This is a genomic window from Fundidesulfovibrio putealis DSM 16056 (genome assembly GCF_000429325.1).
Classification (GTDB): domain Bacteria; phylum Desulfobacterota; class Desulfovibrionia; order Desulfovibrionales; family Desulfovibrionaceae; genus Fundidesulfovibrio; species Fundidesulfovibrio putealis.
In genome coordinates this window covers 57672-171894 of sequence record NZ_AUBQ01000013.1, presented here as the reverse complement: position 1 = coordinate 171894, position 114223 = coordinate 57672, and the positions used below count along the sequence as shown (strand labels likewise).

Sequence of the window (114223 nt, the reverse complement as noted above, 5' to 3'; positions counted from 1 at the left end):
ACAGCGTAAGCCCGGCGCCAAGCCCCGCGCAGCCCCACACAGCGATGCGGTTGAGCCCCGTGGCTTTGCTCCGTCCGGCCATCACCAGCGAGCCAAAAAGGCTTCCCAGTCCCAGGGCCGCCGTGAGCGTGCCCAGCCCTTCGGGGCCGCGCCCGAAGATGTCCCCCGCGAACACCGGCAGCAGCACCACGCTGGAAGAGCCCATCACGCTGGCGATGGTGATGAGCGCCAGGATGGCCCGCACCAGCGGCGTGTTCCAGGCGTAGCGTACGCCCTGGGACATGTGCTCACGGATGCTGGCGGTGGACGGCTTGGGCGGCGCGCTCTGCAGGCGCATGGCCAGGAGCCCCGCGATCACGGCGGTGAAGCTGGCGGCGTTTATGGCGAAGCACCAGGCCTCGCCGAACGCCGCCACCAGCACGCCAGCCAGCAGCGGCCCCATGACGCGCGCCATGTGGAAGATTGAAGAGTTGAGCCCGATGGCGTTGTGCAGGTCCTCCTTGCCCACCATCTCCACCACGAAGGAGTGGCGCGTGGGCAGCTCCACCGCGTTCACCACGCCCAGGCAGGCCGCGAAAGCGATCACCTGCCAGACCTCCACACTGCCGGAGAAGGTCAGCCAGGCCAGACCCACGGCCTGGAGCATGGCTACGCTCTGAGCCGCTACCAGGAGCTTGCGCTTGGGCAGGCGGTCGGCCAGCACGCCGCCGAACAGTCCGAGGATAAGCACCGGCAAAAGCGTGGCGAAACCCACCAGGCCCAGCGCAAAGGCCGACCCGGTGAGCCTGTAGACCAGCCAGCCCTGGGCAGTGGACTGCATCCAAGTTCCGGTGAGGGACACGACCTGCCCGAAGAAGTACAGACGGTAGTTCCGGTGGCGAAACGACCGCAAGAGGGATGATGTTGACACGGCGGCGGATGCTAGGGCCGGGGCGGCGCGGCGTCAAGGGCGGGGCAATGCGCCTTGAGAATGAATGGGGAGGGCGGGCGCAGTGCGCGCCCGCCCTCCCTGGTCGATTGCTGGGTGAACGCTGGCCCGGTCAGGGCTTGCGCACCGAATAGATGGTGTTCTGGGTGTAGCGGGTGACCACCTCGTCCCCCACCTTGATGTTGCTGAGCTTCTTCACGGCGTCCGGGACCTTGACGCTCACGATTTCGCCGTTGGCGTTTTTCAGGCTCATGGTGCGCTTGTCGTAATCCACGGCCTTCACGAGCGCAGTGACCTCGATGCTTGCCACGGTGGTCTTGGTGGGCAGGCCGGATTCCAGGCCGTACTCGGTGTCGACGGTCTCCGCCGCGTAGGGGGCCTCGGAGGATTTGCGCACGTAGATGGCGTAGGCCTCCACCACTTCCGCGTCCACGATGTCGCCTACGCGCACCTTGTCCAGGTTCTGGACCTCGTCTCGCACCTTGAAGGTGTGCAGCTTGCCGTCCTGGTCCTTGAGGGTGGCCATGCGCGTGGAAAGGTCAAGGGATTCCACTGTGGCGCTCCAGCTGCTGGACTCGATGTTCCACTTGCCGGGCTTGTCTCCGGGCTTGTTCCCGGTCTTGGCGCAGCCGACGGCGATGAACGCCGCGACGACCAGCGCGAGGACATACAGGCTCTTTCTCATGGCGGCTTCCTTGGGTTTTGGTGCCTTGGCGTTCATGATGACGACTCGTACCGTGTCGCATCTTAATGGTTCAATCGGGAGTCCGGGTCAAGCTCACTTGGGCAGGGCGTCGCCCAGGCGCACGATGCGGCCCTCCAGGCGCGGGCTCAGGGGGGAGTGGGTGGCCACGTAGTCCGCGAAGGCGTCGGCGATGGGCATGCCGAAGGCGTAGACGCGCTTGGCGTGGTCCTTCAGCATGGCGAAGCCGTCGCCGCCCTTGAGCAGGTAGCCGCAGGAGGCCAGGGAGTAGCTTTTATCCCGGACGATGGGCGCGTACCCGCCGTCGGGGCCAAGGATGTCCGCCGTGACGATGCGTTGGCCCGCCGGGCGGCGCGGATCGAAGGAGTAGCGCAGGCCGGACACCTGCAGGAACCTGCCGGTTCCGGACGCGCCGGGCTGGTCCGCGAGGCTCACGCCGTGTTCCAGCACGGCCAGCAGGTCCTTGCCGGACAGCTCGAAGGTGGCCACGTTGTCCGTGAAGGGATAGGCCGTGAGCAGGTCCCCCTGGGTCACGTCGCCTGCCTTGAGCCCGGCCCGCAGCGCGCCGCTGTTGATGAACGCGGCGCGCGCCCCCTGGGCCTTGGCCGACAGGCGCACGGCCTCGGCCAGGGCGTTGCCCAGGGCGCACTCGCCGAAGCGGCACTCGGCGGTGAGGGCCTCGGCGGTCTTGCCCACGATCTGCCCCAGGTAGGGCTTCAGCTCCTCCTGCCAGCCTTTGACCTTGGCCAGCATGGCCGGGTCCTGGGGCCGGGAGGCGTCCAGCAGCAGCGGCGCGCCGCTCCAGGCCAGGGGGACGCCCTTGGCGTCGAAGTCCACGGAGAGCTCTCCCAGGTATTTGCCCCAGGCCTCGGCCTGAACGATGAGCACGGGCTTGCCCGAGGGGGATTTCTCCACCACGGGGTACGGCCCTGCCGCCTTGGGGTCGGTGCCGGAGAGCAGGCTGTGGCTGTGCCCGCCCACGATCACGTCGATGCCGTCCACTGCGGCGGCCAGCTCCTTGTCGCGCTCCAGGCCCACGTGGGTCAGGGCGATGATGATGTCCGCGCCTTGGGCATTCAGGTCGCGCACGGCCTGGCGCAGGGGCTCCGCCGCGTCGGAGAACACGAGGTCAGGTCCGGGGTTGGCCAGGTGCGCGGTGTCCTCGTTGGCGATGCCCGCCACGCCGATCTTGCGCCCGCCCACGCTGACGATCATCCAGGGTTTGATTTTGGCCTTGAGGGCCGGGTCGCGTGATGCATCCAGGTTTGCGGCCAGCACCGGCACGTTGAGGCCGCTCAGGAAGGTCTCCTGCAACACGGCAGGACCGTCGTCGAACTCGTGGTTGCCCAGCGTCATGGCGTTGTAGCGCAGGAGGTTCATGGCCTCGCGGCTGGGGCGGCCTTTGAGCGCGGTGTAGAAGAGCGTGCCCTGGAACTGATCCCCGGCGTCGAGCAGCAGCGTGTGGCCGCCCTTTTTGCGGGTGGCCTCCACGGCGGCAGCGATGCGCGGATAGCCGCCGAAGCATTCGCCCTTGGCGGATTCTTCGGGGGTGCAGGTCTGGCCGTAGGCGTTGAACTCGGCCATGCGGGCGTGGATGTCGTTGGTGTGCAGGATGGTCAGGCGGTAAGGCCTGGCCTCGGCCGCGAGGAGTTGCCCGGCCAGCAGCAGGGACGCGGCGAGGACCGCGAGAATACGGACGAGGGGCATGGTCGGCTCCCGGTTCGAAATGCGAAAAAATTACGCGGCGTGCGCGAACGTCAGGATGCGACTCTGTGAAGTTGGCGTCTCGGCTCGCGGGAAGCGGCCCAGGCGCGTCGTTGCAGGGGGCGGCCTATCTTTTGGTGAACGTCCCGCCCGCGGCCTCGACTTCCTTCAGGGCGAACCCGGCCATGTCGTCCAGGCGCGAGGCCAGCACCTCGGACACTTCCAGGGCCATGGTCTGGTAGTCGTGCGGCTGGATGCCGATGACCACCGCGTCCGGGCGGTTGCCCATCAGGTCGCAGTAGACCAGCGAATCCACCAGGTCGGACTGGTGCATGGAGTCCTTGAAGGCGATGGACTTGCGCAGGTCGTCGCCTGTGCAGCGGTAGATGGTCCCAGGCTCCTGCCCGCCCAGCACCGCGTCCAGGATGATGGCCGTGTCGCAGTGGAGCAGATAGTCCATAAGCCGCATGCCCAGCGTCCCGCCGTCCACCAGGGTCACGTTGTCGGAGAACTCGTATTCCTTCTCCAGCTTCTCCACGCAGCGCACGCCCACGCCCTCGTCGGTGTAGAGAATGTTGCCCACGCCAAGCACCAGAATCCTGCGTTTCTCGTCCATGTGCACTCCGTCGATTTGAATGGCGCATAATGCCCGGCAACGGCTCGGGGGGCAAGCCCGGACGCCCGCAAAACGGCTGTTGACTTGGGATATGAATCGTGACTTTATCGCAAAGCCTCACATGATCACGCTTCTTGTATTTATTTGTATAGGTTCAACCAAGCCAGCGAGGAGTGTCCATGTCGGATAAAAGCGAGCCTCGTGCATACGGGGAGGAAAACGGTCGGCGCGTCCTGTACATCACCTATAAGGCAGACTGCAGATTCGTCGCGGTGGGCGGCAAGGACGTGCTGTTCACGACCCGCACCATAAACGACGTGCTGCCCTGCGTTCGTCCGGGGGACATCCTCCAGTTTCTTCCTGGCAAATACTGGCCGCCCGTGCTCTACGACGAGGATTCCGGCAACCCGCCGGTCTGCCGCCCGGTGAAGCTCTACGAGCTGAGCGGCAAACCGGACGTGCCCATCACCATCCGGGGCCTGGGCGAGGCCACCCAACTCGACGGCGGCCTGGGCGGCGTTCCCCACGACTCCATGCTCCCGGAGATGAAGCACTTCGCTTTTTTCAAGCTCAAGGACTGCGCCTGGATCGAATTCGAGAACTTCGAGGTGGAGAGCTGCTGGCCGTCGTTCATCTATCTGGAGGACTCCTCCTACATAACGGTGCGGGGCATGACGGCCAAGGACAGCCGCTATCTGGTGTACGCGCGCGGGCAGGGCTGCCACCACATCCTGCTTGAGGACAACAAATGGCGCCAGGACACGACAGGGTCCATGTGGCGCGACATCCTGTGGCTTGATTCCAAGCGCAAACGGTACTTCTACTACAACGGCGGCCTGTTCGGCAGCCTGGGCATCCCCGGCAGCGTGGTGGTGCGTCGCAACTCCATCTGCGACGCCTTCAACGGCCTGCGCATGAAGGCGGACAAGAAACCCAAATACGCCCAGAACCACAACGTGGAAATCTACGACAACCACATGCTGCGCATCCGCGACAATCCCGTGGAGCCTGAGCGCGCCGCCACCAACTGGTGGATACACCACAACCGCATCCACAACGCCCACGCCTGGTTCTCACTGGATGAGGTGGTAGGCGGCTTCTGGTACTTCTTCGCGAACACCGGCTGGATAACCGACAAGCTGGGCAACCCGCTGGACCCAAGCCGGGGAGGCAAGGTCTACAAGTACGACACCGGCGGAGACATGCCCGACAAGCCGGTGTTCGCCTTCAACAACAGCTTCCGGCTGTGCAACTCGCTCATCAAGGGCGGAGCCACCACGCATCTCACCCATCGCAACAACGCGGTGCTCTTCCGTACCCTCCTGGACGACCCGGTGCCGCAGGACGACGCCTCAGGGTGCCCGCTGCCCGAGGCCGTGCGCCATCCCTTCCCGGACGGTTGCACCGGGGCGGACCGGTTCGTGGGGGACGACTTCCTGAAAAAAGCATGGAAGACCGGCGTCAGCTTCGACTGGGACCTGTGCAACCTGGACTGGCCGAAGCAGATCACCAGATACGAGCAGGAGCAGCACGGCGTGGTGGACCCCGGCGCAGCTTTCGTTGACCCCGACAAGGGCGACCTGCGCCTGAAACAGGGCTGGCAGGGATGCGAGATCACGCTCGAACCGGGAACGGACTGGCCGGGAGACTCGCGCTGGAGTTCGGGGCCGGGCACGCTCATCGGAGCCTACCAGGGGAGCGGAGACCTGGTGGATGGTCCTCCGTTCGCCTTCCTGGCCCCGGAGGGCCAGGAGGACTACGTGGAGATGCCCAGGCTGGTGCGGTTGGCGCATTCCGGCGTGGACCTGGAGCTCGTTTTTTCGACCCCCCTGGTGGGGCCGGGACCAGTGGCCCTGCGGGTGACGGTGCGGCGCGACGGCGTGACCAGGAAGCTGTGGCTGGACGCCAAGGTGTGCGGGCGGTCCATGAAGACGGTGATCCCCGCGCAATATGGCAATTGGCGGGTGACGCGGGTGCGGGTGCCGGACACGCTCAAGGGGGCCAACGGCCAGTACGTGACCCTGTGGTCCAGCGTGTTCAAGAGGTTCGGGTTCTACGCGGCGGGCCGCAAGCCAGCCCCGAGGCCGTACGAGCCGACCTGTTTCTGCAACTGCGGGGAGGAGGATTAGCTTCTTTCGGCGATTTCATGACGAATACAGGGGGCGCTTTTGCGGCCCCTTTTCGTTTTGTATCAATCGACCGCTTGCCCTGACAATGCCTCTGGCGAGAAGGTACGTATGGAAGGTGATAGTCGTTGATGTAGCGCTGGATTGCCAGGAGTGCATCCCCGCCAAATTTCTTCATGCGCAGTGAGTGTCTTGGCTTCCGGGTGTCGAACTTGATGCGAGGCTAATAGAATTCCCTGTTTCCCATTACGTAGTCGTTTATTTGCCAGTCGTGAATGAGCTGGTATTGAAAGTCACCTTTGTTGTTATAAAAATTGACATATACGAACGGAGTGTCTCGTTTGAGTTTGCCGTCATCTTTTGCAAAGAATATGTTGTAGATGTCGATGACTGTTTGGTCGGAATGTGGGGAGAGAGGGTCAAGTGCCATTACTTTCAGATAAAGATCGCAATCGAAACTCAATTTGTAGCGAGGGTAACGGTCGGAAAGTGTTTGCAGCCTGGAAACATCTTCGGCTGTTGGGTGGCAATCGTATATTCCAAGGAGTACGATGGCGCCAAAGAGCAGAAAGGCGATGGGGGCTGTCAGTTTGAGGGCTGAAAGTATTAAGCTGCGCATTGGAAATGCTATTTTGAAAGGTGTTTTCATTGTGTCCAAGGTCGATGTGTTCAGTGGTGATGGAAATTCCACTGCACCTTTTCAGTTAGAAGGTGTCCATCTTCTGGTGCGACTGACACACAATATTGACTGACGTTCGCACATATTGTATGTGGCATCACGTATGACTGGCAAGGAATTTATGTGAGCAGCGTACAAAGCGACGTCTGGACAATTCTGAAACTGGCGCTTGTCGGCATAGTGCCGCTGGCGTTGGTCCTGGGGTTCATGTTCGTGCGCTCCAAACCCTTCAAACCGAATGTCGGGGAACCGTCCGACGCCTACCAAGAGGCACTGTACGACGAAGAGAAGCACCCGGCTCCGCCTCTTCCCGAAATAAGCATTCCAGGGGACGGGCCGTTGTCGTGGCCGCAAAGGATAGCGTACGAGATTGCCGTCTTGGCGGGGGCAGCCCTTGTGTCTTTGATTCTTCTCCTCCTTTTAAGGTTGAGCCTTTTCATTTTCCGTTAGAATATCACATTAGGAAACAACCATACATCACGCGTGAGGGCAATTTAGTATGTTTTACAGACCCACAAAGGAGACATGGAGATTGACACTCCTGTGCGATATTTTTACTCGATGTGCCCTGACTACGGGTATATTGCTCTATTATTCAGGGAAATTCATTCTCTGCTCAAATTAGGAGTTTCACCATGAACCAGAGAGACGCACGGGATCGACTCAAAAGCAAAGTATATGAGTGTGCAGGGTCGTGCATAGTTTTTCATCTGATTATATTCCTTCTCAATCTCGACCATTTTATGGCGATTTGCCAATAGGGTCATTGCAGCCTTAAAGGCTGCAATGACCCTATCGTATTAGTCGTATCTTCCGCTCGATGTTCGGCCTAACGGCGTGTGCTAGAGAAATGCGGGGAGGCTTAGGGATGGAAATTTTCGGGAAATATTATACTCGTAGCGACTTCTTGTCGGATATCTTTTGGTACTGGCTTATTTTTACGGCTTTATTATTATACTCAGGGTGACCATATGAGGGTACTGATTTGCAAGGTATTGGCAATGGCTTTCGGTGCTGGGCTTGCATATTATACTGTACAGTTCATTGTTTTGTTTCGTTAGAGACAAGGCATGACCTTGTCTCTAACGGCAAGGTACTTACTCTCCTTTACTCTGTTATCCTTCTTTTCCGTTTCCATTCTTGAGTTGGGAGCCGGAATTAACGGTAGCTCCTACAGCAGCAATCCTTGATAGAGCTCTGTTGAACAGGGTGTTTAGAGGGATTGCTTTGTCGAGAAATCACTAAGTCAATTCTTTAGTCATGACTCCGTAGGTCCCTGCCAGCATGAGTCTCTCTGCTTCACTGAGTTCCTTTTTCTGTGGACTTGAAGCATTGTCCGGCTGATGGGGTTGAGAAATTTCATTTGGCGAATACATTTCCCCACCGAGCATCCTGAACCCTCTGTACTCCGGCACGCCAAACGCATTCTTGCGCAGGTCGTTGTTCGGATCAAAGCTCGTTCCGAAGGTCATGCTCCGCCGTGCTCGCCGGTATCCCCGGTGTCGCCGTTGTCATGATTTACTTCGGTACTCATGTGTTTCCTCGTGAATTGTCGATTTTACGTTGAGCGATTCTCCCAGTGCCTGCTTCATGGGCATGCCGGGCGATCTGTGCGTCAAGGGCCGGGCCACATGCCCGGCCCAACGTCCGCACCGGCTACAGGCCGGACAGTTCCAGGTACTTGAGCAGGTCGCCCTCCCTGGCTCCTCCTGCCTTCACGCGCTTGACCAGGGCGGCGCGCTCGGCTGCGCGGGTCGCGCCGGGCGAACGCTCGTCGATCATGCCCGCGCTCTCCAGTTGGGGAGCGCCCTGACGGCGGACCGAACGCCTTTGACCATGCCTCCCGGCCATCCTGCCGCCGATGCGCATGGTAGCCGTCACCATATCGCGCATCTCCTTGTAGAGGGCGATGTAGGCTCCCGGAGTCTCCTCCACGGCGCGCAGGACAGGGCGTTGCAACTTGAGGGGAAGGGCCTTCACGTAAGCCTCGACTTTTGCATGAACGAGCCCGAACAGCGGATCATGCGTCCGCAGGTACGCCAGCAGCATCTCGTTGTTGACGGCCTTGCGCTGGGCGCGGCGCGCATGTCGTGCCTGCTGATGGTTTTGCAGCATGGCCTGCCACTGCATGCGCCCCATGGGGGGGGCCATCATCTGGGGCGACGGCTGCGGGGGGATGTCCGGGATGCCGTCCCCGTCCAGGTCGATGCCTTCCAGGTGTTCGACCATACCGGGTTGGGCCTTCAGGTGGGCCAGGAGTGTTTCGAAGGGGATGTGGTTGACGCCTCGTTGGGCGAACTGCGCGAACGGCTGGTGCCGGGAGAGTCCGGCTGGCACGCCGGATTGCTGCCGCGCGGCGCGGCGGGCCATGATCTGTTCGTCGCTGAGCTGGGACTCGCCGGGTTCGAATCCGGCGAAGCGGTCCAGGGCGTCTTCGTACAGTTTGCGCTTGCGGGCCTGTTCATCAGCCAGATCGGAACCAATGTTTACGGGATAAGGCATACGGGGAACCTCCGTAAGGGTATTTACCCCGGCTTCCCGCGCCGAGGCCTCCGTATGACTAGTCAGATCCGAAAATATTTCACCCCACATAGCGCTATGTGGGAAAAGAGATAAAAAAAGGGGGCCGCTTTCGCGACCCCCTCTCATTTCGAATCAATCAAGCAACTCGGTAGCTTCTTACAGCACCTTGAAGCTCAGCACTTCGTTGGACTCCGGCTCGATCACGTGCACGCCGCAGGCGATGCAGGGGTCGAAGGAGTGGATGGTGCGCAGGATTTCGACCGGGCGCTTGGGATCGGCGATCGGGGTGCCGATCAGGGCCTCTTCGACCGGGGACAGCTTGCCAGCGGCGCAGCGGGGTCCGAGGCTCCAGGTGGAGGGCACGACCAGCTGGAAGTTGTTGATCTTGCCGCCCTTGATGTCGATCCAGTGGGACAGGGCGCCACGGGGGGCGTCCACGAAGCCGACGCCCTGGGCGCTGTCGGGCATCTTCCAGTCCTGATAGAGCTTGGTGTTGCCCTTCTTCACGTTGTCGGCCAGCTTCTTCACCCAGGCTTCCATCTCGCCCGCGATGACGGCGGTTTCGATGCCGCGTGCAGCGGTGCGGCCCAGGGTGGAGAACAGGGCGGCGGTGGTGACGCCCAGCTTCTTGCAGACCATGTCCACGGTCTTGACGGTGGCCTTGTGGCCCTTGGAGTAGGCCACCAGGACCTTGGCCAGCGGGCCGGTCTCCATGGGCTCGTTCATGTAACGGGGGGCCTTCATCCAGGAGTAGCGGTCCTTGTCATCCAGGTTGGTGTACTGGGGATCGGTGACGCCCTCGTAGGGATGCTTGGCTTCGTTGCCCTTGTACCAGGAGTGGGCCACGTGCTCCATGATCTGCTTGGGATCGACGGGCTTCACGCCCTTCAGGTCGCGCTTCATGATGTAGCCGGCGGGCAGGAAGCGGTCGTCGAAGCCGAACTCGCTCTTCTGGGGGAACTCGCCGAAGCACAGGAAGTTGGAGGTTCCGCCGATGGCGGCCCAGTCCTTGTAGTAGGAGGCGACGGTCAAGAGGTCGGGGATGTAGACTTCATCCACGAACTTTTTGACTTCCTTGAACAGGGTGACGAACTCGGCGATGCGCTCGGGGCGCAGGGCGTCGTAGTTGGTGCAGCCGCCCACCACGGTGAACTGGGTGTGGGGGTTCTTGGCGCCGAAGATGGCCATGGCGCGCGCGGCCTTCACCTGGAGGTGCAGAGCCTCGAGGTAGTGGGCGGTGGCGATCAGGTTCACTTCGGGGGGCAGATAGTAGGACTGGTGTCCGCCCAGGAAGTACGCGTTGGTGAAGATGCCCAGCTGGCCGGAGTCGACCAGGGCCTTGACCTTGTCCTGAACGGCCTTGAGGGCGGAGGCTTCGGTCTTGCGGGGCGAGATGGAGTTGGCGATCTGAGCGGCCTTGACGGGGTCGGCCTTCAGGGCGCTGGTGACGTCCACCCAGTCCAGGGCGTGCAGGTGATAGAAGTGGACGATGTGGTCATGCAGGTACTGCGAGGCCATGACCAGGTTGCGCATGATGGTGGCGTTCTCGGGAACCTTCACGCCCACGGCGTTGTCGACCGCGCGGGTGGAGGCCAGGGCGTGCACGTAGGTGCAGACGCCGCAGGAGCGCTGGGTGAAGTGCTGGGCGTCGCGGGGGTCGCGGCCCTTGAGGATGATTTCAAGGCCACGGAAGAGCTGCGAGGAGCTCCACGCGTTCTTGATTTTACCGGCTTCAACTTCAACGACCATGCGCAGGTGACCCTCGATACGGGTAACGGGGTCGACCACTACCGGGCCGGTGAAGGTGCTCTGGGGCGTTTTCATAACCTGAGGCTTGCTGTCAGCCATGTCTTCCTCCGTGAGGTGTGCTGCGGTTCAAGCGTAATGCAATTCAGACTAACGGGGCGCGTAGAAGGGGGTCATGGTGTCCCAGAAATCGGGCTCGGAGCAGCCGATGCAGGGGTGACCGGCCTTCACGGGCCAGTTAGTCGAGTTGAACAGCACCTTGGGGCAGTTGTTGAAGGTCTCGGGACCACGGCAGCCCAGCTCGTAGAGGCAGTAGCCTTTCTTGGCCTCTTCGGAGTCGAAGCTCTTGGCGAACTTTCCTTCGTCGAAGAACTTCACGCGCTCGCACTGGTCGTGGACGGACTTGCCGAAGAACGCCTTGGGGCGGTTCAGCGAATCCAGCTCGATCTTCTCGCCCTTCAGGAACAGCACCACCGCACCCACGAAGTTGATGGGGTTGGGCGGGCAGCCGGCGATGTTGATGATGTCCTTGCGGTCAAGGGCCTTGGCGACGGAGACGGCGCCCGTGGGGTTGGGCTTGGCGGCCTGGACGCCGCCGAAGGTGGCGCAGGTGCCCATGGCGATGATGGCCTTGGCCTTGGGGGCGCAATCCTTCACGATCTGAAGCATGGTGTGTCCGCCGACCATGCCGTAGATGCCGTTGTCCTTCATGGGGATGCCACCCTCGCACACCAGGACGAATCCGTCGGGCGAGTTGACGGCCTTGTGCAGGGCGTCTTCAGCGGCTTCGCCGGCGGCGGCCATGATGGTCTCATGGTAGTCGAGGCTGATGGTGTCCAGGATCAGGGCATCCAGGTACGGTTCATAGGTGCGCAGCACGGCTTCGGAGCAGCCGGTGCATTCCGCGCCGTGCAGATAGACGACGCTGGGGCGTTTCTTGGCGGTAAGGGCCGCCGCAACTTCGGCGGCTGCGCCGGGACCCATGCCGAGCGTGGTTGCCACTGCCGCGCAGAACTTCATGAAGTCGCGGCGGGAGACGCCTTTCTGTTCGAGACGTTTTTCGGCGTCGTCCTTGGCAAGACCAATGGATACGCGCATACGGACCTCCCAAAATCGTTACAGGTTGGCTGTTTGGTCGGTGTGATGCCTCACTGCGAACCCGCACCGGCTTCCCCCACAGATGCCGTTGCGGTGTAGATCCAAAGGCAATGGGCCTGAACGCGTCAGGCTGTTCGCTCCCATAGCAAAACGGGAGAATCTTTTCCAGTGGAAATTGTGACTTGGAGAACAAGGAGCCTGAATTAACGCTTCGCGGACGTGACGCAGGCCCTGGAAACGGACTTGCGGGGTGTGATTGGGCCTCACTGGACTGGAAAAAGCCCTGTTGCGAAGAAAAGTGTTATTACTGATGATTTAGTGTCACCCTGGCGCGATGGTAACACATATTTGTTGCGAGTGTTACTTTCTATGGGAAAAAAAGAACAAGCTGGGCAGGAAAGAAATGCCGTGAATCCGGCGGCCTGCGCACGAGGGCTTCGCGCACCAGGAACGCGCCTGCCTGAAGCGCGTCGGGCGGGCGCATGCGTCGAAAACTCCGGGAACCCAGTCGTTGCGCGCATTTCCGGAGAAAACCAGCCCAGGAGCGCAACGCGGGCTTGTGCGCCGCAAGACACGCGCCGGTGAGGCCTTCAGAGCTCCAGCCGCACAGTTATCCGGCTTGCGGCGCTTCCAGGAACGTCACCTTCAACATCGTCAGGTCGTCGTCGAATCCTGCGCGCCCAAGGAGCGCCCTGGCGTTGTCCAGGATGGCCTCCAGGGCTGGGCCTTGCGCGCAGCAGGGCCCTCCCGGCGCGCACTGGGCGGCTGCATAATCCTTGAATTCCTCGTAGCTCCACATGCGCCCGTCGGCCAGCCGGATTTCATACGCGCCGTCCGACACCACCAGCAGCCGGGCCGGTGTCCGGACCGTGACCACGTCCTCCTTGTAGGTGACGCCGGGCATGGCCCCGATGAACACGCTCTGGCAGCGCAGCTCTTCCACCTCTCCCGAGGCCTGGAACAGGAGCGGCGGCGGATGTCCGGCAGAGGCGAAACGCAGCTCCGAAGTGCGCGTGTCGTACACGCCGTAGAATATGGTGAAGTAGAGGTCGTTCTGCCCGGACATCTGGAACACGGCGTTCAGTCCCTCCATCACCTGCGCGGGCGAGCCGAAGTCCACGCCGGGCAGGGTCTGCGAGCGCAGCACGTTCAGCGCGGACACCGAAAGCAGGGCCGGACCCACGCCATGGTCGCACACGTCCAGCAGATAGAGGGCGAAGCGGTCCTTATCGATCCAATGATACCCGAGGGCGTCTCCGCCAAGCTGCGCGGAGGGGGTGAAGACCCACTCGGTGCGTATGCGCCCCTCGGATACCGGGGGAGGCAGGAGGTTGCGCACGTACTGGGCGGCCTGATCCAGCTGCCGGGCCAGTTCCCTATAGGCGCGGTTGCGCTCCAGAAGGCGCGTGTAGCCGGTGGAGTGGTGTCGCAGGCGCGCCACAAGCTCCACCCGGTCCGGAAGCTTCACCAGATAGTCGTGGGCTCCCAGGGCGAAGGCCTGGGCCTTGGTCTCGGGCTCCTCCTTGGTGGAGAGCACGATGAGGGGCAGGTCCTTAAGCTTCGGGTGCGCCCGGAAGTATTTCACCAGGGTCAGGCCGTCGATGTCTGGCATCACCAGGTCCAGGAGGACCACCGTGGGCTTCGATTCCAGGGCCAGGCGCAGGGCCTGGGCCGGGTCCTGGACGCTCTGGAAGGTGATGTCGGCTTCAGGGGCCAGCATGCGGCGCACCGCCTCGGCCACCATGGCCTGATCGTCCACCAGGAGCACGGACACGGCCTCGGAATCGGTTCTGTTCTGCTCAGTCATAGTGGGGGAGGTGTCTGGCGGCAAGGGCCGCGATGGTTTGCAGGGGGAGGATGAGGTCCGCCGCGTCCAGGTCGCGCGCGGCCTTGGGCATGCCGTAGATCACGCTGGTCTCCTGATCCTGGGCGATTGTGAACCACCCGGCGCGGCGCAGCTCCAGGAGTCCCCTGGCCCCGTCGCTTCCCATGCCGGTCAGGAGCACGGCCACGCCGGGCCTGATGCGCGAGCGCGCCAGGCTCTCGAACAGCACGTCGATGGAGGGCCGGTAGGCGGTCTTCACGGGGCTTCGGTCATAGACGAGCGTGTTCACAGGCGAGACCACCAGATGGGCGTCCGCCCTGGACACGTAGACCGTGCCCGGTTCCAGGCGGTCGCCTTCCTGGGCCAGGGTCACGGGCAGGCGGGTCTGGGTGGCCAGCCACACGGCCAGATTGGCGCTGAAGGAGTCGCCCAGGTGCTGGGCCACCAGCACGGCCCCGGGGAAGTCATCGGGCAGGTCGGAGAGCACCCGGGCCACGGCCGTGGGACCGCCCGTGGAGGCGCCGATGGCCAGCACCGGCGGAAGACTGTTGAAGGAAGGGGACATCAGGGCTCACCGATGAGGTCGCGCACCGCGTCCAGCAGGGCTTCGTCGCGAAAGCCCGCCTTGGGCAGGTAGTAGTCGGCCCCGGCGTCGAGCCCGGCCATGCGGTCCTCCTGGCGGTCCTTGTAGGAGACGATCAGCACCGGAGTGCGGGCAAGGGCCGGGTCGGCCTTTACGGCGCGGGTCAGCTCGATTCCGGTCATGCGCGGCATGTCCACGTCGGTCAGGATGAGGTCGAACTCGCCGGATCGGGCCAGGGCCAGCCCTTCCATGCCGTCCACGGCGGTCACGGCCCGGTAGCCGCGTCCGGCCAGCAGCTGGCGCTCCACCTCGCGCACGGTGAGCGAATCGTCCACCACCAGCACGGATTTCGGCCCGCGCGCCTGCGCGTCCCTGTCCGCTTCCCCGTCCTGGGCCTTTGTCCCCACCCTGGCCAGACGCCCCTCGGCCAGCAGGGCTTCCAGCGAGCGCGCCAGATCGGCGTCGTCCAGGATGAGCACCGGGGAGCCGTCGTCCAGAATGGAGGCTGAGGCCACGTTGGGAACCTTCCCAAGGCGCGGGTCCAGGGGCAGGACCACCAGGTCGCGCTCGCCCAGGAAGGCGTCCACGGCCAGGCCGAAGCGCGCGCCGTCGCTCTCCAGGATGACCACGGGCAGCTCCGGCGCGGACGTGGGGGAGGCGGGCCGGCCAAGTATCTGCGAGGCTGGCGCCAGCCCGATGTTCTCCCCGTCCAGGGCCAGGAACTGGCGTCCCTCGATGGAGGCGATGTCCTGGGGCTCGGCCAGCACCACGCGTCCGATGCGCGACAGCGGCAGGGCGTAGGCTTCGCCCGCCGCCTGCATCACCAGGGCGCGGATGACCGAGCGGCTCACCGGCAGGCGCAGCACGAAGGTCGTGCCTGCGCCGGGCTCGGTCTCCACCCGGACGCTGCCGCCGACCTCCTGGACCATGGTTTTCACCACGTCCAGGCCCACTCCCCGGCCAGACACCTGGGTCAGGGACGCGGCGGTGGTGAAACCCGGCAGGAAGAGAAATTCCAGCAGCTCGGCCCGGCACAGGCGCGCGGCCATGTCCGCCCCGGCAAGGCCCTTGCGGACAACGCTGGCGCGCAACGCGTCCAGGTCGATGCCCTGGCCGTCGTCGGACAGGCGGACCTCCAGGTGGCCCGACACGTGCCGGGCGGCCAGGGTTATGCGCCCCTGCTCGGGCTTGCCCAGGCCCAGGCGGACCTCGGACGGCTCCAGGCCGTGGTCCAGGGCGTTTCGCACCAGATGCATGAGCGGGGCTTCCAGCCTCTCCAGGATGTCGCGGTCCACCAGGGTGCGCGAGCCTTCGAGGCTGAACAGGGCCTTCTTGCCCAGTTCACCGGCCAGATCGCGGGTCAGGCGGGGCAAGGGTCTGGCCCCCTCGCCGAAGTGGCGCATGCGGCTGCCCAGCACCTGGGCGGAGAGCTTGTCCGAGAGTATTTCCAGCCGACGGGCCAGCCCGTCCATGCTCGTGATGACGTGGTCGAAGGTCTCGGTCATGTCCGCGATGAGGCCCATGGCCGACTCGATCTTGGCGCGAGGGTCGGACTCGGGGTCGTCAAGCCCGGCCCGCAGCTCGGCCATCAGGTCGACAAGGTCCATGAAGTCGCGGCCGCCTGCGCGCGCCTGGGAGAAGATGCGGCCCATGGTCCCGGCCTCCACGGCGCACTGACCGGCCAGCCCCATGAGCCGGTCCAGCAGGTCCGCCGAGAGGCGCACGGCGGCGTCCGGTCTGGGCGCAGCCTGGGCCTGTGACTGCGACCGCGGCGCGGCAGGTTCGGGAGAGGCAGGCGCGGGAGGATCGCCCGGCTGAAGCGAAGCGCCGCCCTCATCCGCCTGGGCGTCCCGTACGGCCTGTTCCAGCCGGGCCGCCTCTCCAGCCGCCTCTTCCAGCACGGCTGGAAGGCTGGACGGGGAAGAGGCGGCCACGCGCCCGAAAAAGTCGTTGGCCGCGAGCAGGGCGTCCACGCGCGCAGGGGTCAGGGTCAGCTGGCCCTTCTGTGCGGCCTGGAACATGTCCTCCATGGCGTGGGCAAGCCCCACGGCCTGGGTGAGGTTCACGATGCGCGCCGCGCCCTTGATGGAGTGGGCTGCCCGCATGAGCGACTCCAGGCGATGGGCGTCCGCTCCGGATTCCAGGCCCTCAATCCCCATCAGGCCTTCTTCGATGGCCTGGTGGTGGGTCTGGAGCTCCATGGCGAAGAGCTCCAGCAGGGAGAGGTCGGCCAGATCGGGGCTCATGGGCGAAGGCTCCGAAGCAGGGCGCGCCCCAGGGATGCGGCGTCGGCGATGCCTGCGAGGCGGCCCTCCACCAGGGCCATGCGCAGCACCAGGGGGCTTGGGCCGTGGCTTACGGTGTCCGGCGCGGAGCTTACGGCCTCCGGGTCGTAGCCGCCGGTCCCGGCGGCCTCGTCCACTTCCAGGGCGAAGCGCCCCTCGGGCAGGGTGAGCGCAATGAGCCTGGGATGGTCCGGTCCCGGCGTGGGCTGGGCTCCCAGCAGGGCGGCCAGCCGGATGCAGGGCAGGAGCTCGCCGTCCACGTTGCACAGTCCCGCGAAGACCGGGGAGGAGAGGTAGGGGACGCTGTGCACCGGGCTCATGGGCAGGGCCGCGTCCACGATGGCGGTGGGCAGGCCGAGCCACTCCTCGCCAGCGCGCACCAGCAGAACGCCCTGGCGCGAGCCCTGCCTGACGGGCTTGGGCGCGGCGGCCTGTGCGGTCCACTCCGAGAGGGTGTCCGGCGCGACCTCGCGGTCGAAGAGCTGGCGAGCGCCCTGGGAGTCCAGTTCCATCACGCGCGCTCCGTGCCGGGCTGGCCGTTTTCGGCCGCACGCCCGGCCCTCATGGCCCTGATTGAAAGTCGCTCGGCCTCGTCGGATAGCCCCCTGGCCCGGCTCAGGTGCTCCAGGTGGGTCAGGGCCTCCAGGTGTCCGGGGTCCAGGTAGACCGCCCGGCGCAGGGCCGCTTCGGCCTCCGGCTCGCGACCAAGGGCCAGGAGCACGGCTCCCTTGAGGTGGTACAGCGTGGCGGACGGGGTTTCGGCGGTCAAGCCCTGCTCGATCACCTCCAGGGCCTCGTCCAGGCGTCCGGCGTCTGCCAGGGGGCGGGCCTTCCCATAGGCCTGCCCTGCGCGGAGCGGAGCGGGCTCCTGTCTCGGTTCCGGCAGGCGGTCCTGCGCGTGCTCCGGTGTGCGGGGTTGCGGCGCAGGAGTTGGAGCGGCGCATGGGATGGCGGTCTGGTTCGCGCTGCGGCGCTGCGCGGTGGGCAGCCCCAGTTCATGGAATGCGGCGGCCTCGGCCGGGGTGGTGAACAGGACCCCCTCCGGAGCCAGCAGGCGCGAGAGGGTGGACGCCAGTCGCTGTCTGGCCTCGGGGGCCAGATAGATGAGCAGGTGGCGGCAGAAGATGGCCTGATAGGGCGCATGGCCCAGGAAGAACGATTCATCCAGCACGTCCGCCTCGTAAAAGCGGATGCGCGACAGGGTAAGCGCGTCCAGCGCGAAGCCGTCCGGTTCGCCGGGCCTGAAATAGGGAAAGGGCGGGACGCCGCCGCGCACGCTGGCTGGCGGGAAGCTGCCCGCGCGGCCCCGGTCCAGGGCCTGGGGGTTGGCGTCCACGGCGTCCACCAGGAAGTCTTCGTGCGCAAATCCGGCCTGCAACAGGCTCACTGCGATGGAGGCAGGCTCCTCACCGCCCGCGCAGGGCACGGACAGGATGCGCGCCGGGCGGGCACAGCCGGGGAGCCCGCGCAGCATGCGGGCCAGCGCGTCGTAGGCGTCCGGGTCGCGGAACAGCCAGCTCTCCTGCACGACGGATTCCCCAGCCAGCAGACGGCGCTCCGAGGGGTCACGGGCCAGCAGCTCCAGATAGGCGGCGGCGCTTGCGTCCAGCCGGGACAGGGCGCTCCTGACGGCGCGGCGCAGGCTGGGCGCGCCCACGGCCTTGAGGTCAAGCCCCGCCAGGGCGGCGGCGCGGGCCACGGTTTCGGAGTCGGGCTCGGGCGCGCCGGACGGGTTTGCGCCCAGCCCGCCTGGGTCGGAAGGCGCAGAGCCGCCAGCGGCGTAGAGCGCGTTCATGCGGCCTCCCGCGCGGCGCGCAGCCGCTCCAGCAGTTCGGGCGGGAGCATGCGCGCGAGATCCAGCACCTGGACCAGTTCGTCGCCCACTGCGGCCACACCCGTGACGAAGGGAGCGGCAGGTGCTGCCGGGTCGGCCACGTCCTGCGCCGGGATGTCCAGGGTTTTCAGCAGGCGCTCGGCCAGAAGTCCGATCAAGAGTGATCCCTCCCTGCCGTCCGGGACGCGGGCCACCAGGATGCGCGTGGAGGCCCAGTGGCGCGAGGCCTTGCCGGACAGCAGCAGCGAGGCGTCCGCCACGGGCAGGCTGCGGCCCCGGTAGTTCATGAGCCCGGCCACGGTGGGCGGCGCTCCGGCCAGCGGGCTCAGCTGGACCAGGGGCGCGACCTCCTCCACCTCGCGCGCCGGGACGACGTAGCGGGCTCCGGCGGCCTTGAAGGTGACGAAGAGCATGGGAGCGCAGCCCTTATGCGTCCAGGTCGAACCGGGTGAGGATTTCCTTGAGCCCGGCGGCGGTGGTGGTCAGCTCCTCGGCGGCCTGACGGAACTCGGCCAGGGCGTCGCGGGTCTGTTCGGCGCTGTCGGCCAGCTGGGAGATGACCACGCTGATCTGGTCCGCGCCTTCGGCCTGGAGGCGCATGCCGTCGGACACGGTGGAGAAGCGCGGCGTCAGCTCCTCGCCCGCCTCGATGATGCGGCCAAGCTTGGCGTTGACCCCGCGCGAGGTGTCGGCGGTCTGGTCCGCCAGGGACTTGAACCCGTCCATGGCCGCGCTTCCGGCCTGCACCGAGGCCTGCATGTCGCGGATGGTGCGCTCGATGTCCAGGGTGGCGGCGGCGGTCTGGTCGGCAAGGCGGCGTATCTCGCGGGCCACAACGGCGAATCCGGGTCCGAACTCCCCGGCCTTTTCGGCCTCGATGGCGGCGTTGAGCGACAAGAGGTTGGTCTGGGCCGCCACCTTGGAGATGGTGGAGAGCATCTGGCCGATGCCCGAGGCCTTCTCGCGGATGACGCCCAGCTTGGAGGTCATCTCGCGGCCAGAGGCGGAGAGGTCGTCCATGGCCTGCCCCATGCGGGCCAGGCTCTCGCGCCCGGCCACGGCCAGGGCCGAGGACCGGCTGGCCACGCCCAGCACCTGGTCCATGGTGTCGGCAAGGCCAGAGGCCGTGGCGGATATTTCCTTGCTGGTGGCCCCGACCTCCACGGTGGAGGCGGCCTGCTGGGTGGCGGAGGCCTCCAGCTGGCGGGCCGTGGCCGCGATGCGCCCGGCGGAGGACTGCAACTGCCCGCCCGTGGAGTTCACCGCGCCCAGGAGCTCCTCCAGGCCGTGGATCATCACGGCCACGGCGGAGTAGAGCTGGCTGGTCTCGGAGCGCGACCGGCTCCCGGCCAGAAGGCGCTCGCGCGTGCAGCTGCCCGACGGGCAGGACTGCTCCAGCATGCGCGAGGCCTGCCCCACCTTGCCTTCGGCGATGGTGGTGGCGATGCGCGCCACGCGCGCCAGGGGAGCGGTGATGGAGGTGACGATGGTCCAGGCCAGAAGCGCCGCGCCCGCCACGGACGCAAGGCTCACGCCCAGGGTCAGGCCCATGCGGATCTTCAGGTCCCGGGTGCGCTCCTGCAACAGGTTTTTCAGCAGGGGATAGCACTGGTCCCACAGGGAGGAACCGGCCCCGCTGGCGTTCTGCCAGGCCTGAAGGAAGCTCTGCCTGCTGACGGAGGGGTCTTTCTCGCCCACGGCCTTGGCCAAGCGCAGGAAGTTGCGGGCGGCCTCGGCGTAGGCCTGTACGGCCCTGGGCAGGGCGTTCAGGCGGTCGCCTCCCAGGGCGCGCTGGGCCTTGCCCAGCTTGTCCAGGATGCGCTCCACGGCGGATTGCTCCCAGGCGGCGCCCAGCTGCTGCAGGCGCACACGCTCCGCGTCGGCTCCGGGCATGCCGGAGAGCACAATGTATCCGGAGGTGGAGAGCATGCCCAGGCGCTCCTGGGCGCGGGGGATGTCGAACACCAGCAGGTACAGCAGGTAGTAAGTGGCCAGCTGCGGGTCCAGCACCAGCTGGGCGGAGTCGGCCAGATAGTCGCGCATGTCGGTGAGCAGGCCGTGGAACTTCGCGTGCTGTGCCAACAGCTCCTCGGGAGTGGCCGGATTGCGCACGGCCATCTCCTGGACTGTCTTCATGAAGGTTGCCGGTTCCAGCTGGGGCAGGCCAGCCAGGGCCAGGCGTTCGCGGGTCAGGCCGAGGGGGACGGCGTCGGCGGTGAGCTTGCGGTCCAGTTCGGCGAAGCGGTCGCGCAGGATGGAGTCCTGCTGGGCCAGGGGGGCGTCGACGTTCTCGCCGGACAGGCGGGCCAGGCTCAGGCGCAGACGTTCGGGCATGGCCTCGGTGATGTCCTCCAGGGGGTCCATGGCGGTCACGCCCGCCACTTCCACCCTGGTCATGCGGATGTCCTCGGCCATCTTGCCCATCAGCTGAAACAGCAGCAGGGCAATGGGAACGAGAAAGCTCAGGCCGCACAGGCCGAGCTTGGAGCTCAGTTTCAGGTCGCGCCACCAGGCGATCATGGGCTGCCGTCCTTGTTTGGATTGTGGCCGGATGTTGCGGGGACGCCTTCCAGGGCTCGCGCCAGTTCCCCGGCCAGGGCGGCCGTGCCGTCCAGGGCGGCTGCGGTGTCCCTGGCCGCGTCCAGGGCCTGGCGCAGTTCGGCGGGGGCGGTTTTGGCGCGTGCGGCCAGCGCGTCCAGCCGGGCGGACAGGGTGGAGAGCGAGCGGCCAGCATCCTCGAGGGCGTCCTTGGTCTCCTGGAGCTTGTCCTCGCCGCGCCCGGTTTCCCTGGCGAAGGCGTCCATCTCCATGACCTCGGCGGCCACGGCGTGGCGCATGCGCTGCACCAGACGCTCGATGTCCTGCGCGCCCAGGGCGGCGGTGTCGGCCAGCCTCCGTATTTCGCGGGCCACCACCGCAAATCCCCTGCCGTGCTCTCCGGCCTTTTCTGCTTCGATGGAGGCGTTAAGCGACAGCAGGTTGGTCTGCTCGGCGATGGCGGCCATGTTGCCCACCAGGGCCTGGGCCTGTTCGGCGGTGGAGGAGATGACGGTGAGCTTGGAGGACGCGCCTGCCGCGCCGGAGAGGATGCGCTCCATGGCGGCGGCCAGCGAGGAGAGCGACGCGGCGCAGCTCTCGTAGATCTCCCTGGCGCTCTCCAGGGGCAGGGAGGCCTCTGTGGCCATGCGGGCGCAGTCGTCCGCGCGCGAGGCCGAGGCGTGCAGGGAGAAGGAGAGCTCCTGCGCGGTTTTCAGGGCGCGGGAGGCTTCCGAGGCCATGACTTCGGCTTTGCGCCGAAGCGGAGCGTCCTGCCCCGATGCGTTGAAAGCGGCGGAGTCAGGCGGGCTGGCGGGGCCAGGGCCGATCCATGTGGCGGAACGCTCCGGCGCGGCGATCAAGCGCGGGGCGTCCTGGTCCGGGTCCTGCGAGATATCGGCGCGCGGGATGAGCGCCTTGGCGGCCAGGGCGCCCAGGAAGGCTGCGGCCAGCGCGGCCGTCACGGCTGCGGCCACGGGAAAGGGCTCCCCGGCCAGCAGGTCGAACGCCTCGCGCCATGCGCAGGCCATAAGCGCCGAGCAGGCGCACAGGAAGGCAACCGTGCGGTTGGGAGAACGAAACATGCGTCTACCGATACTCCCCATCCAGGGTATTCGCAACAAGGCAGAGGTTGATGATGCCCTGGAAAAGGGGTAGAAATCACAGCTTATGGACTCTCAAGCCGAGCCGACCAAATTCGCCCCGGCCGAGCGGGATTCTCCCGAGCGGATTCTGGCGCAATACCGGGACCTTTGCGGCCACTTCATCGCGCAGACCCTGGACGCCATCCCGGTCATCGTGCTGCTTCTGAACAGCAACAGGCAGGTGGTGCTTGCCAACCACCAGACCCTTCAGGCCACCCGCATGGGCCTGGACTGGGTTCTGGGGAAGCGTCCGGGAGAGGCCTTCGGCTGCATCCACGCGCACTCCGAGCCGGGCGGTTGCGGCACCACGGAGTTCTGCGCCAAGTGCGGCGCGGTGCGTGCCGTGCTCATGGGGCTCGAGGGCCGCAAATCCGTCCAGGAGTGCAGCATGCTGCGCCGGGGCGACATGGGCGTGGAGGCCCTGGACCTGGAGGTCAGCTCCTCCCCGGTGATGATAAACGGCGAGAGCTTCCTGCTTTTCTGCGTCCAGGACCTCTCCGACCTGAAACGGCGGCGCACCCTGGAGCGGCTCTTCTTCCACGACATGCTGAACACCACCGGCGGCCTGCGCGGCCTGATGGACATGCTGCGCCAGGAGGTCCCCGAGGAGCTGCGAGAGGACGCCGAGTTCATCCATGCCACCCTGACCCGTCAGGTGGAGGAGCTTCTGTCGCAAAAAGACCTCATGGCCGCAGAGAACAACGAGCTCACCCCCGTGTTCTCCGCCTTGCAGAGCAGGGAGCTGGTGGACGGCGCGGCCAAGATGGGCGCGAGCCTGTCCCAGGCCAGGGGCAAGGCCATCCACGTGCTTCCCTCGAGCGCCTGCGCGGAGTTCGTGAGCGACCACACCCTGGTGCGCCGGGTGCTGGGCAACATGGTCAAGAACGCGCTGGAAGCCTCCATTGCCGGGGAAAGCATCACCCTGTCCTGCCATGAGAAGCAGGGGCGGGTCCTCTTTCGGGTGCACAACCCCATGGTGATGCCCGACGACGTGCGGCTGCGCGTGTTCAAGCGCAACTTTTCCACCAAGGGCCTGGGCCGGGGCCTGGGAACCTACGGCATGAAGCTCCTGACCGAGCGCTACCTGGGGGGCGACGTTCATTTCACCACCCGCGAGGGCGAGGGGACGACGTTCACCCTGTCCCTGCCGCGCGACGCCCGCGATACGGGGAACGCCGGAGACGCCGGGAGCGCCGACGCAGGCTCCGGGCAGGACTGATGCCGAACCTGCGCGCGCCGGGGCTCCTGATCCCGTGATCCGCTCCCTGACCCTCACCAACTTCATGGCCCACGCCAGCACCACCATGGAGCTGGCCCCCGGCCTGAACGTGCTCTGCGGCCCCAACAACACCGGCAAATCCGCCGTGGTGGAGGCGCTGCGCTGCCTGTCCCAGAATCCGGCCCCGCGCCACGTCATCCGCCATGGGGCCAAAGAGGCCCGCGTGGAGGTGCTGCTGGACGGCGGCTGGCGCGTGGCCTGGATACGCCGCAAGGCCTACGCCCTCTACGAGATACTCGCGCCGGGGGCCGACGAGCCCCAGGTGTTCGCCAAGATGGGGCGCGGCAAGGTCCCCGAAGAGGTGGCCGAGCTCCTGAAGATGGCCCCGGTGAGCTTCGAGAAGGGCGAATCCGTGGACGTCCACCTGGGCGACCAGCGCCATCCTATCTTCCTTTTGGACCAGCCCGGCTCGCTGCTGGCGGATTTTCTGGCCTCTTCCACCGAGAGCGCCCACCTCATGGCCATGCAGGACCTTCTGCGCGAGAAGACGCGGCGGGCCAAGATCTCCCAGGGAAACCTGGAAAAGGCCACGGCCCGCCTCCGCGACGGGCTGGACCGGCTGGCCCCGCTGCCGGAGCTGTCCCATGCGCTGGAGCTTCTGCGCGAGACGGGCAGCGACCTGGAAGCGCGCAGCGCCGCCGTGCCGAGGCTCGAAGCGCGGCTGTCCGCCCTGGAGCGCGCCACGGCCCAGGCGGCGGGGCTCACCCGCCGGGTGGCCGGGCTGTCCGGGCTCTGCGCGCCGCCGCCTCTGGCCCCGTCGGCCACGCTGTGCACTGCGCTTGCGGCAGTGCAGGGCGCGGGCCAGCGCATAACGCGGGTGAAGGCGTCGCTTGCGCGCCTCTCGGAGCTTTGCGCGCCACCTGCGCTGTCGCTCTCCGGGCAGCTGGCCGGAGAGCTGGCCCATCTGGAAAGCTTGAACGGACGCATGCGCTCAGTGCGGGCTTCTCTCGATCAGCTGCGCGCGCTGGCCGATCCTCCGGCGCTGTCGACGGTGGCGGAACTGGCCAGGGACTCGGAGCAGCTCGGGCGTCTGCGTGCGCTCAAGAGCCGGGCCGTATCCCGCCACGGAGCGCTCTCGTCCCTGGCAGCGCCGCCGGAACTCGGCGAACCTGCGCCCCTGGCCGGGCTGCTGGAGTCCATGCAGGCAGTGTCCGCGCGCATAGCCAAGGGGCGGGTCTGGCTGGCCGAGCGCGAGCGCGTGCTTGCGGACAAGTCCGCCGCCATCGCCGCGCGTCTGGCCGAGCTTGGCGAGTGTCCGCTGTGCGGCTCCGGCCTGGACCCGGAGAAATTCCTCAAGAAGGCCGGGGGCCATGGAACTTCCTAGAGTCGCGGGCAAGGGCCTGTTCGTCATCTGTGATCCGCACGTGGCGGCCACGCCGCCGGGTCACCGGATGGAGGGCTACCGCGAGCAGGTGCTGGCCAAGGTGTCGGCCTGCCTGGAGCACGCCCGCGAGCTCGAGCTTCACCCGGTGATTCCCGGCGACCTGTTCCACTGGCCGCGCGAGAACCCCAACGGACTGGCTGTGGAGCTCATCGAGCTGTTCAGGCCGCACCGGCCCTCGGTGCTGGTGGGCAACCACGACAAGTACCTGGCCCGCTTCACGCGCGACGTGTCCCTGGCCGTGCTGGACGCGGCGGGCGTGGTCCGCCTGATGGACAAACCCGGCCCGGCCTTCTGGCTGGATACGCAGGGCGGCCCTGTGCTGGTGGGCGGCTCTCCTGACGGCACGCCGCTGCCCCGGCACGTGGAGCGCGACGGGGCCGTGGCAACGGTCTGGTTCAGCCATCACTCCATCAACTTTCCCGATTTCGAGGAGCGCCTGCTGGCCCCGCGCGAGATTCCCGGACTGGATTGGCTCATAAACGGCCACATCCACCGTCCCCAGCCCATGGTCACCATGGGCGCAACGCGCTGGTGCAATCCGGGCAACATCACCCGGCTGACCTTCTCGCGCCGCACCAAGACGCGCGTCCCCGTGGCCTCCATCTGGCGTCCCGGCGCTACGGAGCTGGAATCCTGGGCCGTGCCGGTGCTGCCCTTCGAGCAGGTCTTCCCGGACCAGGAGTTCCCGCCGGAGCGCAGCGCCGAGGAGCGCAACTCGCTGTTTCTCAAGGGGCTGGAGCGGCTGGCCTGGAGGCGCACCCAGGAGGGCCTGGGACTCAAGGATTTCCTGCATGCGAACCTGAACCCGGAGAACCCCGAGACGGGGCTGGTCTGGGAGCTTTACGAGGAGGTTGCCGGTGGCGACAAATGATGTGCTCGGCGGCCCTGACGCCGCCCTGGAGCGCGAACTTGGCCGGTTGAAGGCCGAGTACGAGAGCCTGCGCGACGAGAAGGTGCGCGCCGAGCAGACGCTGGCCCACCTGGAGGCCGAGTTGTCCTCGCTGGAGGAAAAGGCCCGCTCCGACTACGGCACGGCAGACCCCGGCGAGCTGCGCGCCAAGCTGGAGGCCATGCGGGCCGAGAACGAGCGGCTGGTGGCCGGATACCGCGAGCATGTGGCCCAGGTGCGGGCCGGGCTGGCGGCGCTGGAAGACGGCGCTGCCTCCGGCGTCCCGGAATAATCGTTTCGGTCCAGGATCACCAAGAATACGCAATAACCATAGGGGATTCCAAAGGGACTTGTCCCTTAGGCCGCCGGAGGCCTCCTCCCCGCATCACCCTCCCGGCGCTCCCCAAGAGAACCACCATGACGACCGCCTCTGCGCACACGCCGGACACCTCCCCCGCCTCCCTTTCTGCGTCTGCGTCCCTGCCCGCGCTGCTGCGCGAACTGGACGACCTGCGCCATCAGGCCGGACGCCTGGAAGGGCTGGCCGAGTCCCTGGTGCGCGACCATCAGGCGGCGCGGCGGGAACTCCTGGCCGTTGAGCAGTTCCTGGCCCTGGCCCCCAAGGCCCAGGCGCGCCTGGAGGACCTCTCTCGCGACCTGTTCGGCGAGCTCATGGAGGAGGTCGAATCGAACCTGACCCACGCCGTGCGCGAGATCCTGGGGCAGGACCGCACCGTGGTCAGCCGCCGGGAGGTCAAGAGCGGCAAGTTCTTCATCACCCTGGAGATTGAGAACCAGGGGCAGGTGGAGGACATCCTCCAGGGGCAGGGCGGGTCGGTGTGCAACATCTTGTCCGTGGGGCTCAGGCTCATCGGGCTTGCCCAGCTGGACCCCGCGCTGCACCGCCCTTTTCTGGTGCTGGACGAGCAGGACTGCTGGCTTAGGCCCGAGCTGGTCCCGCGCTTCAACGCGCTCATTGCGGCCATCGGCGAGAAGCTGGGGTTGCAGGTGCTGACCATCAGCCACCACTCGGTGGACTCCTTCAGCGGGTCGGCGGGGCGGGTGTTCCAGCTGGCGCCCAGCCGTGAGGCGGGCGTGACCGTATCGGTGATCGAGGGCTTGAGGAAGGCCGGGGCGCTGGCTGACGACGGTGAAGAGGCGGAGTCGGACGAGTAGAACGGGGATATGTGAGTGTAGGGAGAGGCGTCGGGGGAGAAGCCTCCGGCGGCCAAAGGGCTTCGCCCTCTGGACTCCCACATAGGTCTGCGGTTTGCGGTGGATACTGTGAGCTGGGGACGCAGTTAGTATAAGGCTCGGGCCGGGAAGAGGACACTCTTCCCGGCTTATTTGCGTTTTGGGGCAGTTTATTCGGGTGTTTTCCCACATAGCGCTATGTGGGGTGAAATGTACCGCCTGTCTGATTGCAAAGTGAAGGATCCGACCAGGGGCGGCCCGCCCCGGCATGATCGAGCACCTGGAAGGCATCGACCTGGACGGCGACGGCATCCCGGACATCCCCTTCGGCTCTCCGCCGCCCCAGATGATGGCCGACCCCATGGCCCGCATGCAGTGGCAGGCCATGATGCAGAACCGCCAGCAGGCCAGCCAGGCCAGACAGATGCGTCGTGCTCAACGCAAGGCCGTCAACAACGAGGCCCTTCTGGCCCACCTGCGGGCCAATGACCAGCTGTTTGAGCACGTGAAGCGTTGGATCGAGGCCTTCGTGGAGTCGCTGCCGGGGAAGATCCAGCGCGCCGTGCTGGAACAGGTGGAGCGCACCCCCGGTGCGTTCCTGGAGATGTACTCCGAGCTGCGCCAGCACCTCATGGAAGAGTTCGGGATGACCGGAATGGCAAAGAGAGGGACTTCAGGCGGATATTCCGTGCAGGGCAATCCGGCCTTCGCTCCGGCTGCCAGAGATCCTCGGCAGGCGGTCCGGCAGGCCATGGCAGGCCGCATGAGCCCGCCCCAGCTCGAAAGCGCCGGAATGATCGACGAGCGCACGCCCGGCGTAGCCCGCGCTGCCGAACGCGCCGCCCTGATCAAGCGCGTCAAGGCGGGCGGAGCCAGGGAAGGCGATCTGCTCAAGTACCTGGAACTGTCCGGGCTGTAGGGAAGCTGCAAAGACGGGCCGGGCGCGCTGCCCGGCCCGTCGGACGAACTTTCCATGGCATGCGGCAGTTCACTGCATCTGCCGCCGCAATCATACCCGACACAAAACAAGGAGAACGCAATGGCTTTTGAATTTGAACCGTCAAACCCCTTCAACCTTGCGGCCAGTCCCAACACCCCAAGCGAACCGGCGCAACAGGCACCGGACGTCCAGGCGCAGCAAAACCAGCAGGCAATGCCGGAGCAGAAGCCGTTCGGCTGGACCGACTGGGCCAAGAAGTCCGCCATGAAGAATGGAGACTACTTCGAGCATGACAATAAGATCTTTAACCAGCGCGACGGGAAGACTTTTCTCGTGACAGGCGACGGCATGGGCGACGTGGAACTGGATGAAGGGCAGGCTGGTAAGCTCCAGGCAGAGAGGGAAGAAAAACGCAAAGCGGATGCTGCACTTCAGGAGGAGCGCAAGAATGCCCAATGGACGGACCAGGGGTATTCACCTGACCCGGACGGGCCTCGCGTAAAGCAGTTTGAGGGGCCGATCGATAGAAAGGAGTTCATGGAAGGTCTTGTGAATGAAGGCAAGCCAAGTGATGAGCAGATGTGGAATTCCTCTCGTTCGCGGCAAGGAGGAAGGATTATTGGGGGAGCAGCTGGTTTTCCTGACCTGGAAGGATTGAGAGATGCCTATGGAGCTGGGAAGAATGCGCTAGAAGGCAAAGAGCTATCAGACGCTGAAAAGTGGCAACTCGCCTACAACGGGGGGCGTGTTGCCGCGTATTACTTGGGAGGAAAGATCGTCAAGGGGGTGCTGAAACGGTAGTTGAGTGGATGACGTGACGAGAGTATTGTTCTGCGGGTGGGGCTTTCCTATTCGCAGAACAAGTACATTCCTAAAAATGTAAAGTAATATGCGATAGACATTGCGACAATGAATGAAAGAATCCGTGCGAAGAGTCTCATGGTGGTGAATTCATCCTGCCATAAGCCAAGAACACTTAAATCCGAAAAACATGTTGAGCGCGATGTTGATTATTACGAATTCGTAGACGGCAAGCCGCATCGTCTCTAAAATAAATTGATCAGTTTTGTCTGTCATGAAGTTAAGGCTCAAGTATATGTTGGTTAAAAATTCTTGTAGATGCAATTATACAGGTCGACGTAAAAGTTTCGTCTCGTGTGCGCATAGTGCAGCGCTGGATAAAGCACAGAGAGAAATAGTGTGGAGATGGTTAGCTTGGCAAGAAACTGCCGCCAACTACGTGCATTAGGCGCGTGGGAAGGCTTGAGGGCTTCGTCTGGTGGAGTTGTTGTCATGGGTAATCCTGCTGATCGCAAGTAAACAGCACAGATTCGATATCGCCTGTGCTGTTGTCGTGTCAAGTGTGCATGGTTGGATTGTCTGGCTGGACAGTGACGCCCATCACTTAACGCCACGCCCCCCTACCGCACCTCGTCCAGCAGCGCGTCCAGAAGCCCGGCCAGTTCCTCCGGCGTGCGGTGCAGCGGCGCAAGCTCCCGTGCGGCCCGGCGCGGGTCGATGGGCACGCCGACCTCTGCGGCGGCGCTGTCCAGCACTCCCCGGATCTTCATCTGGTCGACAGGCGCGTCCTGGCCTGTGCAGCGATCTTCCAGCACCACGAACTTGTCCGCCCCGAACCTGCCCAGAAGTGCAGTTGGCAGCGCCTCGCGCAGTCCGTCGGCAACGCTTAAGAGCAGGGCGTCGGCCTTGTCGTGCCCGTGGCTGGCGTTCACCTGCCGAAGCCGCGCCACGTTCCAGATGGAGAGCCGCGCCGTCTGCCTTCCCCTGGCGCAGTCGCGCAGGGCCTCCTCGGCCTGGGTCAGGAAGCCGTAGCGGTTGCACAGCCCCGTCAGCGGGTCCTGCCCGGCAATCAGGCGCTCCTGTTCCCAGAGTTTCAGGAGCTGCGTGATCAGCAGCAGAAAAGACAGATACGACAGGCTGTGCGAGAGGAAGCTGTAGAAGTGGTAGGAAAAGTGGTCGAAGCGTCTGCCCGCCAGCCAGTCGGTCAACTCAATGGACGTGGCGCAGGCGAACACCGTGATGAGCCCCAGCCGCCAGCCCCCGGCCACCGTGAGCATGATGAGCGGGGTCAGGTACACCACGCTCAGGTTGATCTCGTACCCGGTGGCGTAGTCCAGCCAGGAGATGGCCAGCAGGTAGGCCACGCCCTGGAGCGTGGTTGCGCGCCGGTCGCGCCGCATGGCGATGATCCGGTCGGACCACCAGGATTGGAGGCGGGGTGCTTTCATGGCCTGTTCTCCCTTCCTGGGACCGCTCCGGGATGCCTCGGGAAAAGCGGACCCTTCCCAGGATCCGTCACGATGGATGTCAGATGGCTCGATTCCCCGGTCATGGGTTCCCCCGTTTCGCGTCAGGATAAGCGCGTCCGCGCTCTGAAATCCAGATGATTTTTCAGCACTTGGTTGCAAAGCGGCTGTTTTCGGGGCATCAAACAGCAAACACGGAGAAAAGGACGCGACATGCCCTGGAGTCCCAAGCTGCCCGACAAGCTCTACCAGCGCTCGCTTTTTTCCTGGGTGCTCACCAGCAACCTGAAGCTCCAGGGCATCCTGCTGGCCATCATCGTGGTCACGGTGGCCATCCGGGTGCTGCCCCTGGAGATGCAGAAGAAGATCATCAACGAGGCCATCGGCGAGCAGAAAGTGCAGCTTCTGTTCATGTACTGCTCCTATTACCTGGCCGCCGTGGTCAGCTCCTCTGCCCTCAAGTTCGCCATCAACGCCCTCCAGGCGAAGATCGGCCAGGAAGCCCTGGCCGAGATGCGCAAAAAGCTCTACGCGCACATCCTCACCCTGCCCATCGGCTTTTTTCGCAAGGCCAGCCCCGGCATGATCGTGTCCTCCCTGGTGACCGAAGTGGCCAACGCGGGCGACTTCATCGGGCAGGCCATCGCCGTGCCCGTCACCAACATCCTGACGCTCCTGGCCTTCGCGGGCTACCTGTTCTACCTGAACCCGCTGCTGGCGGGCCTGTCCATGGTGCTCTATCCGCTGGCGCTCATCTTCGTGCCCATGATGCAGAAGCGCTCCAACGACGCCAACCGCGAGCGCGTGGACACAGGCCGCAAGATGTCCACCATGATCGGCGAGGCGGTGTCCGGCATCCACGAGATCCACGGCAACGCGTCCTTCAAGCACGAGAACGCCCGCTTCGCCGACATCACCGACAAGCAGTACAAGGTGCGCCTGCGCTGGACCCTGTGGAAGTTCGCCATCAAGAACTCCAACAACTTCTTCCAGTCCCTGGGGCCGTTCGTGCTGTTTTTGGTGGGCGGCTGGCTGGCCATCCACGGTCGCTTCGACCTGGGCGCGCTGGTGGCGTTTCTCTCGGCCAACGAGAAGCTCTACGACCCCTGGAAGGAGCTCATGGACTTCTACCAGTCCTGGCAGGACGCCAAGGTGAGCTACAACCGGGTGATGGAGTACTTCGCCGAAGACTGCGAGTTCGCGCTGGTGCCCGCCGAGGAGCGCGCGCCCCTGACCCTGCCGGGCAAGATCGACGTGAAGGATTTGGTGATGGAGGCGCCGGGCGGCATCAAGCTCCTGAAGGGCGTGTCCGTGTCGCTGGAGCCTGGGCAGCATCTGGCGCTGGTCGGCTTCTCGGGGTCGGGCAAGTCCACCCTGGCGCTGTGCATCGCCCAGATCTACAAGTATTCCAGCGGGCAATGCCTGTTGGCCGGGCACGAGATCGCCCAGATGGCCAAGTCGGACCTGGCCGAGAACATGGGCTTCGTGCCGCAGCACCCCTTCATCTTCGAGGGCTCCATCAAGGAGAACCTGCTCTATTCGCTGAACGCGCGCCAGGTGTCGCGCGGCGAGGATCCGGCCGCCAACGAGCCGAGCCTGGACGAGCTGATCGAGGTCACCCAGCAGGTGGGCCTGTTCCTGGACGTGTTGCGCTTCGGACTGAACACGGTGTTCCGCAAGGGCAAAAAAGAACATCTGGTCCAGAAGATCATCGCCATCCGCGAGGCCTACTACGAGGACCAGGGCGAGGACCTGAAAAGCCTGGCCGAGTTCTTCGACGAGGGGCGCTACCTGCTCTATTCCTCGGTGGCGGCCAATCTGATCTTCGGCAACCCCAACGACGAATCCTATCTGCCTGAACGCCTGACCGACAACGCGGACTTCAAGGAGTTCCTGGTGCAGGCCGGGCTCGAGCCCATCCTGCTGGGCCTTGGGCGCGAGCTGACGCTTCGCACCGTGGACATTTTGAAGAACGTGCCCGGCGCGGACGCCTCCTTCTTCGAGCAGACCCCCGTGCTCCAGGAGGAGTTCGAGGCCTACTCCCAGCTGGCGGAGCGCCTGGAGCGGGCCGGGGCCGGATTCGACGGTCTGGGCGGCGAGGAGCGGGCCATGCTCCTCAATCTGGCGCTGCGTTTCACGCCGGGACGCCACACCATCGCCGCCCTTCCTGCGACCACGGAGCGCGCGCTGCTGGAGGGCCGGGCCGGATTCATGGCGCGCATCGCCGAGCACGCCCCGGAGAAGGTCACGTTCTATCGGCGCGACAACTACATCCACGCCCAGACCATTCTGGACAACATCCTCTTCGGCAAGCTGAAGACCGAGAGCACCAAGGTGCTGGACCGGGTGAACAAGTCCATCATCCGCCTGCTCATCCAACAGGACATGCTGGAGCGCATCGTGGAGTTGGGGCTGGAGTTCCAGGTGGGCACCCACGGCGACCGCCTCTCCGGCGGGCAGCGCCAGAAAGTGGCCCTGGCCAGGGCCTTCCTGAAGGAACCTCCGCTGCTGCTGCTGGACGAGGCCACCGCCGCCCTGGACAACGCCTCCCAGACCCGAATCCAGAACCTGCTGGACTCCAAGTGGAAGGGCCGTTCCACGGTGATCGCCGTGGTGCACAGGCTGGACACAATCAAGGGCTACGACAAGATCGCGGTCATGAAGGCCGGACAGATCGTGGAAACCGGTTCCTATCAGGAACTCATCGACAGGAAGGGGATGCTCTATGAGCTCGTCCACGGAACAAAATCAAACGCCTAACGCCTGCGGATACGACAGCTTCCTGGACATCATCAGGGGCCTGCCCATCTACTCCAGGGTGCCCCTGGACGTGAGCAAGGTGCTGGCCTACCTCTGCACCTCAGAGACGTTTGCTCCCGGTGATTGCCTGTTGCGCCAGGGCGAGCATGCCGAGGCCTTCCATTACCTGACCTGCGGGCGCGTGGAAGTCAGCAGGCAGGACAACGGCAGGGACGTGGTCATAAAGACCCTGGGGCAGGGTGACACTCTGGGCGGGCTGGCCCTTGTGCTGGGCGGCAGGAGCCTGTTCACCGTGCGCGCCGTGGAGGAGACCACGGCCATGACGCTTACCCGCGAGAAGTTCCTGAAGACCGTGCAGCGCTTCCCGCAGGTGGAACCGGCCATGCTCCAGTCCCTGGCAGAGCACGTGCTGGCCTGGGAGGAACGCTTCCTGGCCCGCCACCCCGAGGAGTTCGTCGCCATGGGGCAGGACTTCGGTCTCACCCTGTTTTGATCAGGCGCGGATTGCCGCGCGTCTTGTGCGGCGTCCCGTTTTCCCGCTGTCTGGGCCTGTCGGCGCAAGGCGTCCATTGAGGGCCGGGAAGGGCCAATGCACGAGGTTTGACACGGAGCTTTATCCCGGCTACGTCCTCCAAAATTGCGCGGGAGCCCTTGATGCAAGACCCCCATGTCCTTTTTGAAGAGTACGCCGCCAAGTCGCGGCTGAAGATGACTCCTCAGCGGCGCCACATCCTGGACGTCTTCCTGGAGCAGCAGGGCCACATGACCTCCGAGGAACTCTACGAGCGGGTCAAGGCCTCCTACAAGTCCATCGGGCAGGCCACAGTGTACCGCACCCTGAAGCTGCTCTCCGGCTCCGGCATCGCCAAGGAAGTGGACTTCGGCGACGGCGTCACCCGCTACGAGCGCCAGCACGGCGACGACCACCACGACCATCTGATCTGCGAGAACTGCGGCAAGAACGTGGAAGTGCTGGACGAGACCATCGAAAAGCTCCAGGCCGAGGTGGCCGCCCGCCACGGCTACAAGCTCACCCGGCACAAGATGTACCTGTACGGAATCTGTCCGGAGTGCGGGAAGGGGTAAGAAAAGAGAATATGCCTCCGGCGGCCAAAGGAACTTCGTTCCTTTGGAATCCTGTACCGCTTCGCGTAGAGAGCGAGAGAAAATATAAGGGCCGACGCTGATGCGTCGGCCCTTTTGTTGTCGGAGAGAGGGCTTTTTGAAAAACATGAATATGTTTTTTTAAAATATAAACAATGGTTCTCTTATGTTAGCACCATGACTCGTCTGAGTCCATAATGAGGGCGCTCCTCGATTCCTAAAGCACCCGCAGATGCACGGGCTCTGCCTTCACGAAGGGAAAGGCCTTGATTTTCTCGAGAGCGGCGTCCACGTCGCGCTGTCTGGCGTGGTGGGTCATGAACACGATGGGCACCACGGACTCGTCTTGCGTGTCCGGGGCAACCTTCTGCACGGCCTGGTAGATGGAGATGCCCACATCCCCCAGGGCCTTGGCCAGCGCGGCCAGCACGCCGGGCTTGTCCTCCACGGTGAACCGGAAGTAGCGGCGGCTGGTCTCTTCCTCGGGGGGGAGGGTCTGCGCGGGCGGCAGCACCTTCTCGGGGAAGCCCGTGTTGTTGGGGGCCGCGCCGTCGCGCGCCAGGGCCATGATGTCGGCCAGCACCGCGCTGCCCGTGGGGCGTCCGCCCGCTCCCTGTCCGTAGAGCATCACCGCGCCCACGGCGTCGCCCACGATGCGCACGGCGTTGAACGCCCCGTGCACCTGGGCCAGCAGGTAGCTCTTGGACAGGAGCATGGGGTGCACCCCGGCCATGATCTTGCCGTCGATGTCCTTGGCCTGGCCGATCAGCTTCACCTCGCAGCCGAACTCATGCGCGAAGGCGATGTCCAGCGGCGTGACGTGGGTGATGCCGGTCACCGGCAGGGCGCTGAGCGGGTAATCCTGTCCGTAGGCCAGGCGGATAAGCACGACGAGCTTGTGGGCCGCGTCGAAGCCTTCCACGTCCAGGGTGGGGTCGGCCTCGGCGAAGCCTTTCTTCTGGGCCTTCTTGAGGGCGTCCCCGTAGGAGAGGCCCTTGCAGGTCATGCGCGAGAGGATGAAGTTGGACGTGCCGTTCAGGATGCCGGTGACGGCCATGATCCTGTTGCCCGCCAGGGACTCCTTGAGGGTCTGCACCACGGGGATGCCCCCGCACACGCTGGCCTCGTAGTACAGGCCAACGCCCTTCTGCGCGGCCAGGGCGAAGAGCTCCTCGCCCTTTTCCGCCAGCAGGTGCTTGTTGGCCGTGACCACGTGCTTGCCCGAGGCCAGGGCCAGGCGGATCAGGTCGTAGGCGGTGGTCAGGCCGCCCATGAGCTCCACCACGATGTCCACGTCCTCGGCGGCGGCCAGTTCCAGCGGGTCGGCCACGAAGCGCGCCCCGGCGGGCAGGGGGGTGGGGCGCACCTTGGACGGGTCGCGCACGGCCATGGCCGTCACCGCCACGGGGCGGCCCAGGCGGCGCTCGATCCACTCGGCGCTGTCGGCCAGGATGGAGGCGAGGCCCTGTCCTACCGTGCCGAATCCGGCCAGACCCAGGCGGACGGGCTGTGCGGCAAGGGCGGCGCTCACGCGCCCCCCGACAGGGCTTTCTTGATGCCGCGCACTGCCTGGTTGATGCGGTGGCGGTTCTCCACAAGGGCGAAGCGCACGTGGTCGTCGCCGAAGTGGCCGAAGCCCAGGCCCGGCGACACGGCCACATGGCCTTCCTTCAGCAGCAGCTTGGCGAACTCCACGGAGCCCATCTTGCGGAACTCCTCGGGTATCTGCGCCCACACGAACATGGTGGCCTTGGGCGGCGGAACGTCCCAGCCCGCGCGGTGCAACCCCTCGATCAGGGCGTCACGGCGGTCCTGGTAGATGTCGCAGATTTCCTTCACGCACTCCTGGGGGCCGTTCAGGGCCACGGCTGCGGCGATCTGGATGGGCTGGAAGATGCCGTAGTCCAGGTAGCTCTTGATGCGCGTCAGGGCGTAGACCATGTCCGGGTTGCCGCAGCAGAAGCCCACGCGCCAGCCCGCCATGGAGTAGCTCTTGGAGAGCGAGTAGAACTCCACGCCAACGTCTTTCGCGCCCTTGGCCTGCAGGAAACTGGGCGCCTTGTAGCCGTCGAAGCACAGGTCCGCGTAGGCGAAGTCGTGGATGACCAGCATGTCGTGCTCTTTGCAGAACTCGACGATGCGCTCGAAGAAGGCGATGTCCACGATTTCGGCGGTGGGGTTCTGGGGATAGCTTATGATGAGGAGCTTGGGCTGGGGCCAGGTCTGCTTGGTGGCGTTCAGCAGGTCCTCGAAGAAGTCGCGGCCTTTGCCCAGGGGGATGCGGCGCACGTCCGCGCCGGAGATCACCGAGGCGTAGGGATGGATCGGATAAGCCGGGTCCGTGGCGAAGACCACGTCGCCGGGCTGGAGCATCACCAGCGCCAGGTGGGCCAGACCCTCTTTCGCGCCCATGGTGACCACCACTTCGCGGTCGGCGTCCAGCTCCACGCCGTAGTTGCGCAGGTACCAGTTGGCCATGGCCAGGCGAAGGCCGGGGATGCCCTTGGATGCGGAATAGCGGTGGTTGACGCCTTTCTGCGATGCCTCGATGAGCTTGTCCACGATGTGCTTGGGGGTGGGGATGTCCGGGTTACCCATTCCCAGGTCCACGATGTCCACGCCCTGGCGGCGCATCTGCATCTTGAGTTCGGTGACGACGGCAAAGACGTAAGGGGGCAGGCGCTCCATGCGCGCGAACTTGTGCATCGCGAACAGCTCCTTATATGGTAGGTGAATTCGGGAAATGTAACGAGGCCGGGCCTTGGTGTCAAAGGGGCAGATGGGTTGGATATCAAGATGGCGCAATGGATAACGATGGTTCCGGTGGGGTCTGGGGTGGCTGCGGAAAAGGCTCAGGATGGTCCGGTTAGCGGAACGATGCAGGCGGAGGACCTGGTCGCGTCAGCCAGTCCTTCCGTCCGTGTGGAAGGGGGTATTTTGATCCTTGACCATGGCGTGTGTTGCAGTTATGAGCAATGGTTCGCGGAGAGGTGGCCGAGCTGGCCGAAGGCGCTCCCCTGCTAAGGGAGTATACTGGCAAAACCGGTATCGCGGGTTCGAATCCCGCCCTCTCCGCCATATTTTGCAAGAAAAAGCCCCGGACGTTCACGTCCGGGGCTTTTTCTTGCCGGGCCGTCCTGGCAGTTCATCGTTCGCAGGTCTGTGCCGGGGCGGTTTTCCTCTTGGCGATTCGCATCACCACCTGCCGGAACTCCTCTGCGTCGATGGGCTTTGAGATGTAGTCGTCCATTCCGGCGGCCAGCAGGCGCTCCCGGTCGCCCCGGAGGGCGTAGGCGGTCAGGGCCACGATGGGCACGTGCGGGTCGCATGTCTGCCCCGAGCGTATCAGCGCCGTGGCCTCTTCGCCGCCCATCTCCGGCATGAGGACGTCCATGAGCACCAAGTCGAACCCTCCGTCCTTCAGCTTCTCGATGGCCTGTCGGCCATCCTCCACCGCAGTGACCTGATGCCCCCAGCTCTCCAGGACGCAGGTGGCGAACAGACTGTTCACCTGATTGTCTTCCGCGAGGAGGATGTTGAGCGCAGGGGTGGAATCCTGGTCCTGGGGCGCGGGTGTTTCGTCCCTGGGGACCGGTTCGACCCGCCCGAACTCGGCCTCGAAGGAGAAGACGCTGCCCTTGCCGGGTTCGCTCTCAGCCCAGATGGAGCCGCCCATCATGCCCACCAGCGCTTTGGATATGGCCAGGCCCAGGCCGGTGCCGCCGTATTTGATGTGCGCGGATGACGTGATCTGTTCGAAGTTGTTGAAAATGGAAGGAAGCTTGTCGGGGGGGATGCCTATGCCCTCGTCCTCGATGACGAACAGCAGCCTGGTGTTTTCCGCATCCTCCGGTCCGGTCCGGGTGACGGTCATGGTCACGTGGCCCTTGGGGGTAAATTTCACGGCGTTGCCGACCACGTTGGTGAGTATCTGGCGGAGCCGTCCGGCATCCCCCACGACCCAGTCAGGCACTTCGGGCCCGGTGCGTACGGTGATGGAAACCCCCTTGTCCTGTGCGAGGATCTTCATGGGCGTCAGTGTGGATTCGATCACCGTGCCCAGGTCGAAAGGCTCCTCCGCCAGGGTCACCTTGCCTGCCTCAATCTTGGAAATGTCCAGGATGTCGTTGATTATTTCCAGGAGTGACAACCCCGATTGCATGGCCAGTCGCAGGAACTCCGCGACGTCTTCCGGCAGGTCCCGCTTCAGGGCCAGCTGCGTCATGCCCAGGATGCCGTTCATGGGGGTCCTGATCTCGTGGCTCATGTTGGCCAGGAAGTCGCTCTTGGCCCGGTTGGCCTTTTCCGCCTCCTCCTTGGCCTGGCGCAGGTCCATCTCCAGATGCTTGAGTTCCGTGATGTCCCGGGCGATCTCCATGACGGAATGAACCTGCCCGCCCCTGGAGAACTCGGGGGTGAAGCGGGTGTGGAAATACCTCCGGCCATCCATCGTGTCGTATTCCCACTCCAGCATGTAGTCCGCGTGGGTGGAAAACACCTCGTCGACGGCCAGTTCAAGGCGTTCGCGCAGTTCCAGGGGCATCATGGAGCCGATTTGCTTGCCCATGAGCTGGGAGGGCGAGGCTCCCTTGAGCCCGGCGATGGCCGGGTTGGCGTAGATGTACCGGCGCTCCCTGTCGTATCTTGCGATGATGTCCGGGGCGTTTTCGGCCAGGGCGCGGAACTCCTGCTCGCGCTGGTGGATTTCCTCCGCGCGCTGCTGAGCCTCCTCCCGGGACTGGAGCAGTGAGTCCTCCAGGCGTTTGCGCTCGGTGATGTCCTCGCTGAAGATGATGATGCCGCCCGACTCCCCCGTGGCCGTGTTCCAGGGGTGGATTTCCCAACGTATCCAGAGTTCAGTTCCGTTGGGCCGTTCGAAGCGCTCGGCTTCGGCCTGTTCCACCGCCCCGGCCAAACATCTGCGATGAATCTCCCTCCACCGTTCCGGGAGTTCGGGGAACACCTCGTAGTGGCTGCGCCCCAGGATGTCGGCCGAGTCGAGGTGGTAGTCCGTCAGCCAGCGATTGCTTGCCGCAAGGTATTCCATGTTGGTGTTGAACATGGCGATCGCCGCCGGGGCGTGCCGCACGAACAAATGGAGGCGTTCCTCGTTAACGCGCAACTCCTCGTTGAGGCGATTGCGTTCGCTCTCCGCCGCAAACAGGGCGGTGAACACATCGAACATGGACACGCCTTCCCGCTGGGCCTCCTGCCTGGCGACGAGCACCGCGACGAGGAGGTAGAACGCCCCCAGATATTGCGAGGACCTGGCGAGCCAGTTGAGCAGGCTGCCATACGACGTCTGGAAGAAGATGCCCGCTATGCCAAGTGCGAAAAGAGCCAGCGACAGGGAATACCAGTACAGAAAGGGAATCTTCAGGCTCAGGTGCGTCAGCATCAGGATGGATGCCGAGATGGACATGAAAATCATGGAGCACAGCAGGACAACGGCGCGAATCGGGGTCGGCCCCGCGCCTTGGACGAAAAAGACGGGGTAATGGCCATGGTACGCGGCTGCGGCGATCAGGGCGGCAAGCCCGGCAACGCAGCAGTAAGCCATGATGATCGTGAAGGTTCTATGTCGCTGCGCGCTGGGGGAATGGCGCATGCTCGTCACGAAGAAGCTGCTGGCCAGCAAAAGAACTGAAGCCGCAAATATTGTGGAGTTGTGTACTGCGACAGTGAAGTTGACGTTGCGTATCGGGTCGACGTTGATCCAGTAGCTGGTGATTATGGAGCCGGTTCCGTAGCACGCCAAGCCGCTGCCGAGGAGCATTATGCTGGACAGGCCGGTGTTGATGTAGGCCCGGGCGGATATGAACGAGATGCTCAGTGGGATGGCGGCCTGGAATATGAACGTGAGAAACGACGAGAGCTTTGGATATATGTAAAGATCTTGCGGATTGGAAATGACGAGCTGCGGCAGCGCAAAGACAATCACTGCGATGGGCAACAGGCCAAGCGTTTCAAGTCGCATGATCTTAGAAAGGTTAAATTTATTCATGAATCCTATCCTGTGCGGGTTGCGCATGGCCGGGGTCGAGTGCAATTGGCCGGGTCCGGGTTGTCCGCCTGCTTGAAGCAGGGTGCGTGCAACTCGTCACAATCCGCTGCAGCCGTCTCCGTCGAAATTTAAAAATGAGTACATCAATCCTGCAAGCATGTGCAACGCTTTGTGACCAAATAGATGAACGAGGGGAATGCTCAAGGCGAGAGTTGTGACTTTCCGGCTTCTGCAAGCTGCGTCTGCCGCAAAAGAGATTGCCGGGACCGCCCGTGGGGGAAGGCGGCCCCGGCGACGGCTTGGGAGGTCCGTCCCTATGCGCAACAAATATGAGTGGAAGCCCCGGGGACGCCGGACACATTGATAGAATCCGGTCGCCAACGTCTGACGGCAGACCGGATGACCGCGTCGGTCCCGGACGGCGGATTGCTGCGGGGCAATCCGCCGTCCGTTATCAAGGCCGGAGAATCATTTTCCTGCCAGCAGCCCGCTCCAGGGATGCCCGGCCAGGGGGGAGAAGCCTTCCTTGCGGGCCGCCTCCTCCAGGGCGCTCATGGCCAGGGCGGTCACGTCGGGGTCGGGCGTCTCGGCCAGTTCCCCGGCGTCCAGGCAGAGCAGGAAGCTCTTGCAGCGGCGGCAGGCGTCCACGCGCTCGAAGGGCCGGGCGGGGTCCCGCAGCACGGCCAGCTCGTCGGGCTCTTCGCACCCGCAGCCGGGGCAGGAGACGCGCTTGTGCGTCCACTCGGAGGAGCAGCAGGAGCAGCGCAGGTAGCGGCGGCCGCCGTGGGCCTGGATGAACTCCGAGGGGTCCCAGGTCCGGCGCATCACGCTCATGTTGGGAGGCCCGCCGCACACCGGGCAGGCAGAGTGCTGCCAGGGCAGCTCGGCCACCAGGGCCAGCAGATCCACGGCCTGGCGCTCCACGAAGGGGCGCACCATCTCGGCGGCGGCGAAATGAAGGGCCTGGGGGCTGACGCCGGGCAGCTCGTCAATCTCGCCGAACTCGCCGAATCCGGCCAGGGCCAGCTGCTGCAGGGTGATGGCCCCGCTCTTAAGGGCCGCGCCAAGGGCGGTAAGTTCGGGCGCCAGGGCCGGGAAGCAGCGGGCCATGACCGGCAGCAGCGCTGCGGCGGCCTGGGGCAGATGTTCGCTCATGTCCTGGAAGCCGCTGTCGGCCAGCACGAACGCGCCCTGGCTGAAGCGGTCGGGATCGATGGCGGGCGGGTAGCCGACCCAGCCGGGAGCGGACTCACGCAGGCGGGCGCGCTCCACCAGCAACGGGCCAAAAGCTCCCAACAGTCCGACAAGGGCCGGGATTGCCGCTTCGGCGCTGGCCAGGGCGGCTTCAATTCCCTGCGGGGCCGCAAATACCGCTTGTGACCTGGTCTGCATGTGCGATTCACTCCTTGAAGTCTGGAAATACAGAAACGAATGAGGCTTTTACAAGGCCGCCAGGCGTCCGGGACGCCGGGCGGCCCCTTGGTTCGTGTTTTCAGCTCGCGTCGCGCACTAGCCCTGCATGCTCTGCACGATCTTGCGCAGCGGGGCGATAGCCTCGGCCAGCAGGCTCTTGCGGGTCATCAGGGTATCAGAAGCGTCGGCCACGGCGAACTTGTGGTACTTGGCGGGCGTGTCGGCCACCAGATAGATCACCGAAACGTCGTCCTTGTTCAGGAGCGACGCCTTGGGGAAGTCCTTCTTCACGGCTTCCAGACGCTCACCGGCCTGCTTGAGGATGTCGGCGCGTTCGCCGAAGCTCATGGCCCCCATGGCGCAGCTTTTCACGCACATGGGCAGCAGGTTGGCCTGCACGCGGTCGATGCACATGTCGCATTTGACGATCTGCTTGGTCTTGGGGTCCTGCCTGGGGATGTCGTAGGGGCAGGAATCCTTGATGGTCTTGAAGTCTTCCTTGGCGGTCTTGTCCGTGTAGAGGATCGCTCCGGTGGCCTTGTCCTGGATGATGGCCCCTTCCACCGTGGAGACGTTCTTGCACGGCGCGTCCACGCAATGGCGGCAGGCGTCCGGGAAGAAGTACCACTGGACGGTGTCGCCATCCAGATGCTCGCTGAAGCGCACCAGCTTGAAGTTGTAGTGCGTCAGGTCGGGCGGGTTCTGGTGTGTTCCGAGCTGTTTGGTGGGAATGGCCGGGAAGTTCTTCCACTCCTTGCAGCCCACCTGGCAGCCCCGGCAGGCGGTGCAGCGCGTGGTGTCTATGAGTATTGCCTTGGGCATGGTCTCGCTCCTTGTCATCTTCGGGATAGCCTTCGGTCTGTGACCGGCCTCGTTGTTTGACGGGCGGGCGCGCTGGTCAGCATGGGCGCGCCCGCCCGTTGGCCTGTCGTTGCCCGGCTACAGTTCTGTCACCTTGTCGGCCTTGCGCAGGTTCACGAGGCAGGCCTTGTACTCCGGAATGGTGGTGTTGGGATCACCAACCGAGGTGGTCAGCCTGTTCACTGCGTCGCCGCATTTGGGCTTGGTCCAGCCGAAGGCGAAGGGCATGCCCACCAGATGCACGGTCTTGCCCATGACGGTGAAGGGGCGGATACGCACCGTGACCATGGCCACGGCCTCCACCCTGCCGCGCAGGCTCTCCACGATGACCACGTCGCCGTTCTTGACGCCCTTTTCCTGGGCCAGCTGCGGGCTCATCTCCACGTACTGCTGCGGTTCGGCTTCCAGCAGGGCCGGGCCGTTGCGGGTCTCGGAGCCGGAACACCAGTGCTCGGTCATGCAGTAGGTGGTCAGCACGATGGGGAAGCGGGGGTCGCCGTTGGCGCAGAGCTTGTCGAACTCGCTGCCGCTGACGGTCTTCATGCAGGGGTTGTTCATCTGGCCCGAGAACGGGTTCTTGGTGAGCGGGGTCTCCGCCGGTTCGTAGTGCTCGGGCAGGGGCCCGTCCTCACGGCCGGGGCCGTAGAGCTGTCCGTGGCCGTCCGTGCACATGATGAAGGGGTACTTGCCGCCTTCCATGGCCATGGGCGCGGCGGGGCCGTCGGGCACGTCGCCCACCCACTTGCCGTCCTGCCAGGCGATGACCGCCTTCTCTGGGTTGTAGGGGACGCCGTTCATATCGACCGAGGCGCGGTTGTAGAGCACCCGGCGGTTCATGGGCCAGGCCCAGGCGAACTTGGGATACAGGTGTATCTTGGCCTGCATTGGGGTCTGGGTCAGGTCGCGGCGCTTGGCCAAGTTGCCCTCGGCCTCGGTGTAGCCGCCGCAGTACAGCCAGTTCAGGCTTGAGGTGGAACCGTCAACCTGAAGGTTGGCGAAGCCGGGAACCAGCTGGCCCTTCTTGTATTCCTTGTCGCCGATCTTGGTGTCTTTGGTGAAGTAGCCGTTGATCTTCTTGGTTATTTCTTCGGCAACGAACTTCTCGGGCAGCTCGTGCTTGAGGATCTGGTCGGACAGCGGGCCCTTCTTGGTCTTGTCCTGGGCATAGAGCTTGCGCACGCGCCCCATGATCTGCACGAACATGTCGCCCATGCTGCGGCTCTGGCCCAGGGGCTCGATGGCCTTGTAGTGCCACATGTGCCAGCGGCCGGAGTTGGAGATGGTGCCTTCCTTTTCCGCCCGGTAGGCCGAGGGGAGCAGGAAGATTTCAGTCTTGCACTTCTTGGGATCGGCCCCAGGCCTGCGCCAGTTGTCGGTGGTCTCGTTGTGGAACACCTCGCCAACCACCAGCCAGTCCAGATTGTCAACGGCCTTGCGGACCTTGTTGGAGTTGGGGAAGCTCTGGCAGGGGTTGTGCCCGAAGATGAAGCCGCCCTTTATCTTGCCCTGGTACATGCGGTCGAACAGGAACAGGTGCGAGCAGTCCATGCCGGGATCGAGCTTCGGCAACAGCGAGTAGCAGAAGTCGTTTTCCTTGGTGGCATTGTCGCCGAACCAGCCCTTGAGCAGGCTGGTCACGTATTTGGGCCGGTTGCTCCACCAGTTCACGCTCTTGGGGTCTGCGGTAACCGGGGTGTTGGCCAACATGTACTCGTCAAGGGTCTTCCAGGTGGCGATGGGGGCGTTGTGGTAGCCGGGGATGTAGCCGTAGAGCAGGGCGTGGTCCGTGGAGCCCTGCACGTTGGGCTCGCCGCGCAGGGCGTTGATGCCGCCGCCCGCCACGCCGAAGTTGCCCAGGAGCAGCTGCACGATGCCCGCCAGACGGATGTTCTGCACGCCCACGGTGTGCTGGGTCCATCCCAGCGCGTAGAGGATGGTACCGGCCTTGTCGGGCTTGCCGGTGGCGGCGAAGGCATCGTAGACCTTGACCAGATTCTCTTTGGACACGCCGGTTACCTGGGACACGGTGTCCAGGTTGTAGCGCTCGTAGTGTTTGGCCAGCACGTTGAGGACGCAGCGGGGATGGGCCAGTGTCGGGTCGCGCTTGACAACCCCCTTTTCGTCCTTCTCGAAGGCCCACTGGCTCTTGTCGTACTTCTTCTTGTCCTTGTCGAAGCCGGAGAACAGGCCGTCATTGAAGGAATACTTCTCGCCCACCAGGAAGGTGGCGTTGGTGTAGTTCATCACGTAGTCGTTGAAGTACAGCTTGTTGTCCAGGATGTACTTGCACATGCCGCCCATGAAGGCGATGTCCGTGCCGCTGCGAAGGGGAACGTGGAAGGTGCTGCGGGCTGAAGTGCGCGAGAACTTGGGGTCAACGTGAATGACCGTCGCGCCTTTTTCCTTGGCCTTGAGCACCCAGCGGAAGGAGATGGGGTGGTGCTCGGCCGCGTTACTGCCGATAATGAACACCGCATCGGCGTTGCCGATGTCAGTGTAGTGGTTCGTCATCGCTCCGCGTCCAACCGACTCTGCCAGAGCCGGCACAGTGGGGCTGTGTCAGACCCGCGCCTGGTGGTCCATATGGACGATACCCAGGCTGCGTAAAGATTGGTGAGCGACGGCGCACTCTTCGTTGGACATCTGGGAGGAGCCCAGACAGAAGCCGGATTCCCAGCGGTTGACCTCAAGGCCGTCCTTGTTCTTCAGGACGAAGTCCTTGTCGCGGGTCTCCTTGACCTTCTTGGCGATGCGGTCGAGCATCCAGTTCCAGTCTTTCTCCACCCACTTGTCGCTGCCGGGGGCGCGGTACAGGGGCTTGGTGAGCCTGTTCTCGCTCACGTGCAGGGAGCGCAGGGCCGCGCCCTTGGCGCACAGGCCGCCCGCGCTGATGGGGTAGTCCGGGTCGCCCTCGATGTTGACGATCTTGCCGTCTTTTACGTGGACCAGCGTGTTGCAGCCGCAGGAACAGAACGGGCAGATGGAGATGACTTCCTTGCTGCCCTCGATCTTGAGCCCGGCGGCATACGCCTGCGCGGGGGTCAGATCGATGCCCAGCTGGGTCAGGGTCAGGCAGGCTGCCCCGGCTCCAGCAAATTTGATGAACCCTCGCCTCGATACTCTCATGAACGCCTCCTTGAAGAGTAGCAGTTCCACCCATGAAGTTCCTGGGTCCGGCCCCGATTTGCCGCCCACTTTGGATTATGTCAAAACAGACACAACTCTGTGTGTCAAATTTTTATTCAATCATTTTAATGTGTTTGATTTAGCACGATTGATGGTTCTGATGGGTAGGGTTGGTATATCCGATATTGCCGCGCCGGGCTTTTGCCCGGATACGCGCGTGGATTCTTCGGTTGGCGGCGATGAGGCGTCTTGAGGGTAAAGAGGCTTGCGTTCGATTTGACACCGATTCGTCGCATCGACGAAAATTAAACAAAATGTGTGTCAGGGGAGGCAGGCAGGGAAGGGGGCGCGAAAATGCCGCAGCCCGCTCCTGGATGACGGGGAATCAGGGCGGGCTGCGGAAATGCGCGCCTATGCGCGCTCATATCCCGGGCGGGTGAAGTCCGGGCCGGATTCAGATCATGAGGGCTTCCTGCCGAAGCGGATGGCGTCCTGGGGGCAGGACCCGGCGCAGTCGCCGCAGTTGGTGCAGTTCTTCTCGGCGGGCCGGGTGCCCATCTCGCACACGCGCAGGCACTTGTCGCAGCCGTTGCAGGCGCTGGTCATGAAAAATCCGAACAGGGAGAAGCGCTTCAGCATCTCCAGCGCCCCGCCGGTGGGGCAGGCGAAGCGGCACCAGAAGTTGGCCACCACCAGCCCCAGGGCCACAAGCCCGAGCACCGTAAACGTGCGCACCAGCCAGAAGAGGTCGGCGTGCTCGAAGGTCAGGCGCACGGCCCCGAAGAACTCGCCCACCCGGATGGGGATGTTGGTGCGCGGCTGCCCCATGGCCAGCCACACGTACAGGCAGCCCGCCGCCGCCAGGAGAGCTCCCCAGGGCGCGACGCGGGTGAACAGGTTGCGCGTGCGCAGTTTTAACGGCGCGAGCTTGCCGAGCATCTGGTTGGCAAGCCCGCCGGGGCAGGCCCAGCCGCAGAAGGCCCGGCCAACCAGCAGCGCCGAGAGCGGCAAGAGCAGCCAGAACCCCCAGAACATGGTCAGCAGCCTGCCGTGGCAGGTGATCACCGGGCAGTTCTGGCAGCTGACGTAGGGCACGATGAACGGGCAGCGGAAGACGCCGTAGAAGGACCATTGGCCAAGCACGGCCAGCATGCCCAACTGGGTGAGCCTGCGCCAGACCGAGAGGCGTATCTTGGCCAGGGCGGACGAGGGCGCGGCAGCGGCGAGGGTGTTCTCAGGCATCCTTGACCCCCAGCTTCTCCACCAGGGCCATGCCCTTGTCGGAGATGGCCGGGATGAATCCGGCCCGTTCAAAGAAGGCCTGCCCCTCGGGGGAGGTCAGGAACTCCGCATAGTCGCCCGCCAGCTTGGGGTCCTTGGCGTGCTTCATCACGCCCACGGTGAAGGTCAGGGGCGGCGGCGGAAACAGGGCCTCGGGGAACTCCACCACGTCCACCCTGCCGGAGAACTGGGGGATGCGCGTGACGCGCAGCTCCACGATGGACACGTCGCCCTTGCCGGAGATCACGTCATCCATGGTGCGCTGCACGCAGGAGCCGAGCGTCACGCAGTTCTTCATCACCGCGTCGTGGATGCCGGCCTTCTTGAGCACATTGATGGCCGCCGCGCCGCCGGGGGGCGAGGCTTCGGGCGCGAGCACCACCTTGACGCCGGGGCGGGCCATGTCCTCGATCTTCTCGATGCGGGCCGGGTTGCCCTTGGGGGTGACCATGACATAGCTGGTGAAGCACAGGGGCTTGAAGGAGGTCATCTTGCCGGACTGGCGCAGCTTCTTGGCCAGGTCCAGCACGCGGCCCGCGAAGACCTCGGTGGTGGAGCTGCCCAGGAGCGACTTGCCCAGCGCCGCCGCGAAGGCCCCGGTGTAGCTCACGCGCACGCCGGTGCGGCTCTCGAAGAGCTCGTTTGCCGGGTTCATGGCCTCGGCCAGCCCGCCGCAGGACCATACCTGCAAGAGATTCTGGGAGTATGCGGCCGCGCGGGCCTGGGGCAGCGGCGCGCCGAGCCCGGCCAGGGCCACCGCTGATCCGGCCATGGTCTTCAGGAAGTTTCTGCGGCAGTTCGTGCCGTCCGCGTTGTTCATTGCCCGCTCCTGGTGATGAATCGAAAGGAATGTCGGCAGGATGGCGGCGGGACGACCGCCGGGCCTGCGAGGTCGGCGGGAGGCTATATTGGGCTAGTCGATGTGTACAATAGATAATGTCGATGGTCTTTGCCTCTGCATATAAGGCAATAGGGGGGATTTGCATGCCGATGTGCGGGACGGAAGCTGGCCAAGGCGGTCAGGAAGCAGTCGACGGGGCGCGCCAAGGAAGATAGAAGCTCCCCGACAGCCGACAGCCGACAGCCGACAGCCGACAGCCGACAGCCGACAGCCGACAGCCGACAGCCGACAGCCGACAGCCGACAGCCCTGTCCGTCGGCATGCATTCAGGAGCCGCACATGAATGGAACGCAGCGTAAGGACATCCGCCCCGGCCTTCGGGTGCTGATCGTGCTCAAGAAGGACCAGCGCACCGGCAAGACCACCGAGGGCGTGGTCAAGGACATCCTCACCTCGGCGGCGGTGCATACGCGCGGGATCAAGGTGCGCCTGGCAAGCGGCGACGTTGGCCGGGTGCGCCAGATTCTGGGCTGAGTGCGCCCGACACCATCACATCGCGCCCAGGCGCGGGAGACTCAATGCATATTCTGGTCGATGCCGACGCGCTGCCCGGCCCCATCCGGGAGATCCTGTTCCGGGCGGCCCAGCGCCTTCGCCTGCGCCTGACCCTGGTGGCCAACAAGATACTTCAGGTTCCCGGCTCGGAGTACATCAGCACCATCCGGGTGGGGCAGGGGTTCGACGTGGTGGACGAGGCCATCGTGGAGATGGTGGAGGCGGGGGATCTGGTGATCACGGCAGACATCCCCCTGGCCGCCAAGGTGATCGAGAAGGACGCCCACGCCCTGAATCCCAGGGGGGAGCTCTACACCAAGGACACCATCCAGAGCCGCCTGACCATGCGCAACCTTCTGAGCGAGTTGCGCAGCGCCGGGGTGAACACGGGCGGGCCGCCGCCGCTCAGCCAGCGCGACCGGCAGGCCTTCGCCAACAGCCTGGATATCTTTCTGACCAGCCGGGGGCTGCGCTAGCAGCCTGTTGAAAATCATCGCAGGCTGCGTTGCCTGGAAAAAGCCAAACCCTCACGTATGTTCAATTCGCATCAGGATTGGCTTCTTCCTGCGCCTTGCCAGTGCGTTTGTTGAACAGGGTGCAAAAATCGACGTCTCAAAAGCCTGCCAGTCGCCTTTGGCGCACTGCTTCAGTGTCGCATCCCCACTGCAAAGCCAACTCTCCACGCAGACCCATACGGGATTCCAAAGGGGCTCGCCCCTTTGGCCGCCGGAGGCTTTCTTGTGCGAAAACAACCAATAATTACAGAATGTTCCTGCTCATGCGCCCTAGCGCCGGGCCTTGGACAGCCGCTCGTTGATGCTGTCCTGAAGCTCCCCCAACGTATCCAGGCAGCTGGCGGCCACCATGCGCTTGCGCTCCATGGACAGCGCCAGCGACTTCACGTCCGAGTTGATGCGCGACAGCGCGATGATCTTCGCGTTCACGGCCATGAACTCCCCGAACACGGCGCGGGCTTCTGCCAGGTCGGCCTTGGCGGAACCCGGCGCAGCGGACTGGGCGGCGTCCAGCGCGGCGCGCGTCTGGGCGGCGGCTGCGGCGATGCGGGCCTCCAGGGCGTCCATGTTCGCATCGACGGATTCAGCGATGTGAGGGGCCTGCAGCCCGAGAACGGTGGCCGCTCCGGCATAGGCCTTGAAGCACTGCACGGGCAGGAACTGCGAGCCCGTCGCCCCTTGTGGGCCACGGAACATGGCCGATTCGAGCGATTTCTGGAACGAGAGGAGCAGGTCCAGCCCGCGGGTGGCCGAGAGCCGCGCGGCCTGGTCGTTGGTCTTTTGCACCGCAAGTTCCAGCAACACGGCGTCGATGGTGCGAAATTCCGTCCAGGCCTTGCTGAACTGCGCCAGCAGCTCGGTCTGGGGCGCGATGTCGTCTCGCCGGGAGATGGCTTCGAGCTCCACGCGCCCTTTTTCCACAGCGTCGGAGGCCTTGCGGGCCTTGTCCGCGAAGTCGCCTGCGGCCTGGACCGTTCCCGCCAGGAGCACGTTCTTCTCCGCCTCCACCGCCGTAAGCAGGTCGATGCGCATCTGGGCAACCACCTGGCCCTTTCGCACCTGCGTGGCCAGCAGCTCCTCCACGCGCAGGCCCTGCCGACTGCCTCCCACGAAATACAGAAGAACTGCCAGCGCCGCCACGCCTAGGAGTCCGAATACCCATGCCCTGGAACTGTTCATGACGCCTCCCGTGCATGGGTGCGGCCGGGAAGGCGGCCGCACGAGACATGCCGAAACAGCCTACACAAAGCCGGGGCTTCCCGGCAACTGCCTGCAGCGGGGGCGTCGGCCGGGGTGGACGGCCAAGGGAGGGGCGGGGCGCCTGCGTCAATCTCGGGTGGGCTTGGCCTCGTGACGCCGCCCGCCTCCGACACGTCGGAGGCGGGCGGCGTCGTTCAAGCCGTATCCTGCCGGATTACGTGCCGCGTGCGAGCGTGTCAGGCGAAATACCTGTTACGAAGCACGAACAGTCCTGCCAGTCCGAGCGCCAGGAGCGCCACGGTTGCCGGTTCAGGAACCGCCCCGGGCGGCTGGGCGCCTGGGGTTCCTTCAATGCGCATGCCCACGGTGTTGTACACTCCTCCATAGGAATGCCATGCGCTCCCATAGTAGTAGGTGTAATCGGGCATGGGGTTGGCGGGCCAGGCTGGCGGGTAGAGGCCCAGGTCGTTGCGCCAGTGCAATGTGGACAGGACTCCGGTGAAGGTCTCGTCGGTGGGTTCGAAGGAGACGTAGTAATAGCCTGGGCCAAGGGTCTTGCTGAGGGCTGCCCCGTACCAGCCCGGTTGTGAGCCGTCAGCCAGGTTGAAGGACGAGGACCGGTACAGGAGCGTGGTCGGGAGCCAGGTGATGTTGTCGATGTCGTAAATCCCGATGGTCAGCTTCCCCCCAGCCAGGTTCATGGTGTTCCATCCTGCGCCGTCATAGTAGCTGCCGTCCGTGGCCATCCATCCCTCGACCCTCGTCACTGTGGTGGTTTCCGTCAGGTCCAGCCTCCCGGCGGCGTATTGCGCGTACTGCCCGCCCTGGAGGGTGAAGCCGTAAGGGTAGACCCCGGGATAGGAGTAGATTGTGCCGGAGGCGGGTCCCGTGTCCCAAAGTACTGCCGAGTAACAGTGCGTTGAAGAAAACAGAGAGATGCCAATCATCGTGGCGGCGATTTGAATCCAAACATGTGCTCTGCTCATAATGCATGACCTCCAGTTAAAGCGTGATACGTCATGGATTGGTATTCACAACTTTGCAGTGAGTCGTGCAACTGTGGCAATGTAGAGTGTGCAGCGAATTTCATGCCACTGGGCGCAGTGAAGGATTGCGGATATTTGGATTGATACCGCTCCAGTATGGTTTGGTGTGTTGTGTAATGATCAGCGAAATTGTGTAAAGATTGACGACAAATAGCGGTAACTTATAATCGAAACGGTTGTTCGTTGTCATGTTCTCGGCGGTGCAGACTTCATAATGCTGAATATGGTTTTCAAGTTGTGCGTATATGTTGTTTTGTGCGCGTAATGTCGCAACGTTTTGTATTGTGCTTGAAATTAGTAAGCGTGTGTTTTTTGCAGTTTTTTGTTGGTTTTGTTCAGCCGGGGGCAATTCCTGGTGGTATGTGCAGTTTACCGTTGCTGTTGGGCGAGGTCTTCAGCTGGTGGAGGGCGAGCTGGGTGGCTCCTGGCCCAAGGCGAGGCCGCCGGGACTCTCGTCAGGCATTCAGGCGGGAGTTCACCGCCGGGCTGGGTATCTCGGAGCGGATTTCGGCTTCACGACTTGTCGAAGGAAGCGGGGATGGGCAGGCCGGGGCGCGTTCCGAACGGATGAAGCGCCCCCGGCCTGCTGGGATGGAGAAAGGCGAAGCGCGGGCGTGTCCGCGCACCGCGTCAGGGCCTGTACTTCTTCTTATGGCTGTTGTTGCCCCGGTAGGGTTCGTCCAGGTCGCCCTCGATGCGGTAGTTTCGCCCAAGGTGCCTGGGGTTCACGTTGCCAGGAAGATCCCCCTTGTGCCATGCCCCGCCATGGAAGGAGAAGAACAGTCCGCTCACGGGGTCTTTGTAGACGTTGTACCTGGGGTAGTAGAAATACTGCTGCTTGGCCCGGTAGCCATGCGCCGGAGCCCAGGGCGGAGGGCCTCCGCCCTGCTTCTTCACCTGGCCGGGAGGCTGGGGCTGGCCGGTGGCGTCCCAGTGGTCGTTGTCCTTGTCCTTCTTCTTGGTCCAGCCCGCATCAGGGGCCATCAGCAGCGCGGCAAGCGCGCACGCGGCGACTAGTCTCGTGTTCATGGGTACTCCCGGATCAGGCTGCAATGCGGAATCCCGCCGTTGCTTCATCCCTTCTGACCCTATTGAAGCATTCTATATATGGGTGAGCCATCTATTGGCAAGGAGTGCGGCGAATTTGTCGAATGGTCCGCAGTTTTCGTGCGGAAGGTTGCGGCTTGAGCCGATTCCCGCTACCTAGACGGGAATACGGGAGTTTTCTCGATGTCGCAGGTCAAGACCCTCATCGTCCACGCCGACCCCGCCGTGCGGGCCGGGCTGCGCCAGATTCTGGCGGGCGTGGAATCCCTGCGCGTGCTGGGCGCGGCGGCCACGGCCTTCGAGGCCCTGGAGATGCTGGAAGCCATCCCCTACGGCGTGTTCTTTCTGAGCCCCGATCTTCCAGGCCCCACCTCCGGCATGGAGCTGGCCCAGATTCTTGCCTCGCGGCGCAACCGCCCCTCCCTGGTGTTCGTGGCGGACGATGAATCCCTGGCCTACAAGGCCTTCGAACTGGGCGCGGCGGACTACCTCATCTGGCCCGTGGCTCCCGAGCGCCTGGAGCGCACGCTTGAGCGCCTGAAAGGGCTCTCCCCCGGCTTCAAGCAGGCCCAGCCCGCCGGGGCCTGGCCCGAGGAGCGCTCCCCCAGCGCCCAGGAGGACCAGCAGACCCTGTCGCTTCCCATCGAGGAGCACGAGGAAGGTCCCTTCATCTCCGCCCTCAAGCAGGCCTGGGACCTCACCCAGAAGAAAAAAACCGTGGACATCGACAAGCTGCCCATCTCCCTGGACGGGCGCACCCTGCTGCTGCCTTATCCGCACATCCTCTTCGTGGAGGCCTACGAGGACTACTCCTTCGTGCACACGGCGCAGCAGAAGTACTTGACCTCCTACAGGCTGAAGAACCTGGAGGAACGACTTGGGCCGCACGGATTTTTCCGCGTGCACCGCAAATTCCTGGTGAACCTGGAAGCCGTCACCGAGATCGCAAGCCTCCCCGGAGGCCAGTTCATGCTGCGCACTCAGGGCAAGACCCGCATCGAGCTGCCCATCAGCAGGCGCAGGATAGGCGAATTGAAACAGGTGCTGGGACTGTAAATTTTTTTCGGGGGGCTTCGCCCCCGCCCCCACCAGGGCTCTGCCCTGGACCCCTCGATAGGGGGGTGTCGAGATGCCGACGCGCCGGACGCGGCTCGGCGGTTTGGAGAAAACGCAGGAGTGATGCATGGAAACCGGCCTCGTAGATAGCTTGCTCAGGGAGGAGCGCGTCTTCCGCCCCCTGCCCCAGGTGGTGCGCGAGGCCAACATGGGCCAGCCCGAACTGCGGGCCGCCCAGAAGCTCGCTGACGCCGACTATCGCCTCTTCTGGGAAGAGCAGGCCGCCGAACTGGACTGGTTCGAGAAGTGGGACCAGGTGCTCGACGAGTCCAACCCGCCCTTCTACAAATGGTTCCTGGGCGGCAAGTGCAACCTGGTCCACAACGCCCTGGACCGCCATATCCTCACCGCCAACAAGAACAAGCTGGCCATCATCTGGGAAGGCGAGTCCGGCGAGTGCCGCAAATATACCTATTATGAGTTGTTCCGCGAGGTCTGCCGTCTGGCCAATGCGCTGCGCGCCATGGGTGTGCAGAAGGGCGACCGCATCCTCATCTATCTGCCGCCGCTGCCCGAGACGGTCATCACCATGCTGGCCGCCGCCAAGATCGGCGCGGTCCAGACCCTGGTGTTCGCCGGATATTCCGCCCGTTCGCTTCGTGAGCGCATCGAGAGCTGCCAGCCGAAAATCATCGTGACCGCCGACGGCTTCTACCGAAACGGGCGGGTGATAAACCTGAAGTCCGTGGTGGACGAGGCCCTGTTCGGCCAGAACTGCGACTGCGTGGAGAGCGTCATCGTGGTGCACCGCGCGGGCGTCGAACTGGACATGGTGGAGCCGCGCGACCTGCGCTACGAGGACCTGCTGCGCCAGGAGCACACCCAGGCCCCCACCGAGGTCATGGACGCCGAGGACCCGCTGTTCCTGCTGTTCACCTCCGGGGCCACGGGCAAGCCCAAGGGCCTGATGCACACCCACGGCGGCTACATGGTGGGCGTGCACTCCACCTACCGCTGGGTCATGGACGTGAAACCCACGGACCTCTATTTCTGCACCGCAGACCCCGGCTGGATCACCGGCCACAGCTACGTGGTGTTCGGGCCGCTCATGGCCGGGACCACCGTGGTGCTCTACGAGGGCCACCCCCTCTATCCCCAGGCCGACCGCCTCTGGGCCATCGTGGCCCGCTACGGCGTGACCATCCTGTATACCACGCCCACGCTCATCCGCATGCTCATGCGCTACGGCTCGCAGTATCCCAAGAAGCACGACCTCTCGACGCTGCGGCTGTTGGGGAGTGTCGGAGAGCCCATCGGCCCCGAACCCTGGGTCTGGTTCCACAAGTACATCGGGCGCAGCGAATGCCCGCTCCTGGACACCTGGTGGCAGACCGAGACCGGCATGTTCATGGTGTCGCCGCTGCCCATCTCGCTTCTTAAGCCCGGCTCGGCGGGGCGGCCCCTGCCCGGCGTGGACGTGGACGTGGTGGACCGCCACGGCAACCCCGCAGGCCCGGACAAGGGCGGGTTCGTGGTGGTGAAGAAGCCCTGGCCCGCCATGGCGCGCACCCTGTTCGACGACGACGAGGGCTATCGCAAGGCCTACTGGGACAAGATTCCGGGAATGTACTTCGCGGGCGACGTGGCCAGAAAGGACGAGGACGGCTACTTCTGGTTCCAGGGCCGCGCGGACGACGTGCTGAACATCGGCGGGCACCGCATCGGACCGGCAGAGGTTGAGGCCGCGCTCATGGCGCACAAGGCCGTGATCGAGGCGGCGGTGATCGGCGTGCCGGACCCCATCAAAGGGGAGGCCGCCAAATGCTTCGTGGTGCGCGCCGAGGAGTGGGAGAAGGACTTCGACAGCGAGGACGAGTTGATAAAGAACCTGACCAGCCACGTGAAGCGCGAACTCGGGCCGTTCGTGGCGATAAAGGCCATCGCGTTCCGCGAGAAGCTGCCCCACACCAAGAGCGGCAAGATTTTGCGACGGCTCCTGAAGGCTGAAGAGACGGGCGCGGCTCCGGGGGATTTGTCGACGTTGGAGGAGGAGTAGGGGGCGGGCTTTTCATCTCCAAATGGTCGCCCGCCGCATGTGCCTAGAGGGGATTCCAAAGGGACTTGTCCCATTGTCCGCCGGGGCTTTCCCCATGTCGCTCTCCCTGCTCACCTCGATCACTCACCCATGCCCCTCCATACCAACCTCCTCGCCGGTTTCGGCGTCCAGTTTTCCCGCCATCGTCCGGACATCGCCATTCCCGGCAGCCCGGAACGGTGCCTGTTCCGGCGTGTGATCGAAGGTGCTGGCCGCCGCCTTTTCGTGCTGGTGCCGCTCTCTCCGATAAATCCACCCCGAGTCTTCCACGCACCCTCCAATTCAAAGCGCGCAGAGTAAAGAAAATGCTTGACACGGGTCGCCACGAGGTTGACCATGTGGTCAAATTGACCGATCGGTCAGTGCGGAGAGGAAGATGGAAAGTCGCAATGCCATTTTGTCAGCCGCCCGAGATATTGTAGCGGAGAAGGGCGTCAAAGCCTCCAGTGTTGCTGAGATAGCGGCCAAGGCTGGAGTGGCCAAGGGGTTGGTCTTTTACTATTTCAAGAACAAGCCCGCCATCATCAGCGAAGTGGCAGAGCGGCTAAGCCAGGAGTACCTCCTCGGCCTGTCTTCCTTGCAGAGTGAATCATCTGCCTTGCAGCGTCTCCATGGTGTTATGACACACCACTTCGATTTTATAGATAATTCCCCCCTGAACGCTCAATTCCTCTATCAAAGCATTACAGAGTCAAGCGCTGGCCGCACGCTTGAGTTCTATGGAATACTCTTCGACTTGATCAAGGATATATTGCAGCAGGGAGTGGAAAGCAGAGAATTCCGTGATATCGACTGTGAGGAGATTGCATACATGATTCTCGGCTCGCTGCATGGAGTTGGCAGGCTCAAGCTGTTTGAATTTAAGCGCGATTTCGATGCAGTGGTCCATCTTATGTCGTTCTACGACAAGGCTTTGCGGCAAATAGCGTAGTAGGATGTGTTTTCGTGTTCTTCATACATCGCCCTAACGGACGACGCAAACCCGGTAGACGACCTGACAACAGAGCCGCCTGCTGGCTGGATCGGGGCAGACCCGAGGAGGCCATATGGCAATCGGTGAACTCGGAGCAGTGATTGGTGGTGTCGTATTTTTGTGCGTGTTGGGTTATTTTGTGTACAAGTTCTCTCTTAAGCGTTAATTTTTTACAGTCTCCCCGCAGGGTCGGCAATGTCCTGCGGGGAGATTCAACATCCACCGGAAGCACCGAATGCCAGGACGCAGGACCCCCGGCCTGGGGTCGAAAGAGTAACGGTCACATCCTCCCCCTGGAGCCTCGCGCCGTTCACGCCCGTCATGCCCCTCCATACCAACCTCCTCGCCTCCTTCGGCGTCCACTTCTCCCGGCATCGTCCGGACATCGCCATTCCCGGCAGCCCGGAGCGTTGCCTGGTCCGGCGCGTGATCGAAGACGCTGACGGCCATCTCTTCGTTCTGGAGCAGCTTTCGCCGGGGCAGTCCCCGCGCCGCGAGGCCATCGCGCGTCTGCTCTCTGCTCTCTCGGGCTGCGGCCTGTCCGGTCTGGCTCCGTACCTGCGCGTTCCCGCAACGGGCGCGTTCGTCCTGCAGGACTGGGGCCGCAACTGGCAACTCTCCCCCTATATTCCCGGAATCAAACTGCCCCGGCCCGGCTATCTGCAGGACGCCTCTCTCGGCGACTCGCTGGGCGCGTGGCTGGGGGACTTCCGGCGCACCGCAGACTCGGTCACGCCCCAGTCGGGACGCTTGGCGGGCCTGCGCGAGTTGTCCCTGCCGGACTACATCGCGGACCTGCTGTCCCGCCTTTCCCACGTGCGCCCCGACGTCCACGCGCTCGCTACCAGCTCGTTCCCAGCCCTGGCCGGATTCCTGGAAGCCTGCCCGGAACTGCCCCGCGTGCTGTCCCATGGCGACGTCCACCCGCTGAACGTCATCTGGGGCGAAAACGGTCTGCGCGCGGTCATCGACTGGGAGTTCGCCGGGATGCTCCCCGCAGTCTACGATCTGGCCAACTGTCTGGGTTGCCTGGCCATCGAGGGCGACGGCGGCCTGGACACGCCTTTCGCCTGCGCGCTGCTCTCGCGCGTCCGGGACGAGGGCCTTATCCCTGGTGATCAGGCCCGCTGGCTGACCCCGGCAATCCTGGCCACCCGCTTCGGCTGGTTGTCCGAGTGGCTGCGCCGGGGCGATGAGGAGATGATCTCACTTGAACTTGATTTCATGGAGCATCTGGCCGTCCAGCCGGATGGCATCCTGATCCCAGGCGCTTGAGCGGCAGTTTTGCACGATGCCGCGAAGTCCCCCTGGCGGGCCATACGATCCGGCCAGAGAGGGCAGCGCCCTCTTTGGCCGCCGGAGGCCTCTCCCCCGAAAATTTGACTCCCTCCAGCACTTTTTCCCCATCTATCGCCCCCGCGATAGTCCGCTTTCCTCCTCCGGGCTAGACGTCCACCATCCCATGCCGCATCGTGCGGTTACTTCAGGAGGTGGCGCATGGCCAACGCGTCTGATGAAACGGTCAATTCATGCAAGGGCGGTCTCGGAACCTACATTTCCGAGAACCTGACCCTGTGCGGGCAGAGCCCCAAAACGACCTGGCTGGGCTATGCGCTGGCCTGGGCGGCATTTTTCCTTATCTATAAGGTACTGCCCGTTCCCGAAGGCCTCAAGCCCGAAGGCATGTCCGTACTGGCCATCCTGGTCTGGGCGTCCATCATGTGGGTGTCCGAGGCCATGCCCGTGGGCATCACCGGCATCTCCATCCCCACGCTGCTCATCCTCACCAAGGGCCTGCCCTGGAACGGCAACAACCCCCCCATGGGCCAAGTGTTCTCCGGCTTCACCACCCATGAGGTCTGGCTGTGCCTGTTCGCCTTCTTCGCTGGCGCCATCATCCAGCTCCTCAAGATGGACCGCCGCATCGCCCTGGCGATCCTGGACAAGATCAGGGCCAACAACGTGGGCCGCATCATCTGGGGCATGTTCGGCGTGAACATCGTCCTGGCCTTCCTGATTCCTGCGGCCAACGCCCGCGCGGCCACGTTGATGCCCGTCATCCAGGGCATCACCAACCTTCTGGGCGACACTCCCCAGGAGCGCGAGGCCAAGAAGGCCATCGTCATCCAGTCCATGGTCTACGGCTCCATGATCTGCGGCATCTTCATCCTCACCGGGCACATGCCCAACCTGATCATGACCGGGATCTTCGAGAAGAACGGTTTCCAGAATCTGGGCTATTTCAACTGGATGCTGCTCCAGCTGCCGTATCTGGGCATGTTCGGGCTGACCCAGTGGTGGATCCGCGTCCACTTCAAGACCGGGGGCGTGATCATCGCGGGCGGGCATGAGCAGATCCACCGCCAGCACAAGGAACTCGGCCCCATGAGCCGCTCCGAATGGGCCATGCTGGCCGCTTTCGGCCTGGTGGGCATCCTGTTCATGACCGGCAAGGGCAGCCCTCTGGTGCTGCACACCTACCAGCTCGGCGTGGTGGGCCTGGTTGGCATCATGATCTTGTTCATTCCGGGCCTGTTCCCCTTCAAGTGGAAGGCCGTGCAGGACCGCACCATCTGGGGCACCTTCCTGCTCCTGGGCGGAGCCATCACCATGACCGACGCCATGACCAAATCCGGCCTGGCCGGGTGGCTGGCGGAGATCATCCACCACATGGTCCTGGGCATGAACTGGTGGCAGACGCTCCTGGTGCTCATGTTCGGCACGCAGGTGCTGCGCATCGGCATGCTGTCCAACGTGGCCGCCGTGGCCATGCTCGCGCCCATCGTGTTCGCCATGGCCCCCAAGGTCGGCCTGCACCCCGTGTCCTTCACGCTGCTGGTGTGCAACGTGGACACCTTCGCCTACCTGCTGCCCACGCAGATCACGGCGGCGGTGATCGCCTACGGCACCGGCACGTTCTCCACGGCGGACTACGCCAAGGCCGGATGGGTGAGCATCCTCATCGCCATCGCCTACACTGTGTGTGTCATGGCCCCGTGGTACGCCTTCCTGGGCATGCCCGTGTGGAACCCCGGCGCAGTCTGGCCCTACTAAATTCGCGCATAATTACGCTCAATAATTCGATTTCATAGAGTAGAAACAGGAGGAATCCTCAATGCCCCGCATGGCAAACAATCCCCCCTCGCTGGACGCGGTCGAAACCGTACGCGTTGACTGCGACGTGCTCATCATCGGCGGCGGCAACGCCGGGTGCTTCTCGGCTGTCGAGGCCGCCAAGATCGACCCCACGCTCAAGGTGGTCATCATGGAGAAGGCCGAGATCATGCGCTCCGGCGCGTGTTCGGCCGGCATGGACGCCATCAACACCTACATCCCCGAAGGCAAGACTCCGGAAGACCTCGTGCGCTGGTGCCGCTCCCAGGTGGGCGGCGGTCCCATCCGCGAGGACCTGGCGCTCTCCAACGCCCAGGAGTTGAACGAGTCCGTTGACGACCTGGAGCGCTGGGGCCTGCCCATCCTGCGCGACGAGAATGGCAAGATCCGCTACCGTGGCGCGTGGGACATCTCCATCCACGGCGAGCAGTTGAAGCCCATCATGGCTGAAAAGGCCATCGAGGCCGGGGCCGTGGTCTACAACCGCGTGGTCTGCACCCAGCTGCTCATGGATGCCGGCCGCTGTGTGGGCGCGCTCGGTTTCGGCGTGCGCGACGGCAAGTTCTACGTGTTCAGCGCCAAGTCCGTCATCAACGCCACGGGCGGAGCCGCCGGACTCTACAAGTCCTACACCTCCGACGCCACGGACTGCCATCACCAGATCTGGATGTGCCCCTACTGCGTGGGCACCGGCTACGCCGTGGGCATCCGCCAGGGCGCGGAGATGACCTCCATGGAGCAGCGCTGGGTGGCCACCCGCACCAAGGACTACTGCGGCCCCGTGGACACCATCTCGGTCGGCTACAAGGCTCCCATCATAAACGCCAAGGGCGAGCGCATCATGCAGACCCGCTACGCCCATCTGGGCGCGGACAAGGCTCCGCGCTACATCCGCGCCAACGCTCCCATGGAGGAGTGGCTGGCCGGGCGCGGCCCCACTTACTGCGACACGCGCGGCATGGAGCCCAAGCTGGCCGAACAGATGATGACCGACTACCTGAACGAGCGCCCCAGCTTCGTGCTCTTCCTGGCCAGCCGTGGACAGGACCCCGTCAAGGAGCCCATCGAGATCTACGGCTCCGACCCCTACATCGTGGGCGGGCACACCCAGTCCGGCTTCTGGGTGGACATGGCGCGCATGACCACAATCCCCGGCCTGTTCGCGGCGGGCGAGACCGCTGGCGGCAACCCCAACAAGTTCGTGGGCGGCTGCGCGGCCGAGGGCAAGCTGGCCCTGCGCGGCGCGGTGGAATACATCAAGGGCCTTGTCCTGCCCGAACCCGACCCCGCACAGCTGGCCGCCGAAAAGGCCCGCATCTATGAGCCGCTCTTGCGCGGCATGGAGTTCGACGGCGTCACCGCCCTGGAGATGGAAGAGCGCCTCCAGCGCCTCATGGACGAATACGCGGGCGGCACCAGCCAGTTCTACCGCACCAACGAGGAACGCCTGGACTACGCGCTCAAGCACATCGACATGCTCAAGGACCAGGTGAAGTACCTGAAGGCCGGCAACCTGCACGACCTTATGAGCGTGCACGAGGTGATCGACCGCCTGGACGTGGCCGAAGTGCTCTGCCACCACCTGAAGTTCCGCAAGGAGACCCGCTGGCAGGGCTGGCAGACCCGCTCCGACTACCCCGAGGTGGACCCGGCCTTCGACTGCCACGTGGAGAGCCGCCGCAATCTGGAAACCGGCCAGATCGAGACCTTCACCCGCCCCTACGAGCAGATCGTGGAAGGCGACAGGTACAAGCCGTAAAGGCATACGCTGGGGCTTCGCCCCAGACCCGACCAGGGCTCTGCCCTGGACCCGCCAGGGGGATGATCCCCCTGGACCCTCAGTGGGGGGGAGGGGGCGAATGACAGAATCTCGACATGATCAACCGTAAAGGGTGAATCGAAGAGAGAGTATCGGAGCTTGTTGGAGGGCGTCGGGGGTGCCGCGCGCTGGCCGGATTCCGGCGGCGGGCGACGGATCGTCTTCAAATCGGTCCGAGCCCGCCGCCGGGAGCCGAGCCGGAGCGGGGCAGCCCTGACGCCCGGCCCAGCCGGGAGCCAGTCGCCCGGAGTAACAGATCAAATCAAGGAGGACACCATGCCGCCTATAGTCGATCCCAAGAAATGCAACGGCTGCGAAGGCCGCGAGGAATCATTCTGCGAGGAAGCCTGTCCCGGCGACCTGATGTACGTGGGCGCGGACGGCAAGTCTCACTGCCACGCCAGCCGCGACTGCTGGGACTGCATGTCCTGCGTGAAGATGTGCCCTCGTAACGCCATCGAAACCCGCGTGCCCTATCAGCTGGGCTATCACAAGGCGACGCTTAAGCCCCTCATGGGCAAGAACAGCATCACCTGGAAGTGCACGGACATCCACGGCAACACGGTCACCTACAAGTACCGCAACCGCCTGGACATCAAGGACTGATATGCCTGGGCCGGGGAGGGCGCGCGTCCTCCCTGGCCCAAACTCCAAAGGTGCGGGCCGCCGGATGGCCTGCTGCTCCCTACGCGGGAATCCCTCTTTTTTGCGGAATGGTCTGAAGGCGCAGCAAAGTCTTGACCTCGGGCGTGGGGCTACTATGCTTGTCCCATGGTTTTACAAGGAGCATCGGTGGACTGGCACCTCATCAAGGGGGGCTTTTTCGACGGCCTGGACCAGGAGTTCGAGGCTTTCCGGAGGCTTGCGACGCTCAGGCGCGTGAAGAAGAACGAGATCGTGTTCTTCGAGAACGACGTCTGCGCCCGCTCCTTCTACCTGGACGAAGGCTCGGTAAAGATTTTCCGGGTGTCGCTGCACGGCAAGGAGCCGACCTTCTTCATCCGCTCACCCGGCGAGATGTTCGGCCTGGCCGAGGTGGTGGGTGGCGAGCGCCGAAAGTGTTCGGCCCAGGCCCTGGCAGACTGCAAGCTGCTGGAGATCGGGCGTGATGAATTCCTTGCGCTGATGCTGGACCACCCCATGCTGTCGCGCCGCGTGATCGAGGTGCTCGGGCGGCGTATCCGGTACCTGAGCGGGCAGCTGGAAAACCTGATGACCTGCGGCGTTCCGACGAGGCTTCTGAAGCTCTTGCTGTGCCTCTCGCACGACGAGATAGCCCAGGCCAGGGGCGGCCCGGCGGAAGTTCCCGTGCGCCTGACCCAGGGGCAGATCGCCTCCATGACGGGGTCCTGCCAGCAGACCGTCAGCGAGACGCTCTCGTCGTTCGAGGCTCGGGGGCTTATCGCAGTGTCGCGCCAACGCATCACCCTGCTGGATCCGGGCGCGATCATGGAGGCGCTGTCCAGCGACGAATCGTGATAGGATTACGGTGAAAATTATAAAAAATTGTATTTTTTATTCGAATGACATATCAAGGTGTCATGAGAGAAAGTATCCGCACTTACATGGAATGTGAAGGTCAGCCGAACACACACGAGGAATGCCTGCTGGAGATCGCCCGCCTGCGCCGGGAGCTGGCCTGCTCGGAGGCCGCGTCCATGGCGCTTCGCCGGGTGATGGTCCAGACCGCCAGGGAGCGCGACGCCTTCCGGGCGGTGTTCGACGAGTGTCCCGTGCCCCAGGTCTGGATCGACCGCCAGGGGCGCCCCCTGCGCCTCAACAAGGCCGCCGGGGTCGCCATGGGAGGCGTCCAGGCTCTGCCGGACATGACCATCTTCAACGATCCACAGCTTATCATGCTGGGCGTCCCCAAATACTTCGAAGCCGCCCTGGCTGGTGAAACGGTGCGCATGCCGCGTTATGTCTTCAACGTCTCCAGAACGCACCAGGGCGCGCCCGACGAGAATCTGACCATGGAGACCCTGCTGTTTCCGGTGTTCGGACCGGACGGGAGCGTCGATTCCGTCGTGGTGCAGCACCACGACCTGACCGCGCTGGCCCGGGCCGAGGATCAGGCGGCCAGCCTCCGTGAGATTCTCAGGTCGCGGACCTGAACCGCACCAACGTCCGATTGGATGCCCTCGCTGCGAGGCGCCAGGGGCCTTCCCCGCATGATTTCCAGGCCGCTCATGCCGCCGCCGTTTTATTTCACGTCCCCGAACCGCTTGCGTATTTCCGCCAATCCCTTCCGGTAGGCCTGCGCGTCACCGTAGTCGAAAAAGTGACGATAGCGGCTGTGCACCGCCTTCAGGGGGCGCGCGTGGCGCACCGGACACCAGTACTGTTCCGTGCGTGCGGCCACTTCGGTGACGAAGGCGAGCAGCCCGTTGAAGTAGCTGCAGTAGGCGCAGTTGAACTTCTCGATCCAGTTGAGGTAGCGCAGCTTGTGCCGGTCCATGATCACATAGTCCCTGCGTTTCACGCGCGGGATGCCATACACCGGAAAGCATATCAGCTGATACAGGCATATGGCGGCGTCCATCAACGCGGCGGGGATCAGGGCCAGCAAGATCACCGGGATGGTCAATACGATCATCGGTCCTGAATCGTAGACGTAGTCCGACCATCTCTGGGCGAGCTTGCGGTGGTATTCGCGGGCCTCCTGGCTGAAGAACACCTTCCTGTCTCGGACGGTGTACAGAAACTCGTCTCCCGCCCTGGAAAGTTCTGCCTTGAGTTCCTTTTCCAGCTGCCCGATCCGCTCCAGAATGTCGTCAATTTTGGTCATGAGACTCCGCCGTGTTGATGTGTGCCTGCCTGGTCGCCTGGGACGAGCATAGCATCGGCGGGGAAAACCCGTGCCTGTTTTCTTGGGACTCTCCGCCGGGCGGCGACGAGGTAGGAATGATTCGCGCTGGCACGCGTTCTGCAATGTCTCAGGCAAGCTGAACGGCAGGTGAGCCGGTGCGGTGACCAACCAACACCATACGAACTGGTTGTACACATACAGGTTGCGTCCCAACATCCCGGACCACGGCCGGACTGGCCCAAAGCCCGACGAACGCGCCCGGACGGATCAACACCCACTACTAATACTATGTATACAAGAGGGTCCGCCGGAACCATCCGGCGGGCTTTTTCTTTTGCGCGCCTCGGATGCGACACGCGCAAAGGGCGTGAACGTGCCCGGGCAATTCATTCCAGGTCTGGGCACGGCGTTGCCCTGGTGGCGCGTATGCGCCGAAGAGGGGGAGGGGTCGGCGCAATCAGACTAGGCTCGCAAACGTCAAAAGCGCGACGCAAACTGCACGGGTCGGCATGATTACGGCGCTTCGAAAATGAAATTTTAGTTCATGCTCGCGTCTTTGCGCCGGATTCTCTTGCCAGGAAAGCCTATCCTGTCTATTTTGAAATATCCCACGCATTCGACAGTACAGGAGATTTCACATGTATAACGCATCGAACGCCCAGCAGACCATGACGCGCGCGCAGGGCCTGTCGGCCTTCATGCGCGGCGTGTACGGCTGGATGTCGGCCGGTCTGGCGCTTACCGCAGTTGTGGCCATGTTCACCGCCTCCAGTCAGGCCATGATGAACCTTATTTTCGGCAACATGCTGGTGCTTATCGTGCTGGTCGTGGCGCAGTTCGGCCTGGTGATCGGCCTTTCCGCTGCAATCAACCGCCTCTCCGCAGGTGCGGCCACGGGCATGTTCATGCTCTACAGCGCCCTGAACGGATTGACCCTCTCGGGCATCTTCGTGGCTTACGCGGGCGTGACCATCGCTTCGGCCTTCGCCGTGAGCGCCGGCATGTTCCTGGCCATGAGCGTCTACGGCCTCATCACCAAGCGCGACCTCACCTCCTGGGGGAGCTTCCTGTTCATGGGCCTCATCGGCATGATCCTGGCCTCGGTGGTCAACATCTTCGTGCAGAGCTCCATGCTGGCCAAGATCCTCAACTACGTTGGCGTGCTGGTCTTCGTGGGCCTGACCGCCTATGACACCCAGCGCCTGAAGGACATGGGCGAATACGCCCCCATGAACGACGCCACGGCCCTGCGCCGGGGCTCCATCCTGGGCGCGCTGACCCTGTACCTGGACTTCATCAACCTGTTCCTGATGATGCTGCGCATCTTCGGTGGCAACCGCGACTAGACAACACCCTCGCGCCGGGGGGCCCCAGGGGCAACCCAGGGGGCTCCCCGGCGATTCCGGCATGCAGGATCTTCTTCTCTGGCAACAGCGCCTTCGCCATGTGCTGGCCCCCCCGGCCGCTTTCGCGGCTCTCGTCATGCGTCTGCGCGAGGGCCTGTACTCCCGTAAATACCTGCCCTCCTGGGCTCCCCCCTCCCCGGTGGTGGGTGTGGGCGGCATCGACCCCCAGGCCAGGGGCAAGGTGATGGTCTCGGCCTGGCTCATGGGCTGGGCCAAGGCCAGGGGCCTTTCCCACACGCTGCTGACCTCTCCTGGCGAGGCCTCGCCCCAGGACCTGCCGCTCTCCGTGATGGCCGCCACCCACGCCTCCGAGTGCGGGGCCGAGGCCGCGCTCCTGGCCCGCTACCGGCCCGACGCGGTGATTCTGGCCGACGACAATCCCGTTCGCGCGGGCAAGTCGGCCTGGAAGGCCGTTTCCCCGGACCTCATCATCCTGCATGGGTTCTTTTCCACTCTGTCCGTGCGGCGCAAGGCCGACATCGTGCTTCTTTCCGCCCACGACCTGGACCGGGGATGGAACCGCCCCTTCCCGGCGGGTTCCTGGCGCGAGGGCGCGGGGGCGCTGAAGCGGGCAACGGGGTTTGTGCTGCACATCTGGCCGGACGAGGTGCCATTGCGCGCCAAGCTGGCCGAGCGCAGACTGGCCAGCCTGGAAAAGCCCGTGTTCACGGTGCACCCGCGAATCTGGCGGCTGCGCACCGCCGACGGGCGTACGGCCACGGATCTCGGCGGCGAGCCGTACCTGCTGGTGGCCGCCCAGTCCAACCAGGACGTGGCCGCCAAGGCCGCACAGGCGTTTCTGGGCCTGCCGCCCCGGCTGAGGGTGATCTTCCCCGATTCGCACCGCTTCACCAGCCACGACCAGGCGCAGATAGCCGCGGACTCCACCCGCATGCGCGCGCCGCACATCCTGGCGACTCCCGAGGCGGCGCTGCGGCTCGGGGATGTCCCGGGCAAGACGCTCTGGACCTACGACCCCGACGTGGTGCTCGGTCCCTGCCTGCTGTCCGGCCAGGCCTTCACCCCCTGGTGGGAAGGAGTCTGGGCAGGCATGGCGCCCCAATCCTAGCTCCTCACGTACGCGCTTCGTCTCCCGCTCCAAGCCAGTGCACCCGTGCCCGCAGCAGGCATGCGGGATTTCCGTGCCGTTTCGCACTCCGCAGGGCCGCGCGGGAGATGATGCGGGCAATCCGCAAGGACCGTAATCCCAGGCGCAGGTGACGCGGCCCAGCAAATGAGCGGTCAACAAGGCCTCATCCCGATGCCAGGGAGGGCCTGCTTCCGTAGGGCCGGGCGGCATGCCGTGGTATTTGTTCGGGAAATCGAGCTGTCCGATATTTTTTACCGGAACCATTGCCATTATTATGTGGCTTTGCTATTTGAATGACCATTCAGTCAGGGGAAAGAAATGGCGGAACAAACTGTCGAGACCATCATAGACGCGGCCACCGCCCTTTTCGCCCGGCGCGGAGCCGAGGGAATCACCGTGCTGGATATCGCCAAGCGGGCAAATGTTTCAGCCGGCACGGTGATCTATCACTTCAAGTCCAAGGACAACCTGCTGTTCATCGTCTCGCGCGAGATATTCGTGAAACTGCATCGGGACGCCCAGCAGGCGATGTCCCAGACGAACTCTCCGCTGGAGTCGGTCCACGCCTTCATCGACGCGTTCTTCTCCCTGGCGGAGCAGAACCGCGACAGCGTCGTTTTTCTGGCGAGATTCGACCCCTTCACCCGGCTTGATCTCGGGAGTTTCCCCAATGCGGATTTGCTTGTGCTGAAAAACCAGTACCTTGGCCTGTTGGAGAACAGCGTGCAGGCTGGCGTCGCCGACGGAAACTTCAACCCTGTGGACCCAGGCGTTTTTCGTATGTTGACATGGGCGACGTTACAGGGGATCTGTCATAAGTATTGCCAAGTCTCACCACTCCGGGACCTTTCCCAGGAGTTCAAACAGATGATCACATTCAGATTAACGGGTTCACTCGGTGGTGAGCAGTTCAGGCCTCCGTGTGCAGGAACACTCTAACCAAGGGCGTTGCGATGAAAAATTTGAAACTCGGCGTGAAGATCGGCCTTGGCTTTGGTATTCTCATCCTCATCGCGGGGCTGCTGGGCGGCATGGCCATGATCAACATGATGAGCGTGGGCAAGCAGGCCGAGCGCCTGGCCCAGGAGATCGCCCCTGAAGTGGCGATCGCCACCGAGGTCGAGCGCTCTGCGCTGCAGACCATGTTCGCCATGCGAGGCTTCGTGTACACGGGCGATGAATCGTTCTGGAGGCAGACCCAGAAGGAACTGGCCGACGTGGAAAAGGCCCTGCAGGATGCCAGGGAGCTGACCCAGAAGTATCCCGGCCTGGTCAAGCTGAAAGAGAATGCCGACAAGGCAACCGTGAAAGTGGCGGAGTACAAGAAGCTGGCGGATCAGTCCCATGCTCTGGAAGGGGCAATGGACGCCAACCGCAAGACCATGGACGAGACCGCCCAGCTCTTCATGAAGAACTGCAGCGATTATCTTGTGTCCCAGCAGAAGGTGCTGGCGGAGCTGTTGGCGCAGCCCAACGCCGAATCCGCCAAGGTCAAGGACCGCACCGACAAGATCGATGCAATCAACGACATCATCGAGGCGGCGAGCGCTGCACGTCTGGCCAACCTCAAGGGGCAGGCGCAGCGCGACATCAAGATCATCCAGGACGGCTTGAAGCACTTCGAGACCATCGTGGCCAAGGAGCAGGGCATACGGGCCAACACGCGCCTGGATGTGAACATCCGCCAGCTCAATGAAATCCGCAGGGCCGGGGACGCTTACAAAGAAGCCATGCTGGGCTTTGTCAAAAACAGCCAGGCCACGGATGAAGCAACCAAGGTCCGCAACGCGGTGGCAGATGAAGTGCTGAAATATGCCCAGGAAACGTCTACCTATGGCGTGAAGCTGACCGAACAGGTCACCGCAGAAGCTTCCCACAGCCTTTCATCCGCATCCACTATAATGGGCATCGGGCTTGCCGCGGCGCTCATCATCGGCGTGATCGTGGCCATCTTCATCACCAAGGGCATCACGGGCCCGGTTATCAAGGGCGTCACCTTCGCGCAGAAGATGAGCGAGGGCGACATGACCCTGGACCTGGACGTGGACCAGAAGGACGAGATCGGCGTGCTGGCCGAGGCCCTTCGCGAAATGACGCGCCGCCTGAACGAGGTTATGGGAGAGGTGGTGGAAGGGGCCAACAACGTGGCTTCCGGCTCTCAGCAGCTCTCTGCCACCTCGGAGTCGCTTTCCCAGGGCGCGAGCGAGCAGGCCGCCAGCGTGGAGGAAGTCTCGTCCTCCATGGAAGAGATGGCCTCCAACATCCAGCAGAACGCCGACAACTCCGTGCAGACCGAATCCATGGCCCTGAAGGCCGCCAAGGACGCCGAAGAGGGCGGGCGCGCCGTTTCCCAGACCGTGGGAGCCATGAAGCAGATCGCGGAGAAGATCTCCATCATCGAGGAGATCGCGCGCCAGACCAACCTGCTGGCCCTGAACGCGGCCATCGAGGCCGCCCGCGCGGGCGAGCACGGCAAGGGCTTCGCGGTGGTCGCCGCCGAGGTGCGAAAGCTGGCCGAGCGCTCCGGACATGCGGCGGCGGAAATCTCGTCCTTGTCCTCCGAGTCGGTGGCCGTGGCCGAGCAGGCGGGCAACATGCTCACCGCCATCGTGCCAGACATCAAGAAGACCGCCGAACTGGTGCAGGAGATAGCAGCCGCCTCGCGCGAGCAGAACGCCGGAGCCGACCAGATCAACAAGGCCATCCAGCAGCTCGACCAGGTCATCCAGCAGAACGCCTCCGCCTCGGAGGAGATGGCATCCACCTCGGAGGAGCTCTCCAGCCAGGCCGAGCAGCTGCTCTCCACCGTGAGCTTCTTCAGGCTCAAGGGCTCGCACGGCGGATCGCGGCGGTCGGCTCCCAAGGCACTGCCCCAGGGACCCTCCTTTGCGTCTGCTCATTCCAAGGCCAGGCCTGCTCCCAAGAAGGCCGTGAAGACCGGCAAGGGAATTGCCCTTGACATGGGTGCTGGGGATCATGAAGACGATTTCGAGAAATTCTAGCCCCGGGAGACGTCCGTGAGCGAAAGCACAAACCAATACCTGACCTTCACGCTGGGCGATGAGGTGTTCGCCCTGGACATCGCCTCGGTCCGCGAGGTTCTGGAATACACCACCATAACCAAGGTGCCGCGCACCCCGGAGGCCATCCGGGGGGTCATAAACCTGCGCGGACGCGCCGTGCCCGTGGTGGACGTGCGCCTGAAGTTCGGCATGCCCGAAACCCAGCGCACGGTGAACACCTGCATCATCATCGTGGAAGTGAGCCTGGGCGGCGAGGAAACCGTGCTCGGAGCCCTGGCCGACTCGGTCAAGGAAGTCATGGACATCGAGCCCAAGGACATCGAGCCCGCGCCCAGGATGGGGACCTCCATCCGCGCGGACTTCATCCAGGGGATCGGCAAGCAGGGCGACGACTTCATCATCCTGCTGGATATCGACCGCGTGTTCACCGAGGACGAGCTGAGCGTGGTCGAAGCGGTGGCGGAGGACTCCCAGAGCGCGGCCTGACACGGCAACCAGGGCGGGGGCCAGCGCGGCCCCCGCCCATTTTCGAAGCAGGCCCCCACCTGTTGCGGTTGGCGTGCGCAGGCCTGCAGGAGGCCACGTCATGGATGCGGCGTCCCGAGTGATTCAGGGCGCTCTTTTCTTTTTTCCGGGCTCGCCCTAAAGTCGGGCCTCGAGGCTGCCGATAGGGATGAAGACGAGAACCGGCCGGATTTCAGTTCGGGGTCGGCCTCCCAGGATGCACGGAGAGACGGACATGGAAGATTACAGCGCGCCCGCGCAGATCACCGACGGAATACGCGTGAACCAGATGATCCTGGAATATATGCTGGCTAATGGCGCGAAGCGCCTGGCAGAAATTGACGCGTTCACCCATGCTCCCAACAGGACGGACGTGCTCATCATGGAAGTCTTCAAAGGGCTCATCGCCGCCCGCAGGGTGTAGTCCTCAAGCGTCCGGGCGGATTGTTCCCCGAAACGCCAAAAGCAAATAAAGCGCCCGCCGATTCTTCGGCGGGCGCTCTTCTTTGCTGCTGCGCGAACAGTGCGTACGGCGCGTCTGCGCTATCCGGCATCCTTGCGCGCGAGGGAGTAGGCTGCGAACGCCTTGTGGACGGGCGCTCCGGCGGATGGCGCCCCCATGGCCCCGGTGGGGGCCTGCTGCGATCCGGCCCGGCTGGCCTGGGCCACGGTGGGCGGGGGGGGCGCAAACTGCGGGGTGTTGATCTGCGCGAAGGCGTCTCGGATTCCGCTGAGAATGTTCACCACCTCGTCCACGAGGTCCTGGTTCATGTGCATGTTGGCCATGAGGAGCTTGGTTGAGCACAGCAGATAGAGCTTGCGCAGGTTCTCCGCGATCTCTCCGCCTTTCTGGGCGTTCAGGCTGCTTTGCAGCTCGCCTAGCACGTCCAGGGCCTTGGATATGAGGATTCCCTTCTGCGCGTAGTCCTTGGCGGCCATGCGTTCCTTGGCCTGTTTCAGGAACTTGAGCGCGCCGTCGAAGAGGAGAATGAGCAGATCCCCCTGGGTCGTTGTCGTAACCTGGGTCTGAAGGTATGCGTGTGCCGCTTTCTGCATGACGACTTACTCCTGCCTAACTGCTGCTGGTGAGCTGGGCTATCTGCGAACCAAGCTGTGACTGGATCTGGCTGTATTTGCCGAGCACCGTGTCCAGCTTGGAGAAACGAGCCCGCAAATGGGTCTCCATGGTGGAGATCCGTTTGGTCTCGTAATCTATCTTTTTCTGAATGTTGTCGGAGATGGTGACGTAGTTCTTCTGGAGGATGTTCAGGGGACCCGAATCCGCGTTGGTCAGGTCGGTCAGTTCGCTCACCAGTTCGGGGCTCTTGCCAAGGCGCAGGTTCACCGCGCTGGTATACGTGCCGTTGGTGAGGTTGTTGACGCGTATCACCATACCGGCCTCGTCGTAACCGGCCGCGCCAGTGATGGTGGACGAGTTGGAATAGAAGATGGCCGGGTGCCCGCCGATGGTGGCCCCGGTGATTTTGCCGCCAGCCACCGTGTAGGACACGGAGTAGGTTCCAGGCTTGGTGATGCCGCTGATGTAGGACGTGAAGCTGGTGTTGGCGCTGGTGGTGTCGCCCATGTAGTTGGCGGCGAAAATTTTGCCTACGGCGTAGGCGTTGGAGGCCAGGACGTTTCGCAGCGTGGTCTCGTCCAGCAGGATGAGCCCCTGGGTGGGCGAGCCTTCCATTGCGTCCGTGCTAAGACCCACCGGCGAGAGCGACACGTAGGTGTCTCGGTCTCGGTCGAACCCGATGCCGGGCGCGGCCGTGATGTTCTTCATGATGGAGTCGAGCATCTGCAGGCCGTAGTTGCCGGTCAGGATGGACGCTTCCTTGGTGGTGCTGTCGTACTTGGTGAGGTCGCGGATTTTCTGGCGCACCTCGTTGACCTGGCTGATGAAGGTCTTCACGTTGGCCACCACGGCGTCCGCGTCAGTGGCGATGCTTATGGTGCCGGCTCCGGAAGACTTGATGGTCATGGTCAGGCCGGGGATCACGTCGGACACTGTGTTGGTGGCGCGTGAAATGTAGGCGTTGGAGAGCGGCCAGCCGTCGATTTTCAGCTTGGCGTCCTGGTTGGCCTGGGTGGTGCGGAAATTGCCGTTCAGGAAGCCCGGCAAGGTGGTCGTGGGGCTCACCACGAGGCTCGCGTTGGACCCTGTGTCCAGCCCGCGCAACTGCAGATAGTAATTGCTGCCGTCGAAGATGGTGGACGCGCGCACGCCGTTGTTGGTGCCGTTGGTGTTGATGATGTTCACCAGGTCGTTCAGGTTTGCCGTGGCCGGGATGGCGTTGGAAACCGTGACGCCCTTGTAGGTGTAGGTAAACTTGGCGTCGGTGGCCAGGCTGTTGATGTCCTGGGTGAGGGTCGCATAGCCGGAGCTGGTGACCATCATCTTGTTCTTGGCCAGCTGCAGCACGGAGAAGGTGTGGGTGCCGACCTCGGCGTCGCCGCCTGCCGTGGCCGTGAGCGTGGAGGTGTTGTTGGAGGCGGCGGTCTTCTTCAGGAACTCGCCGATGGTGTCCATGCCCTGGAGCGTGGTGCGCAGGGAGAGCATCTTGGAGTTCAGGTCCTTGAAGGCCGTGTTTTTGTCCAGCCAGGACTGCTTCCACTTCTGATACGTTGTGACCCGGCTTTGTTCGACCTGAACGAGCTTGGTGATGAGCGTGTCGAAGTCCGTGCCGCTTCCCAAACCCGAGAAGTGGACCTGTCCTGCTATGCTGCCTGCTGTAACATCTCCGATCGCCATGGCCTTTCCCCTAGGAATATTTTGCCGGGGCATCCCGCCGTGACCGGAAGAAAGCAATCATCGCGCCGTAACCGAAAACGACCGGACCGCGTGTGCGGCCCGGTCGGTTTTCGGTGCTGTTTGCCGCTGGCTCGGTTATTAGCCGAGGAGCTGCATGGCCATCCTGGGCAGGCTGTTGGCCTGCGAGAGCATGGCGACTGCGGACTGGGTCAGGATCTGCGAGCGCACGAAGGAGGTCATCTCTTCGGCCACGTCCACGTCGGAGATCTGCGACTCGGCGGCCTGGAGGTTCTCGGCCTGGATCTGCAGGTTCTGCACGGTGTTGGACAGCCTGTTCTGCAGGGCGCCCAGGTTTGCGCGGATCTTGTCCTTGGACACGATGGCGTTGTTGATCGCCTCCAGCGACTGCTGAGCCAGCTGCTGGGTGGAGATGGACCGGCCGGAGGTGGTGGTGGCCCCGATACCGACACCCAGAGCCGAAGCGGTCGAGGTGTTGATCTGGACGTAGTAGTAGTCCTCGGCGGACAGGTTGCCGGTACCGAAGTGCACCTTCATCTTGCCGGTGGAGTTCAGCCCCGCGCCGCTGTGGTTGGCGCCGGACAGGTTGCCGTTCAGCAGGTAGATGCCGTTGAAGTCTGTGGCGGACGCGATTCGGGTGATTTCCGAGGCCATGGCCTGATACTCGGAGTCGATGATCAGACGCTGGTCAGAGGTGTAGGTACCCGTTGACGCCTGCGTGGCCAGTTCCTTCATGCGGATGAGCTTTTCGTCGATAACGCCCAGCGCTCCGTCCGCAGTCTGGATCATGGAGATGGCATCGTTGGCGTTGCGCACGCCCTGGTTGAGTGAGGAGATGTCCGCACGCATGAGTTCGCGGACAGCCAGGCCGGCGGCGTCGTCAGCTGCGGTGCCGACGCGAAGGCCGGAAGACAGACGACGGGTGGACACGCCAAGGCTGGAATACGATTCGCTCAGGTTGCGAGCCGCGTTCTGGGCCATCAAGTTGTGGTTGATTACGAGAGACATGGTTCTTCCTCCGTGAATATGATTGGCATCCTTGCCTGGCACTCGCGCCGGGATCCCTTCCCATCCGGCTGGGTCCCTGACCCGGCCGTGGCGCGTTGCCTGTGCCCCTCTTATCGCCCGCCCCTGTATTTCCTTTAGGGGTGTTTCCGGATTTCTTCGTGCGGCCCTCGGGGAGCCGCACGCAAAAAGGCCGGGCCGCTTTCGCGACCCGGCCACACGGAGGATCCGCGCGCGAGGGAGTCTCTCTTTCCCCCGCGCGGGAGGTTTTCGAAGCTCTTACCCGAGGAGCTGCATGGCCATCCTGGGCAGGCTGTTGGCCTGCGAGAGCATGGCCACGGCGGACTGGGTCAGAATTTGCGAGCGCACGAAGGAGGTCATCTCTTCGGCCACGTCCACGTCGGAGATCTGCGACTCGGCGGCCTGGAGGTTCTCGGCCTGGATCTGCAGGTTCGACACGGTGTTCTGCAGGCGGTTCTGCAACGCGCCCAGGTTCGCGCGGATCTTGTCCTTGGACACGATGGCCTTGTTCAGGGATTCCAGGGCCTGCTGCGCCAGCTGCTGGGTGGAGATGGAACGGCCGTTCGAGCCGGCCACCGCGCCCAGGCCGACGCCCAGGGCCGAGGCCGTGGCGCTGTTGATCTGGACGTAGTAGTAGTCCTCGGCGGAGAGGTTGCCCGCGCCGAAGTGCACCTTCATCCTGCCGGTGGAGGTCAGGCCCGCGCCGTTGTGGCTCGCCCCGGACAGGTTCCCGTTCAGCAGGTAGATGCCGTTGAAGTCCGTGGCCTTGGCGATTCGGGTGATCTCCGAGGCCATGGCCTGGTACTCGGAGTCGATGATCAGGCGCTGGTCCGAGGTGTAGGTGCCCGTTGACGCCTGGGTGGCCAGTTCCTTCATGCGGATGAGCTTTTCGTCGATGACGCCCAGGGCTCCGTCTGCGGTCTGGATCATGGAGATGGCGTCGTTGGCGTTGCGCACTCCCTGGTTGAGGGAGGCGATGTCCGCGCGCATGAGTTCGCGGACGGCCAGGCCTGCGGCGTCGTCGCCGGCGGTGCCGACGCGAAGGCCCGAGGACAGACGCCGGGTGGACACGGCCAGGTTGGTGTACGAGTCGGACAGGTTCCGAGCCGCGTTCTGGGCCATCAAGTTGTGGTTGATAACCAGTGACATTGCGATTCCTCCTTGAATAACGGTGGCATCCTTGCCGGCGCTGTCTCTCCCCTCCCCCCGGACGGGCGACTTGCGCTACTACAGCCTTTCTGGAGTGCTTATCGTTTGCGCTGGCCAAAACTTTAGGGCACGCGTGCTCCGAAACGCGGACAGCCACGGCAGGTTGCCTCGCGAACGAGGCAACCTGCCGTGGCTGTTGATTATTTTGGGATGATTATTTTTTTACGAGTATCAGCGAGAAATACGGGGGGTGTCCGTCGCAATCAGTGAGCCCATGCTGTATGGCCTGGCCGTCCAGGCCGCATCGGCTGACCAGCACGGATTTTTCGGCAAGCCCCATGGAACGCAGCAATTCCAGGAGCCTGGGGTAGCTGCGGTAGGCCTTGAGGATCACGGCGCTGTCGCACGCCTCCAGCGCCTTGCGAAGGCGCGGGGTATCGTCCACGCCGGAGAGGATCGCCAGGTTTTCGCCCGATTCCACCAGGCCGATCCCGGCAGCCGCCGCCGAGGCCTGGACCGAGCTGACCCCGGGGATGATCTCCACCCGGACGTCCGGCTTCATGGCGCGCATGGTGCGCCACAGGTACAGGAAGGTGGAGTAGGTCATGGGATCGCCCAGGGTGATGAAGGCGGCGTCGCGGCCCTGGTCCAGGGCCTTCAGCACGGCCTGGGCGTTGGCCTGCCAGGCGGCCTCCAGCACGGCGGCGTCCTTTGTCATGGGAAACCCCAGGTGTTCCACCGGAGTGTCCGGGCGCATGTGGGGCGTGGCGATGGACAAGGCCAGGGAGTAATCGTTCCTGGTGGATGCGGCGGCGAAGACCACGGCGGCGCTGTTCAAAGCTTTCACGGCCTTCAGGGTGATCAGGTCGGGGTCGCCGGGGCCGACGCCCACCGCGTACAAAACGGCTGGGCGCATTACTGTCCGCCCTCCTTTGCTTGGTTGTCGGGATACAGGATTGAAAAAACGGCCCGCATGCCTTCCAGAAGGCGCGGCGTGGGCCTGCTCGCCTGGGCCTCGTCCACCAGGAACACCCGGCCCTCGCGTACGGCGGCAAGTCCGGACAGGCCGGGCGTGGCGCGGATCTCCTCCACGCTCACCGGATTCATGGGGCCGGACTGGGCCAGGTAGGCGTCCAGGGTGTCCCCCAGCGCCACCACGCGCTCCAGGCCGAAGTGGGCGATGTTGGTACCGGACACGGGCTGGGCGTCGCCAGCGAGGTTGACCGCGCCCGCGTTTGCCAGCACGTAGGCCGCCATGGAGTCCGGGCTTATGGTCTTCATCTGGCGGTGGATGGATTCGAAGAACACCCGCTTGCGCTGCCCGGCTGGGATGGCCTCCGTCCTGGCCCGCAGCACTGCCACCTCGCGCGCGAAGGCGTCGGCCATGGCTTTGGCCTGGGCTTCGCGCCCGGTCAGGCGGCCAAGCTCCAGCCAGTAGGGTTCCAATTCGCCGGGGGACGTGGGTTGCAGGCAGGCCACGGCGATGCCCAGGCGCTCCAGCTGTTCCAGAAGCCCAGGACGCGTGGAGCGGTGCATGGGCCGGGCCAGCACCAGATCGGGCCTGAGCGCCGCGATGGCCTCGGCCCCGTCGCGGGCCGTGACCACGGGGATGTCCCCCATGGGGTCGCTGACGCCCACCAGCGCGTCAGCCGCGCCCATGGCCGCCAGATTCTCGGCGTGGGCCACGTACAGGCTGACCACCCGCTTGGCGGGCTCTGCGTGCGCTGTGGCGGCCAGCAGCAGGAAGGCGAGCAGGGCAAAAGCCCGTGCGTGAAACATCATCCCTCCAGGAAGCGCACATGGCTTCCCGTTATTTCAGAGCGCACCCCGAACACCCGCGCCACGTTCTGCGCGGTGAGCACCCGGGGCGTGGGGCCATATGCCGCAATGCGCCCGGAATCAAGCATGAGCATGAGCGGGCAGAACATGGCGGCCAGGTTGAGGTCGTGCAGCACCACGGCCACGGCGGCCCCCTGCGCGGCCTTGTCCGCGAACACGCGCATGGCGGCCAGGGCGTGGCATATGTCCAGGCCCGCCGCAGGTTCGTCCAATAAAAAGGCGCGCCCGTCCTGGGCCAGGGTGCGGGCCAGGGACACCCGGCGTTTTTCGCCCCCGGAGAGCTCCGTCACCGGGCGTTCGGCAAGATGCAAAAGATCAAGCGCGGCCATGGCGTTTTGGGCGGCGTCCCGGTCCATGGGCGCGGCGCTTCCGAAGCGCGACAGCCAGGGATGGCGGCCCATGAGCACCGCTTCGGCCACGCTGAACCCGAAGCGCTCCTCGGACTCCTGCGGGCTGTAAGCCACGGTGCGGGCCAGCTCACGCCTGGGCCACGCGGTGAGCGCGCGCCCCTCCAGCAGCGCCTGCCCGGACGCGGGCGCGAGCACTCCGGCAAGGCAGCGCAGCAGGGTGGTCTTGCCCGCGCCGTTGGGGCCGACCACGGCCAGCATCTGGCCGGGCGAGAGGGTCAGGTCCACTGCGTCCAGGGCCAAGGCGTTCCCCCGGCGAACGGTGAGCGCGCGCGCCTCAAACACGGCCGCGCCCCCGCACGAACAGCAGGCAGAAATATGGTCCGCCGAGCATTGCCGTGAGCACCCCCACCGGCACCTCGTGGGCGGGCAGGGTGCGCGAGGCCGTGTCCGCCGCCAGGAGCAGCAGCATGCCCCCGAGCGCGGACAGGGGCAGGAGCCGCCCGTGCGCCGGGCCGCAGGCCAGGCGCATGATGTGCGGCACGATGAGCCCCACGAAGCCCACGATGCCCGACACCGCCACGCAGCAGGCGGTCATGAGCGCGGCCGCGCCCAGAAGCGCCAGGCGCGCGGCGGATACGTTCACGCCCAGGGCCTGGGCCTGCTCGTCGCCCAGGCACAACGCGTCCAGGTCGCGGGCCAGAAAAAGCGCCACGGGGAGCCCCAGGCCAAGGCCCGTCCAGGCGATGGCCGCCTCGGCCCAGGTCTTGGCCGAGAGGCCTCCCATGAGCCAGAACACCAGCCCGGCCACGTTCTCCCCGGCCAGGAACTTCACGAACCCGATGGCCGCCTGCAGCGTGGCCGCCACCATGACGCCAGCCAGGATCAGCGTGAGCGCGTCGAACCCGCCACCGGCGCGAGACATCAAAAGCACCACGGCCAGGGCCGAAAGCGACCCGGCCAGCGCCCATACTGGAACGGACAAGACTCCAAGGCCCGTGAACCCGACAAGCAGGCACAAACACGCGCCAAGCGCCCCGCCCGCCGAAACCCCCAAGGTGTAGGAATCGGCCAGGGGGTTTCGCAACACGCCCTGGAAGACCGCCCCGGAAAGCGCCAGAGCGCCGCCCACGGCCAGGGCGGTCATGACGCGCGGCAGGCGCACGTCCCAGACCAGGGCCTGGGCCACGTCCGGCACCTGGGCCAGCCAATCGGGCCGGCCCAGAAGGCGCGCCGCCAGGATGCGCAACGTATCCAGCGCGGGCACGGACACGGTTCCGCTCCCGGCGGCCACCAGGATCATGGCCGCCAGGGCGGCCAGCATGACGGGGAGGGGTTTTCTCACGCCGCGCTCCCGGCTGGACGGACGTCCGGCGCGCAGCAGGACGCGCCGTCCAGGAGGGCGGTTTCCCAGAACGCCCTCCCACCGACCCACCCGCCGCGACTGTCGCGGATGGCCACGGCTGCCAAAACTGTCCGGCAGCGGGAAGGGCGGAAAAGGGCGCAGTCCATGAACGCTACCTGAGCCTCTCGAAGGCGCTCTTCAGGTGCTCGATCCAGATGTCCGCCAGGGGGGACGCGTCACCAGTGCCCCTCAGCACCGGGGTCACGGCGATCCCGGCTCCGGTCATCACCGACTTCCAGGAGTCCGGCTCGTCGCCTGCCAGATCGTTACGGGCGTGGTCCCCGGCCACGGCCAAAAAGGGCATCAGGTGCGCCTTCTTCACGCCGCTCTTCCTGAGTTCCGCCAGCACGTCCTCCCGGGAGGGCGCGCCTTCCACCGTGCCGATGAACACCAGCGGGTCCTTCTTCCAGACGTGGTACTGCAAGGCGGCGTAGTACACGTCGGCGGGGTGGCGGGTTCCGTGTCCCACCAGCACCACGGCTTCGTCGCTCTTGCGAGCCTTGGGGACGCTGGCCAGCAGGGCGTCGGCCACCTTGGCCACGTCCTCGGTGGTGGCCATGAGCGGCAGTCCCACTTCCATCTGCTTCATGCCCTTGGGCATGCCGGAGAAGGCCTTGGCAGTGGACAGAATGTCGTGAAACTCCGCGCCGGGGATGGTCTGGAGCGACTGCACGGCCACGTGGGTGAAGTCGTCGTTCATCATTTTGGCCAGGGCCTCGGCGGGGGAGTCGAGCTTCAGCTTCTTCTCGGCGGCCAGCTTGTGGCGCACGATCCTGGAAGAGTAGGCCATGCGCACGTCCACGCCGGGGAAGGCCTCCTTGGCTTTCTTCTCGATGTTCTTGTAGGCCGAGTCAGCGCCCGGGACGGTGGTGCCGAAGGCCACCAGCAGGATGCCCTTCTTGTCGGGCTTTTTGTCCCCGTGGGCGTCGGCGTGGGTGGACCAGCCCGCCAAAAAGGCCAGGACGAACAGGGCGGCGAGGATTCTTCTGACAGGGTCGTGGACGGTGAAGCTCATGCGATGCTCCGTATGGTTACGGCTGTGGGCGAAGAGAAAAAAAAGGCCGCTTCTCTCCTGCAAACAGGAGGGAAGCGGCCCGATTTTGCCCTTCTCAGGAGGTCCGAACACAGCAATAGCCCGTTGCCGCGCCGGAAACAGCGGTCTGCGGTCAGGCAGGTCTTCCGGCTCGTTCCGGCTGCCCCGGCCTTCCCAGGATGTACTCCCAGTGGCCCACGGAGGAGGCAGCGCTTCATGAAACTTACGGCGGCGGGACCGCTCCCGGATTTCACGGGATTCCCTATTCTCCCGACAAGCGGGCACCTGACTCCCGCCGCATAGCCCCATGCCGGGGGGGTGTCAATCAAGACCCAGGCGTGCGATCGGACCCGCGCGGAGTGCGGCAGGGCCGGGAGCGCTGCATCACGGCTGCCCCAACTGGACTCCGGCCCCGTTTCAGTCCATAACCCGGCCATGAATCCCGCTCCCGCAGTCCGCGTCCTGCATGTCGTCAAGTCGTTGGGGCTTGGCGGCACTGAAAAGGCCATGCAGCTCATGGTCACGCACCTGGACCGTTCCCGGTTCGCGCCCTTCGCGTACAGCCCCGTGGACGGCGAGCGCCGCGAACTGCTGCGCCAAAACGGCGTCCCGGTCATCGTCGGCGGGGACCTGCTTTCCGTGCTGGAAAAGCTGCGTCCGGACGTGGTCCACCTGCACCGCGCGGGCTGGCCGGAGCCTGCGTTGCTCTCCCCGGTGAAGCGCTTCGGCCCCAGGGCGGTGGTGGAGACCAACGTGTTCGGCAGGCTGGATGATTCCCCCCTGGGCGGCGTGGTGGACCTGCATCTGGTTGTCTCGCGCTTCTGCCTGGAGCGACTGGCGGCGGACAACCCATCGCTGGACGTCTCGCGCTACCGCGTGCTGTACAATCCCGTGGACACGGACCTGTTCGCCCGGCTCACTCCGGAGCACGATTTTTCGCGGCCCGTGGCGGGCAGGCTGTCGCGGCCCGACCCCGGCAAGTGGTCCGGGCTGGCCTTCGACATGCTGCCGATTCTGAAGGCCAGCGAGCCTGGCTTCCGCTTCCTGGTGATCGGGGCCACGCCTGACTTCCTGGACTTCGTGCGCGATCACGACCTGGGACAAAACGTCGAGTGCCTGCCGCCCGAGTCCCGCGACGAGGGGCTGGCGGACTTTTTCGGGCGGGTGAGCCTCCTGGCCCACGCCAACGACACCGGCGAATCCTTCGGCATGGCCATCGCCGAGGCCATGGCCGCAGGGCTCCCGGTGGTGACGCACCCGGCTGCCGGAAACCGCGACAACGCCCAGCTGGAGCTGGTGGAGCATGGCGTGACCGGGTTGGTGGCCGCCACCGTGGAAGACTACGCCCAGGCCGTGCTCTGGCTGTGGCGGCACCCCGAAGAGGCGCGGCGCATGGGCGCGGCGGGGCGCGAGAAAGCCGCGCGGCTGTACCGGGCGCAGGAGATAGCCCGCCAGCTGGGGGATATTTACGACGACCTGCTCGCGTCATCGGGAGAAAAATGCCGGACCTGAACGCCCTTTTCGCCGCCTACACCAGCGCCGTGCTCTCCTTCTCCATGGAGGCGGAGCAGGGCGGGTACGCAACCGTTCCGGCGCGATTCGACGCGAACGGACCGCTTGCGCGCCAGATTGTCCGCGCAGGCCACTGCGTGCTGCTTGGCGTGGGGCGCGGCGAATTCGCCCGCGAGGTGGCCGCATCGCTGCCGTCCGGCACGGGCTTCACGGTCTGCGAGACCGACGGCGATCAGGCACGCGCGTTCGGCAACGGCCTGCCGCTGCTGGCCGACGCCTCCCCGGTTGCCCTGGCCTTCACTCTCTTAAGCGCCGGGCTCACGCGCCCTCGCGCCGTGTGCGTCCTGAACCCCGAAGTGGCGGACGAGGCGGCGCTTGCCCGCCTGAAGACCGTGCAGCGGCTGCACGCGGCCTATGCGCCGCTTGCGCTCCCCACGCCCGCAGATCCTGCCGGTCCAGCTTCGCGCCTCAGCGTGGCGGCCATCCTGCACCCGGACGAACCCGGCCTGCCGGAATTCTTCGCCGCCCTGCCGCAGACGGCCTTCGAGGCCGTCGTGATATGGGACGCCCCCTCGCCGCCGCCGTCCCCGCCGCCATGTCCCATTCCGGTGCGGCACCTGGCGCATCCGCTCGAAAACGATTTCGCGGCCCAGCGCAACCGCATGCTGGCCGCCTGCCGGAGCGAGTGGGTGCTGTACCTGGACGGCGACGAACGCCTGGACCCGGCGCTTTGCGCCCTCCTGCCCGCGCTTGTGGCCCAGGAGCACTGCGCAGCCTTCGCTTTTCCCCGGCTGGGCATCGGGCCGTCCGGCGTCAAGATCGGCTGGGGCCTGTGGCCTGATCTGCAACTGCGCCTTTTCCGGCCCGGTCCGCAGGTCCGGTTCGTGCGGCCCGTGCATGAGCGCCTGGAAGGGCTCAGCGGCCCCACCGGCCTGATCTGCGGAGGCTTCATCCGCCACCTGAGCGACGTGCTCAAGGACCGCGAGGCACTGGCCCGCAAGCACGCCCTGTTCGACGCGGCCGGAGGCTTCTCGGGCGGCTCGACGGGCCTTCACCGCCAGAACCGGGAGTATCCCGTTCTCCCCGAGGCGTTCTTCGCGGCCCTCACGCCCAGGCCCATGATTGGCGCGTGGCCGGAAACGGTACGGTTCCAACCCCTTTGACGTTGATTTGCGCGCCGAGGCGGGCTAAGGCCTTCCCAGGCGTCAAGCCAGATATGAAGGTCCACCGATGCGCATCGTCTGCCCGCAATGCGGCTACAGCAGGGACATCCCCACGGATAAAGTCCCGGCCAGCTCCAGCATAGCCACCTGTCCCAAGTGTCAGTTCCGCTTCCGGTTCAGGGGGAATCAGCCGTCCGTTCAATCCGAACCGGCGGTGGAGGAACCCGTGTATCCTCCGAGGCCCTCGCGCCCCGTGCGCCCTGCGCGCGATCCCGAGCCCGCCTCCCGCATCCACGCGCCCTACGAACCCCGCTCCCAGCGGGCCTACATGCCCGAACCCGAGGGCGATCCCGAGCACTACGGCCATATTCCTCCGCGCCCCCAGGCGCGCTGGCTGCCGGACGACGAGCCGGACCAGTTCCAGGCGAAGCCCTATGCCGGCGAACGCCGCCGCGCCCCGGACCCAAGGCAGGATTACGGCGGCCCCGACCACCCCTTCGGCAGCCCCGGAGACGACCGCTTCCCGCCCCCGCGCGGAGGCGACGGCTTCGAGGAACCCTCCAGGCAGCCCAGGCCTGAGCGCCATATCGCCTGGGAACCCTCCGGCGACCTTCCGGACGCGGCTGACGGCGGCTCCTTGCGTGAACTCCAGGCGTCTGCGCCAACTCCCCCCATCGACCGGGTGGAGAGCGCCATCCGCCGTGCGCAGGAATATTGTCCCGAACCCAGGCAGCCCCAGCAGCCCCATTCGGATGAACCCCGCCCGCAGGCCTCCTCGGACGAATTCGGTCGGCTCGGCGCGGACCCGACAGGCCTGGCAGGCCTTGCAAATCCGGTGGACAAGCTCGACCGTGAGCCCCTGCCCCGCGAATACGCCATGCCAAACGCTTCGCCTGCGCCCGGCCAGCCTCTCTCCGGCCATGACGGTCATGACGGGCAGGACGACCCCCAGGCCCCGCAGCAGGGCGAAGCCGTGGCAGGCGAGGACTCCGTGCGCGACATCTGGGCCAGGCTCCAGGCCATGGGAGGGCAGCCCCCCCCGGGCCGCGCCGCGTCCGCGAACTCTTCGCGCCAGTCCCAGGCCGAACCCGGCATGGAGGCGCACCAGCCCAAGGCCGTGCTGCCCTACGCCGTGGCTCCCTGGGAACAGCTGGAGCTTTACGGGGCCGTGCCCTCGTTCCTGAACACGGTGAAGACCATCCTGCTCAAGCCCGGCGACTTCTTCGACCAGCTCCCGCCCTTCTCCGGCAAGATCCGCCCGCTGCTGTTCGCCAACGTGGTCTGTCTGGCCTCCATGATCTTCGGGCTCATCTGGTTCCGCTTCGGACTCGGCCCCAACCTCTCCGACCTTGGCCGCACCGACGGCTTCCAGGGGCTCGGGGCCGGGATGATCGGCAGCCTCGCCTGGCTCGGGCTCTCGCCCATCCTGGTCACGGCCTTCGTGTTCCTGGACGCGGCGCTCGGCCATCTGCTGCTTGGCCTTCTGCGCTCGGCCTCCAAACCCTTCGAGGAAACCTTCCGCACCATCTGCTACGCGGGCGCGCCCTGGATGCTGACGGTCTTGCCAGTTTCCTGGCAGTATCTTATTCCTATCGTATTGATCTGGCACATGACGCTCCAGGCCATCGGCCTGAAAAAGCTGCATCAGGCCGGATACCCGCAGGTGCTCGCCTCGGTGCTGGTGAAGTGGTCGCTGTATTTCATGGCCTCGTTCGCGGTTTTGCACGTGCTTTTAACGCGCAGGTAGGAGAAATGCCGTGTTCGCCTGGCTCACCCGAAGTATCGGCAAGGCGCTGAACCGCCGCCGAGTGGCGCGCGAGACCGGCCCCAAGGCCTTCCAGGACCTCTCCCGGGAGTTGCGGGAACTGGCCGAAATCGCCACGCGCGTCTGGCCCCAGGAAGCCACTTTCCAGGACAAAATCCGCAGCATCCGCGACGAGATGGATCAACTGGACGAGCTGACGGCCAAGCCGGAATTCCGCCTGCTGCCGCTGAAAAAACGGCTCGAACTGCGCGAGAGCCTGCTGCACTCGAAGACGCAACTCATGGACACCGTGTCCACCGCGCCCCCGCCCACCATGCGCCCCCAGTAAACTGGACGGGTTGCGCCAGATCCTATTTGCTAAGGGTCCGTTTTTTGCTTGATGACCCGAAAAACAGCCCGCGAGGCCTCGCCATGAAACGTATCGCCATGATTTTGGCGCTCGCCGCCCTGCTGGGCGGCTGCGCCGTTGACCCGAAACTGACCGAACAGTCCGTGCTCTATGTGGACGTCCACGTGAAGCGCAACAACCCCTCCGTGTACGTCCAGCCCCTGAACGCGCCCACCCGGCCCTTCAAGGCCGTGGTGCTGCCCTTCGCCGTGCAGCAGGACGTCTACAACGCCCGCCACCTCTCCAAGCAGCTTACCGAAGTATTCGCCAACACCTGGATGCAGGATCAGGTGTTCCCCACGATCTTCTTCGAGCCCACCGCAGAAGGCCTCACCAACGAACAGGCCATCCTTGTGGCGCGCGATCGCGGCGCGGACTGCGTGGTCACCGGAAAACTCGCCTACATCCTCGCAGGCGGCACCCGCTCGGATTCGGCCGTGTCGCTGTCGTTCGAAATCTTCGACGTCAACTCCGGACAGCGCATCTGGGCCATGTCCCAGGCCGGGCGCATGGACCCGGATCGCAGCGCGGACATGATCTTCTTCAGGCGCGAAAGCCGCATGCCCCAGGACCCCCTGTGGTCCATCATGACCGCGCTGGGACACGACACCGGCGGCCCCATCAAGAAGTGGAACTCCGGCATGCAGTTCCAGTCCTCCGGGGCCAGCTCCGTGCAGGTGCCCGCGCCCAAGGACCACGCGCCCCCGCCGCCGCCCAAGAAGCCGCTGCAGAGCTCCAACCTGGAGAGCTAGTGCCGCGATTTTGAAAAACATGAATATGTTTTTCAAAATTAAAATAAATGGTTTTGGCTGGTTGTCTTGAAAGTCCGTTTGGACGGGTATTGAGGACGCAACACGAGGCATATTGGGGCGCTGCCCTGCTGGGCTCCGCCCAGACCCGCAAGGGCTCTGCCCTTGACCCGGCGGGCTCTGCCCTGCACCCGCTGGGGGAGAAGCCTCCCCCAGACCCGGCTTTCCGCTTCGCGTCGTGCGCGGGAAGCTTGAGGCGGGGCTTGGGCTGAGGGCTGTCTCGTTCGTGTCCTGGCGGGCGGGCTCGAACCGATTTGAAGACGATTCGTCGCCCGCCCGCCAGAACCCGACCGCGACAACCCCCAACCCCAGCCATCGCTGAATCAGGCGATTTCAATAAATAGAGCCCTGAAGCGCGGCTTTGCGCGCTTCAGGGCTCTTGATTTGGCAGGCGACTGAACAGGGGCAGGGCGTTACGCGAAGCGGATGCAGGGTCCAGGGGGATCATCCCCCTGGCGGGTGCAGGGCAGAGCCCTGCCAGGGTCTGGGACGGAGTCCCAGCCTCTCATTCTTCCCCCAATCCCAGGAATTTCCGCGAGAACGGCTTGCAGGTCTTCCAGTCCGGCTCGAAGGCCACCTTGCCGATGGCGGCCACGGGCTGGATGCCGATGAGGCTGTTCAGGCGGTAGGCGTGTTTGAAGTTCCCGATATCGGCCAGTGGGATGGGGATTTCCTCGATCTCAAGCGCCTGGGCGGCGGCTTCCATGGTGAGACTTGGCAGCTTGAAGGGCGTGCGGCTGGTGTAGAAGCGTTGGCCGTCTGAGAAGAGCAGGGCGGCCACGGCGCATTCCAGGACGAGGCCGTCGTGGTCTTGCAGCACGGCGTCGTCCTTGCCTGCGCTGCGGGCCTGGTCCCAGGCCAGGCGCTGGTGCATGTTGGCCATGGTCTTGTGCGTGCAGAGGTGCGAGGTGTGCGCGTGGGGGTAGACGTCCAGCGTGCAGGTGGAATCCGCGTGGATGGAGTGCGGCGTGGCGGCAACGCACAGGCTGGCCTTGTCATCGGGCGCGTCCTGGAAGCAGAACAGGTTCACGCGCGCGGTTTTCCCGACCAGGGTGTTGGCCTGAAGCACCTCCAGGACCACCTCTCGGACCCTGCCGGATTCGCCCAGGATGGGGGGCGGCCCGTTGGGGGCGATAGGCAATGCCGCAAGGCTTGCGCGCAACCGCTGGAGGTGTCGCTCGAAGCGGGGCAGCTCGTTTGCGTGGTGCAGGATGGTCTCGAAGAGGCCCACGCCGCAACGGAAGACGGAGCCCGTGACGGACAAGGGGACTGAGCGGAGGACGAAACGGTGGTCGATCCAGGCGATCATGGCTGGTTCCTTCTGGTGAGTTCCAGGAATTTTTCGGCCTTGGCCAGGGTTTCACGGTATTCCGAGTCCGGGTCTGATTCCACGACGATGCCGCTCCCGGCGAAGAAGCTGAACAGGTTGCGCGCCGGGTCGGCCAGGGCGGTGCGGATGGCCACTGAGCTGTCCAGGTCGCGCGGGCCGTGGGCCATGACCATGCAGCCGCAGTAGACTTCGCGCCGGTGAGGCTCCAGGTCGGCTATGATCTCGGCGGCGCGGCGCTTGGGGCAGCCGGTGACGGAGCCTGGGGGCAGGGCGTCCCAGAGGAGGTCCAGGGCGGTGGAGCCGGGGCGCAGCTCGCCTGTTACATTGGCGTACATCTGGAGCAGCCCGTCTACTTCGAAGAGCGATTTGTGGCCTTCGACGCGTACCGACCCGTAGCGGCAGTGCGGGCTTATGTCGTTTCGGATGAGGTCCACGATCATGGACAGCTCGGCGTCCTCCTTGGGCGAAGCGAGCAGGTCCCGGACGGCTCCGGGGACGGCTGGCCGGGTCCCCTTGATGGGCTGGCTGAGCACGCGGCCATCTTGAACCCGGATGAATCGTTCAGGCGAGGTGGACACGATGGCTTGGCCGCCTAGCTGGAACAGTGCGTAGAACATGGCCGGGCGCTCGCGCAGCAGATGCGTGAACAGGCTGGCCGGGGAAAGGCCGGCGGGCCAGTCCGTGTCGAAGCGGATGGACAGGTTCAGCTGGTAGGCGTCGCCGTCCAGGATATGCTCCAGGGCGCGGCTCACGGCGCGGCGGTAGCCGTCGGCATCCAGGGAAGCGCGTAGCGGGCCGTCGAAGAGGGGGATGGAGGCGGAGCGGGGGGCGGACTGCACCAGCAGCGCGGCCTCGCGGGCGAGCTGGTGTGAGTCTGCGTGGATGAACACATGGCGGGCGTCCGGGCTCGGCGCGAGCACGGCCCGGTACTTCCGGAACACGCCGGGGGGAAATTCCGGGGGAGACTGCGGCGCGGAAAGGCCCAGGGCCTCGAACCCGGCCTCGTAGTTCAGGTAGCCCAGGGCCGGGCCGGGGCCGGTGTGCGCCGGATCGCAGAAGCGCGACAGCTCCTGCCTGCCGCCGTCAGAATCTCCGTTGGGCCCTAGCCGCCACTCAAGACGGGGCCATAGCCCCACGACACCGCTGGCCGGGATGCCGGGCATGGTCGGCGTCAGGAAGACGTCCGGCTCCTCGGGGGCCAGGGCGCCAAGCCAGGAGAGTCCCTCAGCAGGGCAGCAGCAGGTTGAGCGCGTCACGCAGTATGTCCGGCCCTTGGGGCGTGAGGAACGATTCGGGATGAAATTGCAGGCCCAGAAGCGGCAGGCTGCGGTGTTTCGCGGCCATGGGGATGCCCTGGAATTCGGCCAGGACGTCAAGGTCCGGGGCCACGCGGCTCAAGGAGAGCGAGTGGTAGCGCGCGGCCAGGACGTCGCGCCCGAAGAGGGTGAAGCGGCTGGACTTGCCATGCACGCAGCCGGGCAGGCGCTCCACGGAGCCGCCGAAGTGCAGGTTCATGATCTGAAGCCCCAGGCAGATGCCCAGAACCGGGCGGCCCGAGTCCAGGAGCGGCCCGTAGGCCGGGTAGCCGCGCGGGTGTCCGGGGCCGGGGGAGATGACGGTCAGGTCGAAGGCGTCGGCCATTTCGGGGCGGAAATCGTCATAGGGCGCGACGTGCGGGGCGTGCCCGGACGCCTGGACCAGCAGGTGTTCCAGGTTGCGGGTGAAGCTGTCGCGGTTGTCCACCAGCAGGGTGCGCATGCCGCTGGGTAGTGGAGGCCAGCTTTCCGGTCAAGTGCCGGGAGGACTTCAGGAGAGCATTGACCGCCGCCAGGAGCGGGAGTAGGAACGCTGCCTGGAACATTCACGCCGTGCCCTCACTTGATGCCATACCCCTTTTCGCGCAGGTCTGCGTGGCCATCCTTCTGGAGGCCGCGCCGTTTCTGCTTCTTGGTTCCCTGGCCTCCGGGCTGTTCGAGGTGTTCGTCTCGCGCGAGACCATCGAGCGCATGATGCCCAAGTCCCCGTTGGCCGGAATAGCGGCGGGGGTGGTGCTGGGCATGGTGGTCCCCTGCTGCGAGTGCGGCATCGTGCCGCTGATCCGCCGCCTGCTGGCCAAGGGCGTGCCCCCGGCCACTGCCATGACCTTCATGCTGGCCGGGCCGGTGATCAACCCCGTGGTGCTGGCCTCCACCTTCGTGGCCTTCCAGGGGGACACCACCATCGTGGCCCTGCGCTGCGCTTTGGTGGCGGTGGTCGCCATGGTCATCGGGTTTGCCCTGCGCGCAAAACGCTCCGAGGAGCTCCTGCTGGCCGACGCCAAGCCCATCCGCTCGGCCTGCGGCTGCGGGGACGAGCCCGCCGCGCTGTTCGGTTCGCTCTCGGACGCTGTGGGGCTTTCCGCAGTGAAGGCGTCCGGGCCGGATCTGAAAGCCCGCCTGGACCACGCCATGCGCCACGCCCAGGCCGATTTCCTGGACATGTTCCGCATCCTGTTTCTCGGCTCGCTGATCGCCGCAGCCTTCAAGACCCTGGCCCCTGCGGGGCTTGTGGGCATGATGGAAAAGGACCTGCTGCTCTCCGTGAGCGGCATGATGATCCTGGCCGTGGTGTTGTCGCTGTGTTCCCAGGCGGACGCCTTCGTGGCAGCGTCCTTCTCCGGGTTTCCCGTGGCCGCCAAGCTGGCCTTCCTGGCGCTGGGGCCGGTGCTGGACATCAAGCTGGTGCTCATGTGGCGCGGCGTGTTCCGGCGCGAGGTGGTCAACCTGCTCATCGTGGTGCCTGCGGTGATCGTCTTTTCCGCATGCCTGCTCCTGGGCGCGTTCGGGAAGGTCTGGCCATGAGCAAAGCTTCCGGATTCTTCAGGTCGCCGCGTTTTCCAGGACTGGTGGAAGCCCTGTGCATCGTGGGGCTGGCGGCCTTCCTGGTCTATCTGCTGACGCTTGGCAGCTACTGGATGTACCTGAACCCCAAGTTCCGTGGCTTGTCCTGGGCCGCCGCCATGGCGCTGGGGGCCATGGGTGTGTATTCGCTGGTGCGCCCGCCCGCCGGGGCCAACTGGCTGCGGGCCTCGCTGTACGTGCTGGTGGTTGTTCTCTGCCTGGTGAGCGAGGTGGGCATCCAGCGCTGGTTCGCCGTGTCCGGGGTGGATACCGCCGCCGTGGAGGAGCAGCCCGTTGTGATCGAACCGCGCGTCACTGTGGGCGGCGTGGAGCACGTGCGCATAAACCTGGGCGAGCTCTACGACATCGCAACCAACCGCATGCCGGGAAAGATGGACCTGAACTACGCCGTGCGGGGCTTCGCGCGCCGCAGCCCTGAGATGGACGCGCGCAGCGAGTTCGTTTTGTACCGGCTGGCCCTGTACTGCTGCTACGCCGACTCCACCGCCGTGGGCTTTCGGGTGCGCGTGCCCAAGGGGCAGGCCCTGCCCGAGCACGGCACGTGGCAGGTTGTGTACGGCAGGCTGGTGGAGTCCAAGGATGACGAGGCAGCTGCCACGCAGTCCATCGACGGCTCCGTGTTCGCCTCTGTCCAGCCGGACTTCGCCCTGGAAGCCAGCCGCGTGGAGGCCACAAAGGCCCCCGGCATGGGCATGATGTACGAGTGGCGGCGCGAAGAGCCCTACGCCTACTAGTGTCGCGATTTTGAAAAACATGAATATGTTTTTCAAAATTAAAATAAATGGTTTTGGCTGTTTGCCTTGAAAATCCGTATGGACGGATTTTGAGCACGCAACACGACTCCTCCCGTCTCCCGGCCCGCTCCCCGTTCTGTCCGTCCGCTCCAGGCGCTTCGTTCTCTTTCCCTTCCGAGCAATTCCCTGTTTGCGCAAGCCCGCAGGTCCGGGTATTGTCCGCTTTGATTCCGTTTTGCTTGGCGGCATGGGACTTCCGTCCCTGGCGGCTTGAACGAAACACGGCAAGGAGGCTCAGATGGCGAGCGCAAACAGCGTCCAGGACTGCCTGGAGACCCGCACGGACGTGTCCCGCGAGGGGCTGCGCCAGGCGATCCTGGACAACCTGTTCTACGTGACGGGCCACGCCAGGGAAATGGCCGAGGTCCACGACTGGTACGCCGCGGTGGCCTACACCGTGCGCGACCGCATGCTGAGCACCTGGGTGAAGGGCCTGGAGAAACTGGCCGCGAACCGGAACATGCGCGCGGTGGCCTATCTCTCCGCAGAGTTCCTGATCGGGCCGCAGCTCGGGGCCAACCTGCTGGCGCTTAACATCACCGAGCCCGTGCGCGGGGCCCTGTCCGACCTGGGGCAGAGCCTGGACGAGATCATCATGAAGGAGCCCGAGCCGGGGCTCGGCAACGGCGGCCTGGGGCGGCTGGCGGCCTGCTACCTGGACTCCCTGGCTTCGCTTGGCGTCCCGGCCATCGGCTACGGCATCCGCTACGAGTTCGGCATGTTCACCCAGGAGATTCGCGGCGGCGCCCAGGTGGAGCTGTCCGACAAGTGGCTGCGCCAGAAATTCCCCTGGGAGCTGGCCCACGCCGAGCACACCCACGTGGTGGGCCTGGGCGGGAGCACCAGCACGCACGTGGACGAGAAGGGGCGCCTGCGGGTGCGCTGGAAGCCGGGCAAGAAGATCATGGCCTGCGCGCACGACGTGCCGGTGATCGGCCACGGCGGGCGCGAGTGCAACGTGCTCCGGCTGTGGCGGGCCGAGGCAGTGGACACCTTCGACTTCGAGTCGTTCAACGCGGGCGAGTACTTCAAGGCCGTGCAGGAGAAGATATTCTCCGAGACCATCTCCAAGGTGCTCTACCCCAACGACGACCGCTATCAGGGCAAGCAGCTGCGGCTCGGGCAGCAGTTCTTCTTCGTGTCCGCGTCGCTCCAGGACATGATCCACATCCAGAAGGTGCTGGGCAAGCCCCTGGCAACCTTCCACGAGACCTTCGCCATCCAGCTGAACGACACCCACCCGGCCATCGGCGTGGCGGAGCTCATGCGCCTTCTGGTGGACGAGCACCTGATGGACTGGGACCAAGCCTGGGCCATAACCACCAGGACCTTCTCCTACACCAACCACACCCTGCTGCCCGAAGCCCTGGAGAAGTGGCCGGTGGAGCTCTTCGCGGAGGTGCTGCCCCGGCACCTGGAGATCATCTACGAGATCAACCGGCGCTTCCTGGACGAGGTGCGCGCCGCCCATCCCGGCGACGACGACCTTTTGCGGCGGCTCTCGCTTATCGAGGAGACCGGGCCGCGCTACGTGCGCATGGCCCATCTGGCCACGGTGGGCAGCCAGGCGGTGAACGGCGTGGCCGAGCTGCACACGGAGCTCCTCAAGCGCGACGTGCTGCGCGATTTCGCCGTCCTGACGCCGGGCAAGATCCGGAACGTCACCAACGGCGTCACCCCCAGGCGATGGCTGGCCCTGTGCAATCCGGGGCTTTCCGGGCTCATCACCTCGCGCATCGGGGAGGGGTGGCAGACCCGCTTCGAGGACGAAATCATCCGCCTGGAGGAATTCGCCTCGGACCCCCAGTTCCAGAAGCTCTGGCGCGAAGCCAAGCACGCCAACAAGGTCCGCCTGGCCGAACTGGCCAGGGTCCACGCCGGGCTGACTCTGGACCCCGAGACCATGTTCGACGTGCAGGTGAAGCGCATCCACGAATACAAGCGCCAGCACCTGAACGTGCTCCGGGTCATCGCGCTGTACAACCGGCTGCGGCGTGATCCGGGCATGGACTTCACGCCCCGGACGGTCATCTTCGGGGGCAAGGCCGCGCCGGGCTACTACATGGCCAAGAAGATCATAAAGCTCATAAACTCCGTGGGCCAGACCATCGACGCGGACCCTGCGGTGGCCGGGCGGCTCAAGATCATCTTCGCGCCCAACTTCAACGTGCGAAACGGGCAGGTGATCTACCCCGCAGCCGATCTCTCCCAGCAGATATCCACGGCAGGCAAAGAGGCCTCCGGCACCGGCAACATGAAGTTCGGCATAAACGGCGCGCTGACCATCGGCACCCTGGACGGGGCCAACGTGGAGATGCTCGAGTGCGTGGGCCGGGAGAACTTCTTCCTGTTCGGGCTCACCACGGAGGAGGTCGCGCAGGTGAAGCAGGCGGGCTATGATCCCAGGCGCTTCAGCGAGTCCGTGCCCGAGCTTGGCGAGGCCCTGGAACAGATCGCGTCGGGGATGTTCTCCGGCGGCGACCGTGAGGAGTTCCGGCCCCTGGTGGACAACCTGCTGAGCCGCGACGACTACCTGGTGCTGGCGGACTTCGAGTCCTACATGGAGTGCGCGGACAGGGCCGCTTCGGCCTATGCGGACCGGGATAACTGGACGCGAATGTCCATCCTGAACGTGGCCCGGCTGGGCAAGTTCTCCTCGGACAGGGCCATCAGGGAATACTGCGGCAAAATCTGGAACATCCGGGTGGGCTGAAAGGCGTTTTCGAAGACGAGAGGAAAGCTATAAGAGCATCCCGCCCCAGACGCTTCCGGGGCGGGATGCATTCTTTTCAGGAGGCTTTGTTTCCGCCAGATTGGCCAGACAGGCCGCGCATGCTCAGGCCAATGCGCCCGCGTTGCAGGTCCACGTCCACCACCCGCACCAGCACCTCGCGCCCGACCGACACCACATCCGCCGGGTCCGCCACGAAGCGGTCCGCCAGCTGGCTCACGTGCACCATGCCATCGCGGTGCACGCCCACGTCCACGAAGGCCCCGAACTTGGTCACGTTGGTGACGATGCCGGGCAGCTCCATGCCTGGGGTCAGGTCCTCGATACGGTTCACGCCCTCGACGAAGGAGAAGGCGGAAAAGCCCGCGCGGGGGTCGCGCCCCGGCTTTTCAAGCTCGGCCATGATGTCTGTCAGCGTGGGCAGGCCGATGTCCTCGGACACGTAGTCCGCAAGGCGCACGCGGGCCCTGGCCGCAGGGTCGGACAAGAGCTGGGCCACGGTGCATCCGGCGTCCTTGGCCATGCGCCGAACCAGGGCGTAGCGCTCCGGGTGTACGGCGCTCTGGTCCAGGGGCTCCTTGCCGCGCACCCGCAGAAATCCCGCAGCCTGCTCGAAGGCTTTAGGTCCGAGCCGCTTGACCTTTTTCAGGGCGTCGCGGGCCGGGAAGGGGCCGTTCTCGTCGCGGTGCGCCACCACGGCCTTGGCCAGGGCAGGTCCCAGCCCGGATACCGCCGTCAGCAGTTCCTGGCTGGCCGTGTTCACGTCCACGCCCACGGCGTTCACGCAGCTCATCACCACGTCGTCCAGGGCGCGGCGCAGCCCGGTCTGGTCCACGTCGTGCTGGTACTGGCCCACGCCGATGGACTTGGGGTCGAGCTTCACCAGCTCCGCCAGCGGGTCCATGAGCCTGCGGCCTATGCTCACGGAGCCGCGCACGGTCAGGTCCAGGTCCGGGAACTCGCGGCGGGCGGTCTCCGAGGCCGAATAGATCGAGGCCCCGGCCTCATTCACCAGCACTACGGGGACCCCGAGGCCAAGCTCGCGCACGAAGGCTTCGGTCTCGCGCCCGGCCGTGCCGTTGCCGATGGCGATGGCCTCGATCTGGAACTTTGCGCAGAGCTCTTTGATCATGGCGGCGGCGGCCTCGCGCTGGCCGGGCGATGTGGTGGGGTAGATGGTGGCGTGGTGCAGGAGGCTCCCCTGTGCGTCCAGCACGGTGAGCTTGGCTCCGGTGCGAAATCCTGGGTCCAGGGCCAGCACGCGCTTCTGGCCAAGAGGCGGCGCGAGCAGGAGGCCGCGCAGGTTGGAGGCGAACACCCGGATGGCCTCGGCGTCGGCTTTGGCTTTCACTTCGGCGCGTATCTCGCTCTCCACCGACGGGGCCAGCAGGCGCTTGCAGCCGTCGGCCAGGGCGGCCTCCACCTCGAGCGCGTCCGGGCCGCGACCGCGCACGCCGCATTCCGGCGAGCGGCGGGCCAGCTCGAAAATCTCCTCTTCCGGCGGGCGCAGGGAGAGCGACAGGAACCCCTCGGCCTCGCCCCGGAACATGGCCAGGGCGCGGTGTCCGGGGATGGCGCGCAGGGGTTCGTCCCAGGAGAACCAGTCGCGGAAGGTGGCTCCGGCCTCCTCCTTGCCCTTGACCACCTTGGACGCGAACCTGCCGCGCCTGACGAAAAGATCGCGCACCACGGCCCGCAGGCGGGGATTCTCGGCCATGTCCTCGGCCAGGATGTCGCGGGCTCCGGCCAGGGCGGCGTCCACGTCCGCCACGCCCTTTGCCGCGTCCACGAAAGGCTTTGCGAGAGATTTCGGGTCGCGGCCCTGCTGGGCCATGAGGGCCTTGGCCAGGGGCTCCAGGCCGCGCTCGCGCGCCATGGAGGCGCGGGTGCGGCGCTTGGGCCGGTAGGGCAGGTAGGCGTCTTCCAGGCGGGCCTTGTCCTGGGCCTTCTCCAGGGCGGCTTTCAGCTCGTCGGTGAGCAGTCCGCGTTCCTCGAGCGAGGACAGCATGGCCTCGCGGCGCTTGTCCAGTTCGGCCAGTTCTTCCAGACGGTCGCGGATGGCGGCCACGGCCACTTCGTCCAGAGAGCCGGTGGCCTCCTTGCGGTAGCGGGCGATGAAGGGGACGGTGGCCCCGTCCTCCACCAGCTTGGCGACCGCCGCCACCTGGGACGCGGACAACGACATTTCCCCGGCGATGCGGGGGCAGTAGTTCTGGTTCACAGTGATGTTTCCTTAAAAATAATCCGGCATGCAGGGCCTGGACGCCCGGCTCTGGGCCGCCTGGGCAGGCCGGTCCGACGTCATTTCGGAGGGTATTTCAGCGGATATCGGGTTCCAAACAAAACCCGCAGTTTCTCTTCCGTCAGGCGCGCCTCACTCTCTTCTCGTCAGCGCGCCCTTGTTCATCCTGTTCAGGTCCATGCCCACTTGGCGCGTCCCGAAATCATAGACGCAGTGGAAGGCGCTGAGCATTTCGCCCGTGTTGAGCATGCCGGTCAGGCGCAGCAGGATTGCGCCGGAATCGCCGGACCAGGCCAGGGCGATGGTGTGGCGGTTGGCGAAGGCGTTGGCGGAGCCTATGCCAAGGCTGGCGATGCAGGCCTTCCAGGCCGGGGTTTCCAGGTCGTCCTTGAGCGCGGCGTAGCTTAAGCCCACGCCCTTTCTCTGGAACACCACGACTTTGGCGTAGTCGCTGCCTGCCCAGTCCACCAGGGCGATGCGGCTGTCGTCCGGGGAGAACACGGCGTCGATGTCGCGGGTGAACCGGTAGAGCAGCGTGCGCTCCGAGGGATTCCGGCTCGACACAAGCCATGCTTCGTTTTTTTCCGGTATCCGAACGATCTCGATCTTGAGTTTACCGGATTCGGAATAGATCAGGTCCCCGGCGGAAAAGCAGTCACGCGCATTGAACGACACGAGCGCGGCAATCGCCAGTAAAGCAACCACGCATGAGTTCATGACGGCCTCCTGGAACGATGTCGGAACACGACAATACCACGTGTCATCCGGCTATGTCGATTTCGCGCCCAGGTCAACAGTCAGGGAGACGGCGGCGTGCCGCCCTCCTGGCTCAATTTGTATCCTCTCGGATAAACGAAAGATAAGGAGCACCTAGAACGGATTTATCGTCCGCTCCCGGGTGAAGTGCATGTACCCCACGTTTGCGCCCAGGCGCAGCCCCACGCCGAAGCGGATGGGGGCCAGCACCACGCCGCCGGAGTTCTGGTAGTTCATGCCGAATCCACCCACTACGTAGGCGCTTCCGTCCACGCTGGGGAAGCGCTGATAGATCTGCTCGATGTCGGTCATGTTGTAGATCATGCAGAACACCTTGGAGGCGTTCGCGCCCAGGTCGAAGCCTATGGACGGGCTCTGCCAGTAGACGTAGGCCTTCTTGCCGTTCTTCAGGTACAGCCAGCCCTCGCCGTAGCGCAGCCCCACCACCAGCGCGCCCGCGCCCTCGTTGCCCTTGATGAAGCCCACGGGTTCGCCGTAGCGCTCGAAGGCCTTGGAAATGAGGTCGGCCAGACCGCGCGCGCCGCCCTCGAAGAAGCCCATGACCTGCTGGTCGACTTCCTTGCGGGAGTAGGTCTCGGTCTTCTTGGCCGCAGGCATGTCGAAGATGCGTCCACCCGATTCGCCGGTAGAGCCTCCAGAGGTGTCGGGCAGGGGCTGGCTCTTGGTGCTGCCCGGCGTCCAGCTGCCGTCGGAGGAGGACTTGGGCTGTTCTGACGGCTGATAGGATGTGGACGACTCCGCAGGTGCAGCAGGAGTTGCCGGAGCCTTCTCCACCGGCGCTGGCGCTGGTGCAGGGGCCGCAGCCTTTGCCGCCGGGGCGGGAGTGGTCGCGGGGGCAGGCGCGGGGGTTGATTCGGGAGTCTTGGCCGGAGCCTGCGGCTTGGAGACGCTGGGTTCGTCGGTGATGGTGCGCTCCTGCAGGGCCAAAGACGTTCCGGGCGCGCAGGTCAGGGCCAGGGCCAATGTGATGAGAAGAGCGGCCGCTTTGTTCAAGGCGTTTCTCCGTGGTGAGCGTTTGATCATTTGCTGAGCCGGATCACCAGTCCGTCGGGAGTCTTTTCCACGGCGGGGTGTTTCGGTCCCTTGGGGTCGTTGGCAAGGTCCAGCACCAGTCGGAGCTTGTCCGGGTGCGACCCTTGGCGGACGGCCTTCACCAGATTCGACTGGGGTTTCTCGGTATTTTTGTAGGCCCAGGAGCCGGGCAGGTCGATCACCAGCCGGGGGGGCGTGCCCAGGAGCACGGCCTCGGGCTTGGCCGAGGTGGAGGCCCCGTGCAGGGTGACCACCAGTTCGGAGCCGGAGTCGCTGACCGAGAGGCGGTCCACCACGCGGCGTTCCGGCCCTGCCTGGGTCTTGGACTCTGGCGCGGGCTTCGCGGCGGGCTTCTCTTGAGCTTTCTCCGGGGCCTTGCCCGCAGGCTTGGCCGGTTCCGGCGCGGGGCCGGACATGTCCGGGATGGCCGGGGCTTCCTGTACCGTCGGCGTCACGCCCTGCGGCGCAGCAGACGGATCAGGCGCAGCAGGGGGAGCCGTCTGCGGCGTGGCCGGAGTTGCGGGTTGCGGCGCGGCTGACTGGGTCTTCGCGGCCTGTTGCTTCTGCGCGCGCTTGAGGTCCGCCTCGGCCTTGCGCAGCTCCTCCTGGGCGCGGCGCAGGGTGTCGGCGCGGGCCTTCTGGGCCTCGGCCTCGGCGCGCTTGGCCTCGGCTGCGGCCTTCTTTTCAGCGGCCAGACGGGTCTTGCGCTCGGCTGCGGTCTCCGGCTTTTTGGGCGCGGGTTTCTCGGCTGGCGCGGGCGTGTCGAACGCGGGCTGCGGCGCGGGCGGCGAAGCCAGCTCCTGCGGCGGCGCTTCTGGCTTGGGCTCATCCGCGAAGATGGTCTGGAGCGACTGGTCCGGTTCCTGTGCGGGGCCTGGCGTCTGGCCCGTCTGGGGCGGTTGGGGCGGCTGGGCGGGCGTGCCTGACGTAATAGGCGCTTTGACCGGCGGCTTGGCGTCGGCGGGAATCCGGATGGCCTGTTCCACGGCGGGGGGGGCTGGCGGAAGCTGGCCAACCTGTTGGGCTTGCTGTTGGACCAGGGCCTGCTGCTCGGCCTGTTTGGCGGCTGTGCGCCACCAGGCCAGCCCGGCGACCACGGCTGCGGCCAGGACCACCGCCGCAAGGATGAGCATTTTGTCGTTGCGTGTCAGGGCCATTGGGACTCCTTGCGGGCCTTGGGTATCATCCTTGCGGCGGCGTCCGCAAGGGCCGGGGGATTTGCGGGGCGGTACGCCGGGGCGGTTGCCGCCATGATGAACATATTGTAATACGAAACGAAGCCAAGGAGGCCGACATGCAACGCCGAGTCCGCTCCGTCCGCGTGCCCGTGGAACTGGACGACCTGGACCTGACCGGGGTCATCGCGGAGTGCGCCAAGTACCTGCGCGACCTGGAATCAGCCACGCTTTTGAAGTCGCAGGGCAATCGCGAAGCCGCCGAGGCCCTGCTGAAGGCCCGTCAGCTGGACCTGGGCCAGCGCGTGGGGCGAAAGATCTGGGAAGCGCGGGTGAAATACGGCGAGAAGCGCCGCAAGGAGGCTCCGGGCGCGCTCGATGCTTCTGCTGATGCGCACGAGTTGTAGCGATTTTTGAAAAACATGAACATGTTTTTCAAAAATAAAATAAATGGTTCTCTTGGCTTAGTTCCGACAATACAGGAGCGGCCCATGGTGATGCCGGGCTATAGCGCCAGCGTAAGCCGCCGCCCAAGCCGGTAGCCGTCCTCGGCCACGTCCACCACGAACGGCCACACCTCCACCCCGGCGGCCACGGCCTGGCGCAGAAGCTCGCCGTACTCCGGGTCCACCACGTCCGCAGGGCCGAAGCACTCCCCGTCCGGGCGCTGCACTGCGAAAAAAAGCGCCGCCCGAGTCCCGGCCTGCCTAAGCCGCGTAAGCTCCACCAGATGCTTGCGTCCCCGCTCGGTGGGGGCGTCGGGAAACTGGGCCACGCATTCCTCCACCAGGGTGACGTTCTTCGTCTCCACCAGCAGCTCGCCGCCCGGCCCACTTAGGCGGGCGTCCAGACGTCCGCCCGCGAAGCGTGGCTCGGCCGTAAACTGCGTGTACCCCTCGCAGTCCGGCAAAAGCCCCGCCTCCCAGGCGGCGCGCAGCATGCGCGTTGGCAGGCTTGTGTTCACGCCCACCCAGAAATCCTCCCGGCAGCCGCGCAGGCGAAGCGCTTCAACCGTGCAGGCGTACTTGCGCCCCGGCGCGTCGCTCACAGAAAGAAGCGCCTCGCTTCCCCGTCGAAGCAGCCCGAGCATCGTCCCCGTGTTGTTGGTGTGGGCCGTGAAAGGCCCGGATTCGTCCTCGAAATCCATCAGGAAGCGCACCCTGCGCCCCACCAGCCGTGCCGTGCGTATTTTCCCGCCAAAGCCAACATGGGCCTGGGAAGAATTTACTGTTTCCATTTTTTCCTCTAGTGTCGAAACGGCCCGTCCGCCGTCAGACACTTCATACCTAACAGTGAGAGACGCATGCGCATTTCCCTGAAATTGTCCCGGATTCAGCCGTCAGCCACCCTGGCCATGAACGCCAAGGCCCAGGAGCTCAAAGCCCAGGGCAAGGCTGTGATCAGCCTCGCCGTGGGAGAACCGGACTTCCCCACGCCCGAGCACGTGAAGGACGCCGCCAAGGCCGCGCTGGACGCGAACTTCACCCGCTACACCCCCGTGCCCGGCATCCCCGACCTGCGCGACGCCGTGGCCGGCTATTTCACGCGCTTCTACGGAGTCACCCCGCCGCGCGAGGCGGTCATCGTGTCCAACGGCGGCAAGCAGGTGCTCTACAACCTGTTCATGGCGCTTCTGAACCCCGGCGAAGAGGTGCTGATCCCCGCGCCCTACTGGGTGAGCTACCCGGATATGGTGCTCCTGGCCGGGGGCAAGCCCGTGCCCGTGCCCACCGAGCCCGAGGACGACTTCCTGGTGTCGGTCGAGGCGCTGGACAAGGCCTGCACCCCCGGCACGCGAGTGCTGGTGCTGAACTCGCCCTCCAACCCCACGGGCTGCTGCTACAACAAGGCGCAGCTGGACGCCATCATGGAATGGGCCATCCGGCGCAACGTGTTCGTCATCTCCGACGAGATATACGACCAGCTGGTATACGCGCCTTCGGAGCCCGCCTCCTGCATCGGCTGGTGGGAGAAGCATCCCGAAAACGTGGCCGTGGTCAACGGGCTGGCCAAGAGCTTCGCCATGACCGGCTGGCGCATCGGCTACGGCGTGGCCCACCCCGATCTGGTGAAGGCCCAGTCCAAGATCCAGGGTCAGTCCACCTCCAACGTGTGCTCGTTCGCCCAGAAGGGAGCCGTGGCCGCCCTGACCGGCAGCTTCGAATACGTGGAGATGATGCGCGCCAACTTCCAGCGCAGGCGCGACCTGGCCATGAAGATCGTGTCCGGATGGCCGGGCGTGAAGTGCCCCAACCCGGGCGGCGCATTTTATCTGTTCCCGGACGTGAGCGCGTGCTACACGGACAAGACCCCTGATTCGGCCTCCCTGTGCACCCGCATCCTGGAGGAGGCCCTGGTGGCCCTGGTGCCCGGCAGCGCCTTCGGGGACGACCGCTGCATCCGCTTTTCCTACGCCGTGGACGACGAAACGCTCATCAAGGCTCTCGAGGCCGTGGGCAAGGTTCTTCTGAGCCGCTAACCATCAAGGAGCCGACGACATGTCCGACAACCTGCTCGACTGGACCAGCGCCTATCCCAAGGGAGTATTTCCAAGCGCAGGCCAGGCCCGGCTTGGGGCTTTCGTGGAAAAGCTGGCCACCGACCTCTCCGGCCCGGAGGGCGGCAGGCTTCCGTTCATCAATATGCCGCACTGGCCGTCCCTCAAGCGCGACCTGGAGATCCTGACCCCCAGGCTGAAAGGCTTCAAGCACATGCTGCTTTTGGGCATCGGCGGTTCGGCGCTCGGGCCGCGCGCGCTCCAGAAGGCCTTCTTCCCCCAGCAGGACCAGCCCGGCCACGACGGCCCCTGGCTCTGGATAGCCGACAACGTGGACGTGCCCACGCTCATGGCCTACTTCTCCAAGCTGTCACCTGAGGAGACCGTGGTGGTGGCCGTCAGCAAGTCCGGCGGCACCATCGAGACCACCAGCCAGTACTTCCTGTCCTGCCAGTGGCTCAAAGACAGCCTGGGCCAGCGCTGGAAGGACCACCTGATCATGGTCACCGGCGGCGAGGGCTTCTTCCACAAGGAGTCCCAGAAGCACGGCTTCACCACCCTGCCAGTGCCCACCTACATGGGCGGGCGCTACTCGGTGCTTTCCGCCGTGGGCCTGGTGCCCGCAGCGTTTCTGGGCATCGACTACGCGGCCATCGTGGAAGGCACCCTGGCCGTGACCAAGCCCCTGTTCGAGACCATCCTCTCGCCCAAGATCCTTTCGGCGCATCCGGCCTGGCAGCTGGCCACCTGGAACTGGTCGTTGATGGATTCAGGGTTCACCCAGCTGATATTCTTCTGCTACGTGCCGCAGCTGGCCACCATGGGCGCGTGGTTCGGGCAGCTCTGGGCCGAGAGCCTGGGCAAGCAGGGCAAGGGCTCCATGCCTCTGCCCGCCGTGGGCGTCACCGACCAGCACTCGCTCCAGCAGATGTTCCTGGACGGCCCGCGCGACAAGGGCTGCCTGTTCATCACCAGTGGCGACGAGCACCCCGGACTGGCCTTTCCCGACGACATCCCGGCAGAGTTCGGCTACCTGCGCGGCAAGACCATGGGCGACCTGCTCCCGGCCGAGGCCCTGGGCTCGCGCATGGCCATGACCCAGCGCGGCATCCCCCTGGTGGAGGCCCGCCTGGGCAGCTGCACCCCGCACGAGTGCGGGCGGCTCATGGGGCTGCTGGAGCTGACCACGCTGTTCACGGGCTGGCTCATGTCCATCGACCCGCTGGACCAGCCCGCAGTGGAGCTGGGCAAGCGCCTGGCCAAGGCCCGCCTGGGCGCGGACGGACTGGCCAAGGAAAAGGCCGAGCTGGCCGAGTTCCTGAACGCCGAGCACAAGACCACGCCGTTTTAGAAGGGCGGCGTCGATAAACAGGCGCATGATGAGGTACTCGCAGAATTCGCAGTAGGGGAACGCCTCCGGCGGCCAAAGGGCTGCGCCCTTTGGAATCCGCAATTATGCGATGCCTTTACGCGTAGTCAGACTGTTCGGCAGGTGGCGGGCGGGCAATTCTGCTGGAGCCTCGCGAAGCCCCCGCCGGAAGTCCTTGCGGGGCAGTCCCCGACCCGGTATTGATCCCAAGGCGGCCCGCCGCGCCCCCGCATGACGGGGGCGGCGGGCCGCATTCGTATCATCCCAAGTATGGCGTCCTCACAGTAAACGATTTTTATCCTTGAAAAACATGTTCATGTTTTTCAAGGACGCGACACTGGCGCCTCTCGAAGGAGCGACATGGAAAAGACCCCCCGCCAAGGCCGCTACCGCGACGGCTCTTTCGGGCTCCTGAAGTTCGTCAGCTGGGGCACCCTGGTGCTCACCCTGCTGGCGAGCCTTTTCATGTCCATCTTCCTGGCCAACCTGGCCCGGCAGGTGCTCCTGGAAAAGCAGCACGAGTTCGCCCGCCTGTGGGCCGAAACGCTCAACCACAACATCTCCCGCCGCTTCGCCCTGCCCGCCGTGCTCCAGTTCGGCGAGCTGAACCTGGCCAACCCGGAGCAGTACAGGCGACTGGAGAGCGTGGTGCGCTCAGTGCTGGAGGACTTCCCGGTCCAGGACCTGCGCATCTTCACCCCGGACGGCGTGGTGGGCTTCGCCCTGGACAAGTCCCTGGTGGGCGAGCAGGGCCTGGGGGGCGAGGCCGTGGCCCTGGCCGTGGACGAGAGCAAGCTGACCTACGAGATAATCTACCAGACCGGAGCGCTCGGAGCCATGTTCTCGGCGGAGATCGCGCCGCGCTCCGTGGTGATGCGCACCATGGCCCCGCTGCGCTTCAAGGCCACCATCGCCGCCGGGCCGGACGGCCCGTCCGATCCGAGCGACCCGGATGCCCAGAGCGGCCAGACGCCTGCTGATCCTGACAGCGCCGCGCCCGAGGCCTCAGCCTCCCCCGAGGGAGCGGCTCCCGGTGAGGGAGCAGGTGCGAAACCTGGCGCTAAACCGGGCGAAAACCAGAGCGGACCCGGACGCGGCGTGAAGATGGTCTCGGTCAACGAGGTCATCGGCGCGCTGGAATTCACCCAGGACATCACTTCCGACTACCAGAAGCTCATCACCTTCCAGCGGGTGATCATTTTGTCCGCGCTGGGCACGGCGCTGCTCATCTTCTTCGTCTTGCGCATGCTCATCCACCGCGCCGACCGCATCAACGCCCAGCGCATGCGCGAGCGCGAGGAGTACGAGCGCGAGGCCGTGCAGAACGAGAAGCTGGTCAGCATGGGGCGCATGGTGGCGGGCATCGCCCACGAGATCAGAAACCCGCTGGGCATCATCCGCTCCAGCGCCGAGCTCCTGGTGTCGCGCCTGAAGGACAAGGACCCGCTCACGGCCAAGATCATGGCCGCCATCCACGAGGAGGCCGTGCGCCTCTCCAAGACCGTGGGCGATTTCCTGGACTACGCCCGTCCCCGAACCATGAAGCTCGACCCCCTGGACCTGGGCCTGCTGATGGACCAGGCCCTGACCTTCCTGGAGCAGAAGTGCCGCGAGCAGCGCGTGGAGGTGGTGCGCGACTACCCCACCGGCGTGATGGTGGCGGGCGACAAGGACATGCTCTACCGCGCTCTCTACAACATTCTGGTGAACGCCCTGGAGGCCATGTCCGTCCAGAAGAGTCAGCAGGGCGAAGACGTGGCCGGGCAGATCGTGGTGCGCATGGCCGTGGAAAAGTCCGGGATCAGGCTGCGCATCATGGATACCGGGCCGGGCATCCCCCCGGACATCCGCGACAAGCTCCTGGACCCCTTCTTCACTACAAAAGACTCGGGCACCGGCCTGGGCCTTGCCATCACGGCCAACATCCTGCGCAGCCACGACGCGGTAATCGAGCTTGGGGACAACCCAGAGGGCGGCGCAAGGGTGGACATCCTCTTCCCCAAACCCTAGACTGAAACCATGGCAACCCACGTTCTCATATTAGACGACGAGCGCAACTACCTGCTCATCCTGGAAGCCCTGCTCTCCGACGCGGGCTACGCGGTCACCGCCCTGGACGACCCCGAGATGGGCCTTGCCTATCTGGAGGAGTCCGAGGTGGACTTGGTCATAACGGACATGAAGATGCCCAAGATGACCGGCCAGCAGGTGCTCGAACACGTCAAGAAGTCCTATCCCCACGTCCCCGTGATCATCATGACCGCCTTCGGCTCCATCGAGGCGGCGGTTGAGGCCATGCGGGTCGGAGCCTTCGACTACGTCACCAAACCCTTCGCCAACGACGAGCTCATGCTCACCGTGGCCAAGGCCGCCCAGTTCGCAAAGACCCAGCGCGAGAACATCTTCCTGCGCCAGAGCCTGGAAGAACGCTACGCCGTGCATCAGGTCATCGGCCGCTCCAAGGCCATGGGGCAGGTGCTGGAACTGGTGGACCGGGCCGCGCCGTCGCGCTCCACGGTGCTCATCATGGGCGAATCCGGCACCGGCAAGGAGCTGATCGCCAAGGCCATCCACTACGCCTCGCCCCGCAAGGACCAGCCCTTCGTCACCGTGAACTGCATGGCCTTGAGCCCCGGCGTGCTGGAGAGCGAGCTGTTCGGCCACGAGAAGGGATCGTTCACGGGCGCGGTGGCCAAGCGCCGGGGGCGCTTCGAGATGGCTCACGGCGGCACGCTCCTGCTGGACGAGATCGGCGAGCTCTCGCATGACCTCCAGGTGAAGCTTCTGCGCGTGTTGCAGGAGCGCACCTTCGAACGCGTGGGCGGCACCGAGTCGGTGGAGGTGGACATCCGCGTGGTGGCCGCCACCAACAAGAACCTTCAGGATTGCGTGGCCGCCGGAACCTTCCGGGAGGACCTGTTCTACCGGCTGAACGTGGTGCGCATCGACATGCCCGCCCTGCGTGAGCGCCGCGAGGACGTGCCGCTCCTGGCCAGTCATTTTTTGAGGAAATACGCCTCCGAGAACGAAAAGAGCGTGCAGGGCTTCACCACCGAGGCCATGGACGCGCTTACCGGCTACGAATGGCCCGGCAACGTGCGCCAGCTCCAGAACGTGGTGGAGCGCTGCGTGGTGCTGGCCTCCGGGGAGCTTATCGGCGTGGACGACCTGCCCGCCGAGCTGCGAGACGAGGACACCCAGTACAAGTCCGCCGTGGACCTTTTGCCCGTGCAGCTGAACCTCTCCGACACCCTGGAGAAGATCGAGGCCGCCCTGGTGCGCCGCGCCCTGGCCCGCTCCGACTTCGTGCAGGTGAAGGCCGCCGAGATGCTGGGCATCTCCAAGAGCCTTTTGCAATACAAGCTCAAGAAGTACACCATTGCCGGGCATTGATCCGCCGCCAGAGGGTGGCATCGCCGAGTATGTGACGGCCCTCAAGGCCTCGGAGCGCCTGAAGGACCGCATCTGCCACCACCGCGTCATCCCGGGCAGGGCCGCCGAGTACGGCGAACCGGCGCGGCCCCTGTCGCGCGCCGTGGCGGAGATGCTGGCCGCGCGGGGGATAGAGCGCCTGTTCAGCCATCAGGCCCTGGCCTGCTCATTGGCGCGGGCCGGGCGGCATGTGGTCTCGGCCACGCCCACCGCCTCCGGCAAGACCCTCACCTACACGCTCCCCGTGCTGGAGCAGCTCCTGGCCGACCCGGCCAGCCGCGCCCTGTTCATGTTTCCCCTGAAAGCCCTGGCCCAGGACCAGCTGCGGGCCTTTACGGAGCTCACCTCCACGCTGCCCAGGTCCGCCCGGCCCACGGTGGCGGTCTACGACGGCGACACCACGCCCTACCAGCGCAAGAAGCTCAGGCAGAATCCCCCCAACGTGCTCATCACCAACCCGGAGATGCTGCATCTGGCCATCCTTCCCCATCATGAGACCTGGTCCACCTTCCTGGCCGGGCTGACCCACATCGTGGTGGACGAGGTGCACACCTACCGGGGCGTGATGGGCTCGCACATGGCCCACGTGTTCCGGCGTCTGGCCCGGGTGTGCGAGCGCTTCGGGGCCAAGCCCACGCACCTGTTCTGCTCGGCCACCATAGGAAACCCCGGCGAACTGGCCCACATGCTCACGGGCCTTCCCGTTGAGGTGGTCAGGGAGTCGGGCGCGCCCTCGGGCAAGCGGCACTTCCTGTTCGTGAACCCCCTGGAGGGTGCGGCGCACACGGCCATCCTGCTGCTCAAAGCCGCCCTGGCGCGCGGGCTCCGCACCATCGTGTACGCCCAGTCTCGCAAGATGGTGGAACTCATCGCCCTGTGGGCTTCCCAGAAGGCCGGACCCATGGCGCCGCGCATCAGCGCCTACCGGTCGGGATTTCTGCCCGAGGAGCGCCGCGACATCGAGAGCCGCATGGCCTCGGGGGAGCTCTTGGCCGTCATCACCACCTCGGCCCTGGAGCTTGGCATCGACATCGGCGGCCTGGACCTGTGCATCCTGGCCGGCTACCCCGGCACGGTCATGTCCACCTGGCAGCGCGGGGGCAGGGTGGGGCGCAACGTGCGGGAATCCGCCGTGATCCTGGTGGCCGGGGAGGACGCCCTGGACCAGTACTTCATGCGCCATCCGGAGGACTTTTTCGACCGCCCCCCGGAAGACGCCGTGGTCAACCCGGACAACCCGGCCATCCTGGCCCGGCATCTGGAGTGCGCCGCCGCCGAGTACGCCCTGCGCCCCGGCGAGGCCTATCTGGCCCCGAAGCCGGTGCAGACAGAGCTTACGCGCCTGATGGATTCGGGGAAGCTCCTGCTGGACGCGGCGGGCGAGCGCATCCACAGCGCGCGCAAGTCCCCGCACCGGGACGTGGACCTGCGCGGCTCGGGCGGGCGCTACCACATCGAGGCCGACGGCGTGTCCATCGGCTTCATGGACGAGCATCGCGCCTTCCGCGAGGCGCATCCCGGCGCTGTGTACCTGCACCGGAGCGTGAGCTACGTGGTGGAGTCGCTGTCCCTGTCCGAGCGCATGGCCCTGGTGGCCGCCAAACAGGTGGACTATTACACCCGGCCGCGCGGCAACAAGACTACCGAGATTCTGGAGATCCGCGAACAGGGCGCGGCATTCGGGGCGCGCATCGGCCTTGGGCGGCTCAAGGTCACGGAGACCATCACCGGGTACGAGCGCCGCAAGACGCGCGGCGGGCAGCTTTTGAACATCGTGCCCCTGGACCTGCCGCCGCTCACCTTCGAGACCGAAGGGTTGTGGTTCGAGATTCCGCGCTACGCCCAGGACGAGGCCGAGCGCAGGCTGTTCCACTTCATGGGCGGCATCCACGCCGTGGAGCACGCGGCCATCGGCATCCTGCCGCTCCTGGTGATGACCGACCGCAACGACCTGGGCGGCATCTCCACGCCCCTGCACCCGCAGCTTGGCCGGGCGGCGGTGTTCATCTACGATGGCGTGCCCGGCGGCGTGGGGCTGACCCGCCAGGCCTACGCCCGCGCGACGGAGCTCATGGAGCGCACGCTCTCGGCCATCACCGGGTGCTCCTGCGAGAACGGCTGCCCCTCCTGCGTGCACTCGCCCAAGTGCGGCTCCGGTAACCGCCCCATCGACAAGGTGGCCGCGCAGTTCGTGCTGGAGGCGGTGATTCGCGGTACGCCGGAGACGGAAGAGCTTTTCGCTGTGGAGACCGTTTCGACATCTGAGGAGATTTTCGGGAGGGACCAAGGCATGGCGACGCAGAACGATCAGAGGGCCCTGGCCGCCCCGAAGCGCTTCGTGGTGTTCGACCTGGAGACCCAGCGCTCCGCCCAGGAGGTGGGCGGCTGGCACAACGCCCGCAAGATGGGGGTGTCGGTCGGCGTCGTTTACGACTCGGGCCTGGACGACTTCCTGGTGTTCAGTGAGGAACGCATGGACGAGCTGATCCAGGCGCTGGCGCAGGCCGATCTGGTGGTGGGCTTCAATTCGCTGCGCTTCGACTACGAGGTGCTGCGCGGCTACACGACGTTCGATTTCTCGACCCTGCCCACGCTTGACATGCTGGACCACATCAAGGCCCGCCTGGGGGTGCGCCTTTCGCTCGACAGCCTGGGCAGCGCCACGCTCAATGCGGCCAAGACCGCCGACGGGCTGCAGGCCCTGGAATGGTGGAAGCAGGGCCGCATCGATGAAATCACGAAGTATTGCACTGCGGACGTGGCCATAACCCGCGACCTGTATCTGTTTGGGCGCGACAACGGCTACCTGCTCTACCGCAACAAGGCCCAAAAAGTGGTGCGTTGTCCCGTGAAGTGGCTCTAGGCGTCATTCCCGGCTTGTCAGGGCCGTGGACACGGGCTAAGGGTTGCTGCAAGGCTTGAGCAAAGAAGCCCGGACCAGTAACCCAGAAGGACGACCAGATGAAATTAACCACACGCAGCCGCTATGGAACCAGGATGCTTCTCGATCTGGCCCAGAACGGCGGCAACGGCCCTGTACGGGTCAGCGAAATCGCCAGTCGTCAGGGCATTTCCGTGAAATATCTGGAGAAGCTCTCCCGTATATTGAAGAAGGCCGGTCTCATCCGCAGCATGCGCGGTTCCAAGGGGGGGCACTTGCTGGCCAAGCCGCCTGCGGACATCTCCATGGGCGAGATCGTGCGCGCCCTGGAGGGCGATCTGAATCTGGTCACCTGCTGGACCGAGCGCACCAGCTGCCCGCGCCTGAAGACCTGCGTCACCAGCAGGCTGTGGCAGGAGGTCAGCAAGGCCCTGCTGGAACGCCTGGACGCCATGAGCCTGGAAGAGCTGCTGAAATCCAGCACCGCCGAGGACGCCCTGGCCGCCTGCGAGGGCGGGAAGGCTCCCGAGCGGGAGCTGGCCGAAACCAACTGATCCCCTTGGGACGGCTGTCCGTCCTCACGCTCTGATATTCGTCGGCGGGCCTTTCGGCCCGTCGGCATTTTCCTGCCCAGTATCAACTCCCCGTCCGGCATGAGCCTGACGCGAGTCCGATGCGCTGGCCTCGGGTTCGTGGAAGCTTTCGGCCCGCCCTGCGTGGCGCAGGCGTCTGCGCTTGGCCCCGGAGCCTGTCACGGGTATGGCGAAGGCTCGCAGGCCCCCTCACCCTTTCCAGGCGCTTTCCCGTCATAGCCCGTCCGGGCCGAGGCGTCCGTTGTCCGGCGTCTCCACCCGCACGACAGGGCTCTGCACACTTCAGATCGTCTCCCATGCCGTAGGAATTCTCCTCTTGGAACTCTTCCGGACTCTTTCGGTCGAGCTTTGAAAGTACACCATTGTACGAAAGTTCACAAATTGATGTTTGCTCCGGTGGAGCCCCCATGCAATTCCTCCTTTTGTGGTAGGGTGATTACGTAAAGGTATTTATGCATCCATTCCCTGAAGGTAGAGAAATAAGGGTGTTGACAGAGTGTTCACGCAGGCGTAGGTCGCATATACCTGAATTCCGCTCTGCGCACAGGACTGTTGCATGCCTGCATCAGGACAGCAGCATCCGCGAAACGGAGTGGAATCGGGTCGCAGTGCATAGGCCGGACGCCAATTTGAATTCCCGGCAGGTGCAGGCGGTTGATGGGGTGGGGGGTTCGAGTCCGCGCAGGACGCCAAACAGTGCGCGGGCTGGTGGTGTTGCGTGGCGGCGCAGTCCGTGGCCGTGCAGCTTCCGGCTCATGCTACGTTGATCAAGTGTCCTGCGCACCGGCAGACCGTACGGCCTGCGGGGGCGCTCTCGGTGCGTCTTCTCGTTCAGGCTGTCCGCGTGCATGCGTCCGGCGTCATTTCAGGCTGTCTGGCCTGGATGCGCGCCAGGTTCGCCATCCCCCCTTCATCATATGGATCGTGCATGAACCGCCCAGGCGGGTGGAACACTGTTGGTGGCCGGTTGCCGCATGGCGTCCGGCAGGGGACTTTGGCCCATCACTTTCAAAGGAGACGCCATGTACGCATTCGTGAACGGTCCATTGGTATGGATTGCCTTCGCCGTGTTCGTCTTGGGCAGCATCTGGCAGATCGCCTCGCTGTACAAGATGTCCAAACGCACGGACAAGGTCTTCTACAACCACTACAACGCCTCGGCGGCAGCGGGTTCGGTATGGGCCTGGCTCATGCCTTTCGGTTCGCGCAGCTGGCGCGAGCATCCCGGCCTGACCGTGGGCACCTTCGCCTTTCACGTCTGCCTGATCGTGGCTCCGCTCCTGGCCCTGGGGCACGCAACCACCCTGAAGTTCAATCTTGGAATCGGCTGGCCCAGCCTGTCCGACTCGGTGATCGACGCCATGACCATGGTGTTCCTGGCAGCCGCCCTGTTCCTGCTGGTGCGCCGCTTCGTGCTGCCCCAGGTGCGCATCGTCACCGAGCCCAAGGACTTCGTTGTCTGGGCCATCACCTTCCTGCCCTTCCTGACCGGGTTTCTGTGCTACCACAAGATGCTGCTCGACCCTGACACCATGCTCATGCTGCATGCGCTTTCGGGATGCCTGATGCTCATCTGCGTCCCGTTCACCAAGCTGGCCCATGCGTTCCTGTTCTTCATGACCCGCGCCTTCATCGGCAGCGAGTTCGCCCGCCGCGGCACCAAGACCTGGTAGGAGGCTCAACATGTCAGATCAAATGCCTGTCAACGCCGAAGAGATCATGGCGGTCATCGAGCGCAACGACACCGCACGTCTGCGCGCCTGGCTCAAGACCTGCACCTCCTGCGGCCTGTGTTCGGAGTCCTGCTTCTTCTACATGGCCAACGACGACAACCCCGAGTTCATGCCCCAGTACAAGGCCCGCAAGACCCTGGGCGAACTGATCAAGAACAAGGGCAAGGTCACCCGCGAGCAGCTCGAAGAGATGAAGGAGATCGCCTGGGCCAAGTGCACCATGTGCCGCCGCTGCTCCCAGTACTGCCCCTTCGGCATCGAGATCGCGGTCATGATCAACGTCGCCCGCCAGTGCATGCGCACCCAGAACGTGTGCCCTGATCGCCTGATGACCATCGACCAGAGCTACGTCGAATTCGGCAACCAGATGTCCATCCCCGACGAGGAATTCGTCGAGACCTGCGAGTGGATGGCCGAGGAAGGCCAGGACCGCCTGAACGGCCTGGAAATCCCCATCGACAAGGAAGACACCGACATCATGTTCGTGGTGAACTCCCGCGAGCCCAAATACTATCCGCAGGACATCCAGGAAGCCGCCATGGTCATGCATGCGGCCGGCGAGAACTGGACCATGCCCAGCCACGGCTGGGAGGCCACGAACCTGTCCATGTTCTCCGGCAACCTCCAGGTGGCCGGCATGGTGGCCCAGTCGGTGTACGACGCGGCCAAGAAGCTGAACGCCAAGAAGATCTGCATCACCGAGTGCGGCCACGCCTACCGCGCCGCCAAGTACGAAGGCCCCTACTGGACCAAGCAGCCGAACGGTCAGCCCCCCGTGGAAGTCACCCACGCCGTGGCCCTGTTCCACAGCTACATGAAGGAAGGCAAGATCAAGCTGAAGCACAAGTTCCACGACGTGATCACCTACCAGCACCCCTGCAACCTGTCGCGCTCCGGCGACCTGGGCGAGCTCGGCGATGAACTCATGGAAATGTTGTGCGAGAAGTACGTTCCCATGGAGCCCCACCGCGAATGGAGCCACTGCTGCTGCGGCGGCGGCGGATTCATCCCCATGGGCGCGGACTACAAGAAGACCCGCATGATCGCAGGCAAGGTCAAGGCCGAGCAGATCCAGAAGACAGGGGCCAAGTTCGTGCTGGTGCCCTGCCACAACTGCACCGACCAGATCAACGACCTGAACAAGGAATATGACCTGGGCATCAAGGTCATGAGCTTCAAGGAACTCATCTGCGAACTCATGGAACTCCCGCCCCACATGAAGCCCGAAGGAGAGGAGGACGAATAATGCGCCGCATTCACACACTCGCCGCCGTGTTCGCGGCCATCATGCTCTGCTCGTTCGTCCTTGTGGGCCATGCCCAGGATGACAAGATGACCCTCAAGGGCGACAAAAACGCACAGCGCAGCCCCGTGATGTTCACTCACGGCAAGCACACCGCGTCCGTGGCCGCCAAGGGCTACGGCTTCGAGGACTGCAAGACCTGTCACCACAAGTACGACAAGGACAAGAAGAACGTGTGGGAGGCGGGCGACGAGACCTCCTGCGCGGCCTGCCACTCCGGTCCCAAGGCCACCAGCAAGATCGGCCTGCAGGACGCCTTCCACAAGCAGTGCTGGGGTTGCCACGAGAAGATGCCCAAGGAAAAGAACCTCTCCTACGGCCCGCGCTCCTGCGCTGGATGCCATACGGTGAAGTAACTCAGAGTTGGTCGGGAGTCCCCACCCCGCCGCCCCGGTTTCCGGGAGCCGAAAGGCTCCTGGGGCCGGGGTTTTTTGTTGGCTTGTTCCAGATGTGAACAATCAGGGAGTGTTTTGAACGGCGTTCAAATGAGAAGGGGCTGGGCGCACCCGGACAACGGGCTGCACAATCCGGATGAGAGAAGGCTGCAAGCGTCGAAGATTGCGGGGAAGATCGGGGGAATGCGACGCCCGGATGAGGGTCGCGAGGCAGACGCGCCAGTACCCGCGTGGCGCAATCGCCTGCGTCGGACCTGATCTGGGAGGGGTAAGCGCTTCGCCTGGGGGCGTCCGAGAGATGCCCGCTCAAAGCGCAATCGAGCTGATTCCCGGCAACATCCTGGAAAACCGAGGTAAAGAGGTATGACGAAAGCTATCGCGCGGGCAAGGCAACCCTTTTCCGACGGGGCGCTGGGCGCGGGCGTGGCAGGGGGCGAGCCAGAATAACCATACTAAAATGGTATGCAATTGCGGGCGTTAAAGAAAAAAATCCCGCCTGAAAAGAGGGGTATTTCCCGGATAATCCAGACGGGCGTTAAACCTGCTGGCGTGGGGCCATGCGCGCGTCTCTCTTCCGGCATGTCCCTTCTTTCACGAACTGCTTGACGAAGCTCTTGTCTGTAGTCTAGTCCGAGGGTCAAAATCGTTTCAGGCTAGCTGTTTATTACAGCACCTGCGCTGATCGGAGGGGTGGGTCTCCGACGGTGTGGTTTCAGGCGTTCAACCCTAGAGGCAAGGACGGGATGCGTATGGTGAAACGTGTTTCCAGATCACGATGGGGCAGGGTCTGTTTCCTGACTCTGACGCTCTCGCTGACGGCGGCTTTGGTGGCCGGTTTCGGCGTGGGCTTCGGGGATCAGGCCAAGGCGCAGTCGCCGCAGATCCTCATGAGTGGTACCGCCATCGGCGGAAAGCCCGGACAGGGACCCCTGTCCAAGGCGCAGTTCAACCATCAAAAGCATGAGGCCGCAGTTTCCAACTGCGACACCTGCCACCATACCGGCGACCAGACCTCCTGTTCCAGCTGCCATACCAGCCAGGGTTCCCCTGACGGCGGCAACGTTCAGCTTTCCCAGGCCATGCACGCAGCCCAGTCCAAGGCCAGCTGCGTGGGCTGCCACTTCAAGGAAACCCAGAAGAAGCAGTGTGCGGGCTGCCACCGCAACATCGCGGCCGGTCCCAAGGACGCTTCCTGCGTGGCCTGCCACAAGGACCCCAAGGCCGCCCCGGCTCCCGCCGCCAAGCCTGCCCAGCCCGACGTGGTTGAAATCGGCGCGATCTCCAAGCAGTACGCAGCCGTTTCCTTCAACCACTCCGCGCACATGGATTACCTCAAGGACGCCGCCAAGGGCGATCTGGCCAAGGCTTTCCACACCCAGCCCGACACGCTGTGCCAGGGCTGCCATCACTACACCCCGGCTGGCATGGCTCCGCCCAAGTGCGGCACCTGCCACGGCAAGTCCTTCTCCCAGGACGACCCGAAGCGCCCCGGTCTGATGGCCGCTTATCACATTCAGTGCATTCAGTGTCACAAGGCCATGGGCGTCGAGCCGGTCCCGGCCACGGACTGCAAGGGCTGCCACGCGCCCAAGAAATAAGAGGTAGCTATGAACCGCAGACACTTCCTGGGGCTTGCAGGCGCGGCGACCGCCACGGCCGTGGCTGGCACGGCCAACGCCGCTGCCGGGCACTCCTTCGAGGGATACCCCAACTCCTACGGCGTCCTTTTTGACGCCAGCCGTTGCATCGGCTGCCGCCAGTGCGAAATGGGATGCAACACGATCAACTCCAAGAACGTCACCGAACCCTGGACCACCCTTCCCCAGAAGGACGCCAAGGTGTTCGAGGACCTCAAAGGCATGAACGCCACCAATCGTACCGACGCCACCATGTACACCCTGGTGA

97 protein-coding genes, 1 tRNA gene and 1 riboswitch (2 of these 99 only partly in view) are annotated in these 114223 nt (G+C 64.7%); of the genes, 51 read left to right on the top strand and 47 right to left on the bottom strand.

Annotated elements, in window-relative coordinates:
* From G453_RS23495 to G453_RS0110845, 4 genes are all read right to left on the bottom strand, one after another.
* Positions 1 to 910: the 5' portion of an MFS transporter gene (locus G453_RS23495; protein WP_051272316.1), read on the bottom strand. It extends 296 nt beyond the left edge of the window; 910 of the gene's 1206 nt are visible here — the first part of the coding sequence; the start codon lies at positions 908 to 910; its stop codon lies beyond the left edge, outside the window.
* A 130-nt stretch (positions 911 to 1040) separates the two neighbouring features.
* Positions 1041 to 1649: a hypothetical protein gene (locus G453_RS0110855; protein ID WP_043645436.1), complete on the bottom strand. Its 609-nt coding sequence runs from the start codon at positions 1647 to 1649 to the stop codon at positions 1041 to 1043.
* A gap of 57 nt (positions 1650 to 1706) precedes the next feature.
* Positions 1707 to 3338, bottom strand: coding sequence for a bifunctional metallophosphatase/5'-nucleotidase (locus G453_RS0110850; protein ID WP_027191090.1), 1632 nt, complete (start codon positions 3336 to 3338; stop codon positions 1707 to 1709).
* A 124-nt stretch (positions 3339 to 3462) separates the two neighbouring features.
* A complete protein-coding gene (locus G453_RS0110845) occupies positions 3463 to 3951 on the bottom strand; it encodes a HyaD/HybD family hydrogenase maturation endopeptidase (protein WP_027191089.1) in 489 nt (162 codons plus the stop codon).
* Positions 3952 to 4130: 179 nt separating this feature from the next.
* Between G453_RS0110845 and G453_RS26285 the strand changes: the two genes are divergently transcribed.
* Positions 4131 to 6080: a hypothetical protein gene (locus tag G453_RS26285; RefSeq protein WP_051272315.1), complete on the top strand. Its 1950-nt coding sequence runs from the start codon at positions 4131 to 4133 to the stop codon at positions 6078 to 6080.
* A 220-nt stretch (positions 6081 to 6300) separates the two neighbouring features.
* Here G453_RS26285 and G453_RS27930 read toward each other — a convergent pair whose 3' ends face one another.
* Positions 6301 to 6726: a hypothetical protein gene (locus G453_RS27930; RefSeq protein WP_156920881.1), complete on the bottom strand. Its 426-nt coding sequence runs from the start codon at positions 6724 to 6726 to the stop codon at positions 6301 to 6303.
* A 153-nt stretch (positions 6727 to 6879) separates the two neighbouring features.
* On the opposite strand from G453_RS27930, the gene G453_RS0110830 reads away from it, so the two are divergent.
* Complete coding sequence (locus tag G453_RS0110830) at positions 6880 to 7206, top strand: hypothetical protein (RefSeq protein ID WP_027191087.1); 327 nt, start codon at positions 6880 to 6882, stop codon at positions 7204 to 7206.
* 791 nt (positions 7207 to 7997) lie between these two features.
* Here G453_RS0110830 and G453_RS27925 read toward each other — a convergent pair.
* The 12 genes from G453_RS27925 to G453_RS0110770 all read right to left on the bottom strand — a co-directional run bounded on the left by G453_RS27925 (position 7998) and on the right by G453_RS0110770 (position 22270).
* The gene (locus G453_RS27925; protein WP_156920880.1) at positions 7998 to 8228 is read right to left on the bottom strand and encodes a hypothetical protein; all 231 of its coding nucleotides are present in this window, start codon (positions 8226 to 8228) and stop codon (positions 7998 to 8000) included.
* Between the two features lie 184 nt (positions 8229 to 8412).
* Entirely contained in the window at positions 8413 to 9258 is an 846-nt protein-coding gene (locus G453_RS0110825; protein ID WP_027191086.1) for a hypothetical protein, read from the bottom strand.
* A gap of 177 nt (positions 9259 to 9435) precedes the next feature.
* A complete protein-coding gene (locus tag G453_RS0110820) occupies positions 9436 to 11127 on the bottom strand; it encodes a nickel-dependent hydrogenase large subunit (RefSeq protein ID WP_027191085.1) in 1692 nt (563 codons plus the stop codon).
* A 48-nt stretch (positions 11128 to 11175) separates the two neighbouring features.
* Positions 11176 to 12123, bottom strand: coding sequence for a hydrogenase small subunit (locus G453_RS0110815; protein ID WP_027191084.1), 948 nt, complete (start codon positions 12121 to 12123; stop codon positions 11176 to 11178).
* 610 nt (positions 12124 to 12733) lie between these two features.
* Entirely contained in the window at positions 12734 to 13930 is a 1197-nt protein-coding gene (locus tag G453_RS29115; protein WP_027191083.1) for a SpoIIE family protein phosphatase, read from the bottom strand.
* Positions 13923 to 14513 carry a CheB methylesterase domain-containing protein gene (locus tag G453_RS23485; RefSeq protein ID WP_051272314.1) on the bottom strand — a complete coding sequence of 197 codons (591 nt, stop codon included), beginning with the start codon at positions 14511 to 14513 and terminating at the stop codon, positions 13923 to 13925. Before G453_RS23485 ends, G453_RS29115 begins: the two co-directional genes overlap by 8 nt.
* Positions 14513 to 16777, bottom strand: a complete 2265-nt coding sequence (locus G453_RS29025; protein WP_027191082.1) for a hybrid sensor histidine kinase/response regulator — start codon at positions 16775 to 16777, stop codon at positions 14513 to 14515. Before G453_RS29025 ends, G453_RS23485 begins: the two co-directional genes overlap by 1 nt.
* Positions 16774 to 17328, bottom strand: a complete 555-nt coding sequence (locus G453_RS27920) for a chemotaxis protein CheW (protein ID WP_051272313.1) — start codon at positions 17326 to 17328, stop codon at positions 16774 to 16776. Before G453_RS27920 ends, G453_RS29025 begins: the two co-directional genes overlap by 4 nt.
* A complete protein-coding gene (locus tag G453_RS0110785) occupies positions 17328 to 18611 on the bottom strand; it encodes a CheR family methyltransferase (protein WP_027191081.1) in 1284 nt (427 codons plus the stop codon). The genes G453_RS27920 and G453_RS0110785 overlap by 1 nt, the downstream gene beginning before the upstream one ends.
* The gene (locus G453_RS23475) at positions 18608 to 19063 is read right to left on the bottom strand and encodes a chemotaxis protein CheW (protein WP_051272312.1); all 456 of its coding nucleotides are present in this window, start codon (positions 19061 to 19063) and stop codon (positions 18608 to 18610) included. The genes G453_RS0110785 and G453_RS23475 overlap by 4 nt, the downstream gene beginning before the upstream one ends.
* Positions 19064 to 19076: 13 nt before the next feature.
* Positions 19077 to 21170 (bottom strand): methyl-accepting chemotaxis protein, encoded by a 2094-nt coding sequence (locus G453_RS26275; RefSeq protein ID WP_051272311.1) that lies wholly within the window; start codon positions 21168 to 21170, stop codon positions 19077 to 19079.
* Positions 21167 to 22270 (bottom strand): methyl-accepting chemotaxis protein, encoded by a 1104-nt coding sequence (locus tag G453_RS0110770; protein WP_027191080.1) that lies wholly within the window; start codon positions 22268 to 22270, stop codon positions 21167 to 21169. The genes G453_RS26275 and G453_RS0110770 overlap by 4 nt, the downstream gene beginning before the upstream one ends.
* 85 nt (positions 22271 to 22355) lie before the next feature.
* On the opposite strand from G453_RS0110770, the gene G453_RS23465 reads away from it, so the two are divergent.
* The 7 genes from G453_RS23465 (at position 22356) to G453_RS0110735 (ending at position 28817) form a co-directional block, all read left to right on the top strand.
* Positions 22356 to 23549, top strand: coding sequence for a sensor histidine kinase (locus tag G453_RS23465; protein ID WP_084502243.1), 1194 nt, complete (start codon positions 22356 to 22358; stop codon positions 23547 to 23549).
* 34 nt (positions 23550 to 23583) lie between these two features.
* Positions 23584 to 24933 (top strand): AAA family ATPase, encoded by a 1350-nt coding sequence (locus G453_RS0110760; RefSeq protein WP_027191079.1) that lies wholly within the window; start codon positions 23584 to 23586, stop codon positions 24931 to 24933.
* On the top strand, positions 24920 to 25864 hold the full coding sequence (locus G453_RS0110755) for a metallophosphoesterase family protein (protein WP_027191078.1): 945 nt from the start codon (positions 24920 to 24922) through the stop codon (positions 25862 to 25864). The genes G453_RS0110760 and G453_RS0110755 overlap by 14 nt, the downstream gene beginning before the upstream one ends.
* Entirely contained in the window at positions 25851 to 26174 is a 324-nt protein-coding gene (locus tag G453_RS0110750) for a hypothetical protein (protein ID WP_043645434.1), read from the top strand. Before G453_RS0110755 ends, G453_RS0110750 begins: the two co-directional genes overlap by 14 nt.
* 125 nt (positions 26175 to 26299) lie before the next feature.
* Complete coding sequence (locus G453_RS0110745) at positions 26300 to 27058, top strand: P-loop NTPase family protein (protein ID WP_084502242.1); 759 nt, start codon at positions 26300 to 26302, stop codon at positions 27056 to 27058.
* 286 nt (positions 27059 to 27344) lie between these two features.
* Entirely contained in the window at positions 27345 to 27995 is a 651-nt protein-coding gene (locus tag G453_RS0110740; RefSeq protein ID WP_027191075.1) for a hypothetical protein, read from the top strand.
* 120 nt (positions 27996 to 28115) lie between these two features.
* A complete protein-coding gene (locus tag G453_RS0110735) occupies positions 28116 to 28817 on the top strand; it encodes a hypothetical protein (RefSeq protein ID WP_027191074.1) in 702 nt (233 codons plus the stop codon).
* A 620-nt stretch (positions 28818 to 29437) separates the two neighbouring features.
* Here the strand turns inward: G453_RS0110735 and G453_RS0110725 are convergent.
* A complete protein-coding gene (locus G453_RS0110725) occupies positions 29438 to 30265 on the bottom strand; it encodes a diguanylate cyclase domain-containing protein (RefSeq protein WP_027191073.1) in 828 nt (275 codons plus the stop codon).
* A 231-nt stretch (positions 30266 to 30496) separates the two neighbouring features.
* Here G453_RS0110725 and G453_RS0110720 point away from each other — a divergent pair, with 231 nt between their 5' ends.
* From G453_RS0110720 to G453_RS0110710, 3 genes are all read left to right on the top strand, one after another.
* The gene (locus G453_RS0110720; RefSeq protein ID WP_027191072.1) at positions 30497 to 33043 is read left to right on the top strand and encodes an ABC transporter ATP-binding protein/permease; all 2547 of its coding nucleotides are present in this window, start codon (positions 30497 to 30499) and stop codon (positions 33041 to 33043) included.
* A complete protein-coding gene (locus G453_RS0110715; protein ID WP_027191071.1) occupies positions 33009 to 33536 on the top strand; it encodes a cyclic nucleotide-binding domain-containing protein in 528 nt (175 codons plus the stop codon). Before G453_RS0110720 ends, G453_RS0110715 begins: the two co-directional genes overlap by 35 nt.
* A 161-nt stretch (positions 33537 to 33697) precedes the next feature.
* Positions 33698 to 34129 (top strand): Fur family transcriptional regulator, encoded by a 432-nt coding sequence (locus G453_RS0110710; protein WP_027191070.1) that lies wholly within the window; start codon positions 33698 to 33700, stop codon positions 34127 to 34129.
* A 235-nt stretch (positions 34130 to 34364) separates the two neighbouring features.
* Here G453_RS0110710 and G453_RS0110705 read toward each other — a convergent pair whose 3' ends face one another.
* The gene (locus tag G453_RS0110705) at positions 34365 to 35678 is read right to left on the bottom strand and encodes a homoserine dehydrogenase (RefSeq protein ID WP_027191069.1); all 1314 of its coding nucleotides are present in this window, start codon (positions 35676 to 35678) and stop codon (positions 34365 to 34367) included.
* Complete coding sequence (locus tag G453_RS0110700) at positions 35675 to 36853, bottom strand: aminotransferase class I/II-fold pyridoxal phosphate-dependent enzyme (RefSeq protein WP_027191068.1); 1179 nt, start codon at positions 36851 to 36853, stop codon at positions 35675 to 35677. The genes G453_RS0110705 and G453_RS0110700 overlap by 4 nt, the downstream gene beginning before the upstream one ends.
* Positions 36854 to 37131: 278 nt before the next feature.
* Here G453_RS0110700 and G453_RS0110695 point away from each other — a divergent pair.
* A tRNA-Ser gene (locus tag G453_RS0110695) sits at positions 37132 to 37225 on the top strand.
* 67 nt (positions 37226 to 37292) lie between these two features.
* On the opposite strand, the gene G453_RS26270 is transcribed toward G453_RS0110695, so the two are convergent.
* The 4 genes from G453_RS26270 to fdnG all read right to left on the bottom strand — a co-directional run bounded on the left by G453_RS26270 (position 37293) and on the right by fdnG (position 45551).
* On the bottom strand, positions 37293 to 40151 hold the full coding sequence (locus G453_RS26270; protein WP_169725315.1) for a PAS domain-containing sensor histidine kinase: 2859 nt from the start codon (positions 40149 to 40151) through the stop codon (positions 37293 to 37295).
* Positions 40152 to 40619: 468 nt separating this feature from the next.
* Positions 40620 to 41543 (bottom strand): formate dehydrogenase accessory protein FdhE, encoded by a 924-nt coding sequence (locus tag G453_RS0110685; RefSeq protein WP_027191067.1) that lies wholly within the window; start codon positions 41541 to 41543, stop codon positions 40620 to 40622.
* A 117-nt stretch (positions 41544 to 41660) separates the two neighbouring features.
* Positions 41661 to 42386, bottom strand: a complete 726-nt coding sequence (locus G453_RS0110680) for a 4Fe-4S dicluster domain-containing protein (RefSeq protein WP_027191066.1) — start codon at positions 42384 to 42386, stop codon at positions 41661 to 41663.
* Between the two features lie 117 nt (positions 42387 to 42503).
* Entirely contained in the window at positions 42504 to 45551 is a 3048-nt protein-coding gene (fdnG, locus tag G453_RS0110675; RefSeq protein ID WP_084502256.1) for a formate dehydrogenase-N subunit alpha, read from the bottom strand.
* Here fdnG and G453_RS27915 point away from each other — a divergent pair.
* On the top strand, positions 45550 to 45804 hold the full coding sequence (locus G453_RS27915; protein WP_156920878.1) for a hypothetical protein: 255 nt from the start codon (positions 45550 to 45552) through the stop codon (positions 45802 to 45804). The two genes, fdnG and G453_RS27915, sit on opposite strands and share 2 nt — an antisense overlap.
* A 206-nt stretch (positions 45805 to 46010) precedes the next feature.
* On the opposite strand, the gene G453_RS0110665 is transcribed toward G453_RS27915, so the two are convergent.
* Complete coding sequence (locus tag G453_RS0110665) at positions 46011 to 46793, bottom strand: 4Fe-4S binding protein (protein WP_027191063.1); 783 nt, start codon at positions 46791 to 46793, stop codon at positions 46011 to 46013.
* Positions 46786 to 47652 carry a substrate-binding domain-containing protein gene (locus G453_RS0110660; protein WP_027191062.1) on the bottom strand — a complete coding sequence of 289 codons (867 nt, stop codon included), beginning with the start codon at positions 47650 to 47652 and terminating at the stop codon, positions 46786 to 46788. The genes G453_RS0110665 and G453_RS0110660 overlap by 8 nt, the downstream gene beginning before the upstream one ends.
* Before the next feature lie 360 nt (positions 47653 to 48012).
* Between G453_RS0110660 and G453_RS0110655 the strand changes: the two genes are divergently transcribed.
* Together G453_RS0110655 and G453_RS0110650 are read left to right on the top strand one after the other, a co-directional pair.
* Positions 48013 to 48207, top strand: a complete 195-nt coding sequence (locus tag G453_RS0110655) for a YwbE family protein (protein ID WP_027191061.1) — start codon at positions 48013 to 48015, stop codon at positions 48205 to 48207.
* A gap of 44 nt (positions 48208 to 48251) precedes the next feature.
* Positions 48252 to 48704: a YaiI/YqxD family protein gene (locus tag G453_RS0110650; RefSeq protein WP_027191060.1), complete on the top strand. Its 453-nt coding sequence runs from the start codon at positions 48252 to 48254 to the stop codon at positions 48702 to 48704.
* 309 nt (positions 48705 to 49013) lie between these two features.
* Here the strand turns inward: G453_RS0110650 and G453_RS0110645 are convergent, their stop codons facing one another.
* The 3 genes from G453_RS0110645 to G453_RS0110635 form a co-directional block, all read right to left on the bottom strand.
* Positions 49014 to 49922, bottom strand: coding sequence for a hypothetical protein (locus tag G453_RS0110645; RefSeq protein ID WP_043645432.1), 909 nt, complete (start codon positions 49920 to 49922; stop codon positions 49014 to 49016).
* A gap of 257 nt (positions 49923 to 50179) precedes the next feature.
* A complete protein-coding gene (locus G453_RS0110640) occupies positions 50180 to 50890 on the bottom strand; it encodes a PEP-CTERM sorting domain-containing protein (protein ID WP_027191058.1) in 711 nt (236 codons plus the stop codon).
* Between the two features lie 729 nt (positions 50891 to 51619).
* Entirely contained in the window at positions 51620 to 52018 is a 399-nt protein-coding gene (locus G453_RS0110635) for a hypothetical protein (protein ID WP_027191057.1), read from the bottom strand.
* Between the two features lie 201 nt (positions 52019 to 52219).
* Here G453_RS0110635 and G453_RS0110630 point away from each other — a divergent pair, with 201 nt between their 5' ends.
* The 9 genes from G453_RS0110630 (at position 52220) to G453_RS0110585 (ending at position 63207) form a co-directional block, all read left to right on the top strand.
* Positions 52220 to 53092: a LytR/AlgR family response regulator transcription factor gene (locus tag G453_RS0110630; RefSeq protein WP_027191056.1), complete on the top strand. Its 873-nt coding sequence runs from the start codon at positions 52220 to 52222 to the stop codon at positions 53090 to 53092.
* A gap of 127 nt (positions 53093 to 53219) precedes the next feature.
* Positions 53220 to 55148 (top strand): acetate--CoA ligase, encoded by a 1929-nt coding sequence (acs, locus tag G453_RS0110625; protein WP_027191055.1) that lies wholly within the window; start codon positions 53220 to 53222, stop codon positions 55146 to 55148.
* 415 nt (positions 55149 to 55563) lie between these two features.
* Positions 55564 to 56118: a TetR/AcrR family transcriptional regulator gene (locus G453_RS0110615; protein WP_027191053.1), complete on the top strand. Its 555-nt coding sequence runs from the start codon at positions 55564 to 55566 to the stop codon at positions 56116 to 56118.
* 363 nt (positions 56119 to 56481) lie between these two features.
* On the top strand, positions 56482 to 57435 hold the full coding sequence (locus tag G453_RS0110610) for a phosphotransferase (RefSeq protein WP_027191052.1): 954 nt from the start codon (positions 56482 to 56484) through the stop codon (positions 57433 to 57435).
* 222 nt (positions 57436 to 57657) lie between these two features.
* A complete protein-coding gene (locus tag G453_RS0110605) occupies positions 57658 to 59214 on the top strand; it encodes an SLC13 family permease (protein WP_027191051.1) in 1557 nt (518 codons plus the stop codon).
* 61 nt (positions 59215 to 59275) lie between these two features.
* Positions 59276 to 61033 carry an adenylyl-sulfate reductase subunit alpha gene (locus G453_RS0110600; protein ID WP_027191050.1) on the top strand — a complete coding sequence of 586 codons (1758 nt, stop codon included), beginning with the start codon at positions 59276 to 59278 and terminating at the stop codon, positions 61031 to 61033.
* A gap of 336 nt (positions 61034 to 61369) precedes the next feature.
* The gene (locus G453_RS0110595; RefSeq protein WP_027191049.1) at positions 61370 to 61699 is read left to right on the top strand and encodes a 4Fe-4S binding protein; all 330 of its coding nucleotides are present in this window, start codon (positions 61370 to 61372) and stop codon (positions 61697 to 61699) included.
* Between the two features lie 186 nt (positions 61700 to 61885).
* A complete protein-coding gene (locus G453_RS0110590) occupies positions 61886 to 62572 on the top strand; it encodes a Crp/Fnr family transcriptional regulator (protein WP_027191048.1) in 687 nt (228 codons plus the stop codon).
* A gap of 86 nt (positions 62573 to 62658) precedes the next feature.
* Positions 62659 to 63207: a nitrogen regulation protein NR(II) gene (locus G453_RS0110585; RefSeq protein WP_027191047.1), complete on the top strand. Its 549-nt coding sequence runs from the start codon at positions 62659 to 62661 to the stop codon at positions 63205 to 63207.
* An 89-nt stretch (positions 63208 to 63296) separates the two neighbouring features.
* Here the strand turns inward: G453_RS0110585 and G453_RS0110580 are convergent, their stop codons facing one another.
* The gene (locus G453_RS0110580) at positions 63297 to 63881 is read right to left on the bottom strand and encodes a hypothetical protein (RefSeq protein WP_027191046.1); all 585 of its coding nucleotides are present in this window, start codon (positions 63879 to 63881) and stop codon (positions 63297 to 63299) included.
* Positions 63882 to 64540: 659 nt separating this feature from the next.
* Here G453_RS0110580 and G453_RS0110575 point away from each other — a divergent pair.
* From G453_RS0110575 to G453_RS0110550, 6 genes are all read left to right on the top strand, one after another.
* On the top strand, positions 64541 to 65248 hold the full coding sequence (locus G453_RS0110575; RefSeq protein ID WP_027191045.1) for a Bax inhibitor-1/YccA family protein: 708 nt from the start codon (positions 64541 to 64543) through the stop codon (positions 65246 to 65248).
* Between the two features lie 61 nt (positions 65249 to 65309).
* Positions 65310 to 66377 (top strand): tetraacyldisaccharide 4'-kinase, encoded by a 1068-nt coding sequence (locus tag G453_RS26265; RefSeq protein ID WP_051272307.1) that lies wholly within the window; start codon positions 65310 to 65312, stop codon positions 66375 to 66377.
* Positions 66378 to 66716: 339 nt separating this feature from the next.
* Positions 66717 to 67337, top strand: a complete 621-nt coding sequence (locus G453_RS23450) for a TetR/AcrR family transcriptional regulator (protein WP_051272305.1) — start codon at positions 66717 to 66719, stop codon at positions 67335 to 67337.
* Between the two features lie 14 nt (positions 67338 to 67351).
* Positions 67352 to 69400 carry a HAMP domain-containing methyl-accepting chemotaxis protein gene (locus G453_RS0110560; protein ID WP_027191044.1) on the top strand — a complete coding sequence of 683 codons (2049 nt, stop codon included), beginning with the start codon at positions 67352 to 67354 and terminating at the stop codon, positions 69398 to 69400.
* Positions 69401 to 69415: 15 nt separating this feature from the next.
* Entirely contained in the window at positions 69416 to 69907 is a 492-nt protein-coding gene (locus tag G453_RS0110555; protein ID WP_027191043.1) for a chemotaxis protein CheW, read from the top strand.
* Between the two features lie 253 nt (positions 69908 to 70160).
* Complete coding sequence (locus G453_RS0110550; RefSeq protein ID WP_027191042.1) at positions 70161 to 70349, top strand: hypothetical protein; 189 nt, start codon at positions 70161 to 70163, stop codon at positions 70347 to 70349.
* A gap of 119 nt (positions 70350 to 70468) precedes the next feature.
* On the opposite strand, the gene fliS is transcribed toward G453_RS0110550, so the two are convergent.
* The 9 genes from fliS to G453_RS0110505 all read right to left on the bottom strand — a co-directional run bounded on the left by fliS (position 70469) and on the right by G453_RS0110505 (position 79479).
* The gene (gene fliS / locus G453_RS23445) at positions 70469 to 70981 is read right to left on the bottom strand and encodes a flagellar export chaperone FliS (RefSeq protein ID WP_084502237.1); all 513 of its coding nucleotides are present in this window, start codon (positions 70979 to 70981) and stop codon (positions 70469 to 70471) included.
* 16 nt (positions 70982 to 70997) lie between these two features.
* Complete coding sequence (gene fliD / locus G453_RS0110540) at positions 70998 to 72680, bottom strand: flagellar filament capping protein FliD (RefSeq protein WP_027191041.1); 1683 nt, start codon at positions 72678 to 72680, stop codon at positions 70998 to 71000.
* 138 nt (positions 72681 to 72818) lie between these two features.
* Positions 72819 to 73706: a flagellin N-terminal helical domain-containing protein gene (locus G453_RS0110535; protein ID WP_027191040.1), complete on the bottom strand. Its 888-nt coding sequence runs from the start codon at positions 73704 to 73706 to the stop codon at positions 72819 to 72821.
* Positions 73707 to 73982: 276 nt separating this feature from the next.
* Complete coding sequence (locus G453_RS0110530) at positions 73983 to 74873, bottom strand: flagellin N-terminal helical domain-containing protein (RefSeq protein ID WP_027191039.1); 891 nt, start codon at positions 74871 to 74873, stop codon at positions 73983 to 73985.
* 214 nt (positions 74874 to 75087) lie between these two features.
* On the bottom strand, positions 75088 to 75789 hold the full coding sequence (cobI, locus tag G453_RS0110525) for a precorrin-2 C(20)-methyltransferase (protein ID WP_027191038.1): 702 nt from the start codon (positions 75787 to 75789) through the stop codon (positions 75088 to 75090).
* On the bottom strand, positions 75789 to 76652 hold the full coding sequence (locus tag G453_RS23440; protein WP_051272302.1) for an ABC transporter substrate-binding protein: 864 nt from the start codon (positions 76650 to 76652) through the stop codon (positions 75789 to 75791). The genes cobI and G453_RS23440 overlap by 1 nt, the downstream gene beginning before the upstream one ends.
* Entirely contained in the window at positions 76652 to 77404 is a 753-nt protein-coding gene (locus G453_RS23435; RefSeq protein WP_051272299.1) for an ABC transporter ATP-binding protein, read from the bottom strand. The genes G453_RS23440 and G453_RS23435 overlap by 1 nt, the downstream gene beginning before the upstream one ends.
* Positions 77397 to 78404: a FecCD family ABC transporter permease gene (locus G453_RS0110510; protein WP_027191037.1), complete on the bottom strand. Its 1008-nt coding sequence runs from the start codon at positions 78402 to 78404 to the stop codon at positions 77397 to 77399. Before G453_RS0110510 ends, G453_RS23435 begins: the two co-directional genes overlap by 8 nt.
* Positions 78405 to 78576: 172 nt before the next feature.
* Entirely contained in the window at positions 78577 to 79479 is a 903-nt protein-coding gene (locus G453_RS0110505) for a sirohydrochlorin cobaltochelatase (protein ID WP_027191036.1), read from the bottom strand.
* 137 nt (positions 79480 to 79616) lie between these two features.
* A riboswitch (cobalamin riboswitch) is annotated at positions 79617 to 79801 on the bottom strand.
* 131 nt (positions 79802 to 79932) lie between these two features.
* Here G453_RS0110505 and G453_RS0110500 point away from each other — a divergent pair.
* The 5 genes from G453_RS0110500 (at position 79933) to G453_RS23425 (ending at position 85077) form a co-directional block, all read left to right on the top strand.
* On the top strand, positions 79933 to 81009 hold the full coding sequence (locus tag G453_RS0110500; RefSeq protein ID WP_027191035.1) for a glycosyltransferase family 4 protein: 1077 nt from the start codon (positions 79933 to 79935) through the stop codon (positions 81007 to 81009).
* Positions 80997 to 82172, top strand: coding sequence for a glycosyltransferase family protein (locus G453_RS23430; RefSeq protein ID WP_051272296.1), 1176 nt, complete (start codon positions 80997 to 80999; stop codon positions 82170 to 82172). Before G453_RS0110500 ends, G453_RS23430 begins: the two co-directional genes overlap by 13 nt.
* Positions 82173 to 82239: 67 nt before the next feature.
* The gene (locus G453_RS27910) at positions 82240 to 83919 is read left to right on the top strand and encodes a YIP1 family protein (protein WP_027191034.1); all 1680 of its coding nucleotides are present in this window, start codon (positions 82240 to 82242) and stop codon (positions 83917 to 83919) included.
* 10 nt (positions 83920 to 83929) lie between these two features.
* Positions 83930 to 84265 (top strand): hypothetical protein, encoded by a 336-nt coding sequence (locus G453_RS0110485; protein WP_051272293.1) that lies wholly within the window; start codon positions 83930 to 83932, stop codon positions 84263 to 84265.
* 83 nt (positions 84266 to 84348) lie between these two features.
* Positions 84349 to 85077 (top strand): hypothetical protein, encoded by a 729-nt coding sequence (locus G453_RS23425; protein WP_156920876.1) that lies wholly within the window; start codon positions 84349 to 84351, stop codon positions 85075 to 85077.
* Between the two features lie 562 nt (positions 85078 to 85639).
* On the opposite strand, the gene G453_RS0110475 is transcribed toward G453_RS23425, so the two are convergent.
* From G453_RS0110475 to G453_RS0110465, 3 genes are read right to left on the bottom strand one after another with little or no spacing between them, the layout of a single operon-like run.
* Complete coding sequence (locus tag G453_RS0110475) at positions 85640 to 86443, bottom strand: aminotransferase class IV (RefSeq protein ID WP_027191032.1); 804 nt, start codon at positions 86441 to 86443, stop codon at positions 85640 to 85642.
* On the bottom strand, positions 86440 to 87720 hold the full coding sequence (locus G453_RS26260) for a chorismate-binding protein (RefSeq protein ID WP_051272287.1): 1281 nt from the start codon (positions 87718 to 87720) through the stop codon (positions 86440 to 86442). Before G453_RS26260 ends, G453_RS0110475 begins: the two co-directional genes overlap by 4 nt.
* Positions 87689 to 88222 (bottom strand): aminodeoxychorismate/anthranilate synthase component II, encoded by a 534-nt coding sequence (locus G453_RS0110465; protein ID WP_027191031.1) that lies wholly within the window; start codon positions 88220 to 88222, stop codon positions 87689 to 87691. Before G453_RS0110465 ends, G453_RS26260 begins: the two co-directional genes overlap by 32 nt.
* Before the next feature lie 110 nt (positions 88223 to 88332).
* Here G453_RS0110465 and G453_RS0110460 point away from each other — a divergent pair, with 110 nt between their 5' ends.
* From G453_RS0110460 to G453_RS0110450, 3 genes are all read left to right on the top strand, one after another.
* Positions 88333 to 89304, top strand: coding sequence for a permease (locus G453_RS0110460; RefSeq protein ID WP_027191030.1), 972 nt, complete (start codon positions 88333 to 88335; stop codon positions 89302 to 89304).
* Positions 89301 to 90098 carry a TIGR03943 family putative permease subunit gene (locus tag G453_RS0110455; protein WP_051272285.1) on the top strand — a complete coding sequence of 266 codons (798 nt, stop codon included), beginning with the start codon at positions 89301 to 89303 and terminating at the stop codon, positions 90096 to 90098. The genes G453_RS0110460 and G453_RS0110455 overlap by 4 nt, the downstream gene beginning before the upstream one ends.
* A gap of 298 nt (positions 90099 to 90396) precedes the next feature.
* The gene (locus G453_RS0110450; RefSeq protein WP_027191028.1) at positions 90397 to 92871 is read left to right on the top strand and encodes a glycogen/starch/alpha-glucan phosphorylase; all 2475 of its coding nucleotides are present in this window, start codon (positions 90397 to 90399) and stop codon (positions 92869 to 92871) included.
* A gap of 76 nt (positions 92872 to 92947) precedes the next feature.
* Here G453_RS0110450 and G453_RS0110445 read toward each other — a convergent pair whose 3' ends face one another.
* The 4 genes from G453_RS0110445 to G453_RS29020 all read right to left on the bottom strand — a co-directional run bounded on the left by G453_RS0110445 (position 92948) and on the right by G453_RS29020 (position 98097).
* Complete coding sequence (locus G453_RS0110445; RefSeq protein WP_027191027.1) at positions 92948 to 95110, bottom strand: Tex family protein; 2163 nt, start codon at positions 95108 to 95110, stop codon at positions 92948 to 92950.
* A gap of 153 nt (positions 95111 to 95263) precedes the next feature.
* A complete protein-coding gene (locus tag G453_RS0110440; RefSeq protein ID WP_027191026.1) occupies positions 95264 to 95848 on the bottom strand; it encodes a hypothetical protein in 585 nt (194 codons plus the stop codon).
* Between the two features lie 153 nt (positions 95849 to 96001).
* On the bottom strand, positions 96002 to 96901 hold the full coding sequence (locus G453_RS0110435) for a DUF1134 domain-containing protein (protein ID WP_027191025.1): 900 nt from the start codon (positions 96899 to 96901) through the stop codon (positions 96002 to 96004).
* Between the two features lie 26 nt (positions 96902 to 96927).
* Positions 96928 to 98097 (bottom strand): AMIN domain-containing protein, encoded by a 1170-nt coding sequence (locus tag G453_RS29020; protein WP_027191024.1) that lies wholly within the window; start codon positions 98095 to 98097, stop codon positions 96928 to 96930.
* Between the two features lie 137 nt (positions 98098 to 98234).
* Between G453_RS29020 and G453_RS23415 the strand changes: the two genes are divergently transcribed.
* Positions 98235 to 98522, top strand: coding sequence for a hypothetical protein (locus G453_RS23415; protein WP_051272282.1), 288 nt, complete (start codon positions 98235 to 98237; stop codon positions 98520 to 98522).
* Between the two features lie 98 nt (positions 98523 to 98620).
* Here G453_RS23415 and sfsA read toward each other — a convergent pair whose 3' ends face one another.
* Positions 98621 to 99352 (bottom strand): DNA/RNA nuclease SfsA, encoded by a 732-nt coding sequence (gene sfsA, locus G453_RS0110415; RefSeq protein ID WP_027191023.1) that lies wholly within the window; start codon positions 99350 to 99352, stop codon positions 98621 to 98623.
* 66 nt (positions 99353 to 99418) lie between these two features.
* On the opposite strand from sfsA, the gene G453_RS0110410 reads away from it, so the two are divergent.
* From G453_RS0110410 to hmcB, 11 genes are all read left to right on the top strand, one after another.
* A complete protein-coding gene (locus G453_RS0110410) occupies positions 99419 to 100594 on the top strand; it encodes a pyridoxal phosphate-dependent aminotransferase (RefSeq protein ID WP_027191022.1) in 1176 nt (391 codons plus the stop codon).
* A 19-nt stretch (positions 100595 to 100613) separates the two neighbouring features.
* Positions 100614 to 101963 (top strand): hypothetical protein, encoded by a 1350-nt coding sequence (locus tag G453_RS0110405; protein ID WP_027191021.1) that lies wholly within the window; start codon positions 100614 to 100616, stop codon positions 101961 to 101963.
* A 378-nt stretch (positions 101964 to 102341) separates the two neighbouring features.
* The gene (locus G453_RS0110400; RefSeq protein ID WP_027191020.1) at positions 102342 to 103991 is read left to right on the top strand and encodes a sensor histidine kinase; all 1650 of its coding nucleotides are present in this window, start codon (positions 102342 to 102344) and stop codon (positions 103989 to 103991) included.
* A 9-nt stretch (positions 103992 to 104000) separates the two neighbouring features.
* The gene (locus tag G453_RS0110395; protein WP_027191019.1) at positions 104001 to 105374 is read left to right on the top strand and encodes a sigma-54-dependent transcriptional regulator; all 1374 of its coding nucleotides are present in this window, start codon (positions 104001 to 104003) and stop codon (positions 105372 to 105374) included.
* Positions 105361 to 108276, top strand: a complete 2916-nt coding sequence (locus G453_RS0110390) for a DEAD/DEAH box helicase (protein ID WP_051272279.1) — start codon at positions 105361 to 105363, stop codon at positions 108274 to 108276. The genes G453_RS0110395 and G453_RS0110390 overlap by 14 nt, the downstream gene beginning before the upstream one ends.
* Positions 108277 to 108374: 98 nt before the next feature.
* A complete protein-coding gene (locus tag G453_RS23410) occupies positions 108375 to 108848 on the top strand; it encodes an RrF2 family transcriptional regulator (protein WP_051272276.1) in 474 nt (157 codons plus the stop codon).
* Positions 108849 to 109909: 1061 nt separating this feature from the next.
* On the top strand, positions 109910 to 110560 hold the full coding sequence (locus tag G453_RS0110380; RefSeq protein ID WP_027191017.1) for a hypothetical protein: 651 nt from the start codon (positions 109910 to 109912) through the stop codon (positions 110558 to 110560).
* 10 nt (positions 110561 to 110570) lie between these two features.
* Positions 110571 to 111866, top strand: a complete 1296-nt coding sequence (locus tag G453_RS23405) for a (Fe-S)-binding protein (RefSeq protein WP_084502234.1) — start codon at positions 110571 to 110573, stop codon at positions 111864 to 111866.
* Positions 111866 to 112279, top strand: coding sequence for a cytochrome c3 family protein (locus tag G453_RS23400; protein WP_043645422.1), 414 nt, complete (start codon positions 111866 to 111868; stop codon positions 112277 to 112279). The genes G453_RS23405 and G453_RS23400 overlap by 1 nt, the downstream gene beginning before the upstream one ends.
* Before the next feature lie 788 nt (positions 112280 to 113067).
* The gene (locus tag G453_RS0110365) at positions 113068 to 113916 is read left to right on the top strand and encodes a cytochrome c3 family protein (RefSeq protein WP_169725314.1); all 849 of its coding nucleotides are present in this window, start codon (positions 113068 to 113070) and stop codon (positions 113914 to 113916) included.
* Between the two features lie 9 nt (positions 113917 to 113925).
* Positions 113926 to 114223, top strand: partial view of a sulfate respiration complex iron-sulfur protein HmcB gene (gene hmcB, locus G453_RS23395; protein ID WP_051272269.1) — the 5' end (the start) only. It continues 674 nt past the right edge of the window; the window shows 298 of its 972 coding nt (coding positions 1-298); it begins with the start codon at positions 113926 to 113928; its stop codon lies off the right edge, out of view.

What these genes read in the sequence shown, in the direction of transcription:
- G453_RS0110575 (WP_027191045.1), top strand. Translation starts at nt 64,541, where the DNA reads ATGTATAACGCATCGAACGCCCAGCAGACCATGACGCGCGCGCAGGGC.
- G453_RS0110455 (WP_051272285.1), top strand. Translation starts at nt 89,301, where the DNA reads ATGAGCAAAGCTTCCGGATTCTTCAGGTCGCCGCGTTTTCCAGGACTG.
- G453_RS0110735 (WP_027191074.1), top strand. Translation starts at nt 28,116, where the DNA reads ATGGCTTTTGAATTTGAACCGTCAAACCCCTTCAACCTTGCGGCCAGT.
- G453_RS0110785 (WP_027191081.1), bottom strand. Translation starts at nt 18,611, where the DNA reads ATGAACGCGCTCTACGCCGCTGGCGGCTCTGCGCCTTCCGACCCAGGC.
- G453_RS23475 (WP_051272312.1), bottom strand. Translation starts at nt 19,063, where the DNA reads ATGCTCTTCGTCACCTTCAAGGCCGCCGGAGCCCGCTACGTCGTCCCG.
- G453_RS23465 (WP_084502243.1), top strand. Translation starts at nt 22,356, where the DNA reads ATGGACTCTCAAGCCGAGCCGACCAAATTCGCCCCGGCCGAGCGGGAT.
- G453_RS23405 (WP_084502234.1), top strand. Translation starts at nt 110,571, where the DNA reads ATGTCAGATCAAATGCCTGTCAACGCCGAAGAGATCATGGCGGTCATC.
- G453_RS27925 (WP_156920880.1), bottom strand. Translation starts at nt 8,228, where the DNA reads ATGACCTTCGGAACGAGCTTTGATCCGAACAACGACCTGCGCAAGAAT.
- G453_RS0110740 (WP_027191075.1), top strand. Translation starts at nt 27,345, where the DNA reads ATGATCGAGCACCTGGAAGGCATCGACCTGGACGGCGACGGCATCCCG.
- G453_RS27930 (WP_156920881.1), bottom strand. Translation starts at nt 6,726, where the DNA reads ATGAAAACACCTTTCAAAATAGCATTTCCAATGCGCAGCTTAATACTT.
- G453_RS27920 (WP_051272313.1), bottom strand. Translation starts at nt 17,328, where the DNA reads ATGGAACTGGACTCCCAGGGCGCTCGCCAGCTCTTCGACCGCGAGGTC.
- G453_RS0110595 (WP_027191049.1), top strand. Translation starts at nt 61,370, where the DNA reads ATGCCGCCTATAGTCGATCCCAAGAAATGCAACGGCTGCGAAGGCCGC.
- G453_RS0110500 (WP_027191035.1), top strand. Translation starts at nt 79,933, where the DNA reads ATGAATCCCGCTCCCGCAGTCCGCGTCCTGCATGTCGTCAAGTCGTTG.
- G453_RS0110665 (WP_027191063.1), bottom strand. Translation starts at nt 46,793, where the DNA reads ATGCCTGAGAACACCCTCGCCGCTGCCGCGCCCTCGTCCGCCCTGGCC.
- G453_RS26275 (WP_051272311.1), bottom strand. Translation starts at nt 21,170, where the DNA reads ATGATCGCCTGGTGGCGCGACCTGAAACTGAGCTCCAAGCTCGGCCTG.
- G453_RS0110825 (WP_027191086.1), bottom strand. Translation starts at nt 9,258, where the DNA reads ATGCCTTATCCCGTAAACATTGGTTCCGATCTGGCTGATGAACAGGCC.
- G453_RS0110550 (WP_027191042.1), top strand. Translation starts at nt 70,161, where the DNA reads ATGGAAGATTACAGCGCGCCCGCGCAGATCACCGACGGAATACGCGTG.
- G453_RS0110660 (WP_027191062.1), bottom strand. Translation starts at nt 47,652, where the DNA reads ATGAACAACGCGGACGGCACGAACTGCCGCAGAAACTTCCTGAAGACC.
- G453_RS23440 (WP_051272302.1), bottom strand. Translation starts at nt 76,652, where the DNA reads ATGTTTCACGCACGGGCTTTTGCCCTGCTCGCCTTCCTGCTGCTGGCC.
- G453_RS0110450 (WP_027191028.1), top strand. Translation starts at nt 90,397, where the DNA reads ATGGCGAGCGCAAACAGCGTCCAGGACTGCCTGGAGACCCGCACGGAC.
- G453_RS0110850 (WP_027191090.1), bottom strand. Translation starts at nt 3,338, where the DNA reads ATGCCCCTCGTCCGTATTCTCGCGGTCCTCGCCGCGTCCCTGCTGCTG.
- G453_RS0110845 (WP_027191089.1), bottom strand. Translation starts at nt 3,951, where the DNA reads ATGGACGAGAAACGCAGGATTCTGGTGCTTGGCGTGGGCAACATTCTC.
- G453_RS0110560 (WP_027191044.1), top strand. Translation starts at nt 67,352, where the DNA reads ATGAAAAATTTGAAACTCGGCGTGAAGATCGGCCTTGGCTTTGGTATT.
- G453_RS0110645 (WP_043645432.1), bottom strand. Translation starts at nt 49,922, where the DNA reads ATGAACAGTTCCAGGGCATGGGTATTCGGACTCCTAGGCGTGGCGGCG.
- G453_RS29025 (WP_027191082.1), bottom strand. Translation starts at nt 16,777, where the DNA reads ATGAGCCCCGATCTGGCCGACCTCTCCCTGCTGGAGCTCTTCGCCATG.
- G453_RS23425 (WP_156920876.1), top strand. Translation starts at nt 84,349, where the DNA reads ATGAAACGTATCGCCATGATTTTGGCGCTCGCCGCCCTGCTGGGCGGC.
- acs (WP_027191055.1), top strand. Translation starts at nt 53,220, where the DNA reads ATGGAAACCGGCCTCGTAGATAGCTTGCTCAGGGAGGAGCGCGTCTTC.
- G453_RS0110580 (WP_027191046.1), bottom strand. Translation starts at nt 63,881, where the DNA reads ATGACCAAAATTGACGACATTCTGGAGCGGATCGGGCAGCTGGAAAAG.
- G453_RS27915 (WP_156920878.1), top strand. Translation starts at nt 45,550, where the DNA reads ATGAACGCCTCCTTGAAGAGTAGCAGTTCCACCCATGAAGTTCCTGGG.
- G453_RS0110710 (WP_027191070.1), top strand. Translation starts at nt 33,698, where the DNA reads ATGCAAGACCCCCATGTCCTTTTTGAAGAGTACGCCGCCAAGTCGCGG.
- fliD (WP_027191041.1), bottom strand. Translation starts at nt 72,680, where the DNA reads ATGGCGATCGGAGATGTTACAGCAGGCAGCATAGCAGGACAGGTCCAC.
- G453_RS0110610 (WP_027191052.1), top strand. Translation starts at nt 56,482, where the DNA reads ATGCCCCTCCATACCAACCTCCTCGCCTCCTTCGGCGTCCACTTCTCC.
- G453_RS0110680 (WP_027191066.1), bottom strand. Translation starts at nt 42,386, where the DNA reads ATGCCCAAGGCAATACTCATAGACACCACGCGCTGCACCGCCTGCCGG.
- G453_RS0110615 (WP_027191053.1), top strand. Translation starts at nt 55,564, where the DNA reads ATGGAAAGTCGCAATGCCATTTTGTCAGCCGCCCGAGATATTGTAGCG.
- G453_RS23400 (WP_043645422.1), top strand. Translation starts at nt 111,866, where the DNA reads ATGCGCCGCATTCACACACTCGCCGCCGTGTTCGCGGCCATCATGCTC.
- G453_RS0110650 (WP_027191060.1), top strand. Translation starts at nt 48,252, where the DNA reads ATGCATATTCTGGTCGATGCCGACGCGCTGCCCGGCCCCATCCGGGAG.
- fliS (WP_084502237.1), bottom strand. Translation starts at nt 70,981, where the DNA reads ATGCAGAAAGCGGCACACGCATACCTTCAGACCCAGGTTACGACAACG.
- G453_RS0110530 (WP_027191039.1), bottom strand. Translation starts at nt 74,873, where the DNA reads ATGTCACTGGTTATCAACCACAACTTGATGGCCCAGAACGCGGCTCGG.
- G453_RS0110630 (WP_027191056.1), top strand. Translation starts at nt 52,220, where the DNA reads ATGTCGCAGGTCAAGACCCTCATCGTCCACGCCGACCCCGCCGTGCGG.
- G453_RS29115 (WP_027191083.1), bottom strand. Translation starts at nt 13,930, where the DNA reads ATGACTGAGCAGAACAGAACCGATTCCGAGGCCGTGTCCGTGCTCCTG.
- G453_RS0110655 (WP_027191061.1), top strand. Translation starts at nt 48,013, where the DNA reads ATGAATGGAACGCAGCGTAAGGACATCCGCCCCGGCCTTCGGGTGCTG.
- cobI (WP_027191038.1), bottom strand. Translation starts at nt 75,789, where the DNA reads ATGCGCCCAGCCGTTTTGTACGCGGTGGGCGTCGGCCCCGGCGACCCC.
- G453_RS26270 (WP_169725315.1), bottom strand. Translation starts at nt 40,151, where the DNA reads ATGAATAAATTTAACCTTTCTAAGATCATGCGACTTGAAACGCTTGGC.
- G453_RS0110685 (WP_027191067.1), bottom strand. Translation starts at nt 41,543, where the DNA reads ATGCAGACCAGGTCACAAGCGGTATTTGCGGCCCCGCAGGGAATTGAA.
- G453_RS0110770 (WP_027191080.1), bottom strand. Translation starts at nt 22,270, where the DNA reads ATGTTTCGTTCTCCCAACCGCACGGTTGCCTTCCTGTGCGCCTGCTCG.
- G453_RS0110700 (WP_027191068.1), bottom strand. Translation starts at nt 36,853, where the DNA reads ATGCACAAGTTCGCGCGCATGGAGCGCCTGCCCCCTTACGTCTTTGCC.
- G453_RS0110400 (WP_027191020.1), top strand. Translation starts at nt 102,342, where the DNA reads ATGGAAAAGACCCCCCGCCAAGGCCGCTACCGCGACGGCTCTTTCGGG.
- G453_RS0110535 (WP_027191040.1), bottom strand. Translation starts at nt 73,706, where the DNA reads ATGTCTCTCGTAATCAACCACAACTTGATGGCCCAGAACGCGGCTCGC.
- G453_RS0110405 (WP_027191021.1), top strand. Translation starts at nt 100,614, where the DNA reads ATGTCCGACAACCTGCTCGACTGGACCAGCGCCTATCCCAAGGGAGTA.
- G453_RS0110475 (WP_027191032.1), bottom strand. Translation starts at nt 86,443, where the DNA reads ATGATCGCCTGGATCGACCACCGTTTCGTCCTCCGCTCAGTCCCCTTG.
- G453_RS0110715 (WP_027191071.1), top strand. Translation starts at nt 33,009, where the DNA reads ATGAGCTCGTCCACGGAACAAAATCAAACGCCTAACGCCTGCGGATAC.
- G453_RS0110440 (WP_027191026.1), bottom strand. Translation starts at nt 95,848, where the DNA reads ATGAACTCATGCGTGGTTGCTTTACTGGCGATTGCCGCGCTCGTGTCG.
- G453_RS0110600 (WP_027191050.1), top strand. Translation starts at nt 59,276, where the DNA reads ATGCCCCGCATGGCAAACAATCCCCCCTCGCTGGACGCGGTCGAAACC.
- G453_RS23430 (WP_051272296.1), top strand. Translation starts at nt 80,997, where the DNA reads ATGCCGGACCTGAACGCCCTTTTCGCCGCCTACACCAGCGCCGTGCTC.
- G453_RS0110465 (WP_027191031.1), bottom strand. Translation starts at nt 88,222, where the DNA reads ATGCGCACCCTGCTGGTGGACAACCGCGACAGCTTCACCCGCAACCTG.
- G453_RS23485 (WP_051272314.1), bottom strand. Translation starts at nt 14,513, where the DNA reads ATGTCCCCTTCCTTCAACAGTCTTCCGCCGGTGCTGGCCATCGGCGCC.
- G453_RS0110820 (WP_027191085.1), bottom strand. Translation starts at nt 11,127, where the DNA reads ATGGCTGACAGCAAGCCTCAGGTTATGAAAACGCCCCAGAGCACCTTC.
- G453_RS0110395 (WP_027191019.1), top strand. Translation starts at nt 104,001, where the DNA reads ATGGCAACCCACGTTCTCATATTAGACGACGAGCGCAACTACCTGCTC.
- G453_RS0110725 (WP_027191073.1), bottom strand. Translation starts at nt 30,265, where the DNA reads ATGAAAGCACCCCGCCTCCAATCCTGGTGGTCCGACCGGATCATCGCC.
- G453_RS23415 (WP_051272282.1), top strand. Translation starts at nt 98,235, where the DNA reads ATGCAACGCCGAGTCCGCTCCGTCCGCGTGCCCGTGGAACTGGACGAC.
- G453_RS0110505 (WP_027191036.1), bottom strand. Translation starts at nt 79,479, where the DNA reads ATGAGCTTCACCGTCCACGACCCTGTCAGAAGAATCCTCGCCGCCCTG.
- G453_RS0110605 (WP_027191051.1), top strand. Translation starts at nt 57,658, where the DNA reads ATGGCCAACGCGTCTGATGAAACGGTCAATTCATGCAAGGGCGGTCTC.
- G453_RS0110585 (WP_027191047.1), top strand. Translation starts at nt 62,659, where the DNA reads ATGGAATGTGAAGGTCAGCCGAACACACACGAGGAATGCCTGCTGGAG.
- sfsA (WP_027191023.1), bottom strand. Translation starts at nt 99,352, where the DNA reads ATGGAAACAGTAAATTCTTCCCAGGCCCATGTTGGCTTTGGCGGGAAA.
- G453_RS27910 (WP_027191034.1), top strand. Translation starts at nt 82,240, where the DNA reads ATGCGCATCGTCTGCCCGCAATGCGGCTACAGCAGGGACATCCCCACG.
- G453_RS0110635 (WP_027191057.1), bottom strand. Translation starts at nt 52,018, where the DNA reads ATGAACACGAGACTAGTCGCCGCGTGCGCGCTTGCCGCGCTGCTGATG.
- G453_RS0110745 (WP_084502242.1), top strand. Translation starts at nt 26,300, where the DNA reads ATGACGACCGCCTCTGCGCACACGCCGGACACCTCCCCCGCCTCCCTT.
- G453_RS29020 (WP_027191024.1), bottom strand. Translation starts at nt 98,097, where the DNA reads ATGGCCCTGACACGCAACGACAAAATGCTCATCCTTGCGGCGGTGGTC.
- G453_RS0110365 (WP_169725314.1), top strand. Translation starts at nt 113,068, where the DNA reads ATGGTGAAACGTGTTTCCAGATCACGATGGGGCAGGGTCTGTTTCCTG.
- G453_RS0110815 (WP_027191084.1), bottom strand. Translation starts at nt 12,123, where the DNA reads ATGCGCGTATCCATTGGTCTTGCCAAGGACGACGCCGAAAAACGTCTC.
- G453_RS23450 (WP_051272305.1), top strand. Translation starts at nt 66,717, where the DNA reads ATGGCGGAACAAACTGTCGAGACCATCATAGACGCGGCCACCGCCCTT.
- G453_RS0110410 (WP_027191022.1), top strand. Translation starts at nt 99,419, where the DNA reads ATGCGCATTTCCCTGAAATTGTCCCGGATTCAGCCGTCAGCCACCCTG.
- G453_RS26265 (WP_051272307.1), top strand. Translation starts at nt 65,310, where the DNA reads ATGCAGGATCTTCTTCTCTGGCAACAGCGCCTTCGCCATGTGCTGGCC.
- G453_RS0110720 (WP_027191072.1), top strand. Translation starts at nt 30,497, where the DNA reads ATGCCCTGGAGTCCCAAGCTGCCCGACAAGCTCTACCAGCGCTCGCTT.
- G453_RS0110640 (WP_027191058.1), bottom strand. Translation starts at nt 50,890, where the DNA reads ATGATTGGCATCTCTCTGTTTTCTTCAACGCACTGTTACTCGGCAGTA.
- G453_RS23410 (WP_051272276.1), top strand. Translation starts at nt 108,375, where the DNA reads ATGAAATTAACCACACGCAGCCGCTATGGAACCAGGATGCTTCTCGAT.
- G453_RS0110855 (WP_043645436.1), bottom strand. Translation starts at nt 1,649, where the DNA reads ATGAACGCCAAGGCACCAAAACCCAAGGAAGCCGCCATGAGAAAGAGC.
- G453_RS26285 (WP_051272315.1), top strand. Translation starts at nt 4,131, where the DNA reads ATGTCGGATAAAAGCGAGCCTCGTGCATACGGGGAGGAAAACGGTCGG.
- G453_RS0110380 (WP_027191017.1), top strand. Translation starts at nt 109,910, where the DNA reads ATGTACGCATTCGTGAACGGTCCATTGGTATGGATTGCCTTCGCCGTG.
- G453_RS0110755 (WP_027191078.1), top strand. Translation starts at nt 24,920, where the DNA reads ATGGAACTTCCTAGAGTCGCGGGCAAGGGCCTGTTCGTCATCTGTGAT.